General features: G+C 35.7%; 130 protein-coding genes, 1 riboswitch and 3 other annotated features (2 of these 134 running past the window's edge). Of the genes, 50 read left to right on the forward strand and 80 right to left on the reverse strand.

All coding sequences use genetic code 11. From position 1 onward, the window contains the following. On the forward strand, positions 1 to 607 hold the 3' portion of the coding sequence (locus tag PGC35_RS09720) for an inorganic phosphate transporter (RefSeq protein ID WP_375219008.1). The gene continues 392 nt to the left of window position 1, outside the view; the window shows 607 of its 999 coding nt (coding positions 393–999); its start codon lies beyond the left edge, outside the window; its stop codon occupies positions 605 to 607. A 35-nt stretch (positions 608 to 642) separates the two neighbouring features. Here PGC35_RS09720 and PGC35_RS09725 read toward each other — a convergent pair whose 3' ends face one another. Next, the gene (locus PGC35_RS09725; RefSeq protein ID WP_375219009.1) at positions 643 to 1,275 is read right to left on the reverse strand and encodes a pentapeptide repeat-containing protein; all 633 of its coding nucleotides are present in this window, start codon (positions 1,273 to 1,275) and stop codon (positions 643 to 645) included. A 105-nt stretch (positions 1,276 to 1,380) separates the two neighbouring features. Here PGC35_RS09725 and PGC35_RS09730 point away from each other — a divergent pair, with 105 nt between their 5' ends. Next, the gene (locus PGC35_RS09730; protein ID WP_375219010.1) at positions 1,381 to 3,504 is read left to right on the forward strand and encodes an MMPL family transporter; all 2,124 of its coding nucleotides are present in this window, start codon (positions 1,381 to 1,383) and stop codon (positions 3,502 to 3,504) included. A gap of 207 nt (positions 3,505 to 3,711) precedes the next feature. Here the strand turns inward: PGC35_RS09730 and PGC35_RS09735 are convergent, their stop codons facing one another. From PGC35_RS09735 to PGC35_RS09765, 7 genes are all read right to left on the reverse strand, one after another. Then, positions 3,712 to 4,317, reverse strand: a complete 606-nt coding sequence (locus PGC35_RS09735) for an alpha/beta hydrolase (RefSeq protein WP_056830996.1) — start codon at positions 4,315 to 4,317, stop codon at positions 3,712 to 3,714. An 86-nt stretch (positions 4,318 to 4,403) separates the two neighbouring features. Then, complete coding sequence (locus tag PGC35_RS09740; RefSeq protein WP_375219011.1) at positions 4,404 to 5,423, reverse strand: beta-carotene 15,15'-monooxygenase; 1,020 nt, start codon at positions 5,421 to 5,423, stop codon at positions 4,404 to 4,406. A gap of 198 nt (positions 5,424 to 5,621) precedes the next feature. Further along, positions 5,622 to 6,803 carry an MFS transporter gene (locus PGC35_RS09745; protein WP_375219012.1) on the reverse strand — a complete coding sequence of 394 codons (1,182 nt, stop codon included), beginning with the start codon at positions 6,801 to 6,803 and terminating at the stop codon, positions 5,622 to 5,624. A 117-nt stretch (positions 6,804 to 6,920) separates the two neighbouring features. Further along, the gene (locus PGC35_RS09750) at positions 6,921 to 7,298 is read right to left on the reverse strand and encodes a DUF3221 domain-containing protein (RefSeq protein ID WP_375219013.1); all 378 of its coding nucleotides are present in this window, start codon (positions 7,296 to 7,298) and stop codon (positions 6,921 to 6,923) included. A 12-nt stretch (positions 7,299 to 7,310) separates the two neighbouring features. Beyond that, the gene (locus PGC35_RS09755; protein ID WP_375219014.1) at positions 7,311 to 7,781 is read right to left on the reverse strand and encodes a hypothetical protein; all 471 of its coding nucleotides are present in this window, start codon (positions 7,779 to 7,781) and stop codon (positions 7,311 to 7,313) included. Positions 7,782 to 7,917: 136 nt separating this feature from the next. After that, complete coding sequence (locus PGC35_RS09760; protein WP_375219015.1) at positions 7,918 to 8,868, reverse strand: dipeptidase; 951 nt, start codon at positions 8,866 to 8,868, stop codon at positions 7,918 to 7,920. Positions 8,869 to 9,007: 139 nt separating this feature from the next. Further along, the gene (locus PGC35_RS09765) at positions 9,008 to 9,508 is read right to left on the reverse strand and encodes a DinB family protein (protein ID WP_375219016.1); all 501 of its coding nucleotides are present in this window, start codon (positions 9,506 to 9,508) and stop codon (positions 9,008 to 9,010) included. A gap of 144 nt (positions 9,509 to 9,652) precedes the next feature. On the opposite strand from PGC35_RS09765, the gene PGC35_RS09770 reads away from it, so the two are divergent. After that, positions 9,653 to 10,027, forward strand: coding sequence for a nucleotide excision repair endonuclease (locus PGC35_RS09770; protein ID WP_375219017.1), 375 nt, complete (start codon positions 9,653 to 9,655; stop codon positions 10,025 to 10,027). Between the two features lie 100 nt (positions 10,028 to 10,127). Here the strand turns inward: PGC35_RS09770 and PGC35_RS09775 are convergent, their stop codons facing one another. From PGC35_RS09775 to PGC35_RS09795, 5 genes are all read right to left on the reverse strand, one after another. Continuing rightward, the gene (locus PGC35_RS09775; RefSeq protein WP_375219018.1) at positions 10,128 to 11,108 is read right to left on the reverse strand and encodes an NAD(P)/FAD-dependent oxidoreductase; all 981 of its coding nucleotides are present in this window, start codon (positions 11,106 to 11,108) and stop codon (positions 10,128 to 10,130) included. Positions 11,109 to 11,133: 25 nt separating this feature from the next. Continuing rightward, positions 11,134 to 11,523 (reverse strand): thiol-disulfide oxidoreductase DCC family protein, encoded by a 390-nt coding sequence (locus PGC35_RS09780; RefSeq protein WP_056831011.1) that lies wholly within the window; start codon positions 11,521 to 11,523, stop codon positions 11,134 to 11,136. Positions 11,524 to 11,621: 98 nt separating this feature from the next. Further along, positions 11,622 to 12,110, reverse strand: a complete 489-nt coding sequence (locus tag PGC35_RS09785; RefSeq protein ID WP_056831013.1) for a TraR/DksA C4-type zinc finger protein — start codon at positions 12,108 to 12,110, stop codon at positions 11,622 to 11,624. A 115-nt stretch (positions 12,111 to 12,225) separates the two neighbouring features. Continuing rightward, complete coding sequence (locus tag PGC35_RS09790; protein ID WP_375219019.1) at positions 12,226 to 12,684, reverse strand: DinB family protein; 459 nt, start codon at positions 12,682 to 12,684, stop codon at positions 12,226 to 12,228. Beyond that, positions 12,674 to 13,135: a hypothetical protein gene (locus tag PGC35_RS09795; protein WP_053591569.1), complete on the reverse strand. Its 462-nt coding sequence runs from the start codon at positions 13,133 to 13,135 to the stop codon at positions 12,674 to 12,676. The genes PGC35_RS09790 and PGC35_RS09795 overlap by 11 nt, the downstream gene beginning before the upstream one ends. 119 nt (positions 13,136 to 13,254) lie before the next feature. Here PGC35_RS09795 and PGC35_RS09800 point away from each other — a divergent pair, with 119 nt between their 5' ends. Then, positions 13,255 to 13,881, forward strand: coding sequence for a YfbR-like 5'-deoxynucleotidase (locus tag PGC35_RS09800; RefSeq protein WP_375219020.1), 627 nt, complete (start codon positions 13,255 to 13,257; stop codon positions 13,879 to 13,881). 86 nt (positions 13,882 to 13,967) lie between these two features. Then, entirely contained in the window at positions 13,968 to 14,612 is a 645-nt protein-coding gene (locus PGC35_RS09805; protein ID WP_053591567.1) for a GntR family transcriptional regulator, read from the forward strand. Between the two features lie 44 nt (positions 14,613 to 14,656). Here PGC35_RS09805 and brnQ read toward each other — a convergent pair whose 3' ends face one another. Beyond that, on the reverse strand, positions 14,657 to 15,997 hold the full coding sequence (gene brnQ / locus PGC35_RS09810) for a branched-chain amino acid transport system II carrier protein (RefSeq protein ID WP_375219021.1): 1,341 nt from the start codon (positions 15,995 to 15,997) through the stop codon (positions 14,657 to 14,659). 237 nt (positions 15,998 to 16,234) lie between these two features. Next, positions 16,235 to 16,498 (forward strand) — a binding site (T-box leader). A gap of 178 nt (positions 16,499 to 16,676) precedes the next feature. On the opposite strand from brnQ, the gene PGC35_RS09815 reads away from it, so the two are divergent. Beyond that, complete coding sequence (locus PGC35_RS09815; RefSeq protein ID WP_375219022.1) at positions 16,677 to 17,897, forward strand: MFS transporter; 1,221 nt, start codon at positions 16,677 to 16,679, stop codon at positions 17,895 to 17,897. A gap of 600 nt (positions 17,898 to 18,497) precedes the next feature. Here PGC35_RS09815 and PGC35_RS09820 read toward each other — a convergent pair. The 7 genes from PGC35_RS09820 to PGC35_RS09850 are packed head-to-tail and all read right to left on the reverse strand — an operon-like array spanning position 18,498 to position 24,264. Further along, entirely contained in the window at positions 18,498 to 18,863 is a 366-nt protein-coding gene (locus PGC35_RS09820; protein ID WP_375219023.1) for a Na+/H+ antiporter subunit G, read from the reverse strand. Beyond that, a complete protein-coding gene (locus PGC35_RS09825; protein WP_375219024.1) occupies positions 18,841 to 19,125 on the reverse strand; it encodes a Na(+)/H(+) antiporter subunit F1 in 285 nt (94 codons plus the stop codon). Before PGC35_RS09825 ends, PGC35_RS09820 begins: the two co-directional genes overlap by 23 nt. Further along, on the reverse strand, positions 19,125 to 19,607 hold the full coding sequence (locus tag PGC35_RS09830) for a Na+/H+ antiporter subunit E (protein ID WP_053591563.1): 483 nt from the start codon (positions 19,605 to 19,607) through the stop codon (positions 19,125 to 19,127). The genes PGC35_RS09825 and PGC35_RS09830 overlap by 1 nt, the downstream gene beginning before the upstream one ends. A gap of 18 nt (positions 19,608 to 19,625) precedes the next feature. Continuing rightward, entirely contained in the window at positions 19,626 to 21,110 is a 1,485-nt protein-coding gene (locus PGC35_RS09835; protein ID WP_375219025.1) for a Na+/H+ antiporter subunit D, read from the reverse strand. After that, a complete protein-coding gene (locus PGC35_RS09840; protein ID WP_053591562.1) occupies positions 21,103 to 21,441 on the reverse strand; it encodes a Na(+)/H(+) antiporter subunit C in 339 nt (112 codons plus the stop codon). The genes PGC35_RS09835 and PGC35_RS09840 overlap by 8 nt, the downstream gene beginning before the upstream one ends. A 2-nt stretch (positions 21,442 to 21,443) precedes the next feature. Next, positions 21,444 to 21,866, reverse strand: coding sequence for a Na(+)/H(+) antiporter subunit B (locus PGC35_RS09845; RefSeq protein WP_053591561.1), 423 nt, complete (start codon positions 21,864 to 21,866; stop codon positions 21,444 to 21,446). Beyond that, positions 21,856 to 24,264 (reverse strand): Na+/H+ antiporter subunit A, encoded by a 2,409-nt coding sequence (locus PGC35_RS09850; protein ID WP_375219026.1) that lies wholly within the window; start codon positions 24,262 to 24,264, stop codon positions 21,856 to 21,858. Before PGC35_RS09850 ends, PGC35_RS09845 begins: the two co-directional genes overlap by 11 nt. A gap of 343 nt (positions 24,265 to 24,607) precedes the next feature. Here PGC35_RS09850 and PGC35_RS09855 point away from each other — a divergent pair, with 343 nt between their 5' ends. Beyond that, positions 24,608 to 25,294, forward strand: a complete 687-nt coding sequence (locus PGC35_RS09855) for a universal stress protein (protein WP_053591559.1) — start codon at positions 24,608 to 24,610, stop codon at positions 25,292 to 25,294. 167 nt (positions 25,295 to 25,461) lie between these two features. Here PGC35_RS09855 and PGC35_RS09860 read toward each other — a convergent pair whose 3' ends face one another. Together PGC35_RS09860 and PGC35_RS09865 are read right to left on the reverse strand one after the other, a co-directional pair. Continuing rightward, on the reverse strand, positions 25,462 to 25,878 hold the full coding sequence (locus tag PGC35_RS09860; RefSeq protein WP_375219168.1) for an SRPBCC domain-containing protein: 417 nt from the start codon (positions 25,876 to 25,878) through the stop codon (positions 25,462 to 25,464). 74 nt (positions 25,879 to 25,952) lie between these two features. After that, positions 25,953 to 27,167 (reverse strand): MFS transporter, encoded by a 1,215-nt coding sequence (locus PGC35_RS09865; protein ID WP_156350781.1) that lies wholly within the window; start codon positions 27,165 to 27,167, stop codon positions 25,953 to 25,955. A gap of 157 nt (positions 27,168 to 27,324) precedes the next feature. Between PGC35_RS09865 and PGC35_RS09870 the strand changes: the two genes are divergently transcribed. Beyond that, positions 27,325 to 28,026, forward strand: a complete 702-nt coding sequence (locus tag PGC35_RS09870; protein ID WP_082355386.1) for a YetF domain-containing protein — start codon at positions 27,325 to 27,327, stop codon at positions 28,024 to 28,026. A 161-nt stretch (positions 28,027 to 28,187) separates the two neighbouring features. Here PGC35_RS09870 and PGC35_RS09875 read toward each other — a convergent pair whose 3' ends face one another. Next, entirely contained in the window at positions 28,188 to 28,961 is a 774-nt protein-coding gene (locus PGC35_RS09875) for an alpha/beta fold hydrolase (RefSeq protein WP_375219027.1), read from the reverse strand. A 4-nt stretch (positions 28,962 to 28,965) separates the two neighbouring features. Then, positions 28,966 to 30,627 (reverse strand): beta-N-acetylhexosaminidase, encoded by a 1,662-nt coding sequence (gene nagZ / locus PGC35_RS09880; RefSeq protein ID WP_375219028.1) that lies wholly within the window; start codon positions 30,625 to 30,627, stop codon positions 28,966 to 28,968. A gap of 151 nt (positions 30,628 to 30,778) precedes the next feature. On the opposite strand from nagZ, the gene PGC35_RS09885 reads away from it, so the two are divergent. Beyond that, positions 30,779 to 31,099 (forward strand): winged helix-turn-helix transcriptional regulator, encoded by a 321-nt coding sequence (locus tag PGC35_RS09885; protein ID WP_375219169.1) that lies wholly within the window; start codon positions 30,779 to 30,781, stop codon positions 31,097 to 31,099. 17 nt (positions 31,100 to 31,116) lie between these two features. Then, a complete protein-coding gene (locus tag PGC35_RS09890; RefSeq protein ID WP_375219029.1) occupies positions 31,117 to 32,046 on the forward strand; it encodes a DsbA family protein in 930 nt (309 codons plus the stop codon). Between the two features lie 138 nt (positions 32,047 to 32,184). On the opposite strand, the gene PGC35_RS09895 is transcribed toward PGC35_RS09890, so the two are convergent. Continuing rightward, the gene (locus PGC35_RS09895; RefSeq protein WP_375219030.1) at positions 32,185 to 32,661 is read right to left on the reverse strand and encodes a cupin domain-containing protein; all 477 of its coding nucleotides are present in this window, start codon (positions 32,659 to 32,661) and stop codon (positions 32,185 to 32,187) included. A 2-nt stretch (positions 32,662 to 32,663) separates the two neighbouring features. Further along, on the reverse strand, positions 32,664 to 33,251 hold the full coding sequence (locus PGC35_RS09900; RefSeq protein WP_056831032.1) for a histidine phosphatase family protein: 588 nt from the start codon (positions 33,249 to 33,251) through the stop codon (positions 32,664 to 32,666). 120 nt (positions 33,252 to 33,371) lie between these two features. On the opposite strand from PGC35_RS09900, the gene PGC35_RS09905 reads away from it, so the two are divergent. Further along, positions 33,372 to 34,130 carry a MerR family transcriptional regulator gene (locus PGC35_RS09905; RefSeq protein ID WP_375219031.1) on the forward strand — a complete coding sequence of 253 codons (759 nt, stop codon included), beginning with the start codon at positions 33,372 to 33,374 and terminating at the stop codon, positions 34,128 to 34,130. A 308-nt stretch (positions 34,131 to 34,438) separates the two neighbouring features. Here the strand turns inward: PGC35_RS09905 and PGC35_RS09910 are convergent, their stop codons facing one another. Together PGC35_RS09910 and PGC35_RS09915 are read right to left on the reverse strand one after the other, a co-directional pair. Continuing rightward, positions 34,439 to 34,855 (reverse strand): NUDIX hydrolase, encoded by a 417-nt coding sequence (locus PGC35_RS09910; RefSeq protein ID WP_375219170.1) that lies wholly within the window; start codon positions 34,853 to 34,855, stop codon positions 34,439 to 34,441. 23 nt (positions 34,856 to 34,878) lie between these two features. Further along, positions 34,879 to 35,214: an MGMT family protein gene (locus PGC35_RS09915; protein ID WP_375219032.1), complete on the reverse strand. Its 336-nt coding sequence runs from the start codon at positions 35,212 to 35,214 to the stop codon at positions 34,879 to 34,881. Between the two features lie 155 nt (positions 35,215 to 35,369). On the opposite strand from PGC35_RS09915, the gene PGC35_RS09920 reads away from it, so the two are divergent. The 3 genes from PGC35_RS09920 (at position 35,370) to PGC35_RS09930 (ending at position 37,427) form a co-directional block, all read left to right on the forward strand. Further along, entirely contained in the window at positions 35,370 to 35,693 is a 324-nt protein-coding gene (locus PGC35_RS09920) for a PadR family transcriptional regulator (RefSeq protein ID WP_053591550.1), read from the forward strand. Continuing rightward, complete coding sequence (locus tag PGC35_RS09925) at positions 35,686 to 36,723, forward strand: DUF4097 family beta strand repeat-containing protein (RefSeq protein ID WP_375219033.1); 1,038 nt, start codon at positions 35,686 to 35,688, stop codon at positions 36,721 to 36,723. Before PGC35_RS09920 ends, PGC35_RS09925 begins: the two co-directional genes overlap by 8 nt. 323 nt (positions 36,724 to 37,046) lie before the next feature. Continuing rightward, a complete protein-coding gene (locus tag PGC35_RS09930) occupies positions 37,047 to 37,427 on the forward strand; it encodes a YmaF family protein (RefSeq protein ID WP_053591548.1) in 381 nt (126 codons plus the stop codon). Positions 37,428 to 37,578: 151 nt separating this feature from the next. Here the strand turns inward: PGC35_RS09930 and PGC35_RS09935 are convergent, their stop codons facing one another. The 4 genes from PGC35_RS09935 to PGC35_RS09950 form a co-directional block, all read right to left on the reverse strand. Continuing rightward, the gene (locus PGC35_RS09935; protein WP_056831042.1) at positions 37,579 to 38,196 is read right to left on the reverse strand and encodes a trimeric intracellular cation channel family protein; all 618 of its coding nucleotides are present in this window, start codon (positions 38,194 to 38,196) and stop codon (positions 37,579 to 37,581) included. Positions 38,197 to 38,277: 81 nt separating this feature from the next. Beyond that, on the reverse strand, positions 38,278 to 39,459 hold the full coding sequence (locus PGC35_RS09940) for an amidohydrolase (RefSeq protein WP_375219034.1): 1,182 nt from the start codon (positions 39,457 to 39,459) through the stop codon (positions 38,278 to 38,280). A gap of 15 nt (positions 39,460 to 39,474) precedes the next feature. Then, positions 39,475 to 39,666 (reverse strand): hypothetical protein, encoded by a 192-nt coding sequence (locus PGC35_RS09945; RefSeq protein WP_375219035.1) that lies wholly within the window; start codon positions 39,664 to 39,666, stop codon positions 39,475 to 39,477. A 289-nt stretch (positions 39,667 to 39,955) separates the two neighbouring features. Further along, complete coding sequence (locus PGC35_RS09950; RefSeq protein ID WP_375219036.1) at positions 39,956 to 40,438, reverse strand: hypothetical protein; 483 nt, start codon at positions 40,436 to 40,438, stop codon at positions 39,956 to 39,958. 241 nt (positions 40,439 to 40,679) lie between these two features. Here PGC35_RS09950 and PGC35_RS09955 point away from each other — a divergent pair, with 241 nt between their 5' ends. From PGC35_RS09955 to PGC35_RS09970, 4 genes are all read left to right on the forward strand, one after another. Further along, the gene (locus PGC35_RS09955) at positions 40,680 to 40,940 is read left to right on the forward strand and encodes a hypothetical protein (RefSeq protein WP_375219037.1); all 261 of its coding nucleotides are present in this window, start codon (positions 40,680 to 40,682) and stop codon (positions 40,938 to 40,940) included. A gap of 126 nt (positions 40,941 to 41,066) precedes the next feature. Continuing rightward, a complete protein-coding gene (locus PGC35_RS09960; RefSeq protein ID WP_375219038.1) occupies positions 41,067 to 41,951 on the forward strand; it encodes a GNAT family N-acetyltransferase in 885 nt (294 codons plus the stop codon). A gap of 18 nt (positions 41,952 to 41,969) precedes the next feature. Next, positions 41,970 to 42,533, forward strand: a complete 564-nt coding sequence (locus PGC35_RS09965) for a GNAT family N-acetyltransferase (protein WP_375219039.1) — start codon at positions 41,970 to 41,972, stop codon at positions 42,531 to 42,533. Between the two features lie 2 nt (positions 42,534 to 42,535). After that, the gene (locus tag PGC35_RS09970; protein ID WP_375219040.1) at positions 42,536 to 42,988 is read left to right on the forward strand and encodes a MarR family winged helix-turn-helix transcriptional regulator; all 453 of its coding nucleotides are present in this window, start codon (positions 42,536 to 42,538) and stop codon (positions 42,986 to 42,988) included. Positions 42,989 to 43,339: 351 nt separating this feature from the next. Here PGC35_RS09970 and dnaN read toward each other — a convergent pair whose 3' ends face one another. From dnaN to PGC35_RS09990, 4 genes are all read right to left on the reverse strand, one after another. Next, complete coding sequence (dnaN, locus tag PGC35_RS09975; protein WP_056831155.1) at positions 43,340 to 44,476, reverse strand: DNA polymerase III subunit beta; 1,137 nt, start codon at positions 44,474 to 44,476, stop codon at positions 43,340 to 43,342. 134 nt (positions 44,477 to 44,610) lie between these two features. After that, positions 44,611 to 45,087: a DinB family protein gene (locus PGC35_RS09980; RefSeq protein ID WP_375219041.1), complete on the reverse strand. Its 477-nt coding sequence runs from the start codon at positions 45,085 to 45,087 to the stop codon at positions 44,611 to 44,613. Positions 45,088 to 45,131: 44 nt separating this feature from the next. Then, complete coding sequence (locus PGC35_RS09985; protein WP_375219042.1) at positions 45,132 to 46,151, reverse strand: STAS domain-containing protein; 1,020 nt, start codon at positions 46,149 to 46,151, stop codon at positions 45,132 to 45,134. Positions 46,152 to 46,176: 25 nt separating this feature from the next. Then, positions 46,177 to 47,025: a GNAT family N-acetyltransferase gene (locus tag PGC35_RS09990; protein WP_275787587.1), complete on the reverse strand. Its 849-nt coding sequence runs from the start codon at positions 47,023 to 47,025 to the stop codon at positions 46,177 to 46,179. A 67-nt stretch (positions 47,026 to 47,092) separates the two neighbouring features. Between PGC35_RS09990 and aroD the strand changes: the two genes are divergently transcribed. Next, positions 47,093 to 47,845: a type I 3-dehydroquinate dehydratase gene (aroD, locus tag PGC35_RS09995; protein WP_375219171.1), complete on the forward strand. Its 753-nt coding sequence runs from the start codon at positions 47,093 to 47,095 to the stop codon at positions 47,843 to 47,845. Positions 47,846 to 48,226: 381 nt separating this feature from the next. On the opposite strand, the gene PGC35_RS10000 is transcribed toward aroD, so the two are convergent. From PGC35_RS10000 to PGC35_RS10010, 3 genes are read right to left on the reverse strand one after another with little or no spacing between them, the layout of a single operon-like run. Beyond that, the gene (locus tag PGC35_RS10000; RefSeq protein WP_375219043.1) at positions 48,227 to 48,673 is read right to left on the reverse strand and encodes a GNAT family N-acetyltransferase; all 447 of its coding nucleotides are present in this window, start codon (positions 48,671 to 48,673) and stop codon (positions 48,227 to 48,229) included. Continuing rightward, positions 48,674 to 49,180: a methylated-DNA--[protein]-cysteine S-methyltransferase gene (locus PGC35_RS10005; protein ID WP_375219044.1), complete on the reverse strand. Its 507-nt coding sequence runs from the start codon at positions 49,178 to 49,180 to the stop codon at positions 48,674 to 48,676. Beyond that, complete coding sequence (locus PGC35_RS10010; RefSeq protein ID WP_375219045.1) at positions 49,173 to 49,724, reverse strand: bifunctional transcriptional activator/DNA repair enzyme AdaA; 552 nt, start codon at positions 49,722 to 49,724, stop codon at positions 49,173 to 49,175. The genes PGC35_RS10005 and PGC35_RS10010 overlap by 8 nt, the downstream gene beginning before the upstream one ends. Before the next feature lie 124 nt (positions 49,725 to 49,848). Here PGC35_RS10010 and PGC35_RS10015 point away from each other — a divergent pair, with 124 nt between their 5' ends. Further along, positions 49,849 to 50,586, forward strand: a complete 738-nt coding sequence (locus PGC35_RS10015) for a DNA-3-methyladenine glycosylase family protein (RefSeq protein WP_375219046.1) — start codon at positions 49,849 to 49,851, stop codon at positions 50,584 to 50,586. 201 nt (positions 50,587 to 50,787) lie between these two features. Here PGC35_RS10015 and PGC35_RS10020 read toward each other — a convergent pair whose 3' ends face one another. After that, complete coding sequence (locus tag PGC35_RS10020; protein ID WP_375219047.1) at positions 50,788 to 51,705, reverse strand: stalk domain-containing protein; 918 nt, start codon at positions 51,703 to 51,705, stop codon at positions 50,788 to 50,790. Positions 51,706 to 51,840: 135 nt separating this feature from the next. On the opposite strand from PGC35_RS10020, the gene PGC35_RS10025 reads away from it, so the two are divergent. The 3 genes from PGC35_RS10025 to asnB all read left to right on the forward strand — a co-directional run bounded on the left by PGC35_RS10025 (position 51,841) and on the right by asnB (position 55,918). Beyond that, on the forward strand, positions 51,841 to 52,740 hold the full coding sequence (locus PGC35_RS10025; RefSeq protein WP_375219048.1) for an ABC transporter ATP-binding protein: 900 nt from the start codon (positions 51,841 to 51,843) through the stop codon (positions 52,738 to 52,740). Further along, positions 52,733 to 53,968: an ABC transporter permease gene (locus PGC35_RS10030; protein WP_056831074.1), complete on the forward strand. Its 1,236-nt coding sequence runs from the start codon at positions 52,733 to 52,735 to the stop codon at positions 53,966 to 53,968. The genes PGC35_RS10025 and PGC35_RS10030 overlap by 8 nt, the downstream gene beginning before the upstream one ends. Positions 53,969 to 54,073: 105 nt before the next feature. Further along, positions 54,074 to 55,918, forward strand: a complete 1,845-nt coding sequence (gene asnB / locus PGC35_RS10035; RefSeq protein WP_375219049.1) for an asparagine synthase (glutamine-hydrolyzing) — start codon at positions 54,074 to 54,076, stop codon at positions 55,916 to 55,918. A gap of 69 nt (positions 55,919 to 55,987) precedes the next feature. On the opposite strand, the gene PGC35_RS10040 is transcribed toward asnB, so the two are convergent. The 4 genes from PGC35_RS10040 to dapD form a co-directional block, all read right to left on the reverse strand. Further along, positions 55,988 to 56,410: a hypothetical protein gene (locus PGC35_RS10040; protein ID WP_375219050.1), complete on the reverse strand. Its 423-nt coding sequence runs from the start codon at positions 56,408 to 56,410 to the stop codon at positions 55,988 to 55,990. An 80-nt stretch (positions 56,411 to 56,490) separates the two neighbouring features. Then, on the reverse strand, positions 56,491 to 56,697 hold the full coding sequence (locus PGC35_RS10045) for a hypothetical protein (protein WP_375219051.1): 207 nt from the start codon (positions 56,695 to 56,697) through the stop codon (positions 56,491 to 56,493). Between the two features lie 92 nt (positions 56,698 to 56,789). Next, on the reverse strand, positions 56,790 to 57,914 hold the full coding sequence (locus PGC35_RS10050; protein ID WP_375219052.1) for an N-acetyldiaminopimelate deacetylase: 1,125 nt from the start codon (positions 57,912 to 57,914) through the stop codon (positions 56,790 to 56,792). 11 nt (positions 57,915 to 57,925) lie between these two features. Continuing rightward, positions 57,926 to 58,639, reverse strand: a complete 714-nt coding sequence (gene dapD / locus PGC35_RS10055) for a 2,3,4,5-tetrahydropyridine-2,6-dicarboxylate N-acetyltransferase (RefSeq protein WP_056831083.1) — start codon at positions 58,637 to 58,639, stop codon at positions 57,926 to 57,928. 230 nt (positions 58,640 to 58,869) lie between these two features. Between dapD and PGC35_RS10060 the strand changes: the two genes are divergently transcribed. From PGC35_RS10060 to PGC35_RS10075, 4 genes are all read left to right on the forward strand, one after another. Then, positions 58,870 to 59,682 (forward strand): ABC transporter ATP-binding protein, encoded by an 813-nt coding sequence (locus PGC35_RS10060; RefSeq protein WP_375219053.1) that lies wholly within the window; start codon positions 58,870 to 58,872, stop codon positions 59,680 to 59,682. Between the two features lie 2 nt (positions 59,683 to 59,684). Continuing rightward, positions 59,685 to 60,386, forward strand: a complete 702-nt coding sequence (locus PGC35_RS10065; RefSeq protein WP_375219054.1) for a hypothetical protein — start codon at positions 59,685 to 59,687, stop codon at positions 60,384 to 60,386. 313 nt (positions 60,387 to 60,699) lie between these two features. After that, positions 60,700 to 62,355: a ribosomal protection-like ABC-F family protein gene (gene abc-f / locus PGC35_RS10070; protein WP_375219055.1), complete on the forward strand. Its 1,656-nt coding sequence runs from the start codon at positions 60,700 to 60,702 to the stop codon at positions 62,353 to 62,355. 158 nt (positions 62,356 to 62,513) lie between these two features. Further along, entirely contained in the window at positions 62,514 to 62,936 is a 423-nt protein-coding gene (locus PGC35_RS10075) for a DUF4395 domain-containing protein (protein WP_375219056.1), read from the forward strand. A gap of 36 nt (positions 62,937 to 62,972) precedes the next feature. Here the strand turns inward: PGC35_RS10075 and PGC35_RS10080 are convergent, their stop codons facing one another. The 8 genes from PGC35_RS10080 to PGC35_RS10115 all read right to left on the reverse strand — a co-directional run bounded on the left by PGC35_RS10080 (position 62,973) and on the right by PGC35_RS10115 (position 70,381). Then, positions 62,973 to 63,695, reverse strand: coding sequence for a hypothetical protein (locus tag PGC35_RS10080; protein ID WP_375219057.1), 723 nt, complete (start codon positions 63,693 to 63,695; stop codon positions 62,973 to 62,975). Between the two features lie 19 nt (positions 63,696 to 63,714). After that, positions 63,715 to 64,179, reverse strand: coding sequence for an NUDIX hydrolase (locus PGC35_RS10085; RefSeq protein ID WP_375219058.1), 465 nt, complete (start codon positions 64,177 to 64,179; stop codon positions 63,715 to 63,717). A 43-nt stretch (positions 64,180 to 64,222) separates the two neighbouring features. Next, on the reverse strand, positions 64,223 to 64,582 hold the full coding sequence (locus PGC35_RS10090; RefSeq protein ID WP_375219059.1) for a hypothetical protein: 360 nt from the start codon (positions 64,580 to 64,582) through the stop codon (positions 64,223 to 64,225). A 248-nt stretch (positions 64,583 to 64,830) separates the two neighbouring features. Further along, positions 64,831 to 65,550 (reverse strand): YebC/PmpR family DNA-binding transcriptional regulator, encoded by a 720-nt coding sequence (locus tag PGC35_RS10095; RefSeq protein WP_053591518.1) that lies wholly within the window; start codon positions 65,548 to 65,550, stop codon positions 64,831 to 64,833. Between the two features lie 98 nt (positions 65,551 to 65,648). Next, complete coding sequence (locus tag PGC35_RS10100) at positions 65,649 to 66,077, reverse strand: DUF1801 domain-containing protein (protein ID WP_375219060.1); 429 nt, start codon at positions 66,075 to 66,077, stop codon at positions 65,649 to 65,651. 173 nt (positions 66,078 to 66,250) lie between these two features. Next, positions 66,251 to 66,769 (reverse strand): DUF2179 domain-containing protein, encoded by a 519-nt coding sequence (locus PGC35_RS10105; protein ID WP_156350785.1) that lies wholly within the window; start codon positions 66,767 to 66,769, stop codon positions 66,251 to 66,253. A gap of 24 nt (positions 66,770 to 66,793) precedes the next feature. Continuing rightward, on the reverse strand, positions 66,794 to 68,839 hold the full coding sequence (locus PGC35_RS10110) for a CocE/NonD family hydrolase (protein ID WP_375219061.1): 2,046 nt from the start codon (positions 68,837 to 68,839) through the stop codon (positions 66,794 to 66,796). Continuing rightward, a complete protein-coding gene (locus tag PGC35_RS10115) occupies positions 68,840 to 70,381 on the reverse strand; it encodes a BCCT family transporter (protein ID WP_375219062.1) in 1,542 nt (513 codons plus the stop codon). It lies immediately after the preceding gene. Between the two features lie 151 nt (positions 70,382 to 70,532). Between PGC35_RS10115 and PGC35_RS10120 the strand changes: the two genes are divergently transcribed. Next, entirely contained in the window at positions 70,533 to 71,189 is a 657-nt protein-coding gene (locus tag PGC35_RS10120; protein WP_375219063.1) for a TetR/AcrR family transcriptional regulator, read from the forward strand. Positions 71,190 to 71,241: 52 nt separating this feature from the next. On the opposite strand, the gene PGC35_RS10125 is transcribed toward PGC35_RS10120, so the two are convergent. The 7 genes from PGC35_RS10125 to PGC35_RS10155 form a co-directional block, all read right to left on the reverse strand. After that, the gene (locus PGC35_RS10125) at positions 71,242 to 72,954 is read right to left on the reverse strand and encodes a methyl-accepting chemotaxis protein (RefSeq protein ID WP_375219064.1); all 1,713 of its coding nucleotides are present in this window, start codon (positions 72,952 to 72,954) and stop codon (positions 71,242 to 71,244) included. A 296-nt stretch (positions 72,955 to 73,250) separates the two neighbouring features. Beyond that, positions 73,251 to 73,685 (reverse strand): GNAT family N-acetyltransferase, encoded by a 435-nt coding sequence (locus tag PGC35_RS10130; protein ID WP_375219065.1) that lies wholly within the window; start codon positions 73,683 to 73,685, stop codon positions 73,251 to 73,253. Positions 73,686 to 73,698: 13 nt separating this feature from the next. Continuing rightward, entirely contained in the window at positions 73,699 to 74,157 is a 459-nt protein-coding gene (locus PGC35_RS10135; RefSeq protein WP_375219172.1) for an SRPBCC family protein, read from the reverse strand. A 10-nt stretch (positions 74,158 to 74,167) separates the two neighbouring features. Beyond that, a complete protein-coding gene (locus PGC35_RS10140) occupies positions 74,168 to 74,599 on the reverse strand; it encodes a MarR family winged helix-turn-helix transcriptional regulator (RefSeq protein WP_056833089.1) in 432 nt (143 codons plus the stop codon). Between the two features lie 40 nt (positions 74,600 to 74,639). Beyond that, positions 74,640 to 75,113, reverse strand: coding sequence for a low molecular weight protein-tyrosine-phosphatase (locus PGC35_RS10145; protein WP_375219066.1), 474 nt, complete (start codon positions 75,111 to 75,113; stop codon positions 74,640 to 74,642). Between the two features lie 17 nt (positions 75,114 to 75,130). Next, on the reverse strand, positions 75,131 to 75,538 hold the full coding sequence (locus tag PGC35_RS10150; RefSeq protein ID WP_375219067.1) for a hypothetical protein: 408 nt from the start codon (positions 75,536 to 75,538) through the stop codon (positions 75,131 to 75,133). Continuing rightward, positions 75,535 to 75,747: a helix-turn-helix transcriptional regulator gene (locus tag PGC35_RS10155; protein WP_053591508.1), complete on the reverse strand. Its 213-nt coding sequence runs from the start codon at positions 75,745 to 75,747 to the stop codon at positions 75,535 to 75,537. Before PGC35_RS10155 ends, PGC35_RS10150 begins: the two co-directional genes overlap by 4 nt. A 155-nt stretch (positions 75,748 to 75,902) precedes the next feature. Here PGC35_RS10155 and PGC35_RS10160 point away from each other — a divergent pair, with 155 nt between their 5' ends. From PGC35_RS10160 to PGC35_RS10170, 3 genes are all read left to right on the forward strand, one after another. Then, the gene (locus PGC35_RS10160) at positions 75,903 to 76,283 is read left to right on the forward strand and encodes an NUDIX hydrolase (RefSeq protein WP_375219068.1); all 381 of its coding nucleotides are present in this window, start codon (positions 75,903 to 75,905) and stop codon (positions 76,281 to 76,283) included. A gap of 84 nt (positions 76,284 to 76,367) precedes the next feature. Beyond that, positions 76,368 to 77,231, forward strand: a complete 864-nt coding sequence (locus tag PGC35_RS10165) for an AraC family transcriptional regulator (RefSeq protein WP_375219069.1) — start codon at positions 76,368 to 76,370, stop codon at positions 77,229 to 77,231. Positions 77,232 to 77,477: 246 nt separating this feature from the next. Next, positions 77,478 to 77,948 carry a VanZ family protein gene (locus PGC35_RS10170; protein ID WP_375219070.1) on the forward strand — a complete coding sequence of 157 codons (471 nt, stop codon included), beginning with the start codon at positions 77,478 to 77,480 and terminating at the stop codon, positions 77,946 to 77,948. A 354-nt stretch (positions 77,949 to 78,302) separates the two neighbouring features. Here the strand turns inward: PGC35_RS10170 and PGC35_RS10175 are convergent, their stop codons facing one another. The 5 genes from PGC35_RS10175 to metG all read right to left on the reverse strand — a co-directional run bounded on the left by PGC35_RS10175 (position 78,303) and on the right by metG (position 85,278). Beyond that, complete coding sequence (locus PGC35_RS10175) at positions 78,303 to 78,830, reverse strand: GNAT family N-acetyltransferase (protein ID WP_375219071.1); 528 nt, start codon at positions 78,828 to 78,830, stop codon at positions 78,303 to 78,305. Positions 78,831 to 78,833: 3 nt separating this feature from the next. After that, complete coding sequence (locus tag PGC35_RS10180; RefSeq protein WP_375219072.1) at positions 78,834 to 79,718, reverse strand: nucleotidyltransferase domain-containing protein; 885 nt, start codon at positions 79,716 to 79,718, stop codon at positions 78,834 to 78,836. Beyond that, positions 79,715 to 80,908: a threonine--tRNA ligase gene (gene thrS, locus PGC35_RS10185; protein ID WP_375219073.1), complete on the reverse strand. Its 1,194-nt coding sequence runs from the start codon at positions 80,906 to 80,908 to the stop codon at positions 79,715 to 79,717. Before thrS ends, PGC35_RS10180 begins: the two co-directional genes overlap by 4 nt. Before the next feature lie 139 nt (positions 80,909 to 81,047). Next, positions 81,048 to 81,261 (reverse strand) — a binding site (T-box leader). Between the two features lie 336 nt (positions 81,262 to 81,597). Beyond that, on the reverse strand, positions 81,598 to 82,932 hold the full coding sequence (locus tag PGC35_RS10190) for a CoA-disulfide reductase (protein ID WP_375219074.1): 1,335 nt from the start codon (positions 82,930 to 82,932) through the stop codon (positions 81,598 to 81,600). A 693-nt stretch (positions 82,933 to 83,625) separates the two neighbouring features. Further along, positions 83,626 to 85,278, reverse strand: a complete 1,653-nt coding sequence (gene metG / locus PGC35_RS10195; RefSeq protein WP_375219075.1) for a methionine--tRNA ligase — start codon at positions 85,276 to 85,278, stop codon at positions 83,626 to 83,628. Positions 85,279 to 85,326: 48 nt separating this feature from the next. After that, positions 85,327 to 85,587 (reverse strand) — a binding site (T-box leader). A 105-nt stretch (positions 85,588 to 85,692) separates the two neighbouring features. Here metG and PGC35_RS10200 point away from each other — a divergent pair. Beyond that, on the forward strand, positions 85,693 to 86,232 hold the full coding sequence (locus tag PGC35_RS10200) for a hypothetical protein (RefSeq protein WP_375219076.1): 540 nt from the start codon (positions 85,693 to 85,695) through the stop codon (positions 86,230 to 86,232). A 91-nt stretch (positions 86,233 to 86,323) separates the two neighbouring features. Here the strand turns inward: PGC35_RS10200 and PGC35_RS10205 are convergent, their stop codons facing one another. Further along, on the reverse strand, positions 86,324 to 88,360 hold the full coding sequence (locus tag PGC35_RS10205) for a catalase (protein WP_375219077.1): 2,037 nt from the start codon (positions 88,358 to 88,360) through the stop codon (positions 86,324 to 86,326). A gap of 181 nt (positions 88,361 to 88,541) precedes the next feature. Beyond that, positions 88,542 to 88,643, forward strand: a riboswitch (SAM riboswitch). 106 nt (positions 88,644 to 88,749) lie between these two features. Between PGC35_RS10205 and PGC35_RS10210 the strand changes: the two genes are divergently transcribed. From PGC35_RS10210 to PGC35_RS10230, 5 genes are all read left to right on the forward strand, one after another. Beyond that, complete coding sequence (locus PGC35_RS10210; protein WP_375219173.1) at positions 88,750 to 89,919, forward strand: acyl-CoA dehydrogenase family protein; 1,170 nt, start codon at positions 88,750 to 88,752, stop codon at positions 89,917 to 89,919. Positions 89,920 to 89,941: 22 nt separating this feature from the next. Beyond that, complete coding sequence (locus PGC35_RS10215; RefSeq protein ID WP_375219078.1) at positions 89,942 to 90,811, forward strand: transporter substrate-binding domain-containing protein; 870 nt, start codon at positions 89,942 to 89,944, stop codon at positions 90,809 to 90,811. An 82-nt stretch (positions 90,812 to 90,893) separates the two neighbouring features. Continuing rightward, positions 90,894 to 91,601: an amino acid ABC transporter permease gene (locus PGC35_RS10220; RefSeq protein WP_375219079.1), complete on the forward strand. Its 708-nt coding sequence runs from the start codon at positions 90,894 to 90,896 to the stop codon at positions 91,599 to 91,601. Between the two features lie 12 nt (positions 91,602 to 91,613). Next, a complete protein-coding gene (locus PGC35_RS10225) occupies positions 91,614 to 92,327 on the forward strand; it encodes an amino acid ABC transporter permease (RefSeq protein ID WP_375219080.1) in 714 nt (237 codons plus the stop codon). A gap of 15 nt (positions 92,328 to 92,342) precedes the next feature. After that, positions 92,343 to 93,098, forward strand: coding sequence for an amino acid ABC transporter ATP-binding protein (locus PGC35_RS10230; RefSeq protein WP_053591494.1), 756 nt, complete (start codon positions 92,343 to 92,345; stop codon positions 93,096 to 93,098). 113 nt (positions 93,099 to 93,211) lie between these two features. Here PGC35_RS10230 and PGC35_RS10235 read toward each other — a convergent pair whose 3' ends face one another. Then, positions 93,212 to 93,415, reverse strand: coding sequence for a helix-hairpin-helix domain-containing protein (locus tag PGC35_RS10235; RefSeq protein ID WP_375219081.1), 204 nt, complete (start codon positions 93,413 to 93,415; stop codon positions 93,212 to 93,214). A gap of 24 nt (positions 93,416 to 93,439) precedes the next feature. Then, on the reverse strand, positions 93,440 to 94,219 hold the full coding sequence (gene fabI / locus PGC35_RS10240) for an enoyl-ACP reductase FabI (protein ID WP_053591492.1): 780 nt from the start codon (positions 94,217 to 94,219) through the stop codon (positions 93,440 to 93,442). A gap of 359 nt (positions 94,220 to 94,578) precedes the next feature. On the opposite strand from fabI, the gene PGC35_RS10245 reads away from it, so the two are divergent. The 7 genes from PGC35_RS10245 (at position 94,579) to rbsK (ending at position 100,575) form a co-directional block, all read left to right on the forward strand. Continuing rightward, entirely contained in the window at positions 94,579 to 95,583 is a 1,005-nt protein-coding gene (locus tag PGC35_RS10245; protein ID WP_056831129.1) for a LacI family DNA-binding transcriptional regulator, read from the forward strand. An 11-nt stretch (positions 95,584 to 95,594) separates the two neighbouring features. Further along, positions 95,595 to 96,551, forward strand: a complete 957-nt coding sequence (locus PGC35_RS10250; protein WP_375219082.1) for a nucleoside hydrolase — start codon at positions 95,595 to 95,597, stop codon at positions 96,549 to 96,551. Between the two features lie 27 nt (positions 96,552 to 96,578). Beyond that, positions 96,579 to 97,181: an ECF transporter S component gene (locus PGC35_RS10255; protein ID WP_053591489.1), complete on the forward strand. Its 603-nt coding sequence runs from the start codon at positions 96,579 to 96,581 to the stop codon at positions 97,179 to 97,181. 78 nt (positions 97,182 to 97,259) lie between these two features. Beyond that, positions 97,260 to 98,003, forward strand: coding sequence for an energy-coupling factor transporter transmembrane component T (locus PGC35_RS10260; RefSeq protein WP_375219083.1), 744 nt, complete (start codon positions 97,260 to 97,262; stop codon positions 98,001 to 98,003). Beyond that, positions 98,000 to 98,875 (forward strand): energy-coupling factor ABC transporter ATP-binding protein, encoded by an 876-nt coding sequence (locus PGC35_RS10265; RefSeq protein WP_156316827.1) that lies wholly within the window; start codon positions 98,000 to 98,002, stop codon positions 98,873 to 98,875. The genes PGC35_RS10260 and PGC35_RS10265 overlap by 4 nt, the downstream gene beginning before the upstream one ends. Beyond that, positions 98,853 to 99,659 (forward strand): energy-coupling factor ABC transporter ATP-binding protein, encoded by an 807-nt coding sequence (locus tag PGC35_RS10270; RefSeq protein WP_375219084.1) that lies wholly within the window; start codon positions 98,853 to 98,855, stop codon positions 99,657 to 99,659. Before PGC35_RS10265 ends, PGC35_RS10270 begins: the two co-directional genes overlap by 23 nt. 19 nt (positions 99,660 to 99,678) lie before the next feature. Next, complete coding sequence (rbsK, locus tag PGC35_RS10275) at positions 99,679 to 100,575, forward strand: ribokinase (RefSeq protein ID WP_375219085.1); 897 nt, start codon at positions 99,679 to 99,681, stop codon at positions 100,573 to 100,575. A 205-nt stretch (positions 100,576 to 100,780) separates the two neighbouring features. Here rbsK and tatA read toward each other — a convergent pair whose 3' ends face one another. After that, the gene (gene tatA, locus PGC35_RS10280) at positions 100,781 to 100,984 is read right to left on the reverse strand and encodes a twin-arginine translocase TatA/TatE family subunit (RefSeq protein ID WP_375219086.1); all 204 of its coding nucleotides are present in this window, start codon (positions 100,982 to 100,984) and stop codon (positions 100,781 to 100,783) included. Between the two features lie 298 nt (positions 100,985 to 101,282). On the opposite strand from tatA, the gene PGC35_RS10285 reads away from it, so the two are divergent. From PGC35_RS10285 to PGC35_RS10300, 4 genes are all read left to right on the forward strand, one after another. After that, positions 101,283 to 101,540, forward strand: coding sequence for a hypothetical protein (locus PGC35_RS10285; protein ID WP_375219087.1), 258 nt, complete (start codon positions 101,283 to 101,285; stop codon positions 101,538 to 101,540). Between the two features lie 78 nt (positions 101,541 to 101,618). Further along, positions 101,619 to 102,398 carry a gluconate 2-dehydrogenase subunit 3 family protein gene (locus PGC35_RS10290; RefSeq protein WP_375219088.1) on the forward strand — a complete coding sequence of 260 codons (780 nt, stop codon included), beginning with the start codon at positions 101,619 to 101,621 and terminating at the stop codon, positions 102,396 to 102,398. A gap of 27 nt (positions 102,399 to 102,425) precedes the next feature. Next, the gene (locus tag PGC35_RS10295) at positions 102,426 to 104,141 is read left to right on the forward strand and encodes a GMC family oxidoreductase (protein ID WP_375219089.1); all 1,716 of its coding nucleotides are present in this window, start codon (positions 102,426 to 102,428) and stop codon (positions 104,139 to 104,141) included. A gap of 281 nt (positions 104,142 to 104,422) precedes the next feature. After that, positions 104,423 to 105,835: a cryptochrome/photolyase family protein gene (locus PGC35_RS10300; RefSeq protein WP_375219090.1), complete on the forward strand. Its 1,413-nt coding sequence runs from the start codon at positions 104,423 to 104,425 to the stop codon at positions 105,833 to 105,835. 18 nt (positions 105,836 to 105,853) lie between these two features. Here the strand turns inward: PGC35_RS10300 and PGC35_RS10305 are convergent, their stop codons facing one another. Continuing rightward, positions 105,854 to 106,297, reverse strand: a complete 444-nt coding sequence (locus tag PGC35_RS10305; protein ID WP_375219091.1) for an SgcJ/EcaC family oxidoreductase — start codon at positions 106,295 to 106,297, stop codon at positions 105,854 to 105,856. Positions 106,298 to 106,446: 149 nt separating this feature from the next. On the opposite strand from PGC35_RS10305, the gene PGC35_RS10310 reads away from it, so the two are divergent. Then, entirely contained in the window at positions 106,447 to 106,680 is a 234-nt protein-coding gene (locus PGC35_RS10310; protein ID WP_375219174.1) for a YkvA family protein, read from the forward strand. 97 nt (positions 106,681 to 106,777) lie between these two features. Continuing rightward, positions 106,778 to 107,959, forward strand: coding sequence for an aminotransferase class I/II-fold pyridoxal phosphate-dependent enzyme (locus PGC35_RS10315; protein ID WP_053591479.1), 1,182 nt, complete (start codon positions 106,778 to 106,780; stop codon positions 107,957 to 107,959). A 36-nt stretch (positions 107,960 to 107,995) separates the two neighbouring features. Here the strand turns inward: PGC35_RS10315 and PGC35_RS10320 are convergent, their stop codons facing one another. The 10 genes from PGC35_RS10320 to PGC35_RS10365 all read right to left on the reverse strand — a co-directional run. After that, a complete protein-coding gene (locus PGC35_RS10320; protein WP_375219092.1) occupies positions 107,996 to 109,660 on the reverse strand; it encodes a diguanylate cyclase domain-containing protein in 1,665 nt (554 codons plus the stop codon). 260 nt (positions 109,661 to 109,920) lie between these two features. Beyond that, a complete protein-coding gene (locus tag PGC35_RS10325) occupies positions 109,921 to 111,363 on the reverse strand; it encodes an MATE family efflux transporter (RefSeq protein WP_375219093.1) in 1,443 nt (480 codons plus the stop codon). Positions 111,364 to 111,505: 142 nt separating this feature from the next. Next, complete coding sequence (locus tag PGC35_RS10330; protein ID WP_375219094.1) at positions 111,506 to 111,865, reverse strand: hypothetical protein; 360 nt, start codon at positions 111,863 to 111,865, stop codon at positions 111,506 to 111,508. A gap of 124 nt (positions 111,866 to 111,989) precedes the next feature. Next, complete coding sequence (locus tag PGC35_RS10335; protein ID WP_375219095.1) at positions 111,990 to 112,460, reverse strand: glutathione peroxidase; 471 nt, start codon at positions 112,458 to 112,460, stop codon at positions 111,990 to 111,992. Between the two features lie 22 nt (positions 112,461 to 112,482). Continuing rightward, the gene (locus PGC35_RS10340; RefSeq protein WP_375219096.1) at positions 112,483 to 112,917 is read right to left on the reverse strand and encodes a MarR family winged helix-turn-helix transcriptional regulator; all 435 of its coding nucleotides are present in this window, start codon (positions 112,915 to 112,917) and stop codon (positions 112,483 to 112,485) included. 138 nt (positions 112,918 to 113,055) lie between these two features. Then, entirely contained in the window at positions 113,056 to 113,583 is a 528-nt protein-coding gene (locus PGC35_RS10345) for a GNAT family N-acetyltransferase (RefSeq protein WP_375219097.1), read from the reverse strand. A gap of 2 nt (positions 113,584 to 113,585) precedes the next feature. Then, positions 113,586 to 114,461, reverse strand: coding sequence for a DMT family transporter (locus PGC35_RS10350; protein ID WP_375219098.1), 876 nt, complete (start codon positions 114,459 to 114,461; stop codon positions 113,586 to 113,588). Between the two features lie 27 nt (positions 114,462 to 114,488). Continuing rightward, a complete protein-coding gene (locus PGC35_RS10355; protein ID WP_375219099.1) occupies positions 114,489 to 115,010 on the reverse strand; it encodes a tubby C-terminal domain-like protein in 522 nt (173 codons plus the stop codon). A 3-nt stretch (positions 115,011 to 115,013) separates the two neighbouring features. After that, complete coding sequence (locus PGC35_RS10360) at positions 115,014 to 115,190, reverse strand: hypothetical protein (RefSeq protein ID WP_375219100.1); 177 nt, start codon at positions 115,188 to 115,190, stop codon at positions 115,014 to 115,016. Between the two features lie 22 nt (positions 115,191 to 115,212). Then, a protein-coding gene (locus PGC35_RS10365; protein WP_375219101.1) for an NAD-dependent epimerase/dehydratase family protein crosses the window boundary here: on the reverse strand, positions 115,213 to 115,343 show its 3' portion. Its footprint extends 817 nt past the window's final position; 131 of the gene's 948 nt are visible here — the last part of the coding sequence; its start codon lies off the right edge, out of view; the stop codon is at positions 115,213 to 115,215.

Genomic DNA, 115,343 nt, shown 5'->3' on the forward strand with positions numbered 1-115,343 from the left:
AGGGTTCATTAAAATAATTCAAGCGTTAATCATTTCTCCATTCCTTGCACTTGCTGTCGGATTTCTTATGATGTCCCTGTTTAAAGTTATCTTTAGTAAAGGAAGCTTGTATGGGACAAACAAAGGATTTCGTATATTCCAAATTGGAACAGCTGCACTTCAATCATTTACACACGGAACAAATGATGCACAAAAGGCAATGGGGATTATTACAATGGCATTAATTGCTGCAGAATTGCAAACAACTGATGATATTCAATTGTGGGTACGTATTGCTGCAGCTGCTGCAATGGGTCTAGGTACATCCATTGGGGGTTACAAAATTATTAAAACAGTTGGCGGTAAAATTATGAAGATACGTCCGATCAACGGTGCCGCAGCTGACTTATCATCTGCTATGATTATATTTGGTGCTACAACCATTCATTTACCAGTATCTACAACACATGTAATTTCTTCTGCTATTATGGGAGTTGGAGCTGCACAACGTGTGAAAGGTGTAAAATGGGGAGTAGCTAAAAAAATCGTTTTAACATGGATTATTACACTTCCAATCTCTGCGATTGTTGCAGGACTTATCTTCCAAGTACTAAACTTATTCTTTTAATAGAAAACCCCTCGTCTTAGGACAAGGGGTTTTCTTTATTCTATTATTTTTAATCCTAGTGACTTTGCAAAACCAATTGCTTGTTCAGTGGACACTGTACAATCTCTAAGCTTCTCAATGGAAACAGTTAATTGCTCATATGTATTGGAACTTAAATCAATGTCCTTCATAGAAGTTTCCGTGAAGTTAGCGTCGTTTAGTTCGCATTTCTCAATCTTTACTTTATCAAAAGCAACCTCTATGAAATCTGCTCTATTTAACGTGACTTGTTTAAAGGCTACTTTCTTTAGTTTAGAAAAACTCAAACTTACATAATTTGCAACAGAGTCCTCTATTTTTACTTCTGTTAGTCTGCTCTGTGAGATATTTGCACCAATTAACTTGGAGCCTCGAATTTCTACACGATGGAATACCGCGTCCCCAAAGTCTACATTGGACAAATCACATTTATCAAATAAACAATCGATAAATTCTACTTGATGAAACCGAACTCCTTCCATCGAAATGTTATGAAAATGGATTTGATCGAATATAATTTTATCCTCTTGTTCCTCTTCGAAATTTAATTCTGTAACGATACCGCTTGATACAAAATTATCTTCCTGAAGTGCACTTTGGATGTCCAGTTCTTCTAACGAGCTAGATAGTTTCGGTGGAGTAATTTTCATTTACTAAACCTCCCTTTCATTGTTCCTATTATATTAACATTATATTAGTATGTTTTCTCTTCTTTACAGTACAATGGGGTTAGATATTTTGTTAGGGGGAAATTTATGCGTTTTTTATCTAATATAGTCATGCGTTATTACAAAGCAATTCTTATTGCTTGGTTAATTCTGTTTATTGGGTTGGGGTTTTTGGCTATTCGTTTACCCGGTTTATTGGAAGGCGATGGCTTTAACACAGATGGTGAACATCAGAAAGTTATGGAAGAACTAACGGAGACATTCGACTTACCTGCTGAAACATTATTTGTCGTGTTTGATAACACCTCGAATGCAACAATCGAAAAAACGTTAGCTAATATTGAGGATTTACATATTGCCGAATCAATTCAATCCCCTTTGGATGATCCCGCTCTGTATAAGGACCATGTGGCTTATGCTATGCTTCATTTTAATAGTGATACTAATGGGGTAGTAGATAAGTTACGTGAAACAATTGATGGTGAAAAGGGCGTTACATTAACTGGCGGCGCTGCGATTAATGAAGATATTAATAGCGCTAGTCAAAAAGACTTAGTAAACGCAGAAACAATTGGTTTACCAATTGCTATCATTGTTCTTTTACTAGCATTTGGTGGTGTAGTAGCTGCGGTAATACCTCTTCTTGTTGGAGTAATTACGGTTGTTTCTACCTTCGGATTAATGACATTATTCAGTAGTACGATGGACTTGTCCATATTTGTTATGAATATCATACCAATGCTTGGGCTAGCGTTAAGTATCGACTTCGCTCTATTACTTATTAATCGATACAAGGAGGAATTGCTGAAGCAATCTGTACAAAATGCAGTTTCCACTGCTATTCAAACTGCTGGTCGTTCAATTATTTTCTCTGCTGTCTGTGTATTTATTGGATTAGGAGCCATGCTTGTGATGAAAGTGGATATTTTCCAAAACATTGCACTTGGCGGGATGCTTGTTGTGTTCATGGCTGTTCTTGCATCTATCACTTTATTGCCATCCGTTTTACTTTTATTAAAAGGACATATAAATAAGTGGACAATTCTACGAGTAAAACCAGGTGCATCTACTAGATGGCGTAATTTTGCTGCATTTGTTATGAAGCGACCAGTTACGTTAATTGTTGTAGCACTTATTGTTTTAGGAATTGGTATTATTCCTGTAAAAGATATGGAACTCGCTATTCCACAGGTTGATTCTCTCCCTATTTCGTACGATTCTCGTCAAGCATATGAATTGATGGATGATGAGTTTGGATTAGGTGATCAATCAACTATCTATATAATTGCCGAACGGAAAGATGGTTGGGACAATACAAAAGGTTTAGAGGAAATAAAAAACTTAGAAGAACAGTTGTTAGCAGATAAAGATGTAGATTCTGTTAATACCATTTTTACAGCTAGTGAAATCCCTACTGTAGAGCAATGGGAACAGAGTATGCAAGTTCCTGAAATAAAAGCTCAGCTAACCCCTTTGACGGAATCGTTTATACAAGAGGATAAATTACTTTTGCCGGTCACTCTTAACTTAAACGGATCGTCGACAGAGGCACAGGATTGGGCTCGTGAATGGTCTGAAAAAGATGTAGGCGTGGACATCATGCTTGGTGGACACCCAAAATTCAATCAAGAAATATTTGATGAAATATTCGATAAAGTAGGGTTATTACTGGCAATAATCCTAGGTTCAACCTTTGTTATTCTAATGATTGCATTCCGTTCTATATTAATACCGTTGAAAGCAATCATAATGAATGTGATCGGACTCTCTTCTACTTTCGGGATCTTAGTATACATTTTCCAATATGGTCACTTCGGCATAGAGGAAACAACGATTGCACTAATAATACCAGTCATTGTATTTAGTTTAGTGTTTGGATTGAGCATGGACTATGAAGTGTTCTTGATTTCTCGTATTCAAGAGGAGTATGCAAAGAATCTCGATAACACTGCAGCTACGATTGATGGGCTTACCTCTACAAGTAAAATTATTACATCGGCTGCACTTATTATGATTGTCATCACTGGTGCATTTGCATTCACCGATGTGATGCCAGTTAAACAAATTGGAGTAGGAATTGCCATTGCAGTTGCCATAGATGCTTCCATTATTCGTTTGCTATTAGTACCAAGCTTAATGAAGTTGTTTGGAAAATGGAATTGGTGGATGCCTTTTAGTAAGGGTCCATATAAAGCAAGTAAGTGGCATTAACAAAAAAGGCAAGCAGATAAGATTTTCTGCTTGCCTTTTTTACATGGATTCGATTATTTAACTCCGTTTTTCGTCCAAATATCTTGTGGAACCACTCGATTATTTGGGATAGCCATCCGATTAAATTGCGAAGCCACTCGATTATTCGGGATAGCCATCCGATTAAATTGCGAAGCCACTCGATTAATCGACTCAACCATCCGATTGTTAGAATTTAGTTTGGTACCAGTTTTTTGCTGCTTGCACTTCATCTTGCGTTAATTGATGACCATAGGAATGCCAATATAGTTCTACTTCTGCTCCTGCATTTTGTAACAAATCACGTAATTCCTCGGATTCAGTAGCAGGACACATGAAATCATTTTTTCCTGCTCCAATAAAAATTGGGGCACCTGTAAGTGGAGGTAATTCTACACCACGTCTTGGAACCATTGGATGATGTAGAATGGCTCCTTTTAAGACATTCTCATATTCAAATAAAAGATTTCCCGCTATGTTTGCCCCGTTGGAATAACCAATAGCGACTACATTATTACGATCAAACTCATAATTCTCTGCTGCTTCATCGATAAAGTTTTTCAATTCTTCTGTACGGAGCTTCAAGTCCTCTAGATCAAAAACACCTTCAGCCAGACGTTTAAAGAAACGTGGCATCCCGTTTTCTAATACGTTACCGCGAACACTTAATATATTTGCTTCACCGTCTACTTCTTTCCCCAAGCCTACTAAGTCATGCTCATTCCCACCTGTACCGTGTAAAAGCAATAATGTTGGTCTAGTAGAATCTTCACCTTTATAAAAAACATGCTTCATGTATAAAACTCCTTTTATTTATCTTGAATTTGAGATAATTATAACTTGATTCATTATATAGGTCAAACAAAAGGATGTTTTCACAGTTAAATGTCTTGCAACAGATGCTTCAACTTTTCCGGTTCATCCACTCGTATAGCAAACTCTGTTACACTCTTTTTCATTCCCAAAAACATCGTAGCTTGAACAGCTTCGTGAAGGTAGACAATCGCTTGTGGGTCTACTTCCTCAAAATCTTTATACATAAATTTCACGGTATTCTTGCTTGGTGGTGATCCTCCCCATTCCACTTCTTTAATGTTAGAAAGTGGAACAATTATTCGAGATGCAAATCCTTGAGTAATATATAATTTCCCGCTCTTTATTTCCATTGGATGTAGTCTAGTTACTTGAATGTCAGCGAGAACAAAAGTAACTGAGTAAATATTCAATAGTAGGAGAACAATTGACAGAATGAGTGATTTTTCATGTAACCACCAGTGCAGTCCGATTGTTTCAATAAGAATTGCGTGTATAAGCATTATATTAATGGCTACAGCACTCGTCTTTTCATGCATTGTCACAACGCCAGCATGGCTTGGCGCTTTCTTTTTCCAAGTGAAAAATGCATAATACATCATTAAAATTTCGGACATGAAAATTTGGATAAAAACATTCTTCGTTACTACTTTTTCGATGGCAGGCAACATGCTGTAAATTGGGTCTTCATTCATTTTCTTCATTTGTTTTCGAATCTGTGGCACTTTCCAAATAACTAGAAATAAAAGACCTAGTTCAGCTAGTACGAGTAAAACTTCTACAGCAATTCCTGTATACAGTATTCCAGCAAAAGGTGCAAATAATTCAAAAGGAATAAAAATCCGAGCAATTACTAAACCAGCAACCATTAAACCAATAGTTTGTTTAATCGTAATTTTAAAAGCAGCATAAAAAAGAAGCGGTGCAATGATTGCTAAATCAATTAAAGAGCCCATTGCTACGCCACTAGTCACCTGTAACGATAAAAATTCTTGAACTCCCGTTTGATACAAAAGAAAATTGGAGGTTAATACTAAAAGAAGAAAGGCCATTGCTAAATGAGCCTTACGGTTTTTACGGTACACCATAAATATCTCTCCTTTTCTTCGTTCTTTCTTTAATTATAACTTTCTGTTTTTTTAAAATACTAGTATAATTCATCAATTCAATCAAAAAAGAAGCACAAATTTATGACAGACACAAAGTTCTTAGTTAGTGTTCAAAATAAAAAGCCTAACCATTGATAGTTATGGCTAGGCGTAGCAATTATGATTAAATTTACATAGCTAATCTTCTAATATTAACTTATTTGTACCCTTCCACATGATCGATCCAATCATCGTTATAACTAGGACAACTAACCCTAATACAAACGGATATATAATATGCACATCATACAATAATCCGGCAAGGAGTGGTCCTAATACATTTCCTATACTCATATATGCATTATTCATCCCCATCGCAAATCCCTGTTCTTGACCAGCTAGCTTGGATATCAATGTTGTAAGGACCGGACGTAATATAGAAGTAGAAAGGAAAATAATCATCGTAATTACAAAGAAAAACGTGTAACTCGAGGCTACTATGGAAAGGAAAAATCCAAATGCTGTGATACCTAAAAAGATTTTTAATACATTAGCTTCGCCAAAGCGACGTACAACTATATCTACAGCGAACAGTTGAACAATAACACTGACAATTCCCGTTGCGGTCACCATCCAAGCTATATCTTGAGGAGAGGCACCAAATTCATTATCTACAAATAGACCAAGGACCGACTCATACGCCATTAATCCAAAGCTCATCACTAGTGTAATGACAAGGGGGATAAAGTAAGGCTTTTTAAAGGACTGTACGATCTCTTTTACCATAGGCTCCGGCTTATTTTGAGGGCCAACATTTTCTAACGCTTTACTTTCTTTCAATACGAACATGGAAAAGATTACTGCCAAAACACCAACGATGGCGGAAATAAGAAGTGGAATTTTTAAACCGAAATCTGCTAAAAATCCTCCGATTCCAGGACCGATTACTATACCAAGCGACATCGACGCTGAGATTAAACTATTCCCTTTTGCACGTTGTTCCATTGTCGTAATATCAGCTACATAAGCGAAGATCGCCGGAATTAATAGCGCAGCTCCTACACCACCGATAATACGAGACACATACAAGATACTTACGGAATCGGAAAGATAAAAAACAAACATAGATAATGCTAAACCACCTAAACCAGCGATTATCATTATCCTCCTACCATATTTGTCTGCCCATTTTCCTGCGATTGGAGACATTACAAGTTGTGCTCCAGCAAATATGGCGATCATTAATCCTGCTGCCGTTCCTCCTTGACCAATAGACTTTAAATAAGCAGGTAGAATCGGAATAATAATACCAAAACTTGCAACCGCTATAAACATATTAATCATTAATACAGACAGTTTCTTACGTTGATCCTTCGTCATTTATTTCCAACTTTCATATAATTATTGTTGTAAAAGAACAACATGCTTTTAATAATAATCAAGAAAACTACTTGCCCAAACTAACCGAGGGGCAAGTAGTTTTATATTACTGTATCTTTATTCATTTAACTTCTCAATTGTCTTGGCTACACCTTGCATTGGATAAGACTCTGCTAAAGCATCATGCCCGACCTTTACTTCATCGTATTTCTCTAGTTTATTCCGTTGATCCATCGTTAAAGAAAACCAGGTTGCATCTTTTCCTTGTTCAATCGCGTCTTGAACAGAAAGGGTTTTAGCCTGTTCTACGGACAAGTCACTTACGACTAATATATCTCCGTCCTCGTTCATGTCTATAATAACTCCAGTAATATAGCCAGTCGGCTGAGGCTGTGTAGGATTATCTTCAAAAAACTGCGTTATAAAATAAAAGGCGGCTCCAATAGCAAAAAGGAGAACAACCACTAGGAGTATAACCGTAGATTTACCTTTCATCGGAACGCCTCCTTACTTCTTCCCTACTCTGCGAAAGCCTTCTTCTAATAGATAAGTTGTCGCTTCTTCATACGAACCAAAGCTCTCCTCTAAGTTGTATCCATGATAGATATTCCATTGCGTATCTTCTTGCAACAACGTTAGTTTAGAGTTTTCTTTATTTTTCCACTCTTCTTCTACTTCTTCCTCGAGAAATTCTTCTTCCTCTGTAGCTAAGTAAGAAATAGAGTCTTTGATCATTTGTCTTAATTCATCTGCCGAAACTTCACGAATATTCACAAGTCCTTTTTCTTTAGCTGTATATTGAGGAAGATCTCCTACATAAACAAATCCATTACCATTTGGGTGAAGGTGATAAACAACAGTTGTTTTATCATATAAACTATCTTCGTAATGGTAATTCACTCGTTTCATGGATACTTCCTTACGAGTTAACTCCGGAAATTCCTGAATGATTACTTCTTTTTCTTCAAATGTTAGCATATGAAACCTCTTTCTCTTCTAATTTCAACCCTAGTATAGCATATCCCTTATCCTCTACGCGTCCACCATTCCGCTAAAAGAATAAAACATATGACGACCGCAATGACAAGAGCAAAAAACCAATCTGGTAAGCCACTCACATTTGTTCCTCCTTACCCATTCGTTTCAAAAATCTCGCAAAATTTTGAGAAGTAAATCCTTCTACTTCATTCGCTGAATAGCTTTTTAATAAATATTTTACTAAGTTTTGTGTTTTCGATGCATCTTCCAGCCCTACAATAAATTCTCCAATTCCATCAAAATCTGAACCCAATCCAACCAGATGTTTACCCCCAAGTGCAGTAATATGATCAATATGCTCAACCAAGTGTTCCATTTCTACAGGTTTGTTGGATGTGTTAATAAATTGTGGATAATACACAACATGAATGGGAGATTCTCTTGCAATCAAAGCTTTTAATTGATCATCTGTTAAATTTCTTGGCGTATCACATATAGCTCTTGCATTTGAATGGCTCGCCATCAACCATTTTGCTTTCGGCAACACATCCCAAAATGATTTTTCACTCAAATGAGAAACATCAATTATAATATTTTCTTCATTTAATAAATCCACTACTGTTTCTCCAAAAGAGGTTAAGCCAGTTCCCGAATTTCCCGATGCTCCATCTGCAACTTCATTTGCTCCATTCCAAGTAAGGCCTACCAATTTAACTCCGTGTGATAATAATAACTTTAATTTCAAAAGATTTCCATCAATCATATCGAGGCCTTCCAATGAAAGGACAGCACCGATTTGGCCCTCTTTTAGGGTTTCTAGCTGCTCCCACTTATTAATCGCTACGACATTATCATGTTTTCCTACAATTTCCGTATAGAAAAACTCTATTTGGCGAATTGCCTCCATAAATTGCTTTTCTTTAGGAAAGCCTTGTGACACAAACACAGCAAATAATTGAAGTGCTACCTGTCCTGCTTCAAGTGCTTCTTTATTTGCTTGAAGTAAGGAAGAGTTCGCAAAGGATATTGGAGTTTCTGCTTTTGCCAATTTATACAATACGTCACAATGCAAGTCGTATACTTTCATTATTTTCCCCCTAAAGAAAACCGGTACTCCTTTCACAGAGTTACCGGTTTTCTTTTATAATAACAAACTCCGTTCGATGTAGTACTGCCGATTTCGGAGTCAACAAGCCAACTAGTATAACTAACTAACACTTAGACTCTCACTCCGGTGCTTCTCCAGCAAAAGCCAACCATTCTTCTTTAGAGGGACCATACATCCCAGGAATAACTAGCCCTGCTTGACGCATAAGCACAGTCATTTGACCTCTATGGTGTGTTTGATGAAAAGTTAGTACTTGTAGGATATTTGCAATCGTCCATACCTCACCATACATATCTTTTTCTTCTAACAACGTTTCATCTGTCCATTGTTCTTTTATAGCACGAACCATAGCGTCACTTGAATCTTTGTATGCCTTGGCTATTTCCTTGGCAGTTTCAGGTTTAGGTGCGTCATGCGGTGTAGCTGTAAATTGTAATCCCGTTTTTCCAATCATCTCATCGATTGTTACAACAAGATGCCAAGCAAGTTGCCCTAGTGTTCGGCCTTCATCGTAAACTTTTTGTTTTAAAGAGTCATCTGTTAATGTTTCAAGTATTTTAAGGGTAGAATCACTCTCATGTTTCCAATTTGCTAAAAAGTCTTCTAATTTTCTAATCATGTCTATATTCCTCCAATGTTTAATTATAGTTATTATTTCTATACATCTATAGCTTAATCCTGCTATTATTCATTTTTGTTCCGAATAGATATTACTAAGAGAATATGGTAGACTAAAGGCCAGACAATAAGAGGACGTGAGTGAATGATTAAAATCGAACTACCAAAACCAACTTTAACTATTACGCAACGTGAACAAGTGCGCAAAGAAGGAGAGCCAGAAATTCCATCCATTTATGGATTTATCGACTTTCACCAAATCCCTCGAGATAAAGGCGGCATCTTCATGTTTTATAACAAAAATGATGAGCTATTATTCGTAGGAAAAGCGCGTAAAATTAGACAACGTATTAAAAAACATTTTGAAGATAATGTTTCTCCGATGATCAAACATCGCGACGAGGTCTACAAAATTAGCGTATGTGTAGTGGATGAAGCAATGGATCGTGAAATTTACGAAACATATGCTATCAACACACTGAAAGCAAAATACAATATCGACAAAGTCTTTTACAAGTAATATAAACACCAAGAGAATAATTGCTCTTGGTGTTTTTTATTTTCTTTAATTGCATTAGCAGCGAATTGGTTACTTAAACCTTTACTCTTTTGCTTACTACTTATTCAAAAACACTTGTACTATGTGGAGGTTGAACACGTGATTTTGGGTCAATAAAGGCTTTAATATGACTAATCGCAATGGGTACTTCTCCAAATCCTACTGCAATCAGTTTTACTTTCCCATCATGCGTGCAAACATCCCCTGCAGCATATATCCCTTCCATGTTCGTTTCCATTTTTTCATTCACAACTACCGAATTTTTTTGCATCGTGAGACCCCAATTCTTCAAAGGCCCTAGTGATGCTACATTTCCATAATTGACAAGGACATGATCAACTGGGATTCGTTGTTCAGATTTATCTTTTGCAACGATTACAACCTCTTGAATAGAATCACCATCTCCAACTAATTCTTTAATTCCAAAAGGTGTCTTTATATGCACCTTTGAATTCTTCAGTTGTTGAACAGTCATTTCATGGGCTGTAAACTCTCTGCGATGACAAATAGTTACGCTCATAGCTACATCTTCAAGCATTAAGGACCAATCCAACGCAGAATCTCCGCCACCTAACACAAGTACAGTTGAATCTTTAAAATCCTGTAAGTTCTTTACTTTGTAGTGAAGATTTTTCCCTTCATATTCTGCAGCTCCTGGAACATTTAATTTACGAGGTTGGAACGAACCGATGCCAGAAGTAAGTAAAATAGTTCTGGTAAAATGCACCTCTTTATCCGTCGTTAATTTAAAATGATCGTTGAATCTCTCAAGAGATGTTGCCGTTTCCTCTAGGCAAATTGTTGGATTGCTATAAGCAGCCTGTTCCTCCAAGTTTGCTATTAAGTCTCTAGCTAGAATTTTTGGAAGCCCTCCAATATCGTATATATATTTGTCAGGATAAAGCTCCATTAACTGTCCACCAAGCTGCGGTAAACTATCGATTATTTTCACCTTAAGGCCACGTAGTCCTCCATAGAATGAAGCAAATAATCCTGTCGGACCTCCACCAATAATAGTAACGTCATACATTTCACTGTTCATACTACTAAGCACCTCTATTTTTATCTCATAAAAATCGATTTCTCATTTCAGGAGACGGAATTGTACAGCTTTCTTTTTTGCCAAACCATTTATACCGATTATTCGCAACAAATTTATACAGAGTATCTCGAAATGTCTTGGGAATAATCTTAAAAACATAAAAAACCTTCCATAGTCCATTTAAATGTTTACATATAAAAATTGCAGCGTCGGAGGAATCATATACTGTATTATCTTCAATTACTAAAACACTATTCAGCTTTTCAGGAATAAGATGCTTTATTTTAAGTTCCCTTCCTATATCACTCTGCAAGGCAGCAAACTGAAAAAATCCTTTGGGATCTCTTGCGATGATAAATTGAACACTTGCATCACAAAAGTTACACTCCCCATCAAATAAAACAATAGCAGTCACAGGATAACCTCCTTTCTCTCAGTGTACTATAGTGGGTTACTTTTGTTGAATTATATGCATAATAAAAGGACGTCCTAAATTACAGGACATCCTTCGTTTTACTGTTTATCTTGAGGAGTATCCGATGATCCGACTTCTTCTAATATTTCAAAGCTGTTAGAATAATCTCGCACTCGTGGATCTTCATCCTCCACCGGTTGATCAGTAGTTGAATTCAGAATATCTTCTTCTACTGGACGAATATCCTCATTTACCTCTTGTCTTGCATGTTCTACGCAAGTTAAAGCAGTTGGTACAGCCTCTAATCTTTCCATCGGAATCTCTTTCGAGCATTCTGTGCAAGTACCATATGTTCCTTCTTCCATCGCAGCTAGTGCTTCTTTTATATCTTGCATTTCATCCTCTTCATGCTTTTGCATTGCCAAACGAGTATGTTGAAGCGTTAAATCAGTTGCACTATCGGCAGGGTGGTTATCATAAAAAGATAACTCCGTTGTATTAAACTCTTCATTATTATCTCTACTATGTTCCAATTCGTTTAAACGCTCAAGTAATGTATCTTTTAATTTATCGTACTTCGTCGTCATAAGAACTCCTCCTTTTATTAACAGATAAAAAATCAATTATCTGTCCAAAACCCAAAGCCTCGCCTATCGGCAGATATTCGCGCTCGCGTTTATTTAATAATAGGATTCCCACTTTTCAACGAAATAAAACAATATGTACTTCTTGATTTAGTAATAGCAAATATTGATACAATTGCATTCGATGATGCACCAAATGATTAATAATTTGAATAAACCATTCACCCTTACTATAATCACTTCCCCAATATGTGGTGAATCTTTTCTTTAATTCGTCTTCAGCTATGTTCTCATAATAGATTAGAAGTTCTTGAATACCAGTTGTAAATCGATTTTTTACTTCTGCTATATTCTTAGACATATTTGTTTGATAATACTCCGTCATTTGCTGTGCCGAATAGCCATTTTGAATATGCAAATCTGCTCCTGGTATTTGGGAGAGATGCATGCAAACTTCCCATACACTCATTTTATTTACGACTGGACTTTTATGCAGTATTTCTTCATCCACTAGTTCAAAAAGTTCTAAGATTGTTTCTGAAATAAATTGTAATTGTTTTATAGCATCATTGCTCATTTGTACGCTCTTTTCCTACTTCTGTATGAGCGAATTTACGTACCATCTTTTTAATATTTTCTACCTTACGAAACCTAAGTGCTGACCAATCTTCATCAATTGCAATATTTCGAACGGGTTCAAAACCTTCTTCGGCAAGCACTCGTGCAACAGTATCTCTGCTACAATCTGAGCCTTTATATACTTTGGAAGATTTTTTAGGATAACACAACCATAAAAGACCATCTTCTTCAAGAAAATCAACAACTGATTTAGAAAGGTTAACTATCTCTTCGTTGGAAGTTCCAAACACTTGAATAAACCCATAATTTTCTTCTTCCACTTTTTTATCTACTCTTCCTTCAAAAGCAGTTAAAACCTCATTATAAGAAGATGGGGCATTTAAAATGAGCACTGCTTTTCCTGTTTCTTTCCATTGTAGCTTCTTTAGCACTGGTTGAATTTCAGTCATTGTTAATCCTTCTTTCATTTTACATTCATAGTACCTTATTTTTTGGTTATCTTACAATTATGCTTTCATTACAATATTTTCGAATTTTCAAGTATGATAATAAAAAGGAGTGATTGTGAATGGGTATTCATAAGTTTTTTATGAGCATGAACGATTTAGAAAGAATTATACGTGCCCCAGGACGTTTTAAGTTCGAGGATCATAATGTTGCTGCACATTCATGGAAGGTTTCTCAATACGCGATGTTTTTTGCAACAATCGAAGAGAACAATGGAGCGACTATTAACTGGAAGTCACTTTATGAAAAAACGATTAATCATGACTTTGCTGAAATTTTTATCGGGGATATTAAAACTCCAGTAAAGCATGCTTCCCCAGAACTTAAACAGATGCTTTCTCATGTAGAAGAAAAAATGATGGAGAAATTTATTTTAGATGAAATCCCAGAGGAATTCCAACCTGTTTTTTTCGACCGAATGAAAGAAGGAAAAGACGAAACCATTGAAGGCAGACTACTTGAACTTGCTGATAAACTCGACCAAGTGTATGAAGCTTTTGCAGAATTACAACGCGGAAATACGGATATTGAATTTTTAAAAATGTACGATAATGCTTTAAGAAAGATACTTCATATGCCTTTAGAAAAAAGTGTTAATTACTTCAAAGAAGTTATGTTACAAGATATTATGGCGGAAGAATCTGTAATTGATGTGAAAGCTCTTACCTTAAAAATTTTGATGGAATAAAACTTTTTTAACAATAAATGCGATATACTGTATAATATAGTGTATAATTTTGTTAACTATTAAGATTTTTGAAGGAGGGTTGTCACATGCCGATACCAGTTAATCATACAAAACCTGTAAGAACTACCGCAAAACTTCATGCTTTTAATCAATTGCAGCAATGGATTATCGATGGTACATTACAACCAGAAGAAAAATTAAATGATATCGAGCTTGCACAGGCACTGGGAGTCAGTCGAACTCCTATTCGTGAATCACTTCAGCTCTTAGAATCACAAGGCTTTGTCACCATGCAACCAGGAAGAGCTACGCAAGTAACTGCAGTAGAAACAGACGACATTAATAATCTTTTACCACCATTGGCAGTATTGCAAGCGCTTGCAGCCGAACTCTCTATTCCTAATATGGATGAGAGCATACTTGAATTACTAGAAGAAAAGAACAAGCAATTCGCGGATGCGCTTCGGACAAAGGAATTTACCACTGCATTGAAAGTAGACGAAGAGTTCCACCAGATTATTGTGGATAGTGCCAATAATCCATACATACTTTCTATGATAGAAATGCTTCAAGCACATGTGCGAAGATTGTTCTATTATGAAAAAATTAATCTTAGAGAGTATTCCGTAGAACAACACGCTGAAATAATTCGTTTTCTTAGAGAAAAGGACACAAAAAAAGTAACAGAAGTTATGCGCGCAAATTGGATTTATACTATAGAAGAATTTTAATAGAAAACAAGCCCATTTACATTAAGTAAATGGGCTTGTTATTTTTATGCGTTTTGCATTTTTGCAATTATGCCAGTTATAAGAGTTACAACTATGAAAGGAATTAACCAGCCCAGACCTACACTATAGAACGGCAAATAATTCTCATATAATGATACGATTGGTTTCATCCATCTAAAATAATCAATGCCTAGTGAATCACATAATGCTTTAAAACCGTCAATAACACTAATTAAAAACGTTACGAGTACAACACTTACATACACAATTCTTGCGTGATTAAATAACGGTGAAAGGAATGTCAACAAGATCAATACAATTGCTAATGGATATAGCAGCATCAATACGGGAATTGAATATGTAATGATGTTTGATAATCCAAAGTTAGCAATAATACATGTAAACACACTAAAGAATATAACAAATGCCTTATAACTAATTTTCGGCATCAACGTATGAAAATACTCCCCACATGCAGTTGTTAAACCAATACTAGTTGTCAAACATGCTAAGAAAATAATAACAGATAAAAGCACTGCTCCAAATGAACCGAAATAATGCTCAGAAGCGCTACTTAAAACGGGACCACCATTATCAAACAATCCAAAAAGACTTGTACTTGTTGCACCTAAATAAGCAATCCCTGCATATATAACGCCTAAAAAGAATACAGCAATTCCACCAGACTTAGCCGTTGCAGAAATAATTCCTTTTGTCGAATTAACTCCCATGGAACGAACTGCATTGATCACGATAATACCAAATACAAGTGAAGCCAAAGCATCCATTGTATTGTATCCCTCTGTAAAGCCGGTCATAAATGCATTATCCACATAACTTCCTTGAGGAGCTTCAAACCCACCCATAGGCTTCAAAACAACAAAGAGTAATAAGATAAATAACCCAATAATTATTCCCGGTGATAAATATTTCCCTACATTATCTACAATTTTCGAAGGATTAAGAGAAAATAATAATGTAATTCCAAAGAAAAGTATTGTAAATACGAGTAATCCGATTTGTGCATAGTCAGCATCTATAAACGGTTGAATTCCAATTTCATAAGAAACGGCTCCTGTTCTTGGCAAAGCGAAGAAAGGTCCTATTGTTAAATACAACAAAGAGGTAAAAATAACAGCGAAAATAGGATTTACTCTACTTGATAACTCTTGTAGATTTTTACTTCCTGAGAATCCCATTGCAAGCGTACCTAGGAAAGGTAATCCAATTCCCGTTGCCAAAAATCCAATTACCGCTGGCCATACATTCGTTCCTGCGTTCTGACCTAAACTTGCTGGGAAAATTAGATTTCCTGCTCCAAAGAATAGTGCAAACAACATAACTCCAATAACAAGATGATTGGAGAATGATAATTTTTTATCCATAATTATTCTGCCTCCTGTAATGATAAACAAAATCATTTTTGTTTTAGCTTGTGTATTTTCTTAGATGAATTTGCATAAATGATTTTTATCATTTTTTCAGCCTGCAAATATATCAGACCTGATAATACTATGTATTGACGCAGAATGCAATATATCAGACGAAATATATAGAAAATTGTCGTAATTATAATAATATTATTTACATAATCACCTGAATCATGTTACTATTGGTAAAATTTATATGCGATGAAGAGAAGAGTAAATCGATCAATTCTTTTGAAGAGAGCTCCGGGTGCTGAAAAGGAGTAAGAATTATTTATTGAACCAAGTCTCGGAGCATCACAAAGGACCCTGCTAATAGGAGATGGTGTGACGGGGGCTCCCGTTATCGGGCTCAGGTATACGCAAATCTTAGTTTATTTGCCGTACCGATTAAGATTAATATGGTGACATATTAATAAACTAGGGTGGTACCACGACTTTCTAAATCTCGTCCCTAAGACATTTGTCTTGGGGGTGGGATTTTTTTATTTGCAGTTTTTTAATAAATGCTCTGTTACTATAGTGGCTCATGCGGACGTGCTAATTACAAATAGATTCGTATAATCCCCGTATGATTTTACCTATTAACAGCAAAGTTTAAAAAGCCATTTAATTTAGAAAGGAGTATAACAGGACAATGAATAAATTATACTCATCATGGAAGTACCCATTTATATTATTAGTGGGAATTGGAATTTCTAATCTTGGTGCATGGGTCTATTTAATTGCACTTAATTTAATCGTGTTGGATATGACGAACTCCCCTCTTGCTGTTGCCGGACTTTATATTGTTAAACCTCTGGCTACCTTGTTTACGAATAGTTGGGCAGGTAGTGTAATTGATCGAATCAATAAAAGAAATTTAATGATAGTGCTTGATCTATTTCGAGCAATGTTTATAGCATTTCTGCCATTTGTTTCAGACATTTGGCTAATATATTTCCTTGTCTTTATAATCAATATGGCAAGTTCTATATTTGAACCAACATCTATGACCTATGTTACAAAGTTAATACCAGTTGAACAAAGAAAACGATTTAATTCGCTGCGAAGCTTAATAGATTCTGGAGCTTTTTTGATAGGACCAGCGATAGCTGGAATTCTATTTTTACTAGGCACACCCACAGTAGCAATTTTTATTAACGCGACTGCCCTCCTATTATCAGGTATCGTTACTTTATTTATGCCTAATTTGGAAAGGTATCAGGCGATTGCCCAAGCAGATGATCATTTTACATGGGCGGTAATAAAAAAAGATTGGAGTATTGTTTTAAACTTCAGTCGGCATTTTCCTTATATTATGGGCATTTACTTTTTGTTTAGTTGTGTGATGGTAATGGCGACATCTTTGGACTCTCAGGAAGCTGCATTTGCGAAATCAGTACTTTCCTTATCGAACACGGAGTATGGTTTTCTTGTAAGTATTGCAGGGGCGGGTATTATTACAGGGGCTATAGTGAACTCCATATTTGTAAGAATGCTGAGGACGTTTATTTTAATTGGCGTTGGTTCTTTAATTGTTTCAATTGGTTATATTGTATATGCTTTTTCGAGCTCCTTTTTAGTAGCAGGCATAGGTTTTTTTATCCTTGCCTTTTCTCTAGCATTCGCTAATACAGGATTTCATACGTTTTATCAAAATAATATTCCAGTAAATATGATGGGCAGAGTTGGCAGTATATACGGGTTAATTGAAGCATTCTTCATTATTTTAAGTACAATAGTTATTGGGATTACAGCAGAACTCGTCTCCATCCAGTTCGTCGTAATTTGTGGTTCATTACTAATGTTAGCCCTAACCGTTCTATTATTGTTTTTAAGTACAGCTCCTTCTAAAAGAGAATATTACAATGAATAAGGAATATGTATATACATTATTTTTGTAAAAAACCTCAAGCCAAATCGAGAACACTGTAAAGTCTATAGAAATTGTCTTTACTAAATAATGTCGTCCGAATAAGAAAATCGTTGAAACGGCTCCCTTTCCGCGGGCGTTGCCTTAGCCTCCTAGGCCAACACGATGTTGGTCATGCAATCATTACCGCAGGATGCGGCGAACTTAGATTGCCTTCCCCTCGGCTGCGGGGTCTTCGGCTAACGCTATTCCCGCAGGAGTGTCGCCTTTTTCAACGATTTTCTATAAATACTAATCGAAAAAATGTAAGTGATAAAAACTTGCTTTTTTATAGCATAAGGGTTTCCTAAATGAAAAGCGGATAATAGTTTATTGGAGTGGAAGGCGGCGACTCCAGCCGGAATAGCATGAGCTGAAGACCCTGGACTGAGCGTAGCGAGGGAAGCGGCTGAAGCCATGCCGGTGGAAAGCGTCCGCCTGGAACGGAAATTAACGAGTCCTAAATAAAAATCGAGTATGTGAACGACTTGTCGTTCACATACTCTTATAGAAATCTCAGTGAGGACTTTTTAGTGCCCTCGCTAAATCTTGGAAGGTATTGATTTACTTACTTTTCTCTTTTGGAAATAAAACTTCCTTCAATTCGTCCTCCGCTGAAGAATTAGAAAGTTTCACTCCTGAACGATACGCCGCACGAGTTATGAGATGCCCCGAGACAGGTGCTGTTAAAAAAACAAATATAATCCCTAAAAGTAACCTTACGCTAATAAATGCATCATGTACCCAAAAATAAACAAACGCTCCAGAAAGGGATAATAATACAGCTAACGTAGAGCTCTTAGTAGCCGCATGTGAACGGGTATAAATATCAGGGAGAGTTATAATACCAAAAGCACTAATAACACTCATAATACTAGCTAATAAGATTAATATAGCTGCACCAAGTTCAATTATCTGACTTGCGCTCAACGATAATCCCCCTTTCGATGTACTTCGAGAATGCAATTGTACTAATAAAAGCAAGAATACCTAAAATAAGAATCGCCTCTAAAAAGGCCATTGTTTTTAATACCATCGAAATAACAGCAATCGAAGATAGAAGATTGACACCAATCATATCTAAAGCTATTGCACGGTCTGGCATCGTTGGCCCTTTAATCATTCGAAAAAGAGCAATCGATATGGAAATGGCAAAAAAGGCGAGTGAAACTAAAAGAATCATCTCTATCATCAACGTGTCACCTCCATAATCGCTTTTTCAAATCGCTCAATTGATCTTAATACATCTTCTTTTGATTTCTCAATATCCATCGCATGAATATAAAACATATCACCTTCAGGATTTACTTCCATTACGACAGAACCTGGAGTAAGTGTTAATAACATGGCGAGTGCTGTGATTTCCCAGTCACCTCGTAGTTCAGTTTTATAAGTGAAAATCCCAGGTTTAATTTTATGTCTAGGATTTAATATTTGTTTAATAATTAAAATGCTTGAAAACGTTAGCTCTGATATAAAGATAAATATAAGTTTTAATATAGAAACTAATCTTCTTAAGTAGAATTGCGTACCAAAAAAACGATGCATTAAAAAGATAATCCCTATCCCTACAAGGAAACCAGCGATAAAGGTTGTAATTCTTAGCTCATCTTCATCCTGTAATAACATCCATAAAAACGCGATAAACAAATTAAGTAAAAACTGTGCAGGCATGTATATTCACCTCTTCCTCTACTTTTCTCCACCTAAAACCGCTTCAATATAGATAGCGGGATTGACAAGAGTTTTTGCAGCATCACTTACATAGGTAGATATAAATTCTGCCCCAAGTCCTAGTGAAGCTGTTCCAATGGCTAATAAAACAATTGGAATTAGCAATCCTTTCTTAAGTGGCATTTCTTCTCCTAAACTAATAATTGTTTCACCGAAGAAGGAGTTTAAAAATATGCGAAGTAGTGAATACAACACCACAATACTAGATATAAAAGCTAAAGCCAATAAAATATATGAACCTGCTTCCACTGCTCCTTGCCCTACCAGTATTTTCCCAACAAAACCACTTAGTGGAGGTATTCCTGTAAGAGACAATGTAACGATGAAAAATAGCCACCCAAACATCGGATAGTTCCGAATAAGACCACTTATCTCATCTATTTTATTTTTTCCAGTAAGTAGAATCATCGTACCGACAAGTAAAAATAACATAGCCTTTGCAATCATATCGTGGATAATGTAATAAATAGACCCTTCAATCGAAGCGGGTGTCGCAACTGCTAGTCCAATTAAAATAAATCCAACTGCAATGACTACATTATAAGCAACAATTTGACGCACATCCTTGAACGCAATCGCTCCCATACAACCTGCCACAATAGTGATTCCTGCCATTACACCGATTAAACTATGCGTAACATCTGGTTCATGATAAAAAATCAGCGTAAAAGTACGGAACAATGCATATATTCCTACCTTCGTTAGTAAAGCTCCAAAAAGTGTGGCTACTGCAGTCGGAGGAACACTATAAGAACCTGGAAGCCAATAGAATAATAACAATCCTGCCTTTAAGCTAAACACTAGCAAAAAGACGATGGCTATCGTTGTAAGTAATGGATCTTGTCCTGCTTCCGCTACTCTTTCTGCTAAATGAGCCATATTTAAAGTTCCAGTTGTGCCATATAGAAAAGCTAATGCTACTAAGAAGAACCAAGATGCAACCACGTTTATGACCACGTACTTAATCGATTCTCTTAATTGTACCTTTTCCCCTCCAAGCGTTATAAGCGCATAAGAGGCTAAAAGCATCACTTCGAAACAAACGAATAAGTTAAACATATCACCAGTCAACAAAGAACCATTTACCCCTGCTACTAAAAATAAGACAAATGGGTAGAAAAACATTTTCTCATGTCTTTCTCCGATTGAAGAAAAGGCATAAATTAAACAGATTGCTGTTACAATACTTGCTGTTAATACTAGTAACATGGAAAAAGAATCTGCGACAAAAAGTATCCCAAATGGAGGCTCCCAACCACCAAAATCTAACCGCAGAATACCTTCCGATTGAATGGTATTTAAAACAAAGACACTAACACACGCCACTCCAATCATTGCTAACAAACTAATGATTCTCTGTAAACGTATATACGAACGTAGAAATACGAGTATCACTCCCACCATAATCGGAATGATTAACGGCAAAACAATTAAATTATTCATCATTTGTTCCTCGCAATGCATGAAGATCATCCTGCCTATTTACTTGATAAGATCGATAAGCTAAAACAAGTAAAAAGGCTGTCACCGCAAAGCTTATAACAATAGCAGTTAAAATCAATGCTTGTGGGAGAGCATCTGTATAAGGAGCGTCTGCCTGCTTCAGTAAAGGTACATTACCTTTTTTTAAGCCTCCAATTGTTAAGATCAACAAATGAACTGCATGAGACAGAACAGCGGTCCCTAAAATTACTCGAATAATATTTCTAGAGAGGATCAAATAGGTTCCAACGGCTGTTAGTATTCCGATTAATATCATAATTAACGTTTCCATCTCTACTCATCCTCACTTATACTCAAAATAATTGTTACAACTACTCCGACAACGGTTAATGCCACACCAGCCTCGAAAATAGTCACTGTGGTGAGCTCTGTTTTCCCAAAGATAGGGAGATCAAAGTAGCCAAAAGACTGCGATAAAAAAGGCACACCCAAAATTATAGAACCAAACCCTGTAGAAGTTGCCATTAACACACCTAAGGCAGCTACTAGTTTAAAATCAAAGGGAAGACTCTTGCTGATCGATGCTATATCATGTGTTAAATAAAGTAGCACGATAGCAGAACCAAGCACTAAGCCACCTATAAATCCACCACCAGGTTTATTATGACCAGACAAAAACAAATACACACCGAATGTCAGTATAATAAACACAACAATTCTAGTAACTGTCCGTAAAATAACATCATTAATCTTCAATGTCTTCTGCCCCCTTCTTTGCTCGTAACTTAATGAGAGTATAAACTCCTAAGCCGGCAATAAAGAGTACAACAACCTCTAACATCGTATCAAATGCACGGAAATCCCCTAAAATGGCATTCACAATATTTGCTCCACCAGCTAGTTCATAAGCATTTTCAAAAAATACCGATATCGATGCAAATGAATTGTAATTGATGACTGAAAAACCTATTAGCATGACAAATGCCCCAACAGCAATCGAGATGATTGCATTAATCATCTTATTATTGGATGATGATTTCTCTTTCTTCCAATCCGGTAAATGAGAAAATGCCAAAAGAAATAAAGCCGTAGTGACAGATTCTACAACAAGCTGGGTTAGCGCCAAATCTGGAGCACGGAATATAACGAAAAAGATAGAGATAGCGTAACCCAAAACACCATTCAAAAGAACTGCTGTCACACGAGATTTCGCAAATATCATTGCAACTGCAGCAATCGCCATTACGCCAACAAGTATACCTTCATACACTCGAATTGGAGCATTGTTAGCAGTGCTAAACGAAAATGCTGATGAAAATAATAAAAAGCCACCTGAAGTTACTATAAAGAACAAATAAATATAAACTAAATAATCTCTCAAAAATCCAGTCATATAAGACTTCGTTGTTAATGTAGAACTTACTTCACTGTCTGCAAGCAACCTATTATAAAACGCATTAAATGTGTATTTTTGAGAAAATAAGCTGTATATTGGCTTCCAACTTTTTAGTCGATAATACAGTATTGCCCCTACCAAAATAACACCAATCGTCATAAGTAATTCTGGTTTAATTCCATGCCAGGCAGAAATTTTCGGAGTGAGGCTTTCCACCTCCGCGAATGTCGGATATACACTAAACATCGCTGGACGTAGTATATATTCACCTAGTAAATTAGGGAATAAGAATATACCTACCACAAATGCAACTAATATAAATGGAGAAATAAGCATTCCTATAGGTGCTTCATGAATTGGTTTGTCTAACTTTTCTGGTTGAGCTGGTCCTAAAAATGTTTTAAAAATGATAATCATACAATAAACAAACGTAAAGACACTTGCTATCCACGCTACGATTGGGAAAATGATACCTATGGAGTTGAGCGAGAAGACATTAGCATCAGTAATAGCAACTGTGGCTGCAAAAAACATCTCTTTACTTAAAAAACCATTAAAAGGTGGCAATCCTGCCATCGATAAACTTCCTATTGCAGCAATCGTAAATGTAAACGGCATGAGTGCCATTAACCCACCGAGCCTTCGTATGTCACGGGTCCCAAGCTCATGATCGACAATTCCCACTACCATGAACAAAGAACCCTTAAAGGTTGAGTGATTGATCATATGAAAAAGTGCGGCAAATGTTGCTTGCGTATAAATAATCGAATCCTTCGAATACCCCAAATGAAGTGCAATCGACCCTAAGCCAAGAAGACTCATAATTAGACCTAGCTGACTAACAGTTGAATACGCTAGCAAAGCCTTTAAATCTGTTTGTCTAATTGCATTCAAAGAACCCCAAAATAATGTAATCATACCTACTCCACTAACCGCCCAAAACCAAACTTGTTCTCCACCAAAAATAGGTGTAAAACGGGCTACTAAGTAAATACCAGCTTTAACCATTGTAGCGGAATGTAAGTATGCACTCACGGGAGTTGGAGCTTCCATCGCATCTGGTAACCAAATATGAAATGGAAACTGTGCTGATTTTGTAAACGCCCCTATTAATATCAAAATCATTGCTGGTATAAAAAACGAGTGATCTGTCATCTCGCTTAGACTTGAAATAATCTCGCGAATACTATATGTCCCAGTCATAGAGTGAAGCATTATAAATCCAATAAGCATCGCTACTCCGCCACTCACGGTAATAAGCATTGCTTTTTGAGCTCCTTGTCTTGAGCCTTTACGATGATGCCAAAAGGCGATTAATAAGAAAGAAGAAACACTTGTTAACTCCCAAAATACATATAAAACCATTAAGTTGTCCGAGAACACAACTCCCAGCATGGCACCCATGAATAGTAGTAGGTAGCAATAAAAATGTTGAAGGGATTCTTTAGATGAAAGATAAAAAATAGAATATAGAATAACTAAACTACCTACACCAGTTATAAGTAAACCAAATATCATACTTAAACCGTCTAAATAAGTAGTGAAATTAATTCCTAAATGAGGTATCCATTCATAAGTATGGATATATGTTTTACCACCTGCTATCGAGGGAATTAGCCTAGCAAGCATGACTAACAAAAAAATAGGGACTAAAAGGACAAACCAGCCTACATGAATTTTGGTAAATCGCCTATATATAAACGGTACGATTGCCGCAATAATAAATGGAATAACAATAATTAAACTAACAGGGAACAAAATTTAACCTCCTACTTGACAAATTTTGTAGAATTGTAATTTTACAGAATTATTTCATTTGAACTAGATGCTTGACTATACCACTAACTAGTAGCATAATAGGAATCCATATGGAGTCCTTATGTATTTTTGGAGATTTTTGAGGTGTAGTACAATGAAAGATTTGTGCCCATTCCTTGCCATGGCATATAAACCTAATTGAGGGATGCATGAATATACTTTGTAAATTATACACTAAACAAGCGCTTTTCGCACTTGAAGTGCTTGAGGATTAAACAATTTGAGATGAAATTAAATGGAAAGACGATAAAATTATTTAGCTGAAAAAGAGGTGTAGACTACCGTGAAACACACGAAAGGCAGAATGGATGAGAGTATATTGGTCTGCGTATACTATGGTCCTAATGGCGAACGTTTAATAAGAAGAGGTCATAAGATGGCTACTATAATGGATTGCCCTCTCTATATTCTTACAGTTGACCCTCTTCCATACGATGCATTCGATGCCGAGAAATCAAGTTATATTGAACAATGGCAGAATTTAGCTGAAGAACTAGAAGTAGACGAATTTATCATTCGCGATAACGAAAAACGCCCTTCACCAAAAGTTATAAAAGAAGTAGCTCATAAACATAATATAACCCAAATAATTATTGGACAAACTGCCCAAAGTAGATGGGAAGAGATTACAAAGGGCTCTTTTATGAATGTGTTATTACGTGAAATTCCTTTTGTTGATTTCCATGTTGTTTCCGTAGAACGATCTGTCAAAGACGAGGAAGATGGCATTTTCGAAAAAGGAGTACGTGCGTATTTGGTCGCGGATGGCGATGATTATAAAGTATCCTTTACATGTGCTAAAAACATGTGCCAAGAAGGTATTTTCTTTAAAGAAATTGGTACAGATTTTGATAATGGGATTTTTAAATTCATGCATAACAGCAAGATGCACCAAGTCCATATTCAAGAGAACCTGGTAACAGACAACTCTCAAGTTCCAGACGGGTGCAATGTTAAGATTAAACAATAATTTTTAAAGGAAACTCCGATGAGTTTCTTTTTTTTGAGCTTTTTGGCATTCGCGCTGGCAGCAGGCTGCCAAGGCGCGAGTGCCGTTGTCTTCTCTAAATTAGAATTAAAGAAGATTCTATTAATTGCAAAAAGATTTCCATGGGCTATTTCTAGGATGTGTGATGCTCATGAGCACGAAGAATGAGCCCTAATAAAATGAACAATTATCAGTAACTTAGCCTTAATAAAAGGAATTTCGTTACCTTCTATTAAGGCTTTTAAATTTGCTAATGACTCATCGAAGCCACCTGAATTCATCGTCACTCTAGCCCCATTATCTTCCTTTTCTATTACAAAGGATAGAAGAGTTTGTTGCGAGTCCAAATAAAGAGAAAATTCCTTATAAGTTCTTAGAACTACAATAGTTAAAGGCATCGTCAGTTTCTCGGAAAGATTATTATGCACACTAGGCTTTAACGTAAATGTCGCTTTCTCCCCTACTTTCAGATTAGGTATTTCCCACGGAGAACCCGGAACATACCATCGTGAGATTTTCTTCTCTTCCGTTATAGCATCCCAAACAGTTTCTATATCCCCATCAATCTACACTGAACTTATATCTTCCATATTACTCATTACAATTTCTCCTTCTTTTAATAGAACCCCCTATTTCTTCTTTACTTTTGAACCGCTATTTTGCGATCTGTTGGTAAGGCAAGCGCAACTAATCCGATAAGGGGTAGCGTTGAAACGATAATCATCGTTGTGTATACACCGACGTTATCCATTAATATACCTATTAAGACTGCCCCTATTGCACCCATACCAAAGGCAAGTCCAACTGTTAAACCCGCCATAGTACCAATTTTACTAGGCACAAGTTCTTGTGCATAAACGACAGTGACTGAAAAACTTAACATGATGGAGAATCCAATTATTACTAGTAGTAAAACGACTGCCCAAATTGGGACATGCGGCAAAATGAGGCTTAAAGGAATTGGAACAGCCATTGAAAGTAAAATGACGTTTTTTCTACCAAATCTGTCTGCCATTGGACCACCAAAGAATGTCCCAACTGCTCCTAACACAAGGAATATAAAAATAAAAAGCTGTCCTTTTTTAATCGATAAATCGTAGTTTTCCATCAAATGAAAAATATAAAAGTTTGTCATATTAGTTACGTAAAAGGATCTCGCAAAAATAATGATCATTAAAAGTGTAAGTGCTATACCCACTTGTTTTTTAGAAAGAGGTGGCAAAGAAGAAAGTATTGTTTTTTTCCTTTTAGAAAGTTTCTCAACTTCTAACTCTTTCTTATACCAAATAGAAATTCTGGATAATAGAAAAATACCAATAGCTGCAACAATTAAGAAAAGTGCAGCCCCCTTTTGACCAAATGGTACTAGAATAAATGCACTTATTAATGGAGCAAGAGCTTGTCCAGAGTTCCCTCCGACTTGATAAATGGATTGCGATAGCCCTCTTTTAGAACCAGCAGCCATAAAGGAAACACGAGAACCTTCTGGGTGAAATATGGCAGAACCAAAACCAAGGAATACAACGGAAACAAGAATCATCCAATATTCCGTAGAAAATGCAATACCCGCTATCCCAACAAAGGAACTTATCATACCTAGCGGAAGTGCATATGGCATAGGTTTTTTATCACTTATAAAACCTACTACCGGTTGTAAAACTGAAGCGACGATATTCAACATGAAAGATATTAAACCTAACTGTGTAAACGTCAATCCTCTTTCTTCTTCTAAAACCGGAAACATTGCTGGAATAACCGATTGTAGTGAATCATTAAACAAATGACAAACTCCAATCGCAAACATAATAGGATAAACTGGATTTCCCATTTTATGCGAGGCATTAGCTATAGACATATCTTTCACATTCTTTCTAAGATTGATATACATGAATAGTTTTATTATAGCGCAAATTTCGACAATTAATTATAAATTAACAAGAAAGCAAGAATAGTTACTTTTTTCTAGGCAACACTAAATAGAAGTCATTTTAAAAGAGGTGTTTGAAATGAATATGGATACTTTTTTCGAGTTAAACTTTTGGGAAATGTTAATTAGAACAACTTTTTCCTTTATAGTGCTATTAATATTAGCAAGAATATTAGGAAAGAAACAGCTGAGTCAATTGACCTTTTTCCATTACATCACAGGAATAACAATAGGATCTATTGCCGCTGAGATTGCCGCACAACACGAAACACCTTTTCTTGATGGCCTAGTATCACTAGTGTGGTGGACGCTTCTTACACTATTAATGAGCTTTATATCACTGAAATCTCCGAGAGCGCGTGTCTTAATAGATGATGAACCTACTATTATTATTAAAGACGGACAACTTGTGGTGAAGTCTTTAAAGACTGCTCGTTTACATATGGATGATGTGTTAATGCTGCTACGAGAACAATCTATTTTTTCCATACAAGACGTACATTATGCAGTTCTGGAGACAAACGGAGAATTGAGTGTATTTAAAAAAGTAGGTCAGCAAGAAGCTACTAAGACAGACGTAAAGGCTACAATTACTCTTCCAACATTTTTACCTTCTGAAATAATAGCGGATGGTAAAATAGTTCAAAAAAATCTTACTGAATTAGATTTATCTGAGGAGTGGGTAATGAAAAAACTTCGAAAACAAGGAATCGATTCAGTGGATGAAGTGTTTTATGCACAAGTACAAACGAATGGTTCCTTATACATTAGTTTATATAATAAATAACATACACTTTTTAGAAGACCAATTCACAGAAAGTCGGTCTTCTATTAACATTAAAAAACCAGAAAAAAAGGGGCTTTTAAATAGACTTTTGCTACATTTTAAAGGGTTGGTCGTGACTATCGTCACGACCAACCCTTCTTTTCAGGAAAACGTTTTCGAGTTCATCTTTCTTCAAAGATTTTAACCAGTTCTTTCGGCCCCTCGTACATACTCATATGTCCTACATCCTTTAGCACTACTTGTTTTATATTAACTCCATTTGCCGTGAAGGTTTTCTCAGATGGGATAAGTTGATCTTCTGCCCCAGCAACAAGCACTACTGGTAATTTAGTAATATTAATTATATCTCTTCGATCTTTTCTATTTCTCATTGCCATTAGAGCATTCTTAGCACCAATTGGAGAAGTTGAATATCCAATTTTAATCGCTTCCTCCACTAAGTTTTGATGACTCTTCACGTTATTTGGTGCAAATAGTTTTGGTATTAATCCGTCAACAAATACTTCTATCCCCTCATCGTCTATTTTTAGAGCTGAAGTATCTCTTCCTTTTTTAGCCTCCTCTGAATCGGGGAATCCAGTTGAGTGTATTAAGGAAAAGCCATTTAATCGTTCGCTATATTTTTCTGCGAATGCGAGTGTTATATAACCACCTAAAGAGTGACCAAGCATTGTTACCTTGTCTACCTCCAAAGAATCTAAAAATTGGTGGATGAAGTCCGCATAATCGTCAATTTGATTCACATTATCCTGCACCTCCGATTCTCCATGACCCGGTAAATCTATCGCAATTACACGATACTGATTAGCAAGTAGTGGAACCACTCTACTCCAATATGCAGAACTTCCACAAAAACCATGAATTAGAAATAATACCTCTCCCTGACCTTCATCTATATAAGCTACACTTGAGCTTTTTATTTGCACTGTTTTCATCTTTTCATCTCCCTAATATTTGTTCGATAGTTTGGTTTAACTCTTCTATGTTTACCCTATCTACTCGCTCATTACTCAGTTTATACTTTTCTTTTAATAAAAGGATTCTTTCCACACTGGTATTTATTCTTTCCTCTGAAATCTGTCCTTCATTAACAGCTAATAAAATGGAGTCTATCGCTTCCTTAATATTGACATAATCATGAGCAATTAAAACAATATCGTTACCAGCTTTCACTGCTTCTACAGCAGCCTCCCCAATTTTATAATTATTTAATATCGCCCCCATCGTCATATCATCCGTTATAACAACACCTTCGAACTTCAGCTTCTCCCGCAGTATATTTGTGATTAACTCATACGACATCGATGAAGGATAAGTCGAGTCAATTTCTGGTAAAAGAATATGTCCTACCATAACAACGTCTGCACCATTTTTTATCGCATCGTTAAAAGGTATTAATTCTAATGCTTGTAATTCTTCTAAACTCTTTTGAATTATGGGTAGCTCTTTATGAGAATCTACAGCTGTGTCACCGTGCCCAGGGAAATGCTTCACTACTGGAATAACTCGTTGATGCTGAATACCCTTCATCGTTTGAATTCCGAGGGTACTAACAATGCGTGCATTGTTTCCGAAGGAACGATCCCCAATAACCGGGTTTTTAGGATTGCTATTTATATCTAGTACCGGTGCGAAATCAAGATTGAAGCCAAACGCATTTAACTCTTTTCCTAAAAGATTACCGATATTATAAGAGAGTGAAGAATCGTTTAGCCTCCCAATTTCTTGATATGTAGGCAATTGTATAAGTTCAGGTAGTCTGGAAACTCTCCCGCCCTCCTGATCAACACCAAGAAATATAGGAAACTTATTTTTCTCATTCTCTCCTTTCAATTCATTTAATAAGGAGATGGATTGATCGACATCCTTCAAGTTATCTTTAAATAAAATTATTCCACCAACTTTATCATTGGAAATTAGCAATCTTGACTCTTTAGACAAGCTAGTTCCGTCTATACCAGCGAAAATCATTTGCCCAACTTTTTCTTCCAAACTCATTTCCTTAATAACCGCGATATCAGTACTAACCTCCTCTTTCACTTCTGTAAAAATCGAAATATGGTCAACCGTTGGATTAGGTATACTTTCTGTTGGCTTTGGCAGTACCCACTTAAGTTGATACGTAGAAGTAACATTATATACAAGAATAATTTGATTGGTCTTTGCATCTTGATAACTTCGGACTTCATCAGCTTGTCCCTTTAGTTTCTTAATATCCTCTAATTCGATTTGCTGAATTTCTGGTGAGCTTGAGCGTATATCAAAAACAAGATTGGTGAGATGACCGATTGTTGCATCTTTAGAAAAATAGTCTTCATAAATCTTCGAGGAAAGTTCGTTCATTTTCTCTGGAGTCCCCCATAATTCATGGACTTCCTGAATATCTGTTTCTCCCACGAAAAACGGAATATCCCAGGCTTGACCCTTTTCTGCCGCATCAAAAACGAGCGAAACAAGATTCTCATTTTCTAAAGGCATTTCTCTTATGGGTACTTCCTCCTGATGATTAACTTCTTTTATTTCTTGTTTGTTTCCCAAATACATTTTTACCGCAATCATAATGATAAATACTAAAAGGATTATCCCTACTTTTTTAATCATTTCAGAACCTCCTGCATAATAACCTTTCGCTCTGTACTTTCTCTAATCTTATCCAATATTCCTTTATATTATAATTTTTAATATAATTATTATACTTGATATATTTTTTATATCATAATATACTTCTATTAGAATCGAGGGAATGAATAACATGAAAATTTGCCCATATCTAGAATCATCCTTTCAAATACTTGGCAGACGATGGAACGGTTTAATCGTGCATTACTTATCTAATTGCCCAAATTATACAGCTCATTTCTCAGACTTGAAAAAGGACTTAACCGATATTACACCTCGCGCTTTATCGTTAAAATTGACGGAACTTGCAGAACACGGTTTAGTCGAGAAGAAAATGAGCGCGGAGCAGTCTGTTCAAATCTCCTATCACCTAACAGATACAGGTCAGGAGCTTGCAGAAGCACTTAAACCAGTGCATGCTTGGGCAAAAAAACATATTTCTTTAGAAAATTAATGAAAAGAGGAACAGATATGACGAATAAAAACGCTATGATGTGTGACTTAGAAACGGGTATATGTGGTCCTGTTGATGAAGGAAATACTGCAATGGGGCTAATCGACCTAACTGCACTAAACAAAAAAATAGATGTATATTATGTTACGGATCCAATTTGTTCACACTGTTGGGCTCTAGAACCCACATTACGTAAATTTGTAGAAGAATACGGAAATTATATTAATATGCATATTTTAATGGGTGGTCTACTCGAAAAATGGGATGGATTTGCAGATGTTGCTAATGGAATTTCTGGACCAGCGGATGTTGCTGCCCATTGGCGAGAGGTAGGAGACCACACTCGTATGCCAATAGATGGATCATTTTGGTTAGAAGACCCTGTGTCATCTTCTTATATTCCATCTCGTGTATTTAAAACCATTCAACAACTAGATGCAAACTTAGCACCTATCTTTTTACGTAAAGCGAGAGAAACAGTATTTCCATTCAATAAAAACATTGCAAGTGATGAAGTATTAATCGACATCATCAATGAAATGGGATTAAAAGGTGAGGAAATTGTGAAAGAATCTCACCTTGCAGCAGCACAAGCTAGCCTGGAAGAAGATTTTAAAATGGTTAGTAAATTAGGTGTTCGAGGATTCCCTACTATTATTTTCTTAAACGAAGAACAAAAAGGAGTTAAAGTGGTAGGGGCCCGTCCATATGAATATTATGTGCAAGCATTACAACAAATGCTTCCTGATGAAAATATTCAACCTAAGAAGGCTCCAAAGCTACAAAATATATTAGTAAAAGAAGAGCTATTATTCTCCCGTGAAATTGAAGAATTATATGGCTTAGATCAACAGGATATTGCTTCATTTGTTGAAAAGGAATTAGTCGAAGGATCCTATTATGTGGATAGAGTACTTGGAGAGAATTATTTTAAGCTGAATAAATAAATAGGAAAATGCCCTCAAGTTTTAGTCTTGAGGGCATTTTAGTGATTACTTTTGCATTGTCGTTAATTACTTTCATATTAAAGTTCGTCTTTTACATCGTTTCTTACCCAACCACATTGGTCTCTCTTTGCCAATACCTTATAATTTTTCATACGCCAGCTTACGAATGATTTGTTCATGCTGTGGATATTTGTCTAATAACTCGCTTTGAGTAAAAAGCTCAAAATCTTCATATTCAAATCCTGGTGCAACCATGCATCCAACGAGAGAAAAAGATCCATTCTCCATAACCGAAGATCCGAAAATAGAGTTTTTCGGTACAAGGACTTGTGGGGTTTCTCCATTTTCAATATCCAACCCTACCCTGTGCTCTACGTAGTTACCATCCTCATCAATCACATGCACTAATAACGAGCTACCACCATGAAAGTACCATAGTTCATCGGACTTCAGACGATGAAAGTGTGATACATCATCAGCTCCTAGTAAAAAGTAAATGCTAGTATATAACTTTCTACTGCTTACTGATTCTTCCGAGGCAAAGGTACTTTTAAAATATCCTCCTTCTGGATGAGGTTCTAACCCAAGCTGTTTTATGTAATATTCTGCATCCATCATTAAACTTCCCTCGCTTCTAAGTGCTTCATACAATTAAACAAATGACATAAATTTTTATTTTCCTTTAATTCAACTACCGTTACAGATGTATTCCCAATATCCTTTGAAAATTCTCCATTAGGAATAAGTGCATTTAATAGTCTACTAATGAAGCCTCCGTGACTTACCACCAATACCCGTTTGCCTGGATGTGCTTGTTTCACATCTTCTATAAAAGACATCCCTCGAGAAATAATGACCTCATCTGGCTCAAATCCCAAGTCCTGATCTCTCCATGCTGCTCCCCATTTGGCTACACGTTCTTCTTCGGTCGTTCCTTCTATTATGCCCCCACCAATTTCCCCTAACCGCTTATCTGTAAAAAGTTCAGCGCCAGATTGTTTTTCGGCTATGATCTCTGCAGTTTTTTTCGCTCGAACTAATGGACTTGTATAAATGACATCCCATTCTTCCAATTGAATTCTATCGGCAACGCGCTCTGCCATTTCAATTCCTTCCTCATCTAACGGAACATCTGTATTTCCTTGCGCTCTTCCTTCTTTGTTCCAAGCTGTCACTCCATGCCGTACAAACCCTATTGTTGTCATATACTATTGCCCCCTCATACTTAGTTCTTTAAGTATAATAAAATGAAACAAAATGAACAATTCATACTTGACCTTGACGTTGCGTAAAGGTTTAGACTGTAGTTATTAGGAGGTGATAGCGTGGAATATACGGTGCAAAAGCTTGGCCAGCTTGCAGGAATTAGTACGAGGACTCTTCGATATTATGACGAGATCGGACTACTTAAGCCCGCACGTATTAATTCATCTGGTTACCGTATTTATGGGTCTGCCGAAATAGATAAATTGCAACAAATTTTGTTTTATAGGGAGCTTGGAGTGAAGCTAGATCTGATTAAAGAAATTATGACTTCTGTTTCATTCGACCGTTCCATTGCACTGAAAGAACATCGAGAAAAACTGTTAGAAAAAAGAACACAATTGGATTTATTAATTGCAAACGTCGATAAATCCATTCAACAAACGGAGAGGGGAATTATCATGTCAGATAAAGAGAAATTTGAAGGGTTTAAGCAAAAACTGGTGGAAGACAATGAGAAACAATATGGGAAAGAAATTCGTGAAAAGTACGGAGAGGAAGCAGTAAATAAATCCAACGCAAAAGTTAAAGGAATGACACAAGCTCAGTATGAGGAAGTTACGAATTTAGCGGAGGAGATTGCAGTAAATTTAAAAGCAGCAATGGCAACTGGTGACCCGAATAGTGAACTTGCTCAAAAGACAGCAGATTTACATCGTCAATGGCTAAGCTTTTACTGGAACGAGTATACGAAAGAGGCACATGCAGGTGTTGCTCAAATGTATGTGGACGATGAACGGTTTACCGCATATTATGATAAAATTCAACCTGGTGCGGCTGAGTTTTTAAGAGATGCGGTTCACATATACACAAAAAACTAAAAGCAGATTATAGACAAACTCAGTTTTAGGTGTATAAAGTTGTATATTAAATTCGGCAAGGACCCCCACTTCGCTTTCCGTGGGCTTGGCTTCAGCCTCCTCGTCACTGCGTTCCTGCGGGGTCTTCTGCTCAAGCTGTTCCCACAGGAGTCTTCGTGGTGGCACTTGCCTTATAAACAATTCCTTATAGATATCTACTAACTTTATTTTTAATTGAATAAAGCAACCTATTTCGAAATATTCATTTTATTCATAATCGTTTAAAAAATACTTTTGTCGTCAATCTGAACTAAAAGGCATATTGCCTTTTAGTTTTTTTGCATGGAGATAACTGTTTGGATAATGTCTACATCTTCAGGATAGGCAAGAGGCAGCTTAGAAAGTTGTTCCACTGGTTGCCAAGCAATTTCATGAATAAATTCGTCTGGATCCTGAATTGTAATTTCTCCGCTGACTATTTCGACTAAGAAATAATCTACTTTGTAGGATATTCCATAGTCACTCAGTACCCCACTTTTGTAATGAACATTTTCCAATGTACGTACTCTGAAACCTGTTTCCTCCCAAAACTCTCTTTCGCAGCATTCTTCAAATGTTTCTCCTTCTTCTAGTGTGCCTGATGGAACAGTCCATTTCTTCTCTTCTCCCGGAGCAGCTTGAAGTACCATTAAAATTTCATTTTGATCATTTATACAAATTCCTGCTGCACCTTGCCAGCTAAACATATCCATTCCATTTCCTCTTCTCTTTAAATAAGATCTTCTTCAAATATAAGTACCTCAGATGCAAATCTGGACTTTTCTAAATCCACAAGACCATTTTGTCGAAAGCAAACTCCCTCATCTTCTAACATAGTCCTTTGTGAATAAGCAGACTCTTCATCCGGAATGGCAATTTCTCCTTTTGCATTAACCACACGGTGCCAAGGTAAACTGTGCTTGGCACTCATTGAATGCAGAATGCGCACTACTTGTCTTGCTCCCCTAGGACTCCCTGCAATCTTAGCAATTTGCCCATATGTCATGACCTTCCCTGCGGGAATCGACTTTATTATTTCAATAACTCTTTCGGTAAAAGGGTTCATCACGTATCAATCCTTTCATTAATTCCGATTATAACTGATTCCTGACAAATATTTTATACTATTTTACTTAGTACCTTGCATAGAATAATACTAAATGATATATTACTATCAAAGGTACTGTTTATTGGATAGTAGTGAAGGGAGTGAAAGAAAAAATGAATATCCAGTTTAAAAAAGGCGTATTGAACCTTTGTGTGCTAGTTCTATTAGATAAACAAGATCGTTATGGATATGAGCTTGTCCAAAAAATATCAGATCAAATCTCTATATCGGAGGGCTCTGTTTATCCATTACTACGTCGATTGACAAAGGAAGGTTACTTCACAACTTATTTACAAGAATCCACAGAAGGTCCACCACGAAAGTATTACAAGCTGACAGAGTTAGGAAGAACTTATTTACATGAACAGTTAAATGAATGGAAAACCTTTACAAATGGTGTAAACAATCTAATCGAAGAAGGTGTAAAAAATGACTGAACAACAATTTCTAAGGGAACTGGAGCTTGCTTTAACGAAACTACCTACGGAAGAACGAAATGATATTCTATCAGACATAAAAGAATATTTTAGAAACGGTCGTGAAGATGGAAAAACGGAAAGCGACATCGCCGTTTCTCTAGGCTCTCCAAAAGAAATAGCACAGGAGATCCTAGAAAGCCATGTACCAGAAAAAATAGAAACAACCAATAAAATGATACACGTTCCTCACTCTAATTTTTCTAACGTGATGATGGATATAGATTATGGCTCTCTTAATGTTTTTCCTTCTGAAACAGATGAAACGTTTATTGAATTAATAGGTGAAAATGAAAAATTAGAACTAACAGCGGATGTAGTAAATGATACATTGTCGATTCAATTAAAAACAAAGAAATTCAATTTTTTTAGCTTTTTGTTCCTGATTAAAGAAATGAAAGTGAACGTAGCACTGCCGAAGAAACTATATTCGTCCATCGTCATGAAAACGGATAACGGTCGTATTCGAGCAGAAAAAATTCTTGGGAAAACAATAAAGGTTACTTCTGACAACGGAAGTATTGGTTTAAAAGAATTTGCCTCTACTGTTTTAGATGTAGAAACAGACAATGGTCGAATTGATTTGGAAAAAATTCAAGTCGATAAGCTTTCTACTCAAACGGATAATGGACGTATTGAACTCCGAAATATAGATGCTATACAAATTCGAGCAAAAACGGATAACGGACGAATTATGATGGAATATGTAAACGGTGATATCACTGGGAAAACAGATAACGGTAGAATCTCCCTGCTGACTACTACCTTGGATCGTATGATTGATCTTGAGACAGATAACGGTAGTATTCTTGTAGAAGCTGAAAATGAACCTACAAATGTAACGATTCTGGCCAAGACAGATTTTGGAGGAATTAATATTTTGGGTGAAAAAAACTCACGTACAGTGATTGGTCTAGGAACAAATAAAGTTAAGCTTTCTTCTGATAATGGTAAAATTACAGTAATTACGAAAAGTCGAGCAATGAATTAATTATAAAAGAGCGTTTGTATAAGCCCAATTATACGACGCTCTTTATTAGTTTTAATAACGAAAGAAAGTGTAACCTTTGAAAAAAGATTGATTAAATTTATGCAGAATCATCAAAATCTAAGTATAAACAAACCTCGTAATTCAACTTTTATAAAACATTTCATTGTTCAACAAAAAAATGTCACTCCTTCTTGAATCAACGCCATCGTACTTGTGATCATGTCCTAAAAGGAGATTGTACTACTCTCATTTTTAATACAGTTTGTATCCTTATTTATCTCAATTACATAAGTTATTGAAAATAGCAAAAAGGAGTTGTACATTTGGAAATCCCTGTTTCTGGATTCATGTATCATTCAGACGATTCGGATCCTCAGCATTCCCACCAACTTTTTATCACTTCATGGGATGGCAGACCCGTCCCTGCCCATGTCCACGAATTTAGAGGAGTTACTTCTTTTGATGCGGGACATAATCACAGGTACGCTGGAATTACTGAACCAGCACCAAGTGGAGTCCAACACACTCATCGATACTTTACCTTTACATCTGTGGACGATCAACATCAACACGAAATTCGTGGAGTTACTGGTCCAGCTATTCCTCTTCCTAATGGCGGTCATTATCATGAGTTTAGTGGGGTTACTACTATAGATGGAATGAATCCTCATAGGCACAATTATAGCGGGAGAACTAGTTTATAAGCATTTGGGGTTTATACAAGTATGAGCATAAACAATACAACTTAAAGATACGAATAGTTTTTGAAATTTTCTCGGTTGATGTTATAAAAAGTTTTAATATTACGCCAACCTTCCCAAAGTATTGTTTTGAAGGCTAGCAATATCTTGTTTTTTATTTGCCCATACTTCTTTTATTTTCAATGTTGCGTGGTAAATTCCAGTTAAAATAGACGGATAATAGCCTTAATATAACAATTACGATTAAGAGGGAATATGTGGCATAGGGACCTCGTATCCAATTTAAACCAATGGCGAGACCAGCTAATACTGCCCATAAGGCATAAATTTCTGAACGAAAAATCATCGGTTTTCGACCTGCAAACACATCTCTTATAATCCCACCACCTGCTCCTGTCATGGAAGCAGCTATAATTACTGCAATTAATGGAGCATCAATAGATACAGCATAATTTGCACCTTGAATGGCGAATGCTGCTAAACCAATGGCATCAAAAAACACTACCCAATTTTTCCAATTACTTATCCTTTCATTCGGCAGTATATAAACTATAGTAATAGTCACAAATGCTATTTCAAATAAATAACCTTGTAACCATATATTCTCAATTGGTATTCCAATTAATAAATTTCTAACAAGACCGCCTCCGAATGCGGTTGTAAATCCTAAAAAGTAAATACCTAATATATCATAATCCTCTTCTATTGCGACAAGGACACCACTTATCGCAAAAGCAATGGTACCAATGATGTTAAGAATATCCCAAGTCAAAGCGTCGATTCCTCCTTTCTATATGTCCCGGTTTAATCGCAAAAGAGTCGTTCAAAATGAAATTTGAACGACACTACTTTTTTATTCTTGCATACTACAAACAACTTGTCCGACCGCTTTTGCTGCAACTAAAAGAGAATCTTCGTCGATATCAAATTTGGGATTATGGTTGAAATATGGCTTATCAACGCCTTTTGGTGTACACCCGATATAAAAGAAACAAGCAGGGAACTTTTCTGCATAGTAAGCAAAATCTTCGGAAGGTGCCATTGGCGGAACTTCTTTTACTTCTGTGATTTCTTTTATAGTCGCATTTTTAAGTGCTACTGCCACTTTTTCTGTAAGTTCAGGATTATTGTACAAAGGCGGATAGTCTGGTGTATACGTAAGTTTACAACTTACACCGAACTCTTCCTCCAGGCCTTTGACAAGTCGTTTTACTTCACGTTCAATCGTTTCTTTCGTTTCAACAGTCATGTAACGGATATCACCTTCAAGCTCTACGCTATCTTTTATCACATTAAAGGTACCAGCTCCATCAAACGATCCAATTGTAATTACCCCTATGTCAAATGGACTTAGTCGGCGGCTTATGATGGTTTGAACTGCGGTTACAAAATGAGCACCCGCAACAATTGCATCATTTGCTAAATGTGGCGAAGAACCATGCCCACCTTGGCCTTGAATTTTCAATTTCATGTAGGCCCTTCCATTAAAAGCATAGCCTTTATTGTAACCAACCATTCCAACAGGAGCAATTGGCAGTAAGTGAATTCCATACACTTCATCTAAATCATCCAACAGTCCAGATTCGACTATACTTTTCGCTCCACCTGGTGGAACCTCTTCAGCATGCTGATGAATTATTTTAATAGTTCCGGATAGTTCTGATTTCAGTTGAATTAAACAGTCTGCCAGAACTAACAAGTAAGCTGTATGACCATCATGTCCGCATGCATGCATGACGCCCTCATTTTTCGACTTGAAAGTAACGGGCGTTTCTTCTACAATTGGAAGCGCATCAAAATCTGCCCGTAATCCAATTGTTTTTCCTGGTTTTCCTCCTACTATTGTTACAATAATTCCGTAACCATTTCCGACGTTTGTTTGTACCTCGACGTTTTTTCCTTTGTAAAAGTTCACAATATATTGAGCCGTTTTTTCTTCTTTAAATGATAATTCAGGATGTTCATGTAAAAAACGGCGAATTTGAATCATTTCATCTTTACGTTCATCCAACATTTTCATTAATTTTTCTCTCATATCTGACAAACTCCTTTATGAAGCTTCATTTTTGCCTGCATTATTTGGAACCATGAAGATAATTGATAACAATGCGATGACTGCGAAAATTACATTTGCAATAATTCCTCCAGTTGCAACTGCATCTACTCCGCTTTTGTCTGCAATCATAACATATACTGTCGCTGAGATTGCAACTCCGAAAGCTGAACCAAGGGAGCTCCCCATTTTAGTATCTCCCTTATTATATCTCTTATAATTGAAAGATTTTGCAATCCAGGGTATGCATCGAAATAACATAGGGAACTCAAACCTAGAAACGAGCCTTAATTAGGGGAATTTGAAGTTTGATCACTTGTATAAACCCCTATCAAAACACATCTTGAATCAGTACTTTACGATAAATATAAAGAATGGATTCTTAATCCAAATTCTGCGTTTCTGCCTTTCAAATCTTTTTTCATATTTCTTCTTTAACTATCCTGCCTTGTTAGTTGAAGAACATATACGAATTTAGTCACAAGGAAAAAATGAAGTCACCTAAATTATTTGGTTTATTTTTCGTAATTCTTGCTTCTATTAAAGGTCCCGTTTTTATAAAAAGATAAGAATCTTCAAATTCAAATACAAGTGTGGTTAAGACTTCGATATTCTCATCTTTATATCCGTATCCGCTTACTTTATTAATCAAATTATCTTTAAAATAAAATAGTGAGCCAATTATGATATGTTGATGTGGCGAAATGTCTGGTTCTTCCACATAGTCTAACGGTTCAGGGGTTTCCTGTTCGTTCATGATGAGGTGATCATCACCATCCTCGTCTTCAAACCAATTTATATTCCAATACCAAATTTCTAAAGTATCTGGGTTATTAATCTTTAAAACATATTCTGAAGAAAAAAGAACCAAATCATCTCCTCTAACATGAAGTTGAGTTGCATATATACCTTTCAATAAACATCCCTGCAACTGCTTAAGACTTTGCCATTCTATTTTCATTTTTTCATCCTCTTTTCCTTACTGTGTACTTCAACTAAACTGCCCGTTAGTTGAGCCAAAGTTACAATCTTCCTAATGAATTAAATGGGTTAATAATAAATATAAAAAAATGGAACATTCCAGTTTATGGTTCGTATTACAAATATACCTTCAGTTAGTGATTTCATCATAAAAACATTGGTAAATGAGGTGTACCCTGCTTGATACTAATCTTAGTGAGCAGAATGGAGAGGAAAATAATATGATAAGACCAAATAGTAAATACGCAGCATATTCACTAATTTTAAGTATTATAGCTTTTGGTTTAATGCTTTCTCATTTCTTTTCGTCTTATATAAAAGATTTACCATTCATTTTTGATATTGCTTTTATTTTATTAGGAATATCGTTTCTTCTATCTTCTAATACCGAAATAAATAGCAGAAAATCTTTTTATACCTACTTGATATTTGGAACTGTAATTATTGTTATTTCTTTACTTAATATTTATAAACAACTTTAATTCAAAATCGTTTGGCTTTCGATATGACAGGAATGAATATATCAACTATTGCATCCTAGAGATATTTAATATATATTTTATGCATATAAATAGTTTATACACATAAAATATTTAAGGAGTTTATTTATGAGCGTTTCTTATACGGTGGAGAAAGACTATAAAAATAACAAAAAATTAAGAGAAAGCTTCAATGATTTAGCCAGTTCTATATTCGGTATCCATTTTGAATCTTGGTTTGAACATGGCTATTGGTCGCACAAATATATACCTTATTCTTTTACTAATGAAAATAAGGTGATAGCAAATGCTTCGGTTAATCTTATCGACGTAGTAATTGATAATGAAATCAAGAAAGCAGTACAAATCGGAACTGTTATGACTGATCCTACTTATCGTAAACAAGGTCTTGCCAGAAAGCTGATGGAGATAATTTTAGAAGATTATAAGGATGTCGATTTCTTCTATTTGTTTGCTAATTCTAACGTTCTAGATTTTTATCCAAAATTCGGTTTTGACGTGTATGAGGAGACACAATATTCCATGAAATTTAATGGAAGTAGCAACTATAATAATGGCTTAAAAAAATTATCTGGACATGACAAAGAAGATTTAACGTTCATCTTTGACCACTCTTCAAAAGGTAAATTTGTATCTGACTTTTTCGCAACAAGGAATACGAATGAACTCTTAATGTTTTATTGTATGTACGTATTTCCAGAGAATATCTTTTATATTCCACAAGAAGATGTGATTGTCCTATGTAATAATGAAGGTAACACTTTACATATTTTTGATGTGTTATGCGAGCATTCATATAATATAACTGAGTTAGCTAAGTATTTAGCTAATGAAGATACGAGCGACATTTTGCTTCATTTTACTCCCATAGGCGACACAACCATGTTTACAACTAAACCTTTTAAAGACAGTGAAACATTGTTTGTAAAATATAATCATCCACACACAAGATTACCTAAACATTTTAAACACCCTATTACATCACAGGCTTAAGAAAGGAAGATGTTACTTATGATTAACGATACATTTCCAATAATTGAAACAGAGCGTTTAATACTTACAGAAATAAAAAAAGAACATGCAGAAGATATGTTCCAATACTTATCAGATCCAGAAGTTATGAAATATTATGGGATAAGCCCTTTTACTACGATTCAGGATGCTTTGGACGAAATGGATTGGTACAATCACATTCGTCTAGCGAAGAAAGGGATTCGATGGGGAGTATCTCTGAAAGAAAGTCATCAAATTATCGGAAGCTGCGGTTTCCTAAATTGGGAGCAAAAACATTTCCGCGCAGATATCGGGGCAGAATTGTCTAGAGAGCATTGGGGAAAAGGCATCATGTCGGAGGTTTTCCAGGCTATACTTAGTTACGGATTTCAAAGGATGAATTTAGAACGCATTCAGGCAATTATTGAACCTTTAAACATTGCATCACAAAAGCTAGCAGAAAAAAATGGATTTGTTAATGAAGGATTACTTAGAAAGTATGAATATGGAGATGGGAAATTCGATGATTTATTTATGTATTCTATCTTACGGGAAGAGTTCCAGATAAAGAAGTGCTTATAGAAATGGAAGACATAAAAGAAATCAGTGTGTATGTGAAGGAAGCTTTTGCTTTATTAGAAAAAGTAAATTCACAAGTTGCAAAAGAATTTGCCGCATTATTAGAGAACGAATTAACGCCAAAGCAACTCCTTATCCTACGTACTGTTCGGGATGAGAAAAGCATAACAGCAAATGAATTATCGGAGAGGTTATCATTATCACCCAGCTCTGTCAGTCAACTATTAAATAGATTGGAAGCAGGAAAATACCTCAAAAGAGAAATCAATGTAAACAATCGCCGAGAAGTTATCGTGATATTGGGTGACGAAGGTAAGTCGCTTTTTAAAGAATATGAAAAAATCGATGAATCCATTATTGAAAAATATTATTCGGAGTTTACAATTGATGAGGTCAAGACTTTCAAAAATCTTGTGCTAAAATTATATAACACCATTGAGTCGAAGAAGGGCTCGTAAATAGCATCCGAACATTTATTAAAGATTAAAATATCCCCATACAGTTAAAGAAGAGCCCGTATAGTTAGATAACGGGACTCTTCTTTTATTTTAAAAACAGCTATTTGGTTTCGATTTATCTTCACTTTGATCAAATTGGTTGTAATTCAGACATATCTCCCCCTTCTACGTAACTAACATCCGTAACAAGAGGAAAAACAGATGGGCTCGGTTTGAATATAATCATTTTTATTATCTGGACAGAAAAATTTTTTTCCGGTCACATTTCTGTTTATTCGGTCAGAAATTTCTTTATCCAGTCATATTTCTAATTATTCGGTCAGAAATTTATTTATCCGTTCATATCTAAAATCAATATGTACGAACTGGGACAATTAATTGTAATAGAGTATCATCTTGAGCTGAGTTAATAATAAATGGACGCATGGCACCAGTTAGTTGGATGACTATATCTTGTCCATCAAAAGCTTTTAAAGCATCCATCATGTATTTTGCACTAAATGAAATTTTTATGCCTTCCCCTTCCATTGTTGATAATTCAATTTCCTCTTCGACGTTTCCAATCTCTGGAGAACTAGAGGATACTTCTACTTTTTTTCCTTCCAATGAAGATAAGCGAACAATGTTATTCCGTTCTTCACGTGCCAATAAAGATGCTCGGTCTATCGATTGATATAAAGCCTTGCTATTTAAGGTAAGAATCGTTTTGTACTCTATCGGAATTAATCGAGAGGTATCTGGATAGTTTCCTTCTAGTAAACGGGAGTAGAATAACACATCTTTCGTTTTAAATAATACTTGTTGGCTCGTCATTACGATATAAACAGGTTGAGCGGAGTCTCCAATAATTTTGCTTAACTCATTTAGGCTTTTCCCCGGAATTACTACATTAAATTCTCCTTCTGGCGGCTGCTCTAAAATGAGTTTACGGCGAGCTAGACGATGACTATCTGTAGCTACACAAGTAAGTTCTCCATCTTTAATTTGCCAGTGGACCCCTGTTAATACAGGACGACTTTCAGATGCGGATACTGCAAATACCGTTTCACGCACAAGAGATTTTAATAAATCAGATCCAATTTCAAACTGTGAATCATCCTGAATCTCTGGGAGCAATGGATAGTCAGATGGGTCTAATCCAATTATATGAAACTCGGACTTACCAGAACTTATATACGTATGATTATTTTCTTTCACTTCTATTTCTACATCACTAGTTGGTAGCTTCCTTACAATTTCATTGAACATTCGAGCTTGCAAAACAATGGAACCTTCTTCTATAACGCGAATTACTTGATCCCCATCTTCTTCCGACTTTATAAAGGTTTGAATTGTAACATCTGAATCACTACCTGTTAAGTGTAATCCTTCTTCGGTGAGTTCCAATTTTATCCCCGTTAATATTGGAATGGTTGTTTTAGAACTAACAGCTTTCATTACATCATTTAATCCATCTAATAAACGGTGTCGCATCATTTCAAATTTCATCATTTTACCCCACTTTGTTTTTTCGATTCTTACAAACTATTCAATTAAAATGTAACATTATGAAAATTTATTTGCATCCGTTTTATAAATATAAAAAGCCCTATCACAAAAATTGTGATAGGACATTAAATTATCTATTTAGAAGCAAGACCTTTACCGATCAAATTAGCTGAAATAGGCTTTTTCCCAATTTCTCGAGCCCACACAGATAATTGTCCAATATGATGAATTTCATGAGCGATTATATGTCGAATGACTTCGCCCCATGTATCCGTCTCAACCCTACCATCAGGCATTGTATCGTAAAAAAGCTGATTTTCCATATTTTCATTCCAAGCAAGAACAAATGGCTCTACCTCTGATTTGAATCTTGCATCTAACTCTTTCACTTTTTCCAACGTATTGTAATCATCAAATCTCTCTTGAAAGTCTGGTTTTCCTTGCAGTATACGAATCCAGCTCCACTCGACATCCACAATGTGAAAAAGCGTATGCAATATTCCCCCTACTCCGCCCGTTCTCACTAAGAGAAGTTCTTCTTCGCTAACTTCTTCACACCATCGATACCACTCTTCCCTAACCTTCCAATTGTAACGAAACATCATTTGCAAGAAAATCTCCCCCGATTCCCATACTGTAACTAATTAATAATTACTTAAATGATTCTTCTTCCCATTTGCCCTAAAGCATAGTGAATGCCATGTTGAAGCGTTTGAAAGCAATCGTATTTTGATAATTGAACATCTGATTGCGTAATGACCATACTTAATGCCGGAGAAATACCTACTAAGACTGTCTTAACTCCAATCAAAGAAGTAGCTGATGCTATATTTTCAATTAACCGAGCTGTGTACTTGCTAATATTTTCATCTAATCCAGTTAAATCAAGAATTAAGTAGTTTGCTTTATATTTTGGTATATTATTTAATGTTTTTTCGACTAACTCCAATGAACGTTCTTCATCATATTTACCAATAAGTGGTACAACTACAATACCTTCCAACACGGGTATAATTGGTGATGATAGCTCTTTAACAAGTTCAGAAAGGTCTCTTGTTTTATCTTCTACAAGTGCTTCTAATTGCATAATTTGTTCCATTTGTGTTCTTTTAGCCAATTCACTTATATTATTATTTACTGTTATATCTGAAGGGAAATACTTTACTTCGGTATGCTCGTAACCTTCTAATTGATAATGAACTACCTCATACCAAATATTAATTCCTAACATTCCAGTAAAGATTCCGGCATAGTGAGCTGGAATATATTTTCCACCTACAGACCTTCCTTGTGCTTCATTTATTTTATGTTCCCAACTATTTTTAAATTTGGCTTTAAAGGTATTAGCTTCTAAATCTAATTCTTCAATAACCGTAAGTCCCCAACCAGCAGAAGCATAAGTGTCTGTAATTAGCTTTGCAGCTACTTCAACACCAACAGATTTCATATTTTGAAAGTATTCTCCTACAACGAGCCCTTGTCTAAATCCTGTTGTTTCGAAGACCAATTGAGAAGCTTCCTCTCCTGTGATTTCCTCGATTGTTTCTAAGAATGATCGCATAGCTGAAGAAATCCAAAAAAGCATGGCATCTTGTTGTTCAAACATGAATTCCCCTGTTTCCAAGTCCCAACTAAAATCGATACCATTTACTTTTATATTTGCTTGTTTCTCCATCTTTTATAATCTCCTTTTCTTGCTATTACCTTATAAATTTTAAATGAACTGAATCCATTAGCTTTTGATAACCAATTTCCTGATAGATTTTATTAGAAGTAGGATTTAGCATATCTGTGTAAAGTACACAAAACTGAAATTCCTTCAAAAGCTCTTTACTTCCCGCAGCTACCATTGTGCGTGCATATCCTTTTTTGCGCTGCTCTTTTGGTGTAAATACTAGTGAAACAGTCACACCATTCTCAGTAGGTCTTGCTTTTTTCATCATAGATACTATCTTTCCTTCATTTTCCCATAAAAATACTTCATTTGCATCTAACATCACTTTTACTTTCTTTTTTATTTCTTGTGGCCCCGTTTTTGGAAGTCCTGTATCCCCTTCAAAAAGGCTATACCATTTTTCAATAAGAGGTGCATCTTCTAAAGTTGCATAGCGCCATGTACCAGGACTCATTTCCAACGATTCAACCACCTGATCTAAACGATACAACCCTTGATCCATTGCGATTGAATAGCCTTGTCCTGTTTTCTCCCGCCATTTTTCTGCAAATTTGTATGCCCATTCTTTTACACTAATGATAGATTCTATTTTGATTGATTGTGCCATTAACTCTTGGATACACAAATCGATATAGGCTTCCATTCGAATTTCATCCACAAAAATAATATTAAATGGATGTGGAGGTGTCATTTGAAAAAGTGCTAACAACTCTCCATTTTCTTCAATCGTCGCCATGTAAGGATTATCATATTTCCCCTCTTTTATTCCTTGTAGTACGCCTAAAAACAAGCTAAACCTATCCTCATTTTTAAGTAAGAAAGGTGTAGCCATTTGAGCAAACTCCTCCGCATTTTCATACTGTCTAAAAATCATATTAACATCCCCCTTTGTATCTTTGTATGTTACTATAACTTAAAATACTGCTAGAGGGGAGTAAATGATGAAAGTTATTTCAATACGCAATATACATATTGGAGAAGGTATGCCTAAGATTATCGTTCCACTCATAGGGAAAAACTTAGAGCAGCTTCTTGTGGAGATTAAAACAATACAACAAGCCAGTCCAGATATTGTTGAATGGCGTGCGGATGCACTGGATGAAGTTGAAAGCTTAGAAGTGGTGTTAAAGACACTTTCAACAATTCGTGAAGCATTGTACCCTACTCCCTTATTGTTTACATTTAGAAGTCACCGTGAGGGTGGAAATAAAAAAATTGAGGACATTTATTACAAACAATTACTTTGTAAAGTAGTGCAATCAAGACAAATTGATTTAATAGATGTAGAGTTATTTGATCTACATGTAAGTGAAATAGTGGAAGTAGCGAAAATCAATAACGTCTACGTTGTCATGTCCAATCATGACTTTGAAAAAACCCCGGTGAAAGAAGAAATTATATTTAGGTTACAAAGAATGCAGGAATTAGGTGCAGATATCCCCAAAATAGCTGTAATGCCTAAACTTCCAACGGATGTTCTAACGCTTTTGGATGCTACCTACACGATGAATTCACTCTATGCAGATCGGCCAATTATAACAATGTCTATGGCTTCTACTGGTGCTATTAGTCGGATAGCTGGACAAGTTTTTGGGTCAGCAGCAACATTTGGTGCTGGAATTGAAGCCTCTGCTCCTGGTCAAATACCAGCAATAAAGCTTCGAAAAATATTAGAAGTATTACATACAAATTAAGAAAAGGCAAAACCTGTATACAATTGTTTCCGGAGTGTTTTGGACAGACGTCGGCTACATAATTACTGTAGGATTATTTTGAAGGGGTGGTCGTGACTGTCGTCACAACCACCCCTTCTTTTTTCAGTAATCTTGTAGCCTTCTTCTGTCCGTCACCCTCCTTCAACTTTTGAAGACTGGTTAATAGCTTTTTGGATAATGAGAGATTAGATGCTGTCCTATTTATCTTGTAAGCTCCCGAAAATGCAATTTCGGGAGCTATCCATATACTCTATTAGGAGAATGCTTACTATTTCTTTGGAAATTCAGCTAATAACAATACATCCGCTATTCATTAAACAGCCATTTAATGTTTGTGATAGGTAACGAAACCCGTTACTTTTATAGTTGCTTAGTTAGACGAATCATATCTACACAAGCAATTCCATTTTCCATAATCTCCTCTTCATAATGAAGAATGAAAAAGTCTTTATCTACACCTGTTATACGAAATCCACATTTTTGATAGAGAGCCAGCTGTCCAATACTGGAGTTACCAGTCCCAATCTCCATTATTTTATACCCTTGTTGCTTTGCTCTCTCTATTGCATCTAGGACAAGTAACTTTCCAATACCCCTTCCCTGTTGCTGCTCCGCTACTGCAACATTCACAAGCTCTACTGTTTCAGGTCTTGTCGGAAGCAATACATATACCCCTATTGTTTTCCCATTTTGCTCCGTTATATAGCATTCTCCACGTTCCACATACTGTTTCACCAATTTTTCAGATGGATCTGCAAGTAATAGTAAATCTATTGGATATGCTTCTTTTATTCGCTTTGTTTGCATTTATGCTTCACCGGTTTCTAGTTTTAATAGTTTTTCTTTCATTTTTAATCCACCTCTGTAGCCCGTTAATGTCCCATTCTTTCCTACTACTCGGTGGCAAGGAATAGTAATAAGGACAGGATTAGCACCAATTGCTGTACCAACCGCTCGAATAGCGGTAGGGTTATGGATCAATTCAGCGATTTCTGAATACGATTTCTTTTCTCCATAAGGAATTTTTCTTAAAGCATCCCAAGTAGCTAGTTGAAATGTGGTACCCTTTAGATCCATTGGAAATGTAAATTCACGTCGCAGTCCATCTAAATACTCTTTAATTTCATTCGTATATGAGGTTAAAGCTTCATGACTCTCTACAAATTCATGTTTTGGAAGGCGCTTCTTCACCCAAACTTCCATTTCTTCATATGACTTGTCTGGTGAACCTACATAACATAACCCTGATTCTGTTGCAGCAATATAAAATTTCCATTCGTTATGGATGAAATACATCCAATATAGTTTACTCATATGTGCAATTCCCCTTTTTTCTAAATTGAGTTGGTGTATATCCCGTGACTCTCTTAAATAGTGTAATGAAATAGGGAATATTGGACATCCCTATCTCTTCGCCTATTTTACTAAGTGATTTATTAGTAGTAGTTAGCAATTTTTTTGCTTTCGCAATTCTAACTTGTTGCAAATATTCTAAAGGGGAAATTCCCAATACTTTTTTAAATGTTTTTTGTAAATGAAAGGGACTTCCATGACCTATATCTGCAAGAAGAGCCAACGTTACCCGTTCATGAAAGTGTTGATCTATATATCCTGTAATCTGTTCAATCCATTCCTCATCAGGCAGTCGCAAACCAGTTGGCTTACAACGCTTACACGGGCGATAACCATCCTCAATTGCTTCATTAGCTTCTATATAGATTCGTATATTTTCTTTTTTCGGAATTCGAGATTTGCAAGATGGTCTACAAAATATCCCTGTCGATTTGACTGCGTATAAGAAAACATCATCATATGCTGAATTATTTTGAGTAATTGCCTCCCAATGCTCGTCAATCATGAAATCACCTCTACTTTTAGTATACTTTTATTTTCTTAAAAAAGCTGATTGTTACGTCGTAATAGCAAGATAACGAAACTTTTTACGTATATAATAAAATAAAAGTCAGGGAGGTGGTAATCATATGTTTTGGAATGAAGAAGATGAGCAAATCATTATAAATACACCATCAAATTTTTCTTTTAAGCAGAACCTTCACTATTTATCTAGGTCTACGAATGAGTGCTTGTTTCTTATTAAAGAGGATAAGGTTAGAAAAGCCATTACTTTAGGTGAATATACAACTCTAATAGAAATTAAAGAACGAGATGACCACTCACTAGTTGTAGATTTTTTAGGAGATACAAGACCTCTAAGTATTAAAGCTCGTGAACAAGTAGCAGCATATATTATCGAATGGTTTGATTTGAAAACAGATATGAGTACCTTTTATGAGCTCTCTATTAAGGACCCCATTCTTCAAAAAGCTGTTACTAAATTTAATGGGCTACGTATTATGGGGATTCCAGATTTATTTGAAGCAATGGTTTGGGGTATATTAGGCCAACAAATCAATTTAACCTATGCTTATACATTAAAGAGACGATTAGTCGAACAGTATGGTCGATCAGTTATGTTCGAAGGTAAACAGTATTGGGTGTTCCCTTCGCCTCGGGACATATCGCAACTTTCAATTAAAGATTTAGCAGACTTAAAAATGACGGTAAAAAAATGTGAATACTTAATAGATGTAGCAAATCTAATAGATTTGGGATTACTTTCAAAAGAAATGCTTTTAGAAACAAAAGAGATAAAAAAAGCAGAAAAATTACTTACTATAGCATACGTGGTATTGGTCCATGGACTGCTAACTATGTTCTAATGCGCTGCCTGCGATTCCCTTCTGCATTTCCTATTGACGATGTGGGGCTTCATAATGCTCTCAAACATATAACAGGTTCTCAGCAGAAACCTTCAAAAGATGAGATTTTACAGCTTGCACAAGCTTGGAAGGGCTGGGAAGCTTATGCAACCTTCTATTTATGGAGATTTTTATACTAGAATATAAAAAAGCCCATCCTCCTCATTTAGAGTTGGATGGGTTGTCGAGAATAAGTATTTCCAATATGTCTTCAGAAACGTATGTTTCATTGTCTTTAACAACTGGCTTTTCTTTAAATTTTCGAAGACTTCGATTGTAGCCATACATCTCTTCTCCACGCTTAATAGTAATTGAACTGTTTCCTAATTTTAAATAAACGATATTACGCTTTGGATGGTAATTCACTTTGTATCCTAGCTGCTCCGCTACTTTTCGAAGAGGAATCATTTTCGTGCCATTTTGCATAAAATGATCTTTCTCTATGATTTTTTGAACTTCTTTCATTTCAGGAGACTGATAGTTGATCGCTACTATTTTACTAGGTACAGTTTGTGCTGGAATACTTTTGGTTTCTATCGTATAAAATACGATGAGTTCTTTTCCTCTTAAATCCTTTTGCGTTACTTTTTCTCCACGTTCATTTACTAAAACTGTTTCTTTGTCTATCTTAAGTTTCAATTTTTTATCTAAACTTAAGAATTGCTCATCAAACTTCCCAACTTTTACTGAGCTTGAATTTTTAGCGTCATGCACGATTACTAGCTCTGGAGAAATTTGAGCTGGATATATCATAAGCATCGGCTTATTTTTGTCATAATACGCGCCTATTCGTTGCCCTTTTTGGAAAAATTCCTTTTTCACTTCTTTTGTTGTTCCGCTATTAAACAAAAGAGTGTCATTCGAAACTTTAAAATTGGTAATAATAGGTTCTTTGTCTTCACTTTCAACAGTAAGGGTCACTAAGTCATCCGTTTTTACGATATCTTTTATTACTCCAGATGATTTTATAAAGTTCGTTGTATCCTGGTTGACTTCTTCCATGTCTGCATTAACGATTGGATAATTAAATAAAAAGGTGGTTAATAGGATTACTCCAGCAAATATGCTTAGTTTTTTCATCAAATCTCTCCTTTTACTCCATATTATAGAATTTGACGTAGCTTTTACAAAAACGTTACAAAAAAATTGAAACATTATCCAAATGTAGTACGTATACATGAAAGGATACAAAAAATTAGAGAATGGAGTCTGTATATGACACTATCTATCAATCAAGTAACGAAAAGATATCAAGACTTTGTGGCCGTTGATAATCTCTCTTTCGAAATTGAAAAAGGAGAGATATTTGGATTAATTGGCCAAAATGGTGCAGGTAAAACAACTACGTTTCGTATGATTTTAGACCTTCAAGAAACAACCGAAGGCACTATTACTTGGGATGGAAAAAATATTAATGCCATCGATCGAAATGTTCTAGGATATTTGCCTGAAGAACGTGGTATATTCCCTACTATGAAAGTAGAAGAACAACTGTATTTCTTCGGTGAATTAAGAGGGAAACATCGAAAAGACCTACATAAAGAGGTAGATTACTGGATCAAGCGTTTTGAACTAGAAGATAAAAGAAAAGCAAAAGCAGAGACTTTGTCCAAAGGGAATCAACAGAAGGTCCAACTGATTGCAAGCTTTATCCATCAACCAGAATTTCTTATTTTGGATGAACCGTTTAGTGGTCTAGACCCTGTTAATAAGGATTTATTGAAAGGTGCCATTTTGGAATTAAAGGACAAAGGGACAACGATTTTGTTCTCTAGCCACCAGATGGAAAATGTGGAGGAGCTTTGTGATCATCTTTGTCTATTAAAACGTGGTGTCTCTTTGTTTGCTGGTAGTTTGTTAGATTTGAAAAAACAATACGGAAAGACAAAGCTGATGGTTCGGTCTGATATTCCAAAAGAAGCACTGGCTAATTTGAATGGTGTTAAAGATGTTCAAGTTGGAAAAGAGCAGTATACCCTTACTTTAGAAGACGAATCGTATGCTCAATCCATTTTTGACTTTGTTTCAAATGGGAAGTATATAGAGAAGTTCAGTTTAGATTATTTATCCTTAGATGAAATTTTCAAAGATAAGGTTGGTGGAACACATGTCTAAGTTTTGGCTTCTCGTCAAGCAGTTATATACACAAAAAATCAAAGCAAAATCATTTATCATCTCAATTATTATATATGTCGGTGTTATTAGTGTGTTCATGTTTTGGTCTGATATTAAGGAAGCATTTTTCCAAGATGAGCCGTTGCAAGTTGCTTTATTGAATGAAACCGAAGCGGACATCGAGGCTCTATTCCAATCAAGTAATGATATTGAATTTACTTTCCCTACCGAAGAGATAGAAGAAGTAGAAAAACAAGTAGTGGACGGTGATTTTGATGCAGCTATTTTTATAAAAGATCAAGATCAATCATTAGCTGCAGAAATCGCAACTTTCGAGCCTCTCACATTTAACGACCAGCAAAGCATATCTGCTCAACTACAGTACGCAGGGAAGCTTTATGAAGTTCAACAGCTTAACTTAACAGCGGAGCAAGCGGAAAAAATTCTTCAGTCGGAAACGGTTATTTCGATGAAAAGTTTAGATGAATCTGCAACAGGAAAAAGTGAAGATGAAAAAGCAGCTGGTATTGGTGCTTCCATGCTTGTTGGATTTATAATTTATTCCTTTGTTATGAGCTTTTTATCGATGATCACAACGGATGTTGCATCAGAAAAAGGATCACGTGTACTAGAAGTATTACTTGCAAGCGTTAAGCCATCCACACACTTTATGGCGAAGCTAACGGGGACATTTTTATTGGCACTCACACAAATTGGCGCACTCTTACTTGTCCAGGGTCTTTTGTTTATGGTCATTGATGGGGGTTCAAAATGGGATACCGTTATAGAGATTGTTAATGAATTATCGTATTCATTTATCGGGTATGCGGTTCTGTTTTTATTGTTAACGATATTGTTATTTTTAATCATTGGAGCTTTGCTTGGTTCACTCGTATCGAAGGTAGAAGAATCTAGCCAAGCGATGATGCCAGCAATGATGCTTGGAGTTATCGGATTTTATGTACTGCTATCCGGAATGTATAGCCCGGATACATTGATTATTAAAATATTCTCTTATATCCCCTTTACTGCGGGGATGGTAATGCCACTTCGAATAGGAGCTACAGATATATCCTCATTCGAGCCAATGCTCTCTATGCTTATTTTAATAGGTACAGTTATTTTGATGTTCTTACTTAGCCTGTCCTTCTACAAGCGAAGTGTGCTAACATATAGCTCTGGTGGAATCATTCAAAAAATTAAAACAGTTCTTAAAGTCACAACTTGATATTTCCTCAATAATCGTAAAAGTTTTTACTTTTACGATTATTTTTTTTGGCTCAATTGAGCAATTGCTGCATAAAATAATTCATGAAAGAAGGGATGCGAATAAATGTGTGGAATCACTGGTTGGATTCATTTTAATAAAGATTTACGAAACGAGCTGCCTATTGTAAAAAAAATGACGGAAACTCTAAGTAGACGAGGACCAGATGACAATAATATATGGTTTGGTCCCCATACGTTACTAGGTCATCGGCGATTAACTGTAGTCGATCCTGTTGGAGGAAAACAACCCATGGTCAAAACGTATGAACATAACCAATATACACTTACGTACAATGGAGAATTGTATAATACAGAAGACCTTCGAAAGGAACTGTTGAAACGTGGCCATACTTTTTCTGGTCATTCAGATACGGAGGTTTTATTGACTTCTTATATTGAATGGAAAGAAAAATGTGTTGATTATTTTAATGGTATTTTTGCTTTTGCAATATGGGATGAAACAGAACAAAAGGCTTTTATCGCAAGAGATCGACTTGGAGTTAAGCCACTATTTTACGCAGAAAGAAATGGCGGATTACTATTCGCCTCCGAATTAAAAGCACTTCTTGCCCATCCAGATATTCCAACGAAAATCACTCGAGTTGGCATGGCAGAAATAATTGGTTTAGGACCATCACGTACTCCTGGATCAGGTGTATATGATGGAATTAATGAATTACGTCCCGCACATGCCATGACCTTTTCAAAAAATGGACATCGTATTTGGCGCTATTGGAATGTAGAAAGCAAAGAACATACGGATTCCTTAGATGAAACGATAGAAAATGTGCGTTTCCTCGTAACTGATGCTGTAGAGCGACAACTAGTATCAGATGTACCTCTTTGTACGTTTCTTTCAGGTGGCATAGACTCTAGTATTATTACTGCAATTGCAGCCAATGCATATAAACATGATAACAAGGCCCCTCTCCACACCTACTCAATTGATTATGAAAACAATCAACAACACTTCCAAGGAAATGCATTTCAACCAAGTGACGACCGGCCATGGATCCAAAAAGTCTCCAATAGTCTCGGTTCACTTCACCACTACTCCATCATTAGTCAAAACCAACTCGTCGAATATTTGACAGAGGCTGTACACGTTCGAGATCTTCCAGGAATGGCGGATATTGATTCTTCTTTACTCTGGTTTTGTAAAGAAATTAAACAAGATTTTACAGTTGGCCTATCTGGCGAATGTGCAGACGAAATCTTTGGCGGGTATCCTTGGTTTCATCAAGTAGCCAATTCCGATAGTGCCTTCCCTTGGATACGTTCAAAAAATGAACGGAATTCTCTACTTAATGATAGCTGGCACAAAAAACTAAATATAGATGACTATGTAGAAAATGCATATAATACGACACTCATAGAAACTCCATTATTGAATGGTGAAACAGAAATTGAAGCTAAACGAAGACAATTATTCTATCTGAATATGACGTGGTTTATGACGACTTTACTTGACCGAAAAGACCGAATGAGCATGGGCGCAAGCTTAGAGGTACGTGTTCCTTTTGCGGATCATCGTTTAGTGGAATATGCATGGAATATTCCATGGGATTATAAAATGGTAGGTAATCAAGAAAAAGGAATTCTAAGGAAAGCATTTCAAGGTATTCTTCCTACCGAAGTACTTTACAGAAAGAAGAGCCCTTATCCGAAAACCCATAATCCTGTTTACTCGGAGAAAGTTCAAAGCTTACTAAAGGAACAGTTATTAGATAAAAACTCCATACTGCATGAACTTTTTCATGCACATCGACTAAGTGATTTAATAAATTCGAATGGAGATGCCTTTAAAGTCCCTTGGTTCGGCCAGTTAATGTCTGGTCCGCAATTATTAGCATATTTAGCTCAATTGCATATTTGGTTTAGGGATTATAACGTAGAACTTGTGGATTAATACCGAGAACAAATGAATTTAAAACAAAACGGTTTCCATTAGGACCGTTTTGTTTTCTTGTTGAATTATTTAACGTTTTTTACTTCTAAGCGCAATGAAAAACACAACTATTATTAATAGTAAAAAAAGAAATGGTAATACTTTAACCATCCAATAAGAAGGCTTTTTGTGAACAAACTCTGCTTTTATCCATTGTTTTTCTCCAGTTTCAACTGCAATTGCTTTATCTGATTGTATTCCCTTTATCTCATAATATTTTGTTCCTAATGGATAGTAGTTAGATGCATTACCAACGTGTTTGCCAGTTCTATTATTAGCTTTGGTTTCTACGTATCCTATAGCCTTGCCTATTTCACTTTTACCTACTTCTTCCTCTTTCACTTCGTAAACATTTCCATCCCATACAACAAAAAAATAAGCCCACTCTAAAGCATGAACAGTTGGAGTAATAGAAAACAGAATTAATATAAAAAACATTGCTACTCTTTTCATTAATATCCACACCCCACATTAATCACTTTTCTGGCTCTGTTATCATTTTCTAATGTACTTATTATCACCAGGAAGTTTCTTCATCTCATTCCAAGTATCGATTGCATCTTTTCTCTTTTTCCCTTTGGATCTACAAAGTAATCACGCGTAAATTGATTATATTCAAGTGGAGAACTGATTGTTGTTAAGTATGAAGAGTCCTTCTTTTTTTCCTCTAACCAGTAGAAATTTCTAAAATCATTTTCATTTAAATCTTTAGATACAAACAGGTCGCATGTCGCCTCCATGTCTTATTGATACGTTCTTCATTTAAATTGGTTTCATAACCGATTCAAAGAAAAAGGAGCGACCCATTAAGTTGGGTAGCTCCTTATTTTTATTAGCATGAAATCTTACGAATATAGGCATCTACAAATGGAACAAGATAATCAATGACCGCTTCATTTGGATTTAATTTTGCATGGTGCAATCCAAAAGGAGAATCTACCCCTGCCCAGAATAACATACCAGGAATTTCTTGTAGGAAGTACCCGAAATCTTCTCCAGTCATTGCAGCATCACATAAGATAGCAGTAGTTTTTTTGTCTTGTTCAGCAAACGCTAAAAACTCATTAGTTATAGCTGTTTCATTTTTAACTTGATAATAAGAAGAACCATAATCGATATGAATATCACAATCAAACGCCATTTCAGTTGCACGACAAAACGACTCAATTTTTTCTTTTATTGTCGACATTGTTCGGGCATCCATTGTTCTAATAGTTCCTTCTAAACGTGCTTGACCAGAAATTATGTTTTGAACTGTCCCAGAAGTCATTTTTCCTATAGTAACAACCGCTGGATCCATAGGGTTTATTGATCTACTAATAATTGTTTGCAGTTGTAGTAAGAGAGTCGCTGCTGCAATTGACATATCTCTTGCCTGATGTGGAAATGCAGCATGGCCTTCCTTCCCTACTAAATCAATAAATAGTTCGGATGTGTTTGCAAACAGCAGTCCTGGTCGAGTTGCAACAGTTCCTACTGGATACTCAGGTGCAATATGAAAGGCGAATATTTGATCAGGTACAAGATCCGGCTGCTCCAATTTCAACCATTCTCTCATTGGTAATGCTCCACCAGGACCTTCTTCTGCAGGCTGAAATAGAATAACAACATGATCATTAACAGGATTCTCCACAAGGGACTTTAACAGCCCAAGCGCTACCGTCATATGCACATCATGTCCACAAGCATGCATCTTATCTGCATGCTCGGATTTGAATGGAAGATCCGTAGCTTCAGAAATAGGCAAACCATCAATATCCGTACGCCAACCTATCGTTTTTGTCGCATTTGTGCCCTCTACTCTAACTACTATTCCTGTTTTCCATGTAACAATTTTCAATCTTTCCTGGGGAAGTGAATGAATCTGCTCCAATAAATAAGCATTTGTTTTCACCTCTTGGAAGCCCAGTTCAGGAATACGGTGCAAATCCCGTCGAATTTCAAGTAAAGACTTCATAGGACACCTTCTTATAATTGACGTAGTTCTTGCATGATTTCCGTTTTAGATCTTGTTTTATCATCAATTTCTTTAATGACTTTAGCAGGTGTTCCAGCAACTACTGTATACGGAGGAACATCCTTCGTCACAACAGCTCCAGCAGCAACTACTGCACCTTTTCCAATTCTACATCCCTCTAACACAACTGCATTTGCACCGATTAGTACATCATCTTCCACAATAACCGGAGTTGCACTAGGCGGCTCAATTACTCCAGCAAGCACTGCTCCTGCGCCGATATGACAGTTATTACCTACCGTTGCACGCCCACCAAGAATTGCTCCCATATCGATCATTGTACCTTCACCAATAACGGCACCAATATTAATAACAGCACCTAACATAATAATAGCGTTATCGCCAATGCTCACTTGGTCACGAATAATCGCACCTGGCTCGATACGCGCATTAATTCCCTTTAAATCTAAAAGTGGAATGGCAGAATTTCTACTTTCATTTTCTACAACTACATCTTCAATTTGATCTTTGTTTTCATTTAAAACTGGCTCAATTTCAGACCATTCTCCAAATAACACAAGAGAATTACCTTCTCCAAATACTTTTGTTTGTTCACCAAAAGAAATTTGATTGATGTCCTTCCCTTTTATGTATACCTTTACCTGTGTTGATTTTTTTGCATGTTGAATATAAGAAATAATTTCATACGCGTCTAGTTGCTTCATCCTCTGTTACCTCCTAAAAAATATGTGTCAATTGTACAGGAATTTTTATAAAAAATCACGAATTTAAATACATTTCTCGAAATTTAATTGAAAATAAAGTTTTTTTGCATTTTATTACAAGTAGATTACTGGTGCCAGGCACCAGTAATCTACTTGTAATAGAGGTTTGGATAAATTTTCAAAATGGATTGTTATATGCTAGAATAATAGAAAAACGGGCAGTGGTGCTGATGAAGAAGATAATTTTTGAGGCCTCAAATGTAATGAAAGAAATAAATGGACATGTAGTCTTACAAAATGTTTCCTTTAATCTTCATGAAAATGAATCTGTTGCTATACGTGGTCAAAATGGGTCAGGCAAAAGTACTTTATTAAAACTTTTAGCCGGAATTTATGAGCCCTCTAGCGGAAAAATCTTAAGAAATGGAAACAGAATTGGGTATGTACCGGAGCATTTCCCTGAAAACCTACGATTTAAGCTAAAGGAATATTTACTATTAACAGCGTCCTTTCATGGCATATCATCGACTCAAGCGGAAAAAGAGTTGTTAGAGTATATCCATTTGTTTGAAATAGAGTCTTTTATGGACGTTCCTCTTAAGCGATGTTCAAAAGGTACGAAACAAAAAGTAGGTATCCTTCAAGCAATTCTAACTAAACCAGACATTCTTCTTTTGGATGAACCATTAACTGGATTGGATGCTACCTCTCAACAAAGTCTAATTGCAATTCTTGAAAAACTAAAAAAACAAATGACGATTATATTTACCACTCACGAGGACCTGTTAGTAGACACCTTAGCCAATCAAGTTTTATATGTTAAAGATGGTAGTATCTTAGTTCAAAAAGAAACTACTAGTATACAAAGAAAGGTAAAAGTAAAATTCCCTAACAAGGCAATTTTTAATGAACTTGATATGATCGAAATTTACTTTGAAGAAGATACAGCATTAATAACGGTGGAACTAGAAAAAAGTGATTTACTATTATTGGATTTGTTAAATAAAAATTGTTCAGTACTTGAGGTCAAGGAAAGGAAGTAACTGTGCTAGGATTTATTAAATACCAATTGATAAGTTATATACGCTCATTCAAAATTATCCCTCCAGCAGCATCCTTTTTAATATGGGTTTTTGTTTTATATAGTTACAGCGGCGTGGAAATATTAAGTAGTTACGCAGTAACAAGCATCGCCATCTATATAGTCATGACCTGGGTATCGATGAGTATTTTTTCTATTGAAGAGGAAGCTGAGAAAAATATATTATTTGTCCACCTTAGCAAAAAGAACTATTTATGGGGGAAATGGATAATCTGTATCTTGATCTCCATTATTTTTATGTTGTTTGCAATTATCTATCCTATACTAATGAACAGTTTCAAAGAAGCAATGACACTAATTCATTTTGGCCTCTCTATTTTTATACATCTATTATTGGCCATATTTGGTATTTTTGTTGGATCCCTTTCTTCTATTTCATCATTTGTACCAAAGAAATATACATGGCTTTTTGCAGTTTTCATCATCGTTTTAACACTTTCTTATGAAGGAATTGTAGAGAAACTGCCTTTATTAAAATGGTTATTTATCGTATTTCCTCCAGTTGTAAAGGTTATTAATTTTTTTGAGCCTGACAGTTTAGATCAGTTTGGAAAAGAATTTTGGACGGTTTCAGCTTTTGCGATTATGTATGCCATTATTGGTTTTAGCGTTTTAACTAAATTATTTTTAAAAGAGGAAAGTTGAGTTTAAAACGAAAGTATGAATATGATATAATGAAGACATTAAATTTTGAAGGGACGATGGGTGACCGATGAAGTTTTAATCTTATTTCTCAGTAGAAGTTTTTTCTGCGATACATTTGCGCAGTAACAAAATAAAACTTTACGAAACCGGAAATAGGATTAGTCTGCCCATTTTTCAAAATTACCGCAAATAATTCTCTACAATACGCTAACGCTTTGTAGTGGTTTTTTGCGTATTCATTTAATGGTCAGTATGTAATCCTTCCGTTTAATATCGGAGGGATTTTTTTATTCCTCCAAAAGGAGAGGATTTTATGACACTACATGGCAAGTTAAACGATATAGGTATTATTTTTGGCGATAAGATAGTTTTACAAAATGTGAAGGCGGATATTATTTCCGGGTCTGTGATTGGTATTGTAGGTGGAAATGGAGAAGGTAAGTCTTCTCTACTCTCTTTACTTTCAAAAGAGTCTGCCCCAACAAAAGGACAAATCGAGTGGTTTGGAGCCCCACCAACTATCAGTTACTTTAAACAGGAAGATGAACAATTTAACAAAAAGGATTACGCTGATGATGAATGGATATACTTCAGTAAATGGTCTGTTCCTAAAGGTCGTAGTTACACCCATTTGAGTGGTGGAGAAAAAATGAAGAGAAGATTAGCACGCGTATTTGCTGAGAAGTCTCAAGTCCTATTACTAGATGAACCTACTAATCATTTAGATCAAGATAGTTTGTCTTTCCTGAAAAAGCAGATAAACGCTTACCAAGGAACAATTATTTTAGTATCGCACGACCGATACTTTTTGGATGAGGTAGCTGATTGTATTTGGGAAGTTGAAAATAAAAAATTGACGGTCTATACAGGGAACTACTCTTCTTATCGACAAAAGAAGGAAGAAAACAGATTAACCCAACAAAGACTTTATGATGCCCAGCAATCTAAAATACAGCAAGTAGAGAAACAAATATCCGAGCTAAAAAACTGGTCTTCCAAAGCACATGCAGAATCAACAAAACATGAATTTAATAAAGAATATTACCGTGTCAAAGCTAAGAAAATGGATGTTCAAATTCGTTCTAAAAAGAAACGGTTAGAACTAGAACTTTCTAAAAACACTATAGATAAACCAGAAGAAGAAAAAGAAGTGCTCTTCTCTATTGAAGGGAACAAGAAAAAAGGGAAACGTGTTGTAGAAGCCAAAAATATAACAAAGAGTTTCGAGGACAATCTTTTATTTCAGAGTGCCTCTTTTACTATACAATCTCAAGAGCGGATTGGTATTCTTGGTCCTAACGGAAGTGGAAAATCGACATTTTTCCGCATGTTACTGGGGGAAGAATCGAGTGAAGGAGAACTATGGAAATCAGAAGCGATGAATATAGGCTATTTACGTCAAACCGTATTTGATCTACCAGAAGAAAAAACACCCTTCGAATTTTTTGGTCATACAGATTATGAGATTAGAGGTAAAATACAAACACTTATGATGAACCTCGGATTTTCAAAGGATCACTGGTCTCGCCCTATTTCAACAATGAGTATGGGTGAGCGAGTAAAATTAAAACTCATGGAATTCATACTAAACCAAAAGGATGTTTCACTATTAGATGAGCCAACCAACCATTTAGATCTTCCATCTAGAGAGCAATTAGAAAAAACGCTTTCCACCTATCCCGGTACCATTTTATTAGTTACACACGATCGTTATTTTTTAGATAAACTATCAAACAAACTGCTTATTTTTGAAAATAAAACAATAAAAAAAATAGACATGAGTTACAATGAATGGATAAATAAAAACAATGAATCCAATCTTGAAAAAGAATTATTAAAACTTGAAACAGAACGGCAGGCAGTGTTGGGAGCACTTAGTTATATACAAAAAAGCGACCCAAAATACAACGATTTAGACCAAAAATTTTTAGAACTTACAAAGCAAATTAACGAATTAAAAAGAAAATAAATTTCAGAGGCTATCCCTTATAAGGATTGCCTCTTTTTTTGTTGAAGCCACTCAAGATTTGTCAATTTCCCGGGAAATATGTAAGTATTAAATTATTTACAATTTCATCAAATCATCTTATAATAAATATAAATCCAATTAGAAAAGTAGGTTTTAAAATGAAAACAATCCCAAAACCTCTTGTCATGGCAAATCAATGGACAATTGTTGCGTCTGTTATTATAGCTCTTATTACACAATCGGCGTGGATTTTATTTATTCCACTAATCGCAAATCTTTCTAGCTTATTAACTGGTTTTCATCCAATATTGGTCATAGTAAAACGTTTTTTATCGAAGCCTGCAAATCAATATATTCAAGAAGATTATGCTCAGTTAAGATTTAACCAATGGTTGGCAGTCGGCTTCTTATTCGTTGCAAGTATAAGTTTTCTATTAAATTGGGTAGTATTATTTAATATTGCTACAGTAATGGTTGGTCTCGCTGCTTTAATAGCAATCCTCGGATTTTGTATTGGGTGTTTCGTTCGTTTCCAATACCAACAATGGCAATATCGTAGAAAAAATTCAGCAGCTCACTAAAACCACAGCCTTTCCAGAAACGGGGGAGGCTGTTTTCTATTTACCAACCTTCATTGCTGTTTTACTTATAATGTATCCAAGCCTTAAACGACTAAACCATTTATCTGAATCACTAATCGTTCTATTTAAACCATTAATCTCTTCTTCAAATTCTAAACCTTCAACTGCTCGGTAATCAACTTGTCGTTTGACGATCCTATGTACAATCATCGCCCATTCCGCATCTGTCATCTTTTCTTTCGAATACGTAGTAATATATTCAGCACTTTCTCTCGTAAATCCACAAGATCCCGCGGTTATATCTACTTCTTTTCCAAGTTCCAGTGAAACTATATGATTGGTGATTTTTTCTGTTTCTATCCATTCAATAGGATGTGTCTTCATTGCCCGCTCTGTCCTGCCAAGTATTAAATAATCATGATTTGGTATGTCTCCAACCAGTACTTTTAATTCGTTTAAATGGTTTTTACCCCACGTTAAAACTCTATCTAAGTCACAGTAATGAAAGTGTCGCCCCTTCCCTGTTAGCGCATACTTCAATGCTTCTCTTCTGGCATTTGCCGCTCCTGTTTTCGGGATAATTTTAAAGTTAAAACGGCTATTTTCAATCGCTTTTATTAATTCCGATGAAGATTCTTCACTAATGGTAATAAAAAGTTCTCCATATATTTCTTCCAAGCTTAGTTGCAATTTTTTTAAGATTTCTATGTTCTTTCCTTCCGGGTCATGCGTTACAGTGACTAATGATGTTTGCAGCAAAATATTTAGCTTCCTTTCTTTATTCCAATCTACCAAGCATATTGTAAGAATCTACATCCCATGTTTCATAAGGAATGAAATGAACAGCTCTCATTGCGTCTAATGTTCTAGATCTCATATGCGGTCGTGTAATATAGTCGGCAATATTATCTTCCGTTAGCCTAATAAACTGTGCTTCTTTTATTTCTTCCGGTTGGATTTTCATTTCCCCACTAATATAAGCTGCTTTAAAAACGACGGACAGTATATGCTTTGTTACATTGTAATAGACACCAGTTACACCTAATGGACGCACTATAATACCAGTCTCTTCAAAGATTTCTCTACTCAGTGCAACATCTAATGGTTCTCCCACTTCTACCTGCCCTCCAGGAGCTTCCCATGTATCTGAACGCCAATGTGTTTTAACTAGTAATGCTTCTCCGTTTTCATTTGTAACATATGCAGACACCGCAATAATATGCTTTGGATATTCGTTAGCCAATTTTATTTTCTCCTTTTACTAATATAAATACCAAGAATAGTAATCATAACAAGTCATTTTTATCACCTACGTACTCACCATCCCTTGTTACTTTTATGTAGCTTCCATTATTTTTAACGGCAAAATCTTCATCGGTGCTTACCCCAACAATTGAATAATATTTAGTACCTTTTGGATAGGTATTTGAAAAGTTCCCAGAATAAGTTCCCTCCATATCTGAATACTTCGTCACATGCCCAATTTCTTTATCAACCTTATCCACAATTTCATCCGTTAGGACATACACATAACCGTCCCATACGACAAACGAGTTGGTCCAATCTGCTTGTGATTTACTTGGGAAAAAAATAGACATAACTAGCGTAAGAATGATTGCTGAAGAGAATAAATACTTCTTGCTCATCCTATGCCCCCCTTAACAGTATTGGACGTATTATATTATTTTCCGTTTCGTCCATTTTTACACTGAGAAGTAAATTCCAACTAAAACTCTTATAATTCCAACTAGGTGCTTCATTTTTACAACTAAACTTGCTTAGTTTCCAACTAAAGCATCATTTTTTCCAACTAAACATTTTCAGAAGCAAAAATAAATAAAAAAAGCTGCCTCCACGTAGTTAAACTACGTATGAGACAACCTTTTAAACTATATTATTCTCCTAAGTCTACGTTATGGTAAACTTGCTGCACGTCTTCTAGATCTTCCAAAGCATCAATCATTTTTTCAAATTGAGCTTGTGCATCAGCATCTAAGGAGATGTCGTTTTGAGCAAGCATTGTTAACTCCGCTACCGTAAATTCCGATACGCCAGCTTCTCTTAATGCTTCTTGTACAGCATGGAATTGATCTGGTTCTGCATAAACAATGACAGAATCCTCTTCTTCGATAATGTCGCGGGCATCTACGTCCGCTTCCATTAATAATTCTAGTACTTCATCAGCTGTTTTTCCTTCTAAACCGATAACTGCAGTCGCATCGAACATATAAGCGACCGAACCACTCACACCCATATTACCGCCATTTTTCCCAAATGCAGCACGTACATCAGATGCAGTACGATTCACGTTATTTGTTAGAGCGTCAACGATAACCATTGAACCACTTGGACCAAAGCCTTCATAACGAAGCTCGTCATAGCTCTCTTCAGATCCACCTTTTGCTTTTTCAATTGCTTTATCAATAATATGCTTAGGCACACTGTATGTTTTTGCACGTTCTAAAACTACTTTTAATGCTTGGTTAGAAGTAGGATCTGGTTCACCTTGTCTTGCAGCTACATATATTTCACGACCAAATTTAGCATAAATACGACTAGTATTAGCATCTTTGGAAGCTTTCTTTTCTTTAATATTGTTCCACTTACGACCCATAAAGTCCCACTCTCTTTCGCTTCATTAAATTTATACTGTAACATTATACATGAAATTCGCACTAAGTAGCAAAATAAATACATTAACTTCCATTAATATTAATTGTTCGGATACAAATTTTGTAAAAACTTAATAGATTGAGTAATCATCTCTTTTAAAACTTCTACCTCAATATCGTCTACTTTATTAATGTACACACAGGATTTTCCTGCAGTATACTTTCCAAACCGCTTTAATGTTTCCTCACGTTCTGTGTCACCCGTAGCAAAATACAAACTGATTTTCGCCTTTCTCGGAGAGAAACCGACAAGCGGAGCATCTCCCTCATGTCCAGAAGAATACTTATAGTGATAGGACCCAAAGCCAATAATGCTTGGACCCCACATTTTAGCCTCATAGCCGGACGTTTCCTCAAAAATCTCTAATATTTTATATGCGTCCTCTCTTTTCTTCGGATTATCTACCTTTTCGATAAATTCCACCACATCATGTTCTGTTTCTTTTGTCTTTTGCTCATATTTAGACATTTATATATCTCCTTTATTAACTATTTTAAATCACTACTATTAACTTTCTAACAAAATAACATAATTCCCTTTATTTTAATCACTAATAGATGCATCTTTTTAAGGTATCCCAAGAACATCATATAAAAAGAAAAAGAGCCTATTCACCTATTGGAATAAAGACTCTTTCTCACTTATTCTGTTAACTTAACTAAGAACCCACCATTGAATCTAGTGGGTTCATATGAAATGATAAATGCCTTTGGAGATAAAGACACAATATAGTTTTTTAGCTTCTGCTCGTTTTTACGCTTCGCTAGGACTTTCATACATAGTCGTTTTCCATCTTTTCCATCCGCAACCCAGGATGTGACGCCATATCCTTTTGTACGAATTTGAGCTGGCAATTCGATTTCTAACGAATCAACAATTACTTCAAAAACGATATACCCAAGTGCTAATCGATTTTCAATAATACTACCTAAATAAACCCCGAGTCCCCATCCAATACAATACGCTAATATATTTAAAGGTTTGTCTAAATTATCTAATACCATCGTCAAACCCATTAAATAAACAAACACTTCTGCCATGGATAAAAATGACGCTACACCTCTGTAGCCTTTAATTACTAAAATTAATCGTAAGGTTGTTAGTGTCATGTAGGTTACATTAATAATAACAATTAGCAATATTATTGAATCCACATCTATTCCAGCTTTCTTTATAAGTAATCTCTATACAAAATCTCGCTCAACCTCAAAGGTTTTCAATTTATCATACACCATTTTTTCTCCTTCAAAAGCTTTCAGATGATTCGTAATATAAAACTTTGTTTCATCCGATTTCATGGTACTCGTTGACTCTAGTCGGGTTTGCCATTTTTCTCTTCCTACCGTTAATACCCAGTCACATTGAACATACGCTGATAGAGGATCTCCCTCGACTATTTTATAAACATTACGATTTTCGCTTCCATATTCCATCCCGTTATACGGAATGCGTCTGCATCCTTCATCGGAAAAATCATCTAGGATCCATTCATTTGTAATCGTATTATGTCTAATTTCTCTCGTTCTTCCAGCTTCTCTTAAGATCTCTCGTTCCATCACTTCCGCCGTTTCGGGATGCTCAAAAGGTCTAATTTCTTGTTCCTGTGCAGGCTTTGTATAAACTGGTAACAATAGTTTTGAATCTTCATCTTTTATTACTTGAATGATCGCTTCCTCCGCTGAAGGCCAAGCATGTGGCCAATTAGTTGGAGAAATAGATACTTGAATCTTGTGTCCCTTTGGAATCTTATATCCAATTGCATCGAGCTCAATTGACACTATAAACGCTTCATTTAACGGCACGTCTTCCGGAAATTCGTTACTATTTCGATGTGTTAAATTTAATTGTCCCCATGTAATTAGTTTTGATGTTCCTTCAGGCGACAAGTCACTTAAGCGTACAGCGATATTTGCTTGTTTTTTATCGCATGTTAGTTTTAACTGAACTTTTGGAAAGCCTAAAATAGCTACTTCTTCTGTTATTTCCTCACTTGTAAAAGTATTAGACAAACCATTCTCAATTCCTTGATCGGACGCCATATCCCCTTCTTGACCAAATGGACAAAAGACCCCTGCATAAAGACCATGCTGTTGATGTGTTTTCAAACGCTCCAATCCACTTTTCGGTTCAAAGGCTAAATCTTGATTATCAAAATAGAAGATTTTATCTTTCACATTGTCCGTTCTCCAACCTTCTTCTACTATCCACTCACCAGGTCTAGTATAGTAGTCAGTTTTGGGAGGAACAGCATCTTGCAAATATACTCGGAAAGCGGGTTCGTCCATAATTCCTGTTTCTTCCTCTTTTAGCCACTGATCCCACCATCGTAAACATTCTTGTAAAAAACCAATTTGAGGTCCTGGGACCGCTACTTCAGGATATTCATGTGCCCATGGTCCAATCAAACCTTTCTTAGGACCTTTTAAGTTCTCCATTAAGCGAAAAACAGCATTTGTGTAGCCATCTGCCCAGCCTCCTACAGCATAGACTGGTATTTTAATATCTTCATAGTTTTCACACACTGAGCCATGCTTCCAAAATGCATCCCTACGTTGATGACGCATCCATTCCTCTACAAATGGTGGAGTTTTTTCTAATCGTTCCAACCAATTTTCTTTCCAGCTTTCCCCTACATGTTTCGGATCAGCAGGTCGTGCGTTATACACGAGCATAGTTGAAGCCCACCATAGCATATCTGAAGCGAGTAAAGCTCCTCCTTTATAATGAACATCATCTGCATAACGATCATCTGTTGAACACAATGTAATTATTGTCTTCAAGGCCGGGTGTTGTCTAGCAGCTACTTGTAAGCCGTTGAAACCACCCCATGACTTTCCAATCATTCCTACTGAACCAGTTGACCATTCCTGCTTTTCAATCCAATTCAGAATTTCTATAGCATCATCCTGCTCTTGTTTTAAGTATTCATCATATAATATCCCTTCAGAATCCCCTGAACCTCTCATGTCAACTCGCATACATGCATAGCCATGCCCTGCAAAATAAGGATGACGAATGGAGTCACGTAAAGCAGTAAATTCATTCTTCCTATAAGGTATATATTCTAAAATGACTGGTACTGGATTAGTCAATGCAGCTTTAGGAATCCAAAGCTTAGCAGATAGCCGAGTCCCATCTGACATCGGAATCCATATATGATCTGTCACTTCTACTTCAAACGGAAATTCTCTTTTGATCGTTCTTGTGCTTTCACGAACATTGAAAACCATTTACTCTTCCTCCTTTAAAGGTTTAATCACTCCATTTGGGTAATCCTTTTTTAGCCAACGAATCAAAGAAGTTGCGAGTAGCAAATAGACGATTATTACTGGTACAGATACAATAACTGAAGAAGTTTGAATAACATTTAATCCACCAATCAGAAGAAGAGCTACAGCAATCGCCGCTAAAATTGCCCCCCAAAGCATACGGTGCCAACGTGCCGGTTCTTGTGTTCCTTCCAACTTTTTCGTCGCTATAGCAGATAATATATATGTTGCAGAATCGAGGGAAGTTGCCAAAAAGATAAAACCAAGAACAATAAAGAAAGGTAATACTATCTCACTTAGAGGCAATGTTTTTAAGATTGCGACAACTGCAGCTGGACCTCCTTCGTTATTCAATACATCCACGACATTCAATTTATCTGTCAATTGAAGGTTAATTGTGTAGCCACCAAATACTCCGAAATATATCCAGCTACCAAGTGATCCCCAAAGTAAAATATGTGTAATAAGCTCTCTAATCGTACGTCCTCTTGAGATTCGAGCTACAAAAAGTCCCATAAATGGAGCCGTAGCTGCAAACCATGCCCAGTAGAAAACTGTCCAAGCTTGTGGGAATCCACTTTTGTTAATAGGATCTGTATAAAAACTCATCATTGCAAAGTTTTGAAGCATAATTCCAAAGCTATTTGTAAAGTTGGAAAGGATAAATAAGGTTGGTCCTGCAATTAACACAAATATCGCAAGACCAAGTGCCATGTATACATTCCAATCACTAAGTTTACGAATTCCTTTATATAACCCCAAATACGCGCTCGCACAGAAAATCACTGTCCAAATCACAATAATAACAATACTTAATGTCATGGACTGTTGTACTCCGAAAACTTCACCGATTACTGTAGAAACCATTGGTACTCCCAGACCAAGTGAAGTTCCAAGACCTCCAACAAGACTCCAAATAACTAAAATGTCAATTGCTTGACCAAGAAAGCCGTCTGCATGTTTTCCTAATATTCCTCTACACGCAGTACTGATTTTTAAAGAATGATTCTTTTTCACGAAGAACGAATAAGCGATCGTTACAGTGGGCATTGCATATAGACACCATGCTGATATCCCCCAATGAAACATTCCATATGCAACAGACCAGTTTGCCGCTTCGTTGCTTAGTGGCTCTATACCAAATGGTGGACCCATATAATAGTAGATAGGCTCCATCATTGACCAAAACATGATACTTGTCCCCATACCTGCACAGAAAAGCATTGCTCCCCAACTAAAAGTCGAGAATTCAGGTGCTTCTTCCCCTAGTTTTACATTTCCATATTTACTAAAAACAAGCCACATTAGCATAATGAATAAACCAAAAGTTAAAAATTGAAATGCCCAATCGAGTTGATGGGTAATTCCTTTTAAAATACTATTCATTAATGGTTCCGCTGAATCTTTAAAAACAACTAACGAGACTATTGCTATTGCGATTACAATTAATGAAGACCAAAAAACTAATGAATCAATTTTGACTTTTTCCATTTCCTTTTCCATTTTATTTCCCCTTTTGCCCTTTTTATTAATCATGATTAAAATATAATCATGATTATATTTTATTACTTTGACATTGTATCATGGTATAATAAGGGCATCAATATATTTTCTGAAAATTTTTTCTTTAATCTAGATAGGTGTGATTTTGTAAATGAATAAGAAAGAAATAAAGCGCAGAAGAATGTGGACATATTTTATCGATGCAACGGAAGAACTAATTAAAACAGAAGGGTTTCAACAAGTAACGATACGAAATGTCGCAGAAAAAGCAGGCTATAATAGCGCAACTATTTATAACTATTTCAGCGAATTCTCTCATCTTCTTTTTTTCGCGTCCTTTAAGTTTCTGAAGCCATATTTATCAAAGGTAACAAAAGAGATAAAAAAAGAAGAAGATCTTATTCAGAAGTACGTTGTTGCTTGGGAATGTTATAGTGAATACTCTTTTAATAATCCAGATATTTTCAATGCAGTTTTTCTTATGGACTTAGGGGATAACCCTGAAAATCTACTCGATCGTTATTATGAGCTCTATCCATCTGATTTGTTAGAAATACCTGAAGAACTACATCCATTATTATTTGATAGAAATATCTCTTCCCGTGGACGTTTTGCCTTAAGCGGAATAGTGGCTGCGGGTATCCTAAGTGAAGAAAAAGCAGAAGAATTGAATGAGCTTACTAACTTGGTTTGGCAAGGTATGTTCTCCAACTTACTAAATAATCGCGCTTACTATTCTCCTCAAGAAGCACATGAACGTACGATGAAATATGTAAAAAAAATAATTAATATGATGGTAGAGAAATAGAAAAAGGGCATTCTGAATAGGAATGCCCTTTTTGCGTGTGTAATACAATTATTTAAATTTTAAATTTGGTTACTAATTCATTCAGATCTTCAGCCATTTTAGCTAACACTTTAGAAGAACTACTGATTTCTTCCATTGAGGCCAATTGCTGTTCTGTAGAAGCTGCCACTTCTTCAGAGCTTGAAGCATTTTCTTGTGCAAATGCTGCTAGTTCTTCTGCTGTATCAGAAACAGATTGTGTACTTCTTGAAATCTCTTGGACAGTAGACGTCATTTCTTCAATTTGAGGAGTGATATTTCTTGTTTTTTCTAGTATTTGCATAAACTTCTCTGCAGTTTCAGTAGTGATTTGCATTCCTTCTTTAGCATTGTCCATTACTTCTCCCATAAATTGTACGGATTCATTTGAATTATATTGAATGCTAGTAATAATTTCAGCGATAAGCTTGGTTGACGACATAGATTGTTCTGCAAGCTTTCTTACTTCATCTGCAACAACTGCGAAACCTTTACCATGCTCACCCGCACGGGCAGCTTCAATCTCTGCATTGAGAGCAAGTAAATTAGTCTGAGCTGCAATATCATTTATAACATCAAGAATTTTGCCCACTTCATTTGATTGGTGGGATAAAGAAGATATTACCTCATGTGATTTCTGAACAGAAGATTGAATATTACTCATTTGTTGTAAATTGTTTGCTACAATCATATTTCCTTCTTCTGCTTCTTTCGATGTATCTTTAGCTAGGTCAGAAATTTTACTTGAACCTTCTACTATTACATTAATTCCATTTAACACATCTTGTAATTCACTTGAATTATTTTCAAGTTTACTAGTTGAATGTTCAGCACCTGTAGCAATCTCCTCAATAGCATTAGCAACGTGATGTGTAGCAGCTGAAGTCTGCTCTGCACTAGCGGTAAGCTGCTCGGAAGCCGCAGCAACTTGTTGAGAGGTTTCAGCAACAGTCTGTATAATTCCTCTTACCCCACTAATCATTTGATTAAAGGAATTTGTTAATACTCCTAGCTCATCTTTCGATCGATAACTACCATGAACAGTAAAGTCTCCAGCCTCAGCTTTAGAAAGAAGTTCTTTTAGTTCGTTTGTCGGTCTTACAATCATCTTCATAACAATTAGTCCTACAAAAACTGAAATAACCATACTTGCAACTAATATTACACATAACATGATTATCGCTTGTTTGATATCATCCTGATTTTGTTTATTAATTTCTTCTGCATATTCAAGATTATATTGTTGAAGAGTCATTAGTGTTTGATCGATAGCCTCTCTCTTTTCACCTACTTCTCTTTTATATATATCATATGCTTTTGTGTTTTCATTTTTCATTGCAAAATTAATCATTTCATCCCTTGATTCAGTTAAATCTGCTACATCTTGATCATATTGATTTATAGATTCTATTTCTCGTTCTGTTTGAGCAATTTCTTTAAATTTGTTCATTTGTGATATGACGTTTTCAATTGATTTATCCATACTAGCTTTCAACTGAGCATTATCTTTAGGATCATCTGTTAATGTGATGCTCAGTAGATTACTATCAATTCTAGCATTTTCATATCTCACTTCGCCAAGCCATTGAGTAGGTTTTAATAATTGGTTATAAACTACTTCTGATTTTTGTGCCATTTCTTTAACGTAGTTAAATCCTGTTAAGCCTATACATAAGGATGCTAGTGCTCCAATTCCTATTAACACTAGTAACTTCTGAGTAACCTTTAAATTCCTTAAAATACCCATCTTTTTTCTCCCGTTCAACATAAGAATTTTTTTAAATGCGGAATATTGGCTAACGGGACAAAACCTATGTTATCATCAGTGTTCACACCACATTATCAGTATTCATTCTCATATTAAAACACAGCTTTAGGCTAAAATAAATATATTTTTATTGTAAAAAATACCATAAAAATGTGAATGATTCCTAAAATTTTTAATAGTTGTTTAGTATTATTGATAAAGACCCTAATAAAATACCATTATTTTATATTTATCTGTAATTAATAGTAAAAATTCTATAATTAAATTTAGGATACTTAGAGCTCTTTTTCCAACACAATCTTATGTTTCCCTTTTTCACTCACAAAAGTTTCTATTACGTTAAAACCTAACTTAATATTTAATATAAGCATTTCGCGTTTAATATTTCGAGAAATAGTTCGTACATTTATGTAACCCAACGACTTAATAAGTGCATGCTGTCTCCGCATTAACTCGGATGCAATTCCATTTCCCCGATAGTCAGTGTGAACACCACCTAACCAGCTATAAAAGGTATCGCTTGAATATTTATATCCAATTTTAAATCCAACAACCCGTTCTCGATCACAAGCAACAAAGATTATCATATTTTCTTTTTCTGCTAATTTCTCTTCACGAAGCTGCGACCCTTCAAAAACATGCTCATGTAAATCCATTATCCCATTTAGTACGGAAGCTTTTGGTATTCTTTCATAATAAATATAGTCCAAGCACCTTTCCTCCCTAAACATGTTTTGTTTCTGCAATTTTCTTCAACTCATCTGCTCTAACTAATATAAAATTTCTCATGTATTTTTCTAAAAACAATTTATCTGCAATTATTCCTACAAACCCGAAAGGAGCTTTATATTCAAATGTGTCAGTCATCTTTGTTCCCGTATCACATTCGACAAATTCATGCGTATGCGTAAATGAATGAAATGCTCCTTTTACCATTACATCTACAAATCTAAATGGCATGTTCATTTCAATTATTTTAGCAGTCAATTTTTGTTTAAAACCAAAATGAGTTGCTTCCCAAGTGATACTATCACCCAAATTGAGCAGTCCAGTTTTCACGCCGGCAACCGCCTTTTCATTTGTTTTTGCCGTAGTTTTAGTGTGAATCTCAACATTTCTAGCTAAATCAAAGCACCTAGCTATAGGAGCCATAATATACGTTGTATGTTTTATTACAGGCATACTCAACCACTTATTTCTCCTCATGATCCAGATTTTTCAATATTTTTTCATATAAAGTCAACAGCTGTTGAAGCTCTTCGTCATTTAATACTTGGAAGAGTTCCATATGTAGTTCCTCCCCTTTTTTCCTTGCTTCTTGGAGTAGGGCTTCTCCTTTAGGAGTGATACTAATTAAAACATTTCTTCGATCTTCTTCATTATAAACTCTCTCTGCATAACCTTCCTTCACCAGTTTTGTAGAAGTGTTTGTAATCGCACCAGGCGTATATCCCAAAGTAGACGCCAAGACAGTTGACTTTTGCGGTCCTTTTTTTCTTAATTCTGCTAAAACAAGAATTGGGGAAAGTCCGATATTTTTATCAAAAGCTTTTGTCCATCTAATAATTGCTTCATTCGAGAATAATTCAAGAGTTCTTATTACCTTAAAAATATCTGGTTTCATTTACTCAACTCCCATACTTTTTCTTAACTCCTCCGAACAGTCAATTGAACTGATCTTCGTGATTCGACTTTATACTATTTAATAGTGCGTGACATCCCTCTATTACAAGGTCATACGTTTCTTGAAAGTCTCCAGTGTAATAAGGATCGGGTACATCTTTTTTGTGATCTGTTAAATCTAAAAAACGTATTATTTTCGGGTGATCTGGTTGACCAAGTATCTCTCGAATATTTGTCACGTTACTCGCATCCATCCCAATAATATAGTCAAAATTTTCATAATCAATCTTCTCTAACTGTCGACCGACCATTCCTTCTGTTGAAATGTTATATTCTTTTAGTTTGGAAATCGTCCCTTTATGTGGGGGATCACCAATATGCCATGAGCTCGTTGCGGCAGAATCTACTTGAATCTTTTCATTTAAATTCTCTTTTTCAACTAAATGTTTAAACACCGCTTCAGCCATTGGAGAACGACAAATATTCCCTAGACATACAAATAACACGTTAATCATTTCTAATTTCATCCTTTCTATATTAGTTTTGTAACAAATACCCCAATTCCTATTAGAAAATATACCACCATCATATAAACAATAAGCATACCTGTTTCAATTGTTTCTACACCCATTGCGAATAGAATGAGTAGAAGAGCACCACCGCCTAAAAGAACAACATATAGGGCAATCGAAAAATATTTTTTCATTAATAATAGAGTACGTTCATCCACATCAGGCATTTTTCCATTCCGTTTCTGACGCCATTTCGAAATAAGTAGGAAAATGATGAAACCACCAACTATGCCTACTGTTATAGGGATCAGTAAATCAAAACTAAAGTTCCCCTCTTCTTTTCCAACAAGATAAACACCAAGTAACCCACCAATAAACATACAACCTATTACAACTGCATAAATAATGACTTCATAGCGTTTCTTCATTTTTCACTCTCCCTTAGGTAAAACAATTTCTCAATTGGTACATCAAAATATTTAATCAGTTTTAGCGCAAGCTCTAAACTGGGATTGTATTTATTGTTCTCAATTGCCGTTATTGTTTGTCTTGTAATTTGCAAATCCTCTGCCATCTGAATCTGTGTGATTCCTTTTTGTAATCGAATTTCCTTAATATGATTAATTACCTTCGTCATCTCTTGCCTCCAAAAAAAGTAAAGATATCTTTACATATAGAATAAAATATTATTTTTTAAATGTAAAGATATATTTACATTCATTATTGTCACCTATTTCAATCAATTATTGTTATAATTTTACTACTAAATAAAAAGAAACAAGGGGTATTGACATGAGAAATCGAGGAGCAACTGTCATTATTGAAAATGATCGTGTTGCATTAATTAAAAGGACTAAACCACATATCACTTATTATGTGTTTCCAGGTGGAGGCATTGAAAGCGGTGAAACTCCTGAAGAAGCTGCAATAAGAGAAACGTTCGAAGAATTAGGCGTACACGTTCAAATTAAACGTCAACTAAAAGTATTAGAGCAAAACGGAAGACAATATTATTATTTAGCCGATATTATTGGTGGCACTTTTGGGGCAGGAACTGGTGAAGAATACACACAAACTTCGGTCCAACGTGGAACTTACGAACCGATTTGGGTCAACATAGAGGACCTTCCTACACTAGATGTTCGTCCAAAAGAAATAGTTGAAATACTTTAAGCTAAAAAAACAGTCCAAAGTAAGCACAAAATGACAGGATGGGTTACTAGTTATTGCTTATGATGAATACAAGGAGTGAGTACAATGGGTTGGGTAGAGTCGATTCAAAAAGCAATTAATTATATGGAGGAAAACTTACTAGAGGAGTTATCAATGGAGAAAATTGCAAAAGAAGCAAATTCCTCCGTGTTTCATTTCCAGCGAACCTTTTCTATCTTAACAGATATGTCTATCTCGGATTATATCAGACGGAGAAGACTAACATTAGCCGCGCAGGAATTAATGAACACGGATAATAAAATTATCGATCTCTCCTACAAATATGGCTACGACACTCCTGAAGCTTTCACAAAAGCCTTTCGTAAGCAACACAACTTGACGCCGAGTGAAGCACGTAAGATGCAAGGAAAATTACAATCATACAATCGCCTGATAATCCAGGTAAGCTTGAAAGGAGCAGAACCAATGAAGTATAAAATCGTGGAGAAAGACAGTTTCCAAGTGGTTGGATTGAAAAGAACGTACAATTGCAAAAATGGTGAGAACACACAAGGTATCCCTTTATTTTGGGATGAAGTGAACGGAGACGGAACGGATGATTTACTGTTCCAGTTAAACAATGGTGCAATCGATGGTGTGCTAGGGGTTTGTGTTGCAGATGAAAATTTTAAAGATAACAGCTTAATTGATTATTGGATTGCAACGAGCCATGTAGGTGACGTACCAGAAAACCTAGAAGCTATGGAGATTCCTGCTTCGAAATGGGTAGTGTTTGAGGTTCACGGTCCAATGCCAGATGCAATGCAAAATACATGGAAGCAAATTTACTCCGAATGGTTTCCTTCTAACTCTTATGAGCAAGCAGGAACACCTGAGTTAGAAGTCTATTCCAATGAGAATCCATCGAATCCTGATTATTACTCTGAGATTTGGATTCCTATTAAGTAACTTGAAAACCCGATGAGTAATTTCTAGATACTCGTCGGGTTTTTTATCCGATTATGTGATGTTATTATCCGATTATTAAGGATTATTAAGGATTATTAAGGATTATTATCCGATTGTTAAGGATTATTATCCGATAATTCCTATTTATTATCCGATTACGATTTATTGGGCTAAATTCAAAGCCAAGAAACTCCAAACTTCTCCTGTAACCACCCAAACTTTCAAATTATATGTTAAGGTTTTATTATGAAAAAAATTATTCCCTTACTAATCTTACTTATTATTGTATTCATTTCATCTGGACAAACAGCGGAACAGCAATCCCTTGAATCCACTCTTAAAACGTGGCTTCCGAATAAACCACTAGAATCCATTCTGTCCTATTTACAAATTCCCTATTGGGGCATTTTAGTTTCTATTGAAGAACGTGGATATTATGCTTTTGTTGAATTTTTAATTCGAAAAGCCACTCATTTCTTTTATTTTGGATTTATTGCACTTGCTATTTATGCTGCTTTGCCTAATATTAAATACCGAACACTTTCTGCAGTTATTTTGACATTCCTTTTCGCTGTTACAGATGAATTCCGCCAGTCATTAACAAGTGGACGCACAGCAACCGCTCAAGATGTAATGCTTGATACCGCAGGTGCCATAACAGCTCTATTAATGTGGAAATGGATAAGAAGATGGAAACAAAAAAAAACCGCTATCTAGCGGTTTTCAGACTGTAGACATACTCTATGTTAGGTGTATAGAGTTGAGTAATAAATTCGGCAAGGACCACCACTTCGCTTTCCGTGGGCTTGGCTTCAGCCTCCTCGTCACTGCAAAAACATGTGCTCCTGCGGTTACTCGTCGCAAAGAAACTGGCCAAATAAAGTTCGGCCAGTGTCTTTCCTGCGGGGTCTTCTGCTCAAGCTGTTCCCACAGGAGTCATCGTGATGGTTCTTGCCTTATAAACAATTCCTTAAACATATATCTACTATTTTTACTTTTAATTGGATAAGTCAATCTCTTTAGGAAGACTTATCATTATAAACAATTGGTTTTTCATTGTTGATTTTCTTTTCAGTCTCTACATTGTTCTTCCTTATCTATAATAAGTGCCATATGATCTTCGTCAAAATATGTATCATTCATTTTCAATGCCTTTTCCTCTACTCCGAATATGGTAAATCCTAATTGTGAGTACAAGTTTTTTGCTGCTTCATTCGTTGAAACAACTGAGAGGTTAATTTTTTCAATTTCCTTGATGGCTTTCGCCTTGTTTATGGCTTCCACTAGTAAGGCTTTTCCAACACTTTGACCTCGAACTTGGGGACTTACGTACATTGCATAAATATTTGCACGGTGCCTTAACTTTAATCCCCTTTCCTGAACTAATGTCACCATACCTACAAGTTTCTCGTGGTAGTAAGCTCCAAATGTATAATTTCCTTCTGCTTGAAGATTCTTTTCCACAAGTTCAATAGGATTCGTTCTTTGTATTGCTTCCTCATAGCTAGTCCCAAAAGCTTCAGGATTCAGCTGTAAAGCTTCTAATCTCAATTCCCAGTAGGCACTTGCATCTTCTGGTGATAGCATTTTTATTTCCATTCCTTACACCTCCACAAAAAATTTTTCATTGCACAACTGATGTGCAAATAAAATAAAATCTCGACACTCTTCTGCTCTTATCCTATTACTGAAGAACAGTGATTTCGTAATGCTTTCTGTTCTTATTCGGGCTCCCTCTTTTAACAAAGGATACCATCTTTCCGGAAGGATATTCAGACATTCATTAACTGCTGCATCTTTCGAAAAAATATCCTTTTTCTCTAGAGAGCATATAATTCTACAAATCGTAGTAGTCGTGAACTCTATCATGTTGTCAGACAAAAAGTTATCGACTTCTTTCGTCTTATCAAACCAATAATGATTGATATTATAATTTAATGTTTTCATAACGTCTTCCCAGTTTGTAGGAATTTCTAAATCTTCAATTCGTTTACCCTGCAATGTAATGCCGTGTTTTTTTAAGACCCACCATGTAATATGATTAACATCCCAATGTCCTACATCTATTATTCCTTCCTCACAATAAGGATAAAAAGGTTGTTCTTCGTTTATTTTACCTACTAAATTTGCTTGGAGGTAAACACCGTCCATTCTATTTCCAAAGTGATTAGTATTCATTTTTGTATGAATCTCTTTAATAGAGGTCAATTCTTGCACACTAGCAGGTCGTTTTAATAAAACGATAAAATCAATATCGCTCTTATACTCATTAAATGCTCCTAACGCAATAGAACCATATAAATAGACACCTTCTATTAAATCCCCATTTAAAGTATTATTAAGTTCGTTTGTATACAATTGAGTAAATTCCTGCAAATTTCTCGATAGACGATTATTTAAACTTTTCATGATATCCCCCTCTCCTATTCCATTCGTTAACATCATGAAAATTTCCTCTGTCTGAGGGGGAATCATGTTTATTTTCATTTCTCCTTTAAGCGATCAATTAATTCCTCAAGGTCCATTTCACCAATAGTACCAACCTTATGTTTTCTCACAGAGACTTTGTTGTTCACCATTTCCTGCTCTCCGACAATAAGCAAATAAGGATGTTTTTGCAAAGCAGCATCTCGAATTTTCAATCCTATTTTTTCCACGCGGTCATCTATTTCTATACGGTAGCCTTCTTGTTCAAGCTGCTCTTTCACTTTTTCTGCATAGTAAACATGTGCATCTGCTATCGGCAAAATTTTGATTTGAACAGGTGCTAACCAAAGTGGAAAACTCCCTTGGAAATGTTCGATAAGTATTGCTATGAAGCGCTCAATAGAGCCAAAAATTGCACGGTGAATCATTATCGGCTGGTGTAATTCATTGTTTTCATCAATATACTGACAATTAAATTTTTCAGGCATTTGAAAATCGAGTTGAACAGTTCCACATTGCCAGCTACGTCCGAGTGAATCAAGTATATGAAAGTCAATTTTGGGTCCGTAAAAGGCTCCATCCCCTTCGTTAATTTGGTACTCTAGGTTCTTATTCTTTAAAACCGACTCTAAAGCATGCTCTGCTTGTTCCCAAGCTTCTACTGCTCCCATAAAATCTTTTGGACGAGTGGAAAGTTCTATTTTGTAACTAAAGCCAAAAGCGGAATAAAATTCATCCACCAAATCAAGCACCTTATCGATTTCACTTTCTATCAGATCTTCACGGACGAAGAGATGCGCATCATCTTGTGTAAAAGCTCTAACGCGTAAAAGTCCATTTAAAGAACCCGATAACTCATGTCTGTGGACTAAACCTAGTTCTGCGTAACGTATAGGAAGCTCACGATAGCTTCTTCTTTTACTGTTGAAGATGAGCACTGCACCTGGGCAATTCATCGGTTTTATTGCATATTTTTGATCATCTACTTGGGAGAAGTACATATTTTCGTGGTAATGATCCCAATGACCAGACTTCTCCCATAGTTCTTGCTTCATCATAATCGGTGTTTTTATTTCTTGATACCCTGCTATTCGATGCTTTTTTCTCCAAAAGCCTTCGAGTTCATTACGTAACACCATCCCATTTGGCAAATAAAATGGCATTCCTGGTGCTTCATCACTTGACATAAATAACTCTAATTGCTGACCTAACTTTTGATGACTGATTCTTTCTTCCGCTTTAATTGACATTAAAAACTCCTCCTATTTGATAAAATTCACATTGCATCCGGTTTTAAAAATCTGTGACATTTGCCAGAGATTTTAAATTGATTCAGTTGGGTTAAACATCCAACTAAACAGATATAAAAAAAGACCACACCCATCCCGGTAAAGGGACGAGTGTGGTCGTGGTTCCACCCTAATTTTGCAATACAAAAAGTATTGCGCTCATAGAAGATAACGGTTTCCCGATTATGGTTTTACTTTCCCCATAATAGCTCCAAGGCGGTAAATCATTCTTCTTTCTTCAGGGCTCTCAGCCAATGACCCTGTTCTCTGATAAGAAATGAAAGAATAGTTCATGTCCTCTTCTTCGCTTAAAACTTATTTAATTTATAGGCTCTGATATTTATTACTGTTGATGTTTAGGTATAAAAAAAAGACCACACCCATCCCGGTAAAGGGACGAGTGTGGTCGTGGTTCCACCCTAATTTTGCAACACCAAAAATATTGCGCTCATAAAAGATAACGGTTTCCCGACTATGGTTTTGATTCCCCATAATAGCTCCAAGGTGGTAAAACATTCTTTTTCCTTCAGGGCTCTCAGCCAATGACCCTGTTCTCTAAAAAAAGAAAAAATAAATGAATCAAGTCCTTTTCTTCGCTTATGTTAAATTATTTTGTTTAGTATATGCAACAATGAAAAAATCGTCAAGTCTTATTTTTTACGTACTCGCTTCGCCAATTGTTGCAATGGATCCCAGACTCCATTAAAAGGTGGGGAATAAGCAAGATCTAGATCTAATAAATCAGAAATGCTCATTTGATGAAAAAGAGCTGTTGCAAGCACATCTATTCGTTTATCTACTCCATTCCCCCCAACAATTTGACCTCCAAGAAGTAATTGATTATCTTTCCGATAAATCAATTTAATCTGCATTTCTTCCTTTCCAGGGTAATAGCCAGCGATGTCGTTTACTTGTTGCAAATGGGTTTCGTAGGAGATACCAAGTTGTTTAGCTTCTTTTTCGGAGAGCCCTGTTTTACCAAGGGATAAATCAAAAAATTTCATTATGGAAGTACCAACAATTCCTTTAAACTCTCTTTTTTGTCCCATCATATTAAATCCAGCTAGCCTGCCTTGTTTATTTGCTGTGGTACCAAGCGGAACATAATCGTCCTTTTGTTTAACCCTATTATAATGAGTAGCACAATCTCCAGCTGCATAAATATCGGGAATACTTGTTTCCAAGTGACGATTTACGATTATTGCTCCATTAGGTATTGTTTGTATTCCTGTATCTTTTAGAAAATCTGTCGTCGGTTTAACACCAGCTGCTATTAAAACTAAGTCCGTATGATAGCTTCTTTTATCTGTTATAACAGTGTTTACACGATGGTTCCCAGAAAAAGATTGTACTTCTTCATTCAAAATAACTTCAACCTGTTGTTTTATTGCCTCTTGGAGAATAATCCCTGACATATCTTCATCAAAAATATTCGCTAATTGGTTACTACGTTGAATTATTCGTACCTTTTTCCCAATGCCTACAAAATTCTCAGCCATCTCGAGACCAATATAACCTCCACCGATAATTGTCACATGGTTTACTTGTTTTAGATCTGCAATTATTGCTTCCGTATTTGGAATGGTTTTGATTGTATGAATACCTGCTAAATCTTTTCCTTCCCAGTCAGGTATAACTGGACTTGCCCCGGTAGCGATAAGGAGTCTATCATATTTTAAGGAAAATATATCTCTCGTTTGAAGAATATTTCCGGATACTGTTTTAGTTAGTGGATCAACACTTGTTACTTCATATCCTGTTTTGGCATCTATTCCGTATTTGCTCCGAAACATCTCTACACTTCTTGCAATCACATCGGTTGATGACGGGACATGTTTCCCTACTACATAAGGTAGACCACATTGACCATATGAATATATATGACCTTTTTCTAGCGTTGTAATTTTAGCAGTTGAATCTTGACGAACAATTTCCATTGCAGCACTCATACCGGCTGCATCTCCACCAATAATTACATAATGCATCCAAGTTCCTCCTATAATTCTCTTGTTTTTATTAATATAACCTATTATTCGTCATTTGAACTTCCTAAAATATTTTTGCTTCAAAGAAGAGAACAAAACGGAATGAAATAACTACGTTCTTCGGTCTCATCGCGATTAGTTTAATTGTATTTACAGTTAACCCACTCCAAGAAACTTGACTATTTAAAATTTTCCGCCTATATACAATGTACAAATAGTGTGTTAAGTTAAGAGTATGGCAAATAGTATGGGACTACTAGACTTTCCTTAGTCATATCCCCTTTATAGAGAGGAGACTATTGTTATATGTCATTGTGTCACACCAGAATAATGCTTGATACGTTGCAAAAGTTTAGTAATAGTAACGTCACTTTAACTCTTAAGAACCCAGACCAAACGCCACTTCTATCTGTACGTTATCATAAAAATCGTTTTGTAATAACGTATATAGATAGCCTCATAACTGAAACCCACGATTGTATAGAAAGTACATTTTCCGCTCTTGAAAGAGCTTATAATACCTTACTTCGAACCTCTAGCTGAATAGGGGTTTTTTTTTTGAGTGTTTTTATGAAGAAAAGAACTCAGATGTGCGCTTGCCGCACGCTACGCGAACCTCCGCAGAATGAGTCGCTTCTTGCGCGCTCTTGCTGCGTGCAAGGCACACCCTTGACATAGTCTCATAAGCAAATTTCATGACGGATGAATATCTATATGAACCTGACTATTTAAATAGTTTAATTCTTCCTCTATTAACTTAATGTCTAAGCGTTCAAATAGTGGCTTTACAAATTTCAATGAGTAACTTTTTCTTCGAATAATATTCCAATTAAAATCGTCTAGATTCAACATTTCTTTAACGGTCGTACTAGAGAACGGTAAGAAAGGCTCTAGTAGTTGAGCAAGATTCGAGATGATGAAAACACTAGTGACTAATGTATTATCACAAGAATCTTTGTCTTCATTCAATTGCTTCCATGGCTGCTCCATATCAAAATATTTATTCGCAAATCTTATAAACTCAAAGACCTCTTCGATCGCTTTTTTAAAATGTCCATCTTCAATTAAATCTCCAATAATAACATACAAATTTTCTACTTTTTTTAATAGGTCTCTATTTATACTTCCCGTTGAAATAGTTCCAGCATAAGATTTTTCAATAAATTTTAATGTACGATTGACAAAGTTACCGTATGCACCCAATAACTCGGAATTGTGACTAAATATAAATTCTCTCCAAGAAAAGTCAGTATCTCTATTTTCTGGAGCGTTAATTGTTAGAAAATATCTTATTGAATCTGGGTCATACCTCTCTAAAATATACGGAACCCATACAGCCCAGTTTTTACTTGTTGATAGCTTCTTTTTCTCTAATGTTAAATACTCATTGGAGATGATATGTGTCGGTAGCGCGTTATTGTTAATCCCTAGTAGAATGGAAGGCCAGATGATTGTGTGAAATGGAATATTATCTTTCCCATGGACGTAGTAGGATTTTGTATATTCATTCCAAAATTGTTCGTCATTTTTTCCATGAAGAGATGCCCACTCCTTTGAGGCAGAATAGTAACCTGATACTGCTTCTATCCAAACGTAGACCTTCTTATTTTCGTATCCTTCCACAGGAATGCTAACTCCATTCGGTAAATCCCTTGATGCTGCTCGATCTATAAGACCTTCATGCAGATATCTCTCCGATAAATTTAATGCATTTTCTCTCCATTTTCTTTCTGTTTTAGCATTATTCACATATGACTGTATTTCCTTTTGAAATTGGCTAAGAGCAAAGTAAAAATGTTCAGTGGATTTCACGATTGGTTCATTTCCACATATTTTGCACTTTGGATCAATTAAATCTAAAGGATCTAATATCGTTGAACAATTATCACACTGATCCCCTCTTGAAGGACGAAAACAATTCGGGCATATTCCCTCCACATATCGATCCGGAAGAAACTGTTGATCATACTCACAATACATTTGCTCAATCTCTTTCTTATAGACATAACCGTTCTCGAGCAATTGTAAAAATATTTTTTGGACAATCTGATGGTGGAATTCTCCGTCTGTCCGAGTGTATAAATCATAAGAAAAACCTAACTTTGCAAAACATTCTTCAAACTCTTTATGAAAGCGATCTGCGATTTCTTTTATTGTCACCCCTTCCTGATTTGCTCTAATGGAAATAGGTGTTCCATTGCAATCACTCCCTGATACATAAAGGACTTTTTCTCGTTTTAAACGATAATACCGTGCCAATACATCTCCTGGTAATAATGCAGCAATATGTCCTAAATGCAACGAGCCGTTTGCATAAGGCCAAGCTCCTCCAATAAAAATACTCATTCTGACATCTCCTTTTAAACTTAAATTAAAAACAAAAAACCCCGTCCTAAAAAGGACGAGGTTAAACTCGTGGTACCACCTAAATTTATAAACAACTCCAGTTGTCTACCTTAGTGAGTATCAAAAACTAATACTCCAGCATTTATAACAAGTGCTGATTCTTGTCGTAGCTTACTAGTATACTAAGTAATACGTTCAGTACGAAGCTCAGAGACCACTTTCAAATAAGTGTTTTTTGCTTTTTTTCAGCAAACAAAGCTCTCTTTTAAAAAAACAACATCATTTTACTTTTCTCTTCATAGCATATGTGGATATTTGTTTATCAGAATATAACAAAAACGTATGAATAAGTAAAGCCATTTCGGTCTGGTTCATCTATAATGAAACTAGAAATATTTTGAAAGAGGTGTTGACTTGAATATCATTGCATGGACGATTATTGCTTGTGAAGTAGGATTTTGGGTCGTTATTTTACTTGGACTAATAACTAGATATATATTAAAACGTGAACGACTTGGACTTTTCTTTCTTGCTCTTACCCCATTAATTGATTTGATTCTTCTCGTTATTACAGCTACTGATTTATACAATGGGGCAACTGCAACGATGGCGCATGCTATTGCAGCGATTTATCTAGGAACATCAATTGCCTTTGGAAAAAGTATGATTCGATGGGCGGATGAGAAGTTTCTGTATTATATAAAAAGGCAAGGAACCAAACCAGTTCGTAAAACGGGGTTAGAATACGCGAAGCATTCGATGTTAGGTACTCTTCAACATCTCCTCGCCTATATTATTGGCGGAGGATTGCTCCTTGTTTTAATTTATTTAATCGATGATCCTTCAAGATCTGAGGCTTTGTCAGGTACATTAAAGGTTTGGAGTATCGTGCTTGGCATTGATTTTGTCATTTCCATCTCTTATTACATTTGGCCTCGCACGGCTAAGCGATAAACCAATCTATTTTCGTTTTGTCGCATTCCGTTTTCTTAAACTATTGTAAACTGGAAAGGCAAGTCCCATTGATGGACTTGCCTTTTCTTATTTATACTGCTCGATCCCAGTAACGGTGTTTAGCTATTAAATTTACGAAACTTTCAACAAAGCTGTTTCCGGTTTCTTTTGTGAGCACACCTAGTTGTCCTGTCAGTCTAAGTTCATCTAACAATTGTTCACCATCAAATGTTGCTCCGATTGGTTTATAGTGAGTATATGCTTCTTTGATGAAATAAGCCGCTTCTTTATTAAACATGGCCGTCTTACCTTGCGAACTTACCACATAAACAGCATCAAATAAAACCGAATCGGCAGTTAGGAAAGTATGATCTACAGGTAACAGGGAACCATCTGCTCCTGCAACTGCTCCTCCATGATCACTTACAACCTCGGGCTGTGTTCCGCTTGCTTTTAAACTATCTAAAATAGCTGCAAGATTTGCGTCAAATCCATCTCCTACTAACACTGCGATTTTACGTGTGTCGGGTTTCATCATTGTATTCAGCTGACTTAATGCTGGAGATGATTTGCTGTTCTTTGTAAGATCGCTCCCTTGCACGACTAAGCCTAGGTTTTCTCCTACTTTCGTAGCCAATTCCAAGTCAACGTTTGCCAACATCTCTAATACTTGTTGACGTACTGATATTTCTAGACATTTTCCGAGCTCAAAGCTAAATGCATTTATTATATGAATTCTTTCGGGACTACTCATACTATTCCAAAACAGAGTAGCTTGAGAAAAATGATCTTTAAAGCTTTCACTTCGGGCACGTACCTTGCGTGCATCAATTTTCTCCTGATAGTGTGCATATCCACCATCCGCTTCACTTACAGGAGCTGGAGTATTTCCTGCTAACGAGTTTTTATGATAGCTCACTCTTCCTACATTAATTGTTTGTCTACCATATCCATCTCGTTGGTTATTATGGAATGGGCAGACTGGACGGTTAATCGGTAGCTCATGAAAGTTAGGGCCACCAAGTCTTATCAATTGTGTATCCGTATAGGAGAACAACCGTCCCTGTAGAAGTGGATCGTTTGTAAAGTCGATCCCAGGAACTACATTACCAGGATGGAAGGCAACTTGCTCCGTCTCTGCAAATACATTATCTACATTGCGATTCAACGTCATCTTACCAATAATTTTTACAGGTACTTCTTCCTCTGGCCATATCTTTGTCGGATCTAGAATATCAAAATCAAAATTAAATTCGTCATCCTCCGTAATTAACTGTACGCCAAATTCGTACTCTGGATAGTTTCCATTTTCAATTGACTCATATAAATCACGACGATGGAAGTCAGGATCTTTCCCATTTATCTTTTGTGCTTCGTCCCATACGACTGAATGAACACCTAGTACTGGCTTCCAGTGGAATTTTACAAAATGGGACTTTCCTTCTTCATTTACAAATCGGAATGTATTTACGCCAAACCCTTCCATCATTCGGAAACTGCGAGGAATGGCTCTATCCGACATCGCCCACATAATCATATGAGCTGACTCTTGATTGTTTGCGATGAAGTCCCAAAAAGTATCATGCGCAGTTGCAGCTTGTGGAATCTCGTTATGCGGTTCTGGTTTTAACGCATGTATTAAATCAGGAAACTTAATGGCATCTTGGATAAAAAATACAGGAATATTGTTTCCTACTAAATCGTAATTTCCCTCTTCTGTATAAAACTTAGTAGCAAAACCACGTGCATCACGAGCAAGCTCACCCGATCCACGAGATCCTGCTACGGTCGAAAACCTTACAAAAACCGGTGTTTTCTCACCAGGTGTTTGCAAGAATTTCGCTTTTGTATAAGGTTGTAAGGATTCATATAATTCAAATACTCCATGTGCAGCATAGCCACGAGCATGAACAATTCGCTCTGGAATCCGTTCATGATCAAAATGGGTCATTTTTTCACGAAAATGAAAATCCTCTAAGAGAGTAGGACCACGTTCGCCTGCTTTTAAAGAAAATTCATCCTCTGAAACTTTTAATCCATGGTTCGTAGTAAGAGACTTATCTTTATCATCTACACGAAACTGTTCTAATTGTTCATTTTTACTGTTCTCATTTACTTTTTTATCCAAGCTTATTCCTCCTCTATTAAATTCATCACATACATACAGTTCCCCATAAAATGATGAAGAAACATCTTTTGTTTAATTTGAATAAAATATTCACAAAATATATTAATTCCTATCTGTTTTGTATAATTTAGCATTGACTTCACTCAATTAACGTAGTAAACTCATTTCAACAACTCCATATTACTTATCAAGAGAAGCAGAGGGACTGGCCCTATGATGCTTCAGCAACCGCTAATTATGGCATGGTGCTACATCCAGCAAGAAACGTCTTGAGAGATAAGTGTACATAATATACATGAAACTCTTTTCGTTTTGAAAAGAGATTTTTTTTCATTTAATTCATACTTTAACAATAAGAATAGTACGTTACTTATTAAAGGAGACGAACACTGTTGAGTAATATATTTATCAAAACTGAAAAACAAAAAAAATGGCTTGATCTATTGCATCAATTTGAGGAGAAATTTAAAAGTAAGTCCGCAGAAATTGATGAACTTTCCATTTTCCCTTTAGAAAATGTAAAGGACTTAGTGGGGATTGGTTATGCAAGCCTTACATTACCTTTAGAGTTAGGAGGAGAAGGATTCTCTGTTTATGACATGGTTCTTTTGCAAGAAACACTTGCAAGCTATGATGCTAACACTGCCTTGTCTATGGGTTGGAGTTTAGGTGTTGTCGGTGAGTTGTACGAGAAAAGTCTTTGGAAAAAAGATAAATTAGACTTTTTCGCAAATGAGGTTATTAACGGTGCACTAATAAATCGTTCTGCAAGTGAGGCGCAAACAGGCAGCCCCACCCGCGGAGGACGCCCAGGTACAACAGCTGTAAAAAATGGAGACACGTGGGTAATAAATGGTCGGAAAATTTTCACAACGGCTTCTCCAGTTCTTTCCTATTTTTTAACCTCTGCTTGGATAGAAGAAAAAGAAAAAGTAGGTTTCTTCCTAATCAATAGAAGTCTAGACGGTGTATCCATCGAAGAAACATGGGATGTCGTATCGATGCGTGGAACAAGTAGCAACGATTTACTATTAGATAATGTAGTTGTCCATGAATCAGATCTAGTTGAACTGCCAGAGTTTGCGAGCGGAGGGAAAATAAATGGCTGGTTACTCCATATTCCAGCTACCTACCTAGGAGTTGCACAAGCAGCTCGCGATTACGCAGTTAACTTTGCTAACACACATTCTCCAAATAGTTTGAATGGTCCTATTGCGCAGTTACCAAATGTTCAACAGCTCATTGGCGAGATAGATTTAGAGCTTACGAAAGCACGATTTGTCATTTATGGAGCAGCTTCTTCCTATGACAACGAAGCTACAAGACATTTACTGACAAATGAAGTAAGTGTTGCAAAGCATATTGTGACAAACTCTGCTATAACAATCGTTGATAAAGCGATGCGGTTAGTTGGAGCGAAAAGTCTGCAAAGAACCAATCCATTACAACGCTACTATCGTGATGTTCGAGCCGGACTACATAACCCTCCGATGGATGATATGACGATTAAAAAACTAGCACTAACTGCATTGGAAGAAGAAAAAAACAAAAATAATTAGTTAAATAAGGGGAATGGTGAAAATGAAATTTAAAAAGTATTTAAAATTAGCAGCAGTCGGATTGGCATCCGTAACGATTTTATCAGCATGTGGATCAAATGATGATACAAGCGCAAGTACCAGTACTAAAAGTAACGGAGATGTACGTAAAGTAAAAGTAGCATACGACCAAGCTTCTAAACCAATTTCATGGCAAGATGAAAAAGGAAACGCGACAGGTTATGATGTAGAAGTGATGAAGTTAGTAGATGAGCTTCTACCTGAATATGAATTTGAATACGTGGGAACAACAAGCGATGATTTATTGATTGGAGTGGAACAAGGGAAATACCAAGTAGGTGTTAAGAATGCATTTTGGACGGAAGAACGTACTGCAAAATTTATCTTCCCTCAAGAATTCCTTGGTTTAAGTAGTACAGGTCTAGTCTTGAAAAAAGAAAATGAACAGATTAAATCATTAGAAGATTTTGCTTCAGCAGAACTTTCACTAGCTCCAATCGCAGCAAATAATGCACAATACACAATCATTGATGAGTACAACAAAGAAAATCCAGACAATCCGGTTAAACTCGAAGCTGGAGATGCGTTTACAGTAGACGTAGTTCAATGGGTGAATGAAGGACGCGTGGATGGTGGTATTACATTGGAAGGTGTCTTTGAAAAACAAGTACTCGCAGAAGATGGTCCATACTACAACTTAAAAGATGAAGTTGTTTACAACGAGTTCGCAGTAATTAAAACTTGGCCATTATTCAACAAAAAAGAACAAGAATTTGCTGATGCATACGACAAAGCTATCAAACAATTAAAAGAACAAAAGAAAACTAGCGAGCTTAGCACAGAATTCTACGGTCGAGACCTATTTGAAGTATTGGATAGCGTAAAACGATAATTACAATATTACGATGAAGGCTGTTGCGCGTAGCATACGTCAACGGCCTTTACCATTTCGCATAGGGGGAAGATTGAGCAAAATGGAAAAATATTTTGATGTTTCTTATATATGGAGTTCCCTTCCAGCATTGCTTCCGTTTTTGAAAGTTACTTTTCTAGTAGCTGGATTATCTATTATTTTTGGAACCTTCTTTGGTTTTATCCTTGCAGCGATGAAACTAGGGAAAAATAAAGTAGGTAAAAAACTAGCTAATTTATATACAACTATTTTAAGGTGCACACCTTCTATTGTTCTTTTGTTTTTAGTGTATTATGGTGTACCTGCATTAGCTGAAAACTTTGGGATTTATTTGCAGGACCTTCATACAGGAGTATTTGTAGTTATTACATTTACTTTGCAGTTTGCCGCTATTATGTCGGAAGTTATTCGTTCTGCATATGAGTCTATTGAAAAAGGTCAATATGAAGCTGCTGTTAGTGTTGGTTTAAGTCCCTTTCAAGCATATCGCCGTATTATTTTCCCACAAGCTCTTGTTGTGGCATTACCTAACTTTGGGAACGGGATGATCGCGCTCCTTCAAGAAGGTTCATTAGCTTATACAATTGGATTAATAGATATAGTCGGCAAAGCAAATTTAATTATTGCCGCTAACTATAATTCTCATGCTTTAGAAATATTTATTGCACTAGCTTTAATCTACTGGATATTATCTATCCTAATAGAGAAACTCTTTGCACAACTAGAAAAAATGTTTAGTAAGGGCAAGCAAACAATTAAAACGACGTAAGGAGTGTTCGAAATGTCGGAAGGTTTAAATTATGAATTTTTAATAGATACGTTCTTTGTTGCATTATCCGGTGTGCCAGTCACTCTACTCGTTACAGTTGTAGCATTGCTCATTGCACTCCCTGCAGGTTTTTTGTTGGCATTAACAAGAATCAATCAAGTACCTGTAATAAATAGAATTTCACAAGTATATGTATCTTTTGTTCGAGGAACCCCCGTCATAATTCAAATTTTTATTGTTTATGCTAGCGTTCCGTTAATTTTAACTTCTCTGTTCGAAAAGTATCAAATTAACATAAAAGTATATGAAATTAATCCAATTTGGTACGCGTTTATCGTCTTTTCTTTTAGCACAACAGCAATTTTAATAGAGGTTTTCCGCTCTGCATTAATCACTGTAAATAAAGGTCAATTGGAAGCAGCGCAATCTGTTGGTTTAACAAATTTTCAGGCCTATAGACGAATAGTTATTCCACAAGCATTAGTAGCTGCCTTACCTAACATTTGTACCGCAACTGTAAACTTAATCAAAGCTACTTCTCTCGGCTATGCCATGTCCCTACAAGAGATTACATTAAAGGCAAAAGTGGAAGCGAATGTTGGCTACAACTATGTGGAAGCATATATCGATATCTTTATCGTCTATATCATCCTTTGTAGCCTAGTAGAATATGGGTTCAAGTTATATGAAAAACGATTACGTAAGTATAAATACGCAAGTGCTTGATAAGGAGGCGTTCTAATGTTAGAAATTAAAGATATTCACAAGTCTTTTGGTAATAACGAGATATTAAAAGGAGTCGATTTGAAGATCGATAAAGGGGACGTAGTTGTCATTTTAGGACCGAGCGGTTCTGGAAAAACGACATTGCTTCGCTGTATAAATTTTTTAGAAAAAGCAGATAGCGGCAAAGCAGCTTTTGGAGATTTACATGTCGATCTACATTCTGCCTCTAAGAAAGATATTCAAATAATTCGGCAAAAAACAGCTTTTGTTTTCCAAAATTATAATCTATTTAATAATAAAACTGCTTTAGAAAATGTAACAGAAGGATTAATCATTGGACGCAAAGTGCCAAAGGTTGAAGCTGTAGAGATAGGAAAGAAAGCACTAGATAAAGTTGGGTTATCTGATAAATACGATTCCTATCCAAGCCAACTGTCAGGTGGACAACAACAGCGTGTAGGTATAGCACGTGCAGTTGCATTAAACCCAGATATTATTTTATTCGATGAACCTACGTCAGCCCTTGATCCTGAGCTTGTTGGTGAAGTGTTAACTGTTATGAAAAACATTGCTAATGAAGGAACCACTATGCTCGTAGTAACACATGAAATGTCCTTTGCAAAAGACGTTGCTAAACGAGTTATCTTCATGGATGGAGGCGTCGTAGTTGAGGAAGGTACACCTCATGAAATATTCGTAAGTCCAAAAGAAGAGCGTACAAAAAAATTTCTAAAGCGTGTGTTACCAGAGGATTATACTTTTTATATTTAAATCTACATGTGAAAAATCAGCACCCTTGTCAACGGTGGGCCAATGTTCCGAAACTATCGTCCACTAAAATAAATAGAGTGGGATGAAGAAACCCCCTCTTCATCCCACTCTATTTATTTTTTAGGCGCAAAAGACAATCTATTATCAGAAAGTGCCTCTTGAAGCTTTTTAAAAGCATTCTGACCAATACCGTGCAAATCCATAATTTCTGCTTCAGAGTACTTCGATAATTGTTCCAAGGTTTCAATATTTGCCCCTGCAAGCGCTCGTTGTGCTGGCTTTGCTAGGATTTTTTGAAAATCACTTTGGTTCGTCATCTCACTCTCTCCTCTTTGTGGAGGTTAACCCATAATATTGTATCCGGAATCTACGTAAACAACTTCTCCCGTTACGCCTCTTGATAGATTACTTAGAAGTGCAACCGTCATATCCCCTACTTCTTCCTGTGTTACATTTCGTTTTAAAGGAGCTGTTTCTTCTATTTTATGCAAAATTGTATTAAAAGAAGAAATACCTTTTGCCGCTAGTGTTCTAACTGCTCCAGCAGAAACTGCATTCACACGAATATTATTTTTTCCTAAATCCAACGCCAAATACTTAACAGAAGCCTCTAATGACGCTTTTGCAATGCCCATCACATTGTATCCTTCCAATACACGCTCTGCTCCTAAGTATGTCATCGTTACAATAGAGCCACCTTCTGTCATGAAAGGTGCAGCTTCTCTTGCTGCAGCAATAAGAGAGTATGCACTTGTATCCTGAGCAAATGCATAACCATCTCTAGATGTATTAATAAAATCACCTTTTAAATCTTCTCCATTAGCAAAAGCAACTGAGTGGACAACTCCATGTATTACTCCCACTTCTTTTCCAATCTGTTCAAAGGCTGCTTTCATACTATCGTCACTATTCACATCACATGCGACAACAAGTTTCGCTTCTAAATTATTATCTACTAATAACTTTTCAATTTTTCCTAAAGAACGTTCTTTACGATAAGTAAAAATGACGTTTGCTCCTACCTCATACAGCGACTTTGCTACTCCCCAGGCAAGGCTTCGTTCGTTCGCAACACCCATAACAACAATATTCTTATCTTTTAATTGAATTAAATCTCTCATATTTACCTCCAAATTATTATCCGAATATACTATACCTAATATTAGTACCTGTTACTAATTTAATCTTACCATATTCTTTCCCTGTTGTACTATCCTCTCTCTTATTTTCATTTCATTTTTGATGTTGTATTATTTCGCCTATTCATAGAAATCGGTGAAATAAGTTTAGGATTGAATAAGATTTCTAAAAAAACAAAAATATCTTAGTTGCGATTTTCATATAATCTCGATAGCAAGTTTTTTCACAAAATATTCATAATTTAATTGACAAATGCAAACGCTTACAATATTCTGTATTATAATTAGAGAAAACGTTTTCGTAAAACGTTTTCCTAACTGTAGGAACAGGTGATAAATGTATGGAGAAATTAACGATTAAAGATATTGCGAGAGAGGCCGGTGTTTCGATAACAACAGTTTCACGTGTCTTGAATAATAAAGAAGAAGGAATGTCAAAAGAAACTCGAGAGAAAGTTCTGGCAGTAATGCAAGAAGCAAATTTCCAGCCAAATAAGTTAGCACGGGGATTAGTGACCAAACGCTCTAGTATGCTCGGTTTAATTGTGCCAAATATATCTAACCCCTTTTTCCCAGAACTTTGCAGAGGTGCTGAAGATGAGGCGAACAAAAGAAACTATAGTCTTATCATCTGTAATTCAGATGATCAATTGCAAAAAGAGGAAAATTATTTACGTTTGTTAAAGGAACAACAGGTAGACGGGATTCTTCTATCGAGTAAGAATAGATTATCACAAACTAGCAAAGTTCTATTACAAAGTGGCAAAGTTCCATACGTATTATTCGATCGTGGCGAAGAGGCAAACAAACAATCTGGTGTCTTTTTAGACAATGAAAGAGGTGGATATTTAGCAGGTAAGCATTTAACAGATCTTGGCCATACTCAAATCGCATGTATGACAGGCCCTTCTGAAATTCTTAACTCACAACAAAGATTATCTGGATTTCAAAGAGCTTTAATGGAAGCTTCCATAGAGATTCCACCTTCGCTCATTTTAGTTGGTGGATTTCAGATGGATAAAGCATATCAAGTTGCAAAAGAATTTTTAAATAACAACACTGTAACAGCAATTTTTGCTGCAAATGATTTGATGGCTTGTGGTATTTATCAGGCAGCTCATGAAATAGGAATTCAAATTCCCGAACAACTATCTATAGTTGGCTTTGATGACATTTCCTTAGTAAGTGCTTTAATCCCAAAACTCACGACAGTTAGACAAGACACATACGGAATGGGAAGAAAAGCAATCGAACTATTAATAAATGAGATAGAAAAAAAAGAATCTGAGGCTATAGTCTTTGAGCCTACATTAATCGTTAGAGAAAGTACGAAACAAATAAAATGAGGTGTAAATAAATGACCATACCTGTAATTATTGACTGTGATCCTGGGATAGATGACGTTATGGCACTAACTTTAGCCTTCGCACATCCGGAATTGGATATCAAATTAATCACGACAGAGCCCGGAAACCAAACGCAAGAAAAAACAATTAACAACGCACTGGCCTTTACTAGTTACATGAAAAGAGATATTGAGATTGCTAGAGGTTTAAATAATCCATTTTTTCGTAAACTCGAAATTGCTGATGACGTCCACGGCGAGAACGGACTTGGGGATGTCTTTTTCCCAGAACCGACTATTCGCTTAAGCAATCGAAATGCAATTGAAGCAATGAAAGAAACATTATTTGCTAGTGATGAAAAAATAGTTCTAATAGCTACTGGTCCCCTGACAAATGTGGGTGCCCTCTTAATAGCACATCCTGAAGTAAAATCAAAAATAAAATATATTTCCTATATGGGAGGAGCTGCTGTTGGGGGAAATATGACACCAACTACGGAATTCAATGTCTACGTTGATCCCCATGCAGCTGAAATTGTTTTTCAATCCGGAATTCCAATTGTGATGAGCGGACTAGATGTTACACATAAAGCTTATGTCACATTAGAAGAGTTAAAGACTATCGAGGAAATTGGCTCTGATTTTGCACGTAAGGTAGTCAAGATGCTTCGTTTTTATGTAAATGCAGCAAAACAAACAGCTTTTCATGGACAAGATTTTGAAAAACGGATTCGTTTACATGATTTGTGTGCAGTATCTTATGTTCTGACACCTGAGTTATTTGATGGGGATAATTGTTACGTTGCTGTTGAATTAGAAGGAAGACTTACAGCAGGAACAACGGTTGTAGACTATTCACAACGAACTGGGCTTCCGCATAATGTGAAAGTATTACATACGGTTCACAGAGAGAAGTTCGTAGAACAATTTCTGAACGCCGTTAAAATAATGAGCCGTCAAATCGGTTAAATATAACATAACAAAGGGGAGAAATGTATGAAACGTAGTTTTAAAGATGATTTTAATATGATGGCAATGTTACTAATTCCTATTGCTGTAGCTATTAATCTAGTAGGTTTCCAGTTAGCCAATGTACTTCGGTTACCTATTTTCTTAGACACTATTGGAACGATACTAGTGGGTGTAATTGCAGGTCCTTGGGTTGCACTACTAGCAGGACTTATAACAAACCTAATTAATGCTATTTTCAACCCGGTATATTTACCCTATGCATTAACTTCTATGGCGATTGGTATTGGAGCAGGTTACCTTTCTAAATACGGATTCTTCAAAAACGTACCTAAAACCATTGTTTCCGGTATCATTATTACTTTTATAGCCGTAATTGTCTCTGCACCAATAACAGTTCTAGTATTTGGAGGAGCAACAGGAAATACCTCTTCTCTAATTACCGCTACTTTCTTAGCATCTGGGCAACAATTATGGACAGCAGTTTTTTCTTCCAGCTTTATCACTGAAGTAGCGGATAAGGTTGTTTCTGTATTAGTCGTTTACTTTATCGTTAAAGGTATGTCAGATCGCTATTTATCTAAAATGAATTATGGAGATTTATATATGAAGCGTAATAACAAGAAATGATTTCAACTCTTCTCGTTCAACTTGTTGATTAAACAATTTAACGGGAAGAGATTATTTTTACAAGGGGGCGTATTTTATTTGAAACAGAATCTTTTACTTCAACTTCATCCAATGACAAAATTCTATTTCTCTCTCTTTATTTTAGGAATGGTACTTATTATGCCTGGATATATTTTTGCCTTTACTATCTTCCCTGTTTTAGTACTTATTGCAATACTTGCAGGTGTAACGAAAGAATTTCTTAATATTGTTTTAAAGGCATTATTGAGTGTATTAATCATCGTATTCATTATGCAAATGTTGTTCTACCCTGGTGAAAATGTACTTTGGGAATGGGGAATTTTTAAAATCAAACAAGAGGGATTGAATTATGGGCTATTATTGACATCTCGAATTCTCGCTATAGGATCTGCATTTATATTATTTTTCCGCATAACTGAGGTACGAGATTTTGTTAAGTCTTTAGAAGATAAGGGTCTTCCACCAATGGGAGCCTATGTGGTGTTATCAACACTTCAAATTATTCCCGAAATGCGTCGTCAAGCTAACACAATTATGGAAGCACAAAAAACTCGCGGTGTAGAAACAGAAGGCTCTTTACTTGTTCGCGCTAAAGCTTTTATACCAACACTAACGCCCCTTATTTTATCCTCAATAGCAGGAACTGAAGAACGAGCAATAACACTTGAATCGCGTGCATTTTCAGCACCAGTAAAAAAGACAAGCCTACACCAATTAACTAAAAATACTGCAGACCGTATTTTACCAATAATCTATTTACTAATCTTAATAGGTCTACTTGTATGGAGGTTTTTCTTATGACAGTAATGATTGATTTAAAAAATGTGTCTTATCGCTATCCAGTAAGCGATGATTTTGTATTAAAAAATGTGTCATTTTCAATAGAAAGAGGGAAATTTACAGCAATTATCGGTAATAATGGTTCTGGTAAAACAACACTTTGTAATACAATTCGCGGTTTCATTCCACATTTTTATAAAGGGGATTTAGAAGGAGAAGTTATAGTAGACAAAAAAAGAATGTCTGATTATCAATTAGGCCAACTTGGAGAAAAAGTAGGATATGTATTTCAAAATCCTTTTATCCAAGTGTCTGGAGTAAAAGATAATGTATTCGAGGAAGTTGCATATGGCTTAGAAAACCTAGGCGTTCCTGTGGAAGAGATAAAAAAACGGGTCGAAGAAGTACTAACACTAGTTAAGATTGAGCATTTACGTGACAAAAATCCCTTCGATCTCTCAGGTGGACAAAGACAACGTGTTGCTCTTGCATCCATAATCGTTATGGATCCAGATATATTAGTCATTGATGAACCGACTTCCCAACTTGACCCTATTGGTACGGAACAAATTTTTGATATTATCCGATTAATGAAAGAGCGTGGCAAAACCATTGTTTTAGTCGAACATAAAATGGATTTAATCGCTGAATACGCTGATAATTTGCTTGTTATGCACGAAGGTGAGTTAGTAATGAATGGGCCTGTTCGTGAAGTATTTGCAAATCCCGCGTTTAGAAAGTATGAAATCCAATACCCACATGTGACGGAAATTGCACTACAACTACAAAACTTAGGGATGCCACTTTCTTTCCTTCCTGTACGTGATATAGAACTAGCGGAAGCATTAAATATGACTGGAGTGAATGAATATGACAGAACTTCACTTAAATAATGTAAGCTTTTCATATCCAGACGGAACAAAAGCACTTGAAAACCTTACTCTATCCATTGAGACTGGGGAGCGCGTAGCAATTGTAGGTCAAAATGGAGCAGGAAAAACAACTGCAGTAAAGCTTATGAATGGTTTGTTAAAACCTACGGAAGGTAACGTATTAGTTGGGGACAGGGATACGAAAGATTATACTACAGCGCAAGTTTCGAGGAAGGTAGGATATGTATTCCAAAACCCAGACGATCAAATATTCCATAATGATGTTGAATCCGAGGTCCGTTTTGGACCAAAAAATATGGGATTTGAACCCAACCGTGTAGATGAATTAACAGCTTGGGCGATGAAATTATGTGGCATTTCCGAATTTGCAGAAGAAAACCCATATAACTTACCTTATTCCGTTAGAAAGTTTGTAACAATTGCGTCTGTATTAGCAATGGATTCTGATATTATCATTTTAGATGAGCCAACTGCAGGTCAAGACAAGATTGGTTTGCAAGTACTTGGTAATTTACTTCAAGCATTAGAAGAAAAGCAGAAGTCTGTAATCACCATTACCCATGACATGGAATTTGTAACGGACTATTTTACACGTATCGTTGTAATGGCGAACCGAAAATTAGTAGCAGATGACAATGCACAAATGGTTTTTTATAATGCAGACATTTTAGAAAAAAGCATGTTAAAACCTCCTGCTGTAGCTCAAATTGCTAAACTACTTAAATTTCCACCTGGAATTCTATCAAAGAGTCAATTAGTGGAAGTAATTTTAAAAACTCGTTAAGGAAGGAGTATAACAATTCATGAATATAACAGTTGTAGGGAGCACTAATATGGATCTTGTATACCTAGTTCCGCATATTGTAAAAGCAGGCGAAACGTTACACAGTACAAAACATGAGTTGTTTTTTGGAGGAAAAGGAGCAAATCAAGCTGTTACTGCTAGTCAGTTAGGAGCTAAAGTTTATTTTATAGGTAATGTAGGTGCAGATAACTTCGGGGAACAAGTTAAGCAAAACTTACAAGCTAAAGGGGTAAATACTGATTCAGTCCAAAAAGTTGGGTTGACTGGGCAAGCAATAATTCAAGTAGCTGACTCTGGAGAAAACTCAATCGTACTATTTCCCGGAGCAAACTTTCTAGTTACTGCTGACCAAATCCATACACATAGAAAGTTAATTGAAGCTAGTGAAGTTCTCCTCTTACAGTTGGAAATTCCGATGCAAGCAGTTGAAATGGCTGCTGATATTGCCGCTAAAAAAAATGTACATATCATCTTAAATCCTGCACCTGCACAAAAAATAAGTGACTCTTTATTGAGTAAAGTTTCTATTTTAACACCTAATGAAACTGAGTTAGAAATACTTACTGGTTTAAAAACGGAAACCGAGGAAGATCTTTTCCATGCATGCTCCCTATTACTTAAAAAAGGAGTAGATGCAGTTGTTGTTACGTTAGGAGAAAAAGGCTCCTATTATATGAATAGTAATGAATATGGATACGTAAAAACAAATGTGGTAGAAGCTAAGGATACAACTGGAGCTGGCGATGCATTTAATGGGGCATTAGCTGTAGGTTTATGTCAAGGAAGCTCATTAAAAGATAGTATCTCATTTGCAACAAAAATTGCGACGTATGTTGTTACTCAAATGGGAGCACAACCCACTATCCCCTCCTCCCTTCAAGTAAACAAAGGATGAAATCTATTCTTCTTTCTATTAATTCTTAGTTTGTTATAGGGTTCTGAATTTTCATTGCAGAAATAGCTTTAAGTTTTATTAAACAACTAGTCTTTTGTACTTAACTATCTGATTTTTTTGCTAAACCAACCGATTCTATGGCTTAGCCATTAATCTCAACAACTCCATCACAAAAGCCGACTATTACCCAATAGTCGGCTTTTTATTAGCTTTTCTTTTTATCCAAAGATTCTTTATTGTCTATTTTAAATTCATCTGTTACTTCATCTACGATATCTTTAGTTGAGTTTTTAAATTCTCTTAACGTTTGTCCAAGTGCTTTACCTAATTGAGGTAATTTTGATGGACCGAATACGATTAGGGCAATTACTAAAATGATAATTAAACCTGGTACTCCAATATTTGGCATGGTGTTTCCTCCTGTTATAAAAATTAATTTTAAATAAATTATCCAGCGGCAATATATATCGATAAAAAATAATTAGTTGTTTTGTATCACTAACACAATATACCTTTCCTGATTAATTGTAAATAGGTGAAAATTTAAATATTATTTCAGAATAAAAAAATTTTTATTTTTTAAAAAAACATGTAGATTTTTTGAAAAAAAAGAGTAAAATGGTGAACAGTTGTTTTGTGTTATTATCTTAAAATAATTTGTATAAAATTATATTAATTATTAGCTATATAGAGACAGGAGATTGAAAGTGACAAAATATAATATAGAAGAATTAAAAATATTAAATCAAGTATTTTTTGCTTTATTCATAGTGGCTGACTTTGCACTATTTCTGTTTTTCAACAATAATACCTTTCCTTGGTTCTCTTTACTAGGTTCAGGTATCGGCTTAGCGATAATCGTACTTTGCTGGACAGGAAAAAAACATATATACTTTATCTCTTCATTATTAGTATGCACAGTTATTTTTTCTTTAGTTTATAACTGGCACGTCATTGTTCACTAGTATGTATTAGTGTTTTTATAGTTTTTGTATTTAACTAGATAAAATTATTAACAAAGGATTCTTTTAGGAGGTTATATTATGTCAGAACAAGATAAAAAGGCTCCATTTTTAGATAAACGTTCATCAAGACGGACTTTCATCAAAAATTCTGGATTAACTGTTGGTGGGGTCGTTCTAGGTGGGGCAATTGGCTCACTATTAGGAAAAGATTCAACTACTAAAACGATTGATACAGGTGTTCACTCACAAGCCACTACAACAAATTTCAATCAAGCGCTTATGTATTTCGATAAAAATCAGTTCGATACAATCGAAGCAGCAGCAGAACAAATCTTCCCAAAAACTGAGGTTGGACCGGGAGCAAAAGAATTGCTAGTTGCTTATTATATTGATCACCAACTCGCGGGAAGCTTTGGACTTAATTCGAAAGAATATATGAGCGGTCCTTTCCTTCCTGGGAAAGCAGTCCCAGAACAAGGATATCAAACTCATTTAAATCGACAACAAATTTTTAACATCGGAATTATCGCTTTAAATGATGAAGCTGCTAAAAAGTCAGAGGAAAAAACAAAATTCCAAACATTAACAGAAGAACAACAAATTGAAATATTAAAAGATTTCGAAGCTGATAAAGTAAAAATGAATGGTGCAGTAAGTTCTTCCTATTTCTTTCGACTGTTAAGAAAAGTAACTATCGAAGGAGTGTATGCTGATCCAATGTACGGTGGAAACAAAGATATGGCTGGTTGGAAAATGAAAAACTTCCCTGGTCATCAAGGTAGTTTTCTTAACATTTTAGAAAAAGATGAATTTGTCAAAGTCGCTCCTAAGAGCTTAAATTCTCAACATCAACATTAATATAGACTTATAGAAAAGGTGATAAATGTGGCAACGAAATTACCAAAAACAGATATAGTTTTAGTAGGTGTAGGTTGGACTGGCGGTATTATTGCAGCAGAACTTACAAAAAAAGGATATAAAGTAGTAGGTATCGAACGTGGTAAAGAACGTTCTACTGAAGATTATTTCATGGCTCACGATGAATTACGATACGCAGAACGCAAAGAAATGATGCAAGACCTTTCAAAAGAAACTCTTACATTCCGTCATAATATGAATCAAACAGCATTACCTTATAGAGAATGGGGTAGTTTCCTAATTGGAGAAGGAACAGGTGGTTCTGGAGAACATTGGAATGGACAAACTTTCCGCTTCCTACCATACGATTTTGAAATTTATTCAGAAACTGTGAAACGTTATGGGAAAAATAAAATTCCTAAAGGTATGATGCTGCAAGACTGGGGTATTACTTACAAAGAGTTAGAACCATATTTCGATAAATTTGATGCTATGACTGGTATAGCTGGTGAACCTAATCCACTACCTGGTTCTCCACAAATTAAATATCCTAATCCTCCAATGATTGAAACACCTGTAACAGCACTATTCAAAAGTGCTGCTAAAGATCTTGGATATCATCCATACCACATGCCATCTAACAACCTATCACAAGCATATACAAATCCAGACGGTATTTCCCGTAGTGCTTGTCAATATTGTGGATTCTGTGAGCGTTTTGGTTGTGAATATGGAGCTAAAGCGTCTCCAGTGGTAACAGTTTTACCTGTAGCTAAAGAAACTGGTAATTTTGAAGTACGTACTCATTCAGTTGTACGTAAGGTATTACACACCAACGGAAAAGCTACTGGTGTACTTTATGTCGACACACGTACCGGGGAAGAATTTATTCAAGAGGCTGAAGTAGTTGTTGTATCTGCATATCAGATGAATAATATTAAGATTCTATTAAACTCTCAACTTGGTCGTCCTTATGATCCAACTACTGGAACAGGGGTAATTGGAAGAAACTATGCATATCAAACATATTTAGGTACTGCTGTTGGTTTCTTTGATAAAGAGTTTAATATTTATGGTGGTGCAGGTGCTCTAGGTGCTCAAATTGATGACTTCAATGGTGATTTCTTTGATCACACTGACTTAGATTTCTTACACGGAGCTACAATTCACATTACGCAGTTAGGAGACCGTCCTATTGCAAACAACCATGTTCCAGAAAACGTTCCAACTTGGGGTAAAGAGTTTAAAGATGCTTCAGTTCATAACGCAAACCGTGCTCTAATTATTAAAGCACAAGGTGCTTCCCTTCCATGGCAAGATAATTATATCGATTTAGATCCAACTTATAAAGATGCATTCGGCGATCCATTACTTCGAATGACATTCAATTGGAAAGATCAAGATCGCAAACTAATGAAGTTTATGGGAGAAAAATCCGCCGAGATCATGAAAAAAATGGGTGCAAAAGAAGTCAAAATGACTGGTGATAAAATCGGTGATTATGATATTCGCAATTATCAATCTACTCATAATACTGGTGGGGTAATCATGGGTGCAGACCCTGAAACAAGTGCTCTAAATAGTTACTTACAAATGTGGGATTGTGAAAACGTATTTGTTCCAGGTGCAAGCGCATTTGCTCAAAACTCAGGTTACAACCCAACTAACACTGTAGGAGCATTAGCTTACCGTGCTGCTGAAGGTATTGAGAAGTATTTGAAAAATGGTGGACCTTTAGTTTAATTTAGCAAAGTGGCGGCCCCTCTATCCCCCTACAGGCCAATGCCATTTGTCCTCAATGGGTTAGACGCTGATGTCAATTACTAAGTATTGAAACTTATACTTTCTTATCTGTTCAAAGTAAAAATATCATATATATTCATAGAATTAGCCAACAACTTGAAAAGCTACTACCTTCTTTCCAAAAGAAGCTAGTAGCTTTTTCAATATTAGAGACAAAGTGTATATAATAACCGCTGGTGTACTAAAATTAGAAGAAAAAATGAAACGAAAGAGTGAGTGTGTTGTATACGAAAAAGATAATCGTTTGGTTTAGAAAAGATTTACGAATACATGACCACCCTGCCTTATGGGAAGCAACACAGCAAGGCATTGTAATTCCTGTCTTTATTTGGTCAAAGGAAGAAGAAAAAGAATATCAAGCGAGTGATGCATCTTTATGGTGGCTTCATCACTCTCTCCTTTCATTTCAACAACGAATTCCAATCATCATTAGAGTTGGCAACGCATTAGAAGTACTGCAAGATTTAATACAAGAGACTCATGCAGGCGCTGTCTTTTTCAATGAACGGTATGAACCATCTATTGTGGAAAGAGATAAATCAATTATTATTAAGTTGGAGGCTCAAAACATAGACGCCCGTACCTATAATGCACATCTACTCTATAATCCAGAGATAATGTTCAATAAAAGTCAAAAGACATATAAAGTATTTACGACTTTTTGGAAGAGGAGCATGCAAATTAATGCACATCATCCAGTCCCTACTCCCCATGAATTTGAGGTTTATAAGAATCCAATAATAAGTGTGACAGTCGAAGAACTTCGATTACTTTCTTCTATAGAGCGAGTTGATCAATTAGGACTGTATTGGAAACCCGGTGAGCCGGGAGCAATTGAGATGTGGGAACATTTTATTAGCAACGATTTATATAAATATGAAAGAAAAAAAGACTTTCCATCTGCCAGTGCAACATCTACATTGTCTCCCTACTTGGCATCGGGTGATATGAGTGTTCGTTCTATTTTTTATGAAGCTAAAAAGGATGACTCCCCCATGCTTCAATCATTCATTCGGCAATTAGTTTGGAGAGAATTCTCTTATCATCAGCTTATTCAATACCCTTCATTTCCACTGAAACCATTACGGTCAAATTTTGAGCATTTTCCCTGGCAAAAAAATGAGGAGAACATGACAAGTTGGAAAAAAGGGCTAACAGGCTATCCACTAGTAGATGCAGGAATGCGAGAACTATCCGAAACAGGTTATATGCACAATCGCGTCCGTATGGTAGCTTCCTCTTTTCTTGTAAAGCATTTGCTAGTTGATTGGCGAATAGGGTACGAATGGTTTCAACAAAAACTTGTAGATTTTGATGTGGCAAATAACGCAATGGGTTGGCAATGGGTTACAGGCTCTGGAATTGATTCTGCTCCCTACTTTCGAATATTCAATCCGATTATTCAAAGCGAAAAGTTTGACCCTCATGGGGATTATATTAGGAAGTGGGTTCCAGAACTTGCTAAACTACCCTCTCCATACATTAATCGTCCGTGGGATACTCCTCTGAATATTTTGGAAGAAAGTAACATTCAACTTGGTTCTACTTATCCACACCCTATCGTTGATCATTCTAGTGCACGAGAACGTGCATTACGTGCATACGATTTAATAAAAGGAATAAAAAAAACATGAGGTTCCATCTCATGTTTTTTATATATTCAATGTTTCCTCTAATTCCTTTGTCATTTGGTCAACTAGCTCAGGTCTTCCATGAAAAAGAGCGGGAGTATTTTGGAATAGTCTTATTTGCCATTTCTCTTCTTTTAATTCTACTACTAATGTGTGGTGTGTATTTACTGAAGGGTTGATCGTTGATTGATCGGGGGGAATCATTCCGGCAATCGAACGTAATAGAGCTGTGTTTTCATTTAGAAAAGATACCTCTTTCACTTTATAAACAAATGTTGCAGTACGATGACTCTCAAAAACTGGACGTAAATGTTCAAACATGCTTTCACGCCCAACCTCCAAACTTCCATCATATCCAATCATGACCCCATCTAATGAAAATAAATTGGACATTTCTCTTGCATCCGCAATATTCCATGCATTTATCAGCTTTTTATATAATTCTTCAATATCTGTTATTTCCATTTTTCCTATCTCCCTTAAAACGATCTATTATATCTTTTATTTTAAACTAATATGAACGATTCGTTAATTTTCTTCCTATCCATTAAAGCGAATACTTATTTATAAAATGAGTTTAGGTGATAGATACATGATTTCAAGATTTTAGTCGGATTGATTTGATACCTGATTTCATTCCAGTACTAGGATATATAGATGATCTTATTCTAATCCCTTTCGCCATTTCTATTGTCTTGAGATTAATACCGAACAACATTTTAAATGATTGTCGGAAATTAGCCGAAAAATCGGAAAAAGTGAAAAGGAATAATTGGTTTGCTGGAATAGTTATTATTTCATTGTGGATTAGTTGTATATATTTACTTTTTATTCTTTTCACAAAATAGTCATAACATCTAATATATTGCATGCATTATTTTTCACAATATTGATTTAATTTATGATAGAATAGGTTTTAAATTTGCTAGCGAGGAGTGCTTTTAATTGATTATCGAACCATCTAAAAAAATGTCTATTTTTGAACCTGCTATTTTCGGAGACTTAAAAGCAGCCGCCGCGCTTAAAAAAGCTGCAGGTTTTGAACTATATGATTTAAGTTTAGGTAGTCCTGACCTGCCACCAGATGAAAAAGCAAGAAAAGTATTATCAGAACAAAGTTATTCAGCCACTTCGTATGGTTATACACTAAATGGAACAAAACGTTTTTATGAAGCGGTTGCTGATTATTATAAACGACGTACGAATGTCATCCTCGATCCTCAAACAGAAATTGTACAAACAATGGGATCTCAAGAGGGGCTTGTCCACCTTCCTATCGCATTTTGTAACGAAGGAGATTATGTGTTAACAACCAATCCTGGCTACGTTGCGTATGATGCAGGGATTAAATTGGCCGGAGCAGTTCCATACTATATGAATCTATTAGAAGAAAATAATTTTTTACCTGATTTAGATGCAATTCCTGAGGAAGTAGCTTATAAAGCGAAATTAATGATTTTAAATTTACCAGGAAATCCAGTTCCAGCTATGCCAGATCCTGCATTTTTTGAAAAGGCTGTAGCATTTGCCAATAAATACAATGTTATTATTTTACACGATGCTGCGTATTCTGAATTTTATTTTTCTGGAGATTCTCCAAGCAGCTTCTTAGCGACACCGGGAGCGATGGAAGTAGGAATGGAAATCAACTCATTATCCAAAAGCTTTAGTCTTGCCGGCACGCGAGTTGCTTATATTGTCGGGAATGCAGAAATGATTACAATAATGAAACAGCTTAAATCAAATTTAGATTTTGGTATATTTGAACCCATCCAGGAAGCTGGAATTACTGCATTAAATAATGCAGAAGAGATAACAGATCGTTTGCGTACAGTTTTCACTGAACGTCATAAAGTTTTATCACAAGGCTTAAAAGATATCGGGTGGACAGTGACACCTTCTAGTGGAGGAATGTTCGTATGGGCAAAATATCCGTACGAAATGGATGATAAAGAGTTTGCATTTGAAGCAATTAATCAAACAGGTGTAGTTATGGTTCCAGGTACCGTTTTTGGATCTGCAGGAGCTGGATACGTTCGTGTTGCACTAGTACAAGATGTCCAGATTCTGAAAAAAGCAGTAGACCAATTAAAGAAACTTAAGATTCAAGTCCCTTCTCCTATTTAATAATAAGTTATAAAAAAACGTTTCTAAGAACTTCACTTAGAAACGTTTTACTCTATATAGATTTTTTCCTGCTCTTTTAGCTTCGTACATAGCAAGATCTGCATTTCTTAACAAAACGCTATCTGATATATTATCCTGCGTGGATAAAGCTATACCCATACTTATCGTAATAGTTAGTTCTGCATCTTCAATATGCCATGGGGATTCCATTACTCGTTGTATATTATTTGCGACCTCAATAGCTTCTTCCTCATTATCCACCAATGGAAGCAAAACAATAAATTCATCGCCTCCCAGTCGAACAGCTATATTATGAGGTTTAATAGATGCTCTTAGCCTCTTACTAAATTCCTGAATGACAAGGTCACCAATTTCATGCCCCCATACATCGTTAATGCATTTAAAGTCGTCTATATCTAGAAGAATTATAGTAATTCCTGTCTGTTTTTCTTTAGGAAGTTCCGAGAGTCGTTCACTTAGAAATCGTCGATTTGGTAATCCAGTCAATGAGTCATGATAGGCAAAATACTCAAGTTTGTTTTCATATTCCTTTTGCAAAGATATATCTTTAGCAGTCATGACCATAAACCTAAAACAATTTTCATCACTATAAACTGGAGATCCTTTAATTTCGATCCAAATCCAGCCTTTCTTTTCATGCATGACTCTCAGCTGTACTTGAAATGGTTTTGCATGATGAATAGATTGCTCAAACTTGGTTTCTAATAACTTAATGTCATCTAGATGAATATTACATAATGGATTTTGATCATTATTCTTCTCAAGATCGTATCCGAATACCTCCTTGCTAGATGGAGATACATATAAATATTCTTTGTTATGGTTCATCATTATAACAACATCATGAACATTTTCAGTGATAATTTGAAAAATCTGTTCACTTTCCACATTTTTAGATACTAGTTTGTCCAATTCTCTCATATCTTTTACAATCATATAAATTCCACTTATTATATGGTGAAGATGAATAGGGATGAATTTGACTAAGCAACCAATACGTTCGCCAGTTTTGTCTACAAAGTTCAGACGATAATCTTTTAAATCCCCGTTAATCGATTCCGTAAAATATTTATTTGCGCTCTCCCGATCTTTTGGGTCAACAAACTCGATAAAGTTTCTACCTATTAATTCCCCTATACTATAATTACTTAATTTATCTGATGTTTTATTGCCACCTAATATATGACCATGCAGGTCCATTGTAAAAATGGCATCTGAATTTTTATAAAATAAAGAGCGGTATTGAGATTCGGCTTTTACAAGACGATTTTTCGTTACATCTCTGTCTGTTTCGGCTATTTTTTCATTTGTAATATCCTGTGTAATAGAAGTTATATGAGTAAACGACCCATCCTCATTAAATATAGGTGTTAGTGTAGACTTCCCGTTTCTAATCTCGCCATTTATATTTGTATATGTAGCTTCAAATGTTACAGGCTCCCCAGTTTTTAAAACTTTTGTATATTGTGCTTCTAATAAGGACGCCTTATCAAAATCGTGTACTTCTCGAAATGTCCTACCTATGGCTTTTTGGTCTAGTCGAATGGTTTCCATTGCTGCTTTATTAAAAAAAGCATAATAGAAATTAGTATCTTCTCCTACCTCCATAACAAATACCATTTCTTGTATCCCTTCCATCAAAACTTTTACGAAAGGAAGTTCCATTGATTTTTTGATCAAACTAATTCACCTCCAATTCAAGATACTTATATTCTAATTAAAACATATGATTGTTTAGATATCCTCTTATTTTTTTCCATAAGAAAAGCGCTAATAGCTCCGTTTAATAGAAAAACCTCTTTTCTATTATTTTCAGAGTGGTATGGATAGGGGGGGTCATAACATCATTACCGCGTGATATTTGTGAGAGAATAGACATTGCCCTATTAACCTCATATGCTTCTGAAAAACCTTTTAAACAACTAGAAAAGACGAAGCAATTACAATGCTTCGCCTTCATTTGATATAGTATCTTTCCCTTTAGGATGAATAAGTGCAAACTTTTCCCATTTCCTACTCTTCCATCTAAAATACATAATAACTGCACGTGTCCATTCGTCAGCTGCAATTGCTAACCAAACACCTGGAAGCCCTAAGTCTAATACAAAAACTAAAAAGTAACCAAGTGGTAAACTCATCATTACCATAGACAAAGCACCCATGAGGACCGGAAAGCTTGCGTCCCCCGCTGCACGCAAAGAGTTAATGATGACGATATTCATAGTACGGCCAGTTTCTAGTACTAAACTTAGCAGTAATACAGATGCCCCAATTTTTATGATTTGCTCATTATCCGTAAACAGGCTCATGAACGGAACTCTGAATATCATTACAATCGAAACCATTACTAGTGTGAAAAGAAGCGCCCATTTCACACTAAACCAGACAGATTTATAAGCTTCGTCCTTTTCATTTGCCCCAACGAATCTACCGACAATAATTGCAGTCCCCATACCAATTGCAACAGCAAAAAGATACGTGAACATAGAAATATTGACCGCATATTGTCTAGCAGCTAATGATTCTGCGCCTAGGTAAGTAACGTAATATAAAAATACAATTTGACAGCCCTGATATAAAATTTGTTCAAATGCAGACGGCAGACCAATTTTTAATATTTTTTGAATATATTCTTTGGAGATCGTAAAGTAATATTGCACTTGAACACGATATTCCATGACTCGATATAGCAACCAGAAGAATACTAGCAATGCGATCAGTCGACTGACAACAGATGAGATTGCTGCTCCTTGGACACCTAGTTCTGGAAAACCAAACTTACCGAAAATAAGAGCATAGTTTCCAAGTACATGGATAATATTCATACCTAATGAAACAAACATCGTCTGCTTTGTATAGCCATGTACACGGATAATTGCCGCCAATGCATTGATGACTGCTTGTAGAAAAATAGCTCCACCTACAATAGAAAGATACTGATGTGCATGAACTAACACATCTCCTGTTAAATTCATGGCAACCATCATGCTTTTGGAAAACAATACAAATCCGATACTAAGTAAAATCCCTACTCCTAAATTTAACGTTACTGCTAAGCCAGAAATTTTTGATGCCTCTATATATCGCTTAGAGCCTAAATATTGTGAAACAACAATAGCTGCTCCGTTTCCCACTACTTCAAGCACTAAAATAGCGATGTGAATATATTGATTTGCAGCTCCTACCCCTGAGACCGCATTATCAGAGAGAGCACTCAGCATAAAAGTATCAGCAATCCCCATGAGCATAAACAAAAACACTTCTAAAAAAATAGGCCAAGTTAAGTGAAATAAACTTAACTTTTCCCCTAAATCATTCTTCTTACTAAAAGCCACTAATATTCCTTCTTTTCTATTGTTTTTCAATAAGATGAATCTTATCACAAAAAGGTTATTCCTACTATAGTTCGACCTCTCTTTCTTGCGAATATTTTCATCTCGCACAACTGAATTTATGCACTTCTTTCAGATAAAACAACTAGAAGAAATAAAAAATGGTCGCCCTTTTAGGAGGACGACCACTATTTTATTTCTCAATACCTATATGCTTATGAATATACTCTTTCAGTGCTGGTGGAGATAATTCTATTTCGTTTATTAGAAGACTATCCTTTACATAGGCTAGTTTATTTCTCTCTGTCGCGTATGATTGGATATGTAAAATACCATCAATGTGAAGAATTCCTTCATTTGTAATCCCTAGTTCCTCATTCTCGTTACTCATCCATCCTTCTTCAAGTAGTTCCGCTATTATTTTATCAAAGTCTGGAAAGCTGTCTGGAACAGTGTCATTTAATTCCTTCAACGCTTCTTCTTTATTTTCTTCTATAAAATTATAAACATAATAAGCCAATAATATTTGATCATTTGATGTAAGTTTCCCCATTTTTTCTCCTCCTCATAAACCCTTTCCATCATTATTCCTTTTTTCTGAGGTACTTAAACATCATTGTTCCTATCAAAAAATGACTTGAATCATTATATAGATTCAAGTCATCCTCTCATTGTTTTTATAAAACGTGTATGATATCTTTTTCAAATGATTCTGGGTTATCAGTTGGGGAATACCTTTCCACTAAATTGCCCTCTTTATCGACAAGAAATTTAGTAAAATTCCATTTAATACTGTTTGATAGGAATCCCTTACTGTTTGTGGTTAAGTATTTAAATAAAGGATGTGCTTCCTTTCCATTTACTTTTACAATTTCATGCATTGGAAATGTTACACCATAGGTCATACGACAAGCTTGGGCAGCTTCCTCTGAATTGGTTACCTCTTGATGAAATTGATTGGATGGGAATCCAAGCACCACCAGGCCTTGATCTTTGTATTGATTGTATAGCTTTTCCAATCCATCAAACTGATTGCTAAGACCACATTTTGTGGCAGTATTAACAATTAGCATCGGCTTTCCTTTATAATCATTTAACTCGTATTCAATACCATCTGAAGTTTTTACTTTAATATCATAAATACTCAATATTATCACTCCTGCAATTTTTTTATTCTATCTGTGTCAAGAAAGCATTTAAACTTTTCAGGTTAGTCATGAGTGTTTGCGCGTTAATATCTAAGAAATTACAACTTATTATTTTGTCCATAATCGCCATTTCTATCGGCTTCTCTTCTCTTTTCGCTTTTTCTGTCAAAGAAATAATAAATGCTCGCTTATCTTTATCAGATTGTATCTTGTGTAACCATCCACTATCAATCATTCGATTAACTATAGGATTTAATGTCCCTATTCCCAGTCCTAATCGATTACCGATATCCTTTGTTAGTAAATAATCTTCCTCCCATAGCGCCAACAACACTAGATACTGTGTAAACGTTAATTGAAAAGGCTCCAAAGTTCGAGCATATAATTTAGAAAAATTACTTGAAGCTTTGTACACCTCAAAGCATAATTGCTGATCCAGTTTTGAAGATTTAGCCATATAAACCACCTATACACAAATAATAATACATCGTACACGATATATTATCATTCTATAAAAAACCGTACAAAAAGTAAAATAAAAAGCAATAAAAAAGTGCATGAAAGTTTTCACTTAGAAAACTTCCATACACTCCATTTAAGGCTTATACTCCATCAGCCAACAATCTTTATATTCCCCTTCATGTAATTCACGCTTAGGTAATAATTTTATCTTTTTAAAGCCGCACTTTTCATAACAGTGAATCGCCCTTTTATTCCAAGTTTGCGGATCCATTACAATGATTTCTGCTTGTTTCTGTTCAAATAAATAGGAAACCATAGCACGAACCAAATTTTGTCCAATCCCTTTATTCCAATGCTTGTTTTCTCCTATGAATTGATCCATTCCATAGATATCCTCCTGTGTATACCCGTACACTTCTTTTGTTTCATCATCTAATGGATAAAATTGAATATAACCCACTGCTTCCTCTTCCCACTCAACCATACAACCAACTTCATCTTCTGGATGAAAAAATACTTGTATAACCTTCTCTACGTCAAATGGATTGTCCCTACCTTCGTAAAACTCAAGAACAACAGGATTAGAAAGCCACTCTGCTAATTTATGTCTATCTTTAAAATCTAATTCACGAACGATTAATTGACCTTTTTGAAATAGCATACTCATCCTCCTATCGAAGTTGTTTTTGGTTTAATTATAGTATAGATAATTCCTACGAAAATGAGGAGTATCCCCATGGTTTGTAAAATGGATGGACGAAAATCTAATATAATGGTATCGAGTAAAATTGCAACGACCGGATCAACAAAAACCAAGGCCGATATGACGACAGTCGATAACTTTCGTAAACTATCAAAAAATAAATAATAAACAAGACCTGTATGTATCAATCCTGTTCCTAAAATATAGAACCAATTGGACTCACTTAAACTATGAAACACATTAAAATCCATAAAGGGTAAAAGTATAAGAATACCAATTGCTGTTTGGAGAAACGTCATTGCATAAGCACTCAAATGATCAATTCCTTTTCCAAGTAGCATGGTCATTGCATAACATAAGGCCGATAAAAACGCCCAGACAAAACCCGAATCTAAAAAGGTTGTCCATGAACTAAAATCTTGTAGTCCAATAATCAATATACTGCCAAGAAAACATACAATAATAGCTAATAAAGAGGCGATACTCATCTTTTCTTTTAAAATCAAACTTCCTAGTATCAATACAAAAATAGGAGCAAGATTATAAATTGAAATGGCAATCGTAATCGACATTTCTTCAAAGGCTTTAAATAAAAATACCCAGTTAAGCACTAGAAAGATTCCACAAGCGATTGTTTGTAAAACTTCTCTCTTTTGCCAAACCTCCACTTTGTGTTGCCCTGAAATGACCCAACATAATCCTAAAAAAATAGTGGCACAAATACAGCGGACAAAAACCAATTCCACCGCTGGTATGCCTGTCTTTCCGGTAAAAAAACCGATAGAGCCAAATATGGCCATGGATAAAGTCATTTTGAACATTGCTGCTCCATTCATCAAATTAAACCATCCCTTCCCAAGATGTCACCCTCCAACAAACAATGCACATTGACTAATAGCTATAAAGAAAGCAACGTTTTGTATTGGTGAGTCATCTTCTATTTCTAAATAGATTGAAAACTGATCTCCTATTTCTGCCTTCCATCGAGCAATTTCTTTTTCGTTATGTGTAAAAAGAGACCAGTTCTCCAGTTCTTTTTGAATTCGGATTTGTATGTTACCATCAGTAATCGTAAGATCTGGGATTAATTCTTTCCATTTGTCGTAAGCTACTATATATGTCTTTTGTTGTAAATGGTCTATCGCTTCATAATAAATTCTACCTTTTTTGGAAACTTTTTTACAAGTAAAAACAAGTGTTTCATCCGCATCATAGACTTTATAGTATAAAAAATAACGATAGTCCATTGCTTTATCAAAGAATTTTTTTAGGCTATTAGAATAATACCGTTCAAATGAATGAGTAATTTTTCCCGTATCATCGTATACATGGATTCGCGTTGTTGTTTCAATTGCATTGGGATGTTTATATGTATATTTTTGCATATATTATTCTCCTTTTAAATGTCTTCCTATTTCTTTAACCTTATCATACTCAAAACCTCCTTTAGAACAAAATTCTAAAGGAGGTTTTAACGTAGATAATTTAGTATATCTGCTAACGATTTTTTGAATGGAATTAAAGGTTCCCATCCCGACTCTAATTACTCCTAAGTCATTTGGCAATCCTCTCATCTTCTAAGCACATCTACTCATTTACTTCTTCCTCTTGTACATTTATAGCGGAAGCTTTGTGGAAATAATACGTCTCCCTTAATCCCTCTTCTATCGTATACAACGGACTCCACTTTAAGATGTCTAGTGCTTTTTGATTACAAA

The organism is Psychrobacillus sp. PGGUH221 (genome assembly GCF_042055255.1).
Taxonomy (GTDB): domain Bacteria; phylum Bacillota; class Bacilli; order Bacillales_A; family Planococcaceae; genus Psychrobacillus.

Coding starts and splice junctions, on each gene's coding strand:
- PGC35_RS09725 (WP_375219009.1), bottom strand. CDS start 1,275: ATGAAAATTACTCCACCGAAACTATCTAGCTCGTTAGAAGAACTGGAC.
- PGC35_RS09730 (WP_375219010.1), top strand. CDS start 1,381: ATGCGTTTTTTATCTAATATAGTCATGCGTTATTACAAAGCAATTCTT.
- PGC35_RS09735 (WP_056830996.1), bottom strand. CDS start 4,317: ATGAAGCATGTTTTTTATAAAGGTGAAGATTCTACTAGACCAACATTA.
- PGC35_RS09740 (WP_375219011.1), bottom strand. CDS start 5,423: ATGGTGTACCGTAAAAACCGTAAGGCTCATTTAGCAATGGCCTTTCTT.
- PGC35_RS09745 (WP_375219012.1), bottom strand. CDS start 6,803: ATGACGAAGGATCAACGTAAGAAACTGTCTGTATTAATGATTAATATG.
- PGC35_RS09750 (WP_375219013.1), bottom strand. CDS start 7,298: ATGAAAGGTAAATCTACGGTTATACTCCTAGTGGTTGTTCTCCTTTTT.
- PGC35_RS09755 (WP_375219014.1), bottom strand. CDS start 7,781: ATGCTAACATTTGAAGAAAAAGAAGTAATCATTCAGGAATTTCCGGAG.
- PGC35_RS09760 (WP_375219015.1), bottom strand. CDS start 8,868: ATGAAAGTATACGACTTGCATTGTGACGTATTGTATAAATTGGCAAAA.
- PGC35_RS09765 (WP_375219016.1), bottom strand. CDS start 9,508: ATGATTAGAAAATTAGAAGACTTTTTAGCAAATTGGAAACATGAGAGT.
- PGC35_RS09770 (WP_375219017.1), top strand. CDS start 9,653: ATGATTAAAATCGAACTACCAAAACCAACTTTAACTATTACGCAACGT.
- PGC35_RS09775 (WP_375219018.1), bottom strand. CDS start 11,108: ATGAACAGTGAAATGTATGACGTTACTATTATTGGTGGAGGTCCGACA.
- PGC35_RS09785 (WP_056831013.1), bottom strand. CDS start 12,110: ATGACGACGAAGTACGATAAATTAAAAGATACATTACTTGAGCGTTTA.
- PGC35_RS09790 (WP_375219019.1), bottom strand. CDS start 12,684: ATGAGCAATGATGCTATAAAACAATTACAATTTATTTCAGAAACAATC.
- PGC35_RS09795 (WP_053591569.1), bottom strand. CDS start 13,135: ATGACTGAAATTCAACCAGTGCTAAAGAAGCTACAATGGAAAGAAACA.
- PGC35_RS09800 (WP_375219020.1), top strand. CDS start 13,255: ATGGGTATTCATAAGTTTTTTATGAGCATGAACGATTTAGAAAGAATT.
- PGC35_RS09805 (WP_053591567.1), top strand. CDS start 13,968: ATGCCGATACCAGTTAATCATACAAAACCTGTAAGAACTACCGCAAAA.
- brnQ (WP_375219021.1), bottom strand. CDS start 15,997: ATGGATAAAAAATTATCATTCTCCAATCATCTTGTTATTGGAGTTATG.
- PGC35_RS09815 (WP_375219022.1), top strand. CDS start 16,677: ATGAATAAATTATACTCATCATGGAAGTACCCATTTATATTATTAGTG.
- PGC35_RS09825 (WP_375219024.1), bottom strand. CDS start 19,125: ATGATAGAGATGATTCTTTTAGTTTCACTCGCCTTTTTTGCCATTTCC.
- PGC35_RS09830 (WP_053591563.1), bottom strand. CDS start 19,607: ATGCCTGCACAGTTTTTACTTAATTTGTTTATCGCGTTTTTATGGATG.
- PGC35_RS09835 (WP_375219025.1), bottom strand. CDS start 21,110: ATGAATAATTTAATTGTTTTGCCGTTAATCATTCCGATTATGGTGGGA.
- PGC35_RS09840 (WP_053591562.1), bottom strand. CDS start 21,441: ATGGAAACGTTAATTATGATATTAATCGGAATACTAACAGCCGTTGGA.
- PGC35_RS09865 (WP_156350781.1), bottom strand. CDS start 27,167: ATGTCTATAGCTAATGCCTCGCATAAAATGGGAAATCCAGTTTATCCT.
- PGC35_RS09870 (WP_082355386.1), top strand. CDS start 27,325: ATGGATACTTTTTTCGAGTTAAACTTTTGGGAAATGTTAATTAGAACA.
- PGC35_RS09875 (WP_375219027.1), bottom strand. CDS start 28,961: ATGAAAACAGTGCAAATAAAAAGCTCAAGTGTAGCTTATATAGATGAA.
- nagZ (WP_375219028.1), bottom strand. CDS start 30,627: ATGATTAAAAAAGTAGGGATAATCCTTTTAGTATTTATCATTATGATT.
- PGC35_RS09885 (WP_375219169.1), top strand. CDS start 30,779: ATGAAAATTTGCCCATATCTAGAATCATCCTTTCAAATACTTGGCAGA.
- PGC35_RS09890 (WP_375219029.1), top strand. CDS start 31,117: ATGACGAATAAAAACGCTATGATGTGTGACTTAGAAACGGGTATATGT.
- PGC35_RS09895 (WP_375219030.1), bottom strand. CDS start 32,661: ATGGATGCAGAATATTACATAAAACAGCTTGGGTTAGAACCTCATCCA.
- PGC35_RS09900 (WP_056831032.1), bottom strand. CDS start 33,251: ATGACAACAATAGGGTTTGTACGGCATGGAGTGACAGCTTGGAACAAA.
- PGC35_RS09910 (WP_375219170.1), bottom strand. CDS start 34,855: ATGTTTAGCTGGCAAGGTGCAGCAGGAATTTGTATAAATGATCAAAAT.
- PGC35_RS09915 (WP_375219032.1), bottom strand. CDS start 35,214: ATGAACCCTTTTACCGAAAGAGTTATTGAAATAATAAAGTCGATTCCC.
- PGC35_RS09920 (WP_053591550.1), top strand. CDS start 35,370: ATGAATATCCAGTTTAAAAAAGGCGTATTGAACCTTTGTGTGCTAGTT.
- PGC35_RS09925 (WP_375219033.1), top strand. CDS start 35,686: ATGACTGAACAACAATTTCTAAGGGAACTGGAGCTTGCTTTAACGAAA.
- PGC35_RS09940 (WP_375219034.1), bottom strand. CDS start 39,459: ATGAGAGAAAAATTAATGAAAATGTTGGATGAACGTAAAGATGAAATG.
- PGC35_RS09945 (WP_375219035.1), bottom strand. CDS start 39,666: ATGGGGAGCTCCCTTGGTTCAGCTTTCGGAGTTGCAATCTCAGCGACA.
- PGC35_RS09950 (WP_375219036.1), bottom strand. CDS start 40,438: ATGAAAATAGAATGGCAAAGTCTTAAGCAGTTGCAGGGATGTTTATTG.
- PGC35_RS09955 (WP_375219037.1), top strand. CDS start 40,680: ATGATAAGACCAAATAGTAAATACGCAGCATATTCACTAATTTTAAGT.
- PGC35_RS09960 (WP_375219038.1), top strand. CDS start 41,067: ATGAGCGTTTCTTATACGGTGGAGAAAGACTATAAAAATAACAAAAAA.
- PGC35_RS09965 (WP_375219039.1), top strand. CDS start 41,970: ATGATTAACGATACATTTCCAATAATTGAAACAGAGCGTTTAATACTT.
- PGC35_RS09970 (WP_375219040.1), top strand. CDS start 42,536: ATGGAAGACATAAAAGAAATCAGTGTGTATGTGAAGGAAGCTTTTGCT.
- dnaN (WP_056831155.1), bottom strand. CDS start 44,476: ATGAAATTTGAAATGATGCGACACCGTTTATTAGATGGATTAAATGAT.
- PGC35_RS09985 (WP_375219042.1), bottom strand. CDS start 46,151: ATGGAGAAACAAGCAAATATAAAAGTAAATGGTATCGATTTTAGTTGG.
- PGC35_RS09990 (WP_275787587.1), bottom strand. CDS start 47,025: ATGATTTTTAGACAGTATGAAAATGCGGAGGAGTTTGCTCAAATGGCT.
- aroD (WP_375219171.1), top strand. CDS start 47,093: ATGAAAGTTATTTCAATACGCAATATACATATTGGAGAAGGTATGCCT.
- PGC35_RS10000 (WP_375219043.1), bottom strand. CDS start 48,673: ATGCAAACAAAGCGAATAAAAGAAGCATATCCAATAGATTTACTATTA.
- PGC35_RS10005 (WP_375219044.1), bottom strand. CDS start 49,180: ATGAGTAAACTATATTGGATGTATTTCATCCATAACGAATGGAAATTT.
- PGC35_RS10010 (WP_375219045.1), bottom strand. CDS start 49,724: ATGATTGACGAGCATTGGGAGGCAATTACTCAAAATAATTCAGCATAT.
- PGC35_RS10015 (WP_375219046.1), top strand. CDS start 49,849: ATGTTTTGGAATGAAGAAGATGAGCAAATCATTATAAATACACCATCA.
- PGC35_RS10020 (WP_375219047.1), bottom strand. CDS start 51,705: ATGAAAAAACTAAGCATATTTGCTGGAGTAATCCTATTAACCACCTTT.
- PGC35_RS10025 (WP_375219048.1), top strand. CDS start 51,841: ATGACACTATCTATCAATCAAGTAACGAAAAGATATCAAGACTTTGTG.
- PGC35_RS10030 (WP_056831074.1), top strand. CDS start 52,733: ATGTCTAAGTTTTGGCTTCTCGTCAAGCAGTTATATACACAAAAAATC.
- asnB (WP_375219049.1), top strand. CDS start 54,074: ATGTGTGGAATCACTGGTTGGATTCATTTTAATAAAGATTTACGAAAC.
- PGC35_RS10040 (WP_375219050.1), bottom strand. CDS start 56,410: ATGAAAAGAGTAGCAATGTTTTTTATATTAATTCTGTTTTCTATTACT.
- PGC35_RS10045 (WP_375219051.1), bottom strand. CDS start 56,697: ATGGAGGCGACATGCGACCTGTTTGTATCTAAAGATTTAAATGAAAAT.
- PGC35_RS10050 (WP_375219052.1), bottom strand. CDS start 57,914: ATGAAGTCTTTACTTGAAATTCGACGGGATTTGCACCGTATTCCTGAA.
- dapD (WP_056831083.1), bottom strand. CDS start 58,639: ATGAAGCAACTAGACGCGTATGAAATTATTTCTTATATTCAACATGCA.
- PGC35_RS10060 (WP_375219053.1), top strand. CDS start 58,870: ATGAAGAAGATAATTTTTGAGGCCTCAAATGTAATGAAAGAAATAAAT.
- abc-f (WP_375219055.1), top strand. CDS start 60,700: ATGACACTACATGGCAAGTTAAACGATATAGGTATTATTTTTGGCGAT.
- PGC35_RS10075 (WP_375219056.1), top strand. CDS start 62,514: ATGAAAACAATCCCAAAACCTCTTGTCATGGCAAATCAATGGACAATT.
- PGC35_RS10090 (WP_375219059.1), bottom strand. CDS start 64,582: ATGAGCAAGAAGTATTTATTCTCTTCAGCAATCATTCTTACGCTAGTT.
- PGC35_RS10095 (WP_053591518.1), bottom strand. CDS start 65,550: ATGGGTCGTAAGTGGAACAATATTAAAGAAAAGAAAGCTTCCAAAGAT.
- PGC35_RS10100 (WP_375219060.1), bottom strand. CDS start 66,077: ATGTCTAAATATGAGCAAAAGACAAAAGAAACAGAACATGATGTGGTG.
- PGC35_RS10110 (WP_375219061.1), bottom strand. CDS start 68,839: ATGGTTTTCAATGTTCGTGAAAGCACAAGAACGATCAAAAGAGAATTT.
- PGC35_RS10115 (WP_375219062.1), bottom strand. CDS start 70,381: ATGGAAAAGGAAATGGAAAAAGTCAAAATTGATTCATTAGTTTTTTGG.
- PGC35_RS10120 (WP_375219063.1), top strand. CDS start 70,533: ATGAATAAGAAAGAAATAAAGCGCAGAAGAATGTGGACATATTTTATC.
- PGC35_RS10125 (WP_375219064.1), bottom strand. CDS start 72,954: ATGGGTATTTTAAGGAATTTAAAGGTTACTCAGAAGTTACTAGTGTTA.
- PGC35_RS10135 (WP_375219172.1), bottom strand. CDS start 74,157: ATGCCTGTAATAAAACATACAACGTATATTATGGCTCCTATAGCTAGG.
- PGC35_RS10140 (WP_056833089.1), bottom strand. CDS start 74,599: ATGAAACCAGATATTTTTAAGGTAATAAGAACTCTTGAATTATTCTCG.
- PGC35_RS10145 (WP_375219066.1), bottom strand. CDS start 75,113: ATGATTAACGTGTTATTTGTATGTCTAGGGAATATTTGTCGTTCTCCA.
- PGC35_RS10150 (WP_375219067.1), bottom strand. CDS start 75,538: ATGAAGAAACGCTATGAAGTCATTATTTATGCAGTTGTAATAGGTTGT.
- PGC35_RS10155 (WP_053591508.1), bottom strand. CDS start 75,747: ATGACGAAGGTAATTAATCATATTAAGGAAATTCGATTACAAAAAGGA.
- PGC35_RS10160 (WP_375219068.1), top strand. CDS start 75,903: ATGAGAAATCGAGGAGCAACTGTCATTATTGAAAATGATCGTGTTGCA.
- PGC35_RS10165 (WP_375219069.1), top strand. CDS start 76,368: ATGGGTTGGGTAGAGTCGATTCAAAAAGCAATTAATTATATGGAGGAA.
- PGC35_RS10170 (WP_375219070.1), top strand. CDS start 77,478: ATGAAAAAAATTATTCCCTTACTAATCTTACTTATTATTGTATTCATT.
- PGC35_RS10175 (WP_375219071.1), bottom strand. CDS start 78,830: ATGGAAATAAAAATGCTATCACCAGAAGATGCAAGTGCCTACTGGGAA.
- PGC35_RS10180 (WP_375219072.1), bottom strand. CDS start 79,718: ATGAAAATAAACATGATTCCCCCTCAGACAGAGGAAATTTTCATGATG.
- thrS (WP_375219073.1), bottom strand. CDS start 80,908: ATGTCAATTAAAGCGGAAGAAAGAATCAGTCATCAAAAGTTAGGTCAG.
- PGC35_RS10190 (WP_375219074.1), bottom strand. CDS start 82,932: ATGCATTATGTAATTATTGGTGGAGATGCAGCCGGTATGAGTGCTGCA.
- metG (WP_375219075.1), bottom strand. CDS start 85,278: ATGAGTATTTTTATTGGAGGAGCTTGGCCTTATGCAAACGGCTCGTTG.
- PGC35_RS10215 (WP_375219078.1), top strand. CDS start 89,942: ATGAAATTTAAAAAGTATTTAAAATTAGCAGCAGTCGGATTGGCATCC.
- PGC35_RS10220 (WP_375219079.1), top strand. CDS start 90,894: ATGGAAAAATATTTTGATGTTTCTTATATATGGAGTTCCCTTCCAGCA.
- PGC35_RS10225 (WP_375219080.1), top strand. CDS start 91,614: ATGTCGGAAGGTTTAAATTATGAATTTTTAATAGATACGTTCTTTGTT.
- PGC35_RS10230 (WP_053591494.1), top strand. CDS start 92,343: ATGTTAGAAATTAAAGATATTCACAAGTCTTTTGGTAATAACGAGATA.
- PGC35_RS10235 (WP_375219081.1), bottom strand. CDS start 93,415: ATGACGAACCAAAGTGATTTTCAAAAAATCCTAGCAAAGCCAGCACAA.
- fabI (WP_053591492.1), bottom strand. CDS start 94,219: ATGAGAGATTTAATTCAATTAAAAGATAAGAATATTGTTGTTATGGGT.
- PGC35_RS10245 (WP_056831129.1), top strand. CDS start 94,579: ATGGAGAAATTAACGATTAAAGATATTGCGAGAGAGGCCGGTGTTTCG.
- PGC35_RS10250 (WP_375219082.1), top strand. CDS start 95,595: ATGACCATACCTGTAATTATTGACTGTGATCCTGGGATAGATGACGTT.
- PGC35_RS10255 (WP_053591489.1), top strand. CDS start 96,579: ATGAAACGTAGTTTTAAAGATGATTTTAATATGATGGCAATGTTACTA.
- PGC35_RS10265 (WP_156316827.1), top strand. CDS start 98,000: ATGACAGTAATGATTGATTTAAAAAATGTGTCTTATCGCTATCCAGTA.
- PGC35_RS10270 (WP_375219084.1), top strand. CDS start 98,853: ATGACAGAACTTCACTTAAATAATGTAAGCTTTTCATATCCAGACGGA.
- rbsK (WP_375219085.1), top strand. CDS start 99,679: ATGAATATAACAGTTGTAGGGAGCACTAATATGGATCTTGTATACCTA.
- tatA (WP_375219086.1), bottom strand. CDS start 100,984: ATGCCAAATATTGGAGTACCAGGTTTAATTATCATTTTAGTAATTGCC.
- PGC35_RS10290 (WP_375219088.1), top strand. CDS start 101,619: ATGTCAGAACAAGATAAAAAGGCTCCATTTTTAGATAAACGTTCATCA.
- PGC35_RS10305 (WP_375219091.1), bottom strand. CDS start 106,297: ATGGAAATAACAGATATTGAAGAATTATATAAAAAGCTGATAAATGCA.
- PGC35_RS10330 (WP_375219094.1), bottom strand. CDS start 111,865: ATGGGGAAACTTACATCAAATGATCAAATATTATTGGCTTATTATGTT.
- PGC35_RS10340 (WP_375219096.1), bottom strand. CDS start 112,917: ATGGCTAAATCTTCAAAACTGGATCAGCAATTATGCTTTGAGGTGTAC.
- PGC35_RS10345 (WP_375219097.1), bottom strand. CDS start 113,583: ATGCTATTTCAAAAAGGTCAATTAATCGTTCGTGAATTAGATTTTAAA.
- PGC35_RS10350 (WP_375219098.1), bottom strand. CDS start 114,461: ATGAATGGAGCAGCAATGTTCAAAATGACTTTATCCATGGCCATATTT.
- PGC35_RS10355 (WP_375219099.1), bottom strand. CDS start 115,010: ATGCAAAAATATACATATAAACATCCCAATGCAATTGAAACAACAACG.